Consider the following 115,343-nt stretch of genomic DNA (forward strand, 5'->3'; position numbering starts at 1 on the left):
ACCCCACTAATGAGCTCCATATCCAGCAGTTCCTCCATACGGGCCGCTGAACTGCCGTATATGCCCTTATGAGGAGTAAACACGTGCGCTGGCACCATAATGCCTCCACGTCCGTAAATTTGCTGCTGCAACTCACGTGGCGGTGCATAGATTCGTTGTGAGCTGAGATTAACATTTTTCATATGCCGGGCCAGCCATTGGGTAAAATCCTCCATCGCCGCCAGATCTGGAAAGTAGGCCAGTACGTGCGCCTCAGGGCGACCTTCAGCACGTATTTCCAGCTCCGTGCCAAGGAGAATAACCGTATCCTGGTATGCGATACCGCCGCCGCTGATTTCCTTCATTTCACCCGTATGTAAATAGGTACGAATATCCTCCTGTACATTAGGTGCATGGCAGTCAATGATACCGATCAGCCCAATTCCTTTGCGACCGGAGGCTTCCTTAGCTATGTTGGCAAAGGTCAGATCGCGACTGCCACTAATTTTGACCGGATTTCCCTTCTCTGTCCTGCCAATATGAATATGCAAGTCTGCAAAGTAGTCGTTAAGTTCTACTATATTTTCATCCATACGCTTAGAAGCTCCCTGTAAGTTGGCGGAGTTGCCATGCATAGACGGCCAAAATCGTTTTGGCATCACTAATCCGTCCTTCACGAATGAGCGTCTGTGCTTCTTCCAGCGTCACCTCAAACAGCTCCAGAAATTCATCCTCATCCGGTTCCATCTCACCTAACTCCAGCTCTTCGGCCACATACAGATGAATGATTTCATCCGCAAACCCAGGAGAGGTATAAAAGGAATGCAGCAGCTTCAACGACTTGGCAGTATAACCTGTCTCTTCTCTCAGCTCACGTCCCGCTGCTTCCATCGGGTCTTCACCCCGCTCCAGCTTACCTGCAGGAATTTCCACCTCACAGCGCCCCATCGCCTGTCTGTACTGGTCCACGACCAGCATTTTCCCTTCATGTAGAGCCAAAACAGCCACCGCACCTGGATGCTTTACGATCTCACGCTTTCCAGTGGAGCCGTCGGGAAGCTCTACCGTGTCCACCTGTAATGTAATAACCTTTCCCTCAAAGATAGGCTGTGTGGACACGGTCTTTTCGTCTAGCGCAGGATTCGAATAAGGCTTGCGAGGTGCATCGTTTGTTGAATTGTTCAATTGTCCATTCGTTTGCTCGTTCATCAGTAAGTTTCCTCCTTCATATCTATCTTTCTTTATTAATTATCACCAAAGTTAGTCTAACTTGTCCACTTTGTACATAAGCTGGTGGTAGAATAACAAACTTCCTGTCATGAGGAGATGCAGAAATGAAAAGCTACCGTACTGAAAGCACCCTCCATATCGTTGGTAAAGCTTGGCAGATTCAAGCACTCTTGCGCCAATGGCAAAAGGAACACGGACCTACAGCCACTATCGCTTCGCTAGTTGTTCCAAAAAAGGTTCAGGTCTAAAGACGAAGGAACACTGTTCCTGTCTTTAACCTGAACCTTTTTTCAATATATTGCAAGTGTATGATACAAGTTTATTTTGTGGTTTCTTGAATCAGAGCTACGACAACTTCAGCAACCTTCACCAGGTCATCGGCCTTGATCTTTTCCTCTGTTGTATGGATGTTCTGATAGCCCACAGCCAAATTCACCGTCGGAATTCCAAGCCCGTTGAACACATTTGCATCTGAGCCACCACCGGAATGAAAGGTTGGCGTTTCCAGTCCCAGTCCTTGAATTGCACGTTGTGCAACCTGTACAACTTCATCATGCTCCGTAAAGCTGAATGCCGGATAGATGACTTCACTGCGGAACTCTCCCTGTGCACCAAATTCGCGTGCGGTGGTTTCCAGCGATTCACGCATATGCTGAATTTGATGATTAACCTTTTCCTGCACAATACTACGTGCCTCTGCACGGATCAACACAAAATCGCATACCACATTCGTCGCGCCGCCGCCCTCAAAACTGCCGATGTTAGCGGTCGTTTCCTTATCAATCCGTCCTAGTTTCATTTTAGAAATTGCTTTAGAAGCGACCTGAATGGCACTAATGCCATCTTCGGGATTTACCCCCGCATGAGCGGACTTCCCAGTAATCTTCATTTCAATACGTGCCTGCGTGGGGGCAGCTATACAAATAGAGCCGACCTCACCATTCGAATCCAAAGCATATCCGAAATCAGAATCTAGCACGTCTGGCTTCATCGCACGTGCCCCCATCAAACCAGATTCCTCGCCAGCCGTAATCACGAACTGGATTTGACCATGGGGAATATTCTGTTCACGCACGACACGAATCGCCTCGAACAAAGCAGCAATTCCCGCCTTGTCGTCAGACCCCAGAATCGTTGAACCGTCACTACGAATCCAGCCATCCTCACCCAACTGCGGCTTAATGCCTTTACCCGGAGTAACGGTATCCATGTGGCAGGTAAAAAATAATTTGGGTGCTTGCTCTACACCTTCCGCTTTCCAGGTGACGATCAGATTGCCTGAACCATGTCCAGTTCTTTCACGAGAATCGTCTTCCATTACTTCCAGCCCGAGAGCATTAAACTTTTCTTTTAGGACGCGTGATATTTCCTGCTCATTTCTCGTTTCGCTATCCACCTGTACGAGTTCCATAAATTCCTGTACGATTCGGTCTTTTACTACTTTTACTGTCATTAAACTTTCCTCTCTTTCCCGATTACGCTACAATACGGATAGATGTTCTTATCTATGACTTAAACCTATCCTAAAGGAGTTACACATGTCGAACAAAAAATGGGTTCGTTTTTTCGTCTACATTATGCTCGCAGCTATGATTGGTTCTACACTGTTCATGGTAATTGAGCCGTTTATTATGCCACTATAATAACTATACCGCTCAAGGTATCCGGCTGCTCTAAGGCATTATGAAGCCTTGAGTGGACGAGCTGTTACGTAAAGCAAACAGGCGGGCTCCCGTGTAAATACACAATAGCCCGCCTTACCTTTATTGGAAAGAATGCGTTTGCCATTGCGCAGCAAATGAAAATTGCTGTTCAAAGTACGGTACAATTTCCTTCGCAATCTGCTCCACCGACGTAGGCTTCTGTATGCAGTCCTCCAATGATGTCACACCGTATTCCTGAATTCCGCACGGGACAATGCCCTCAAAGCCCTCATGCTGTATCCCTGATTTGATGTTAAAGGCAAAGCCATGGCTGGTTACGAAGCCCCGGCGGTGCTTACACTTGTTGAATTTGACACCAATGGCCGCAATTTTAAGATTCCCGATCCATACCCCCGTATATTCAGGCTTACGACTTCCCTCAACCCCATAAGATGCCAACAACCGAATGATCACTTCCTCCAGACTTCGAAGGTATCCATGCAGATTCAGCGCCTCCCGGTTGCCGAGCATAAGTAGAGGATATCCGACAAGCTGCCCCGGCCCATGATATGTAATGTCTCCCCCACGGTCAATCTGAAAGACGCTGATTCCCTGCTCCTTCAGTTGCTCTGGTGTGAGGAGCAAATGCTCAGGATGCCGCTGAGAGCCAATCGTGTAGGTCGGTGGATGCTGGAGAAGCATAAGCGTTTCTCTTGCCTCTCCCGCATCCAGCTTTCCCACAATCTCCTTCTGGACATCCCATGCATGGGCATATTCCATCCTATTCGTATAGGTTACATCAAGCGGTCGTCTGTTCACGGCCTGTCACTTCCTCTCCGTACATTTCCTCAACTGTTCGGATGATTAGTACAGCTTCGTATCCAAAGTGTAGCCTTCAAGATTTTCTTTAACCCGTTGCAAGAATCGTCCACAGATCACTCCATCCAAAATACGATGATCCAGCGACAAGCACAAATTAGCCATTGAGCGAACTGCAATCATATCATCGATAACCACGGGTCTTTTGACAATGGATTCAAAGGTAAGAATTGCAGCCTGCGGATAGTTAATCACCGGATAAGATAAAATGGAACCAAAGGAGCCTGTGTTGTTTACAGTGAACGTTCCGCCTTGCATGTCGTCCAATTTGAGCGTGCCTTCCCGGGTTTTACGTGCCAAATCGTCAATTTCACGAGCTAAGCCAGCAATATTTTTCTGATCGGCTTTTTTAATAACAGGAGTAAGAACGGAGTCCTCTGTACCCACGGCCAACGAAATATTGATGTCTCTTTTGATGATAATTTTATCCACTGCCCATACCGAATTCATGATCGGATATTCCTTGATTGCATTCACAACTGCTTTCATGAGAAAAGCCAGATACGTAATATTGATGCCTTCTTTTTGTTTGAACTCGTTTTTGATCTTGTTGCGGAGCATCACCAGGTTGGTCACATCCACCTCAATCGTCGTCCATGCATGTGGAATTTCGGAAACACTTTGTCGCATATTGCGAGCAATTGCACTGCGAATGGGTGTAACATCAATAAAATACTCGGATCTGTTATTGTTGCCACCCTCAACTTCGATCACAGGAGCTTTTGGAGCCTCCGTCAAATGAATCCCACTGTTACGAACCGGAATAGCAGGGTCCATATTTTGAATCGGTGTACTGTACTGAGGGGCAGACTGCTGTCTTCCTGCAAAAGGAGAGCCTTGTCCTGTTGCCGTTACAGTCGGCTGTCCAGATGCTCCAGTGGGAGCGGAACTGCCCTGCTGCACATAATTCAGCACGTCTTTGCGGGTAATTCGTCCCCCCATGCCCGTGCCTGGTACTTGGCTTAAGTCCACATTATGCTCAGCAGCCAGGGTTTGCACCGCTGGGGAAAACCGTCCTCTCATGGACTGATCCGATCCAGCACTCTGCCGAGATTGTGTTTGTACGGTGCTTTGAGATGCTGGTGCAACAGGTGTCGCCCCTGATGCCACTGCAGGTGCAGCCGACTTCGTCTGAATACGGCAAATTAACTCACCTACCGCTACTGTCTGACCTTCCTCTGCCAACAGATCACCCATAATGCCGTCCAATGTGGATGGAATTTCTGCATTCACTTTATCTGTAATAACCTCGCAAATCGGCTCGAATTGCTCTACCGTTTCCCCAGGTTGTTTGAGCCATTTGGCAATTGTCGCCGATACGAGCGATTCTGCCAATTGTGGCATGGTCACGTCGTTCCATTGTGTTTGGTCTGACATTTTTTCAACTCCTTAACATCATAGAAGGGCGCGTTTTACCGCTACCCCACTACACTTTTGGAATGCTTTCGTCCAATCTTCCCTATATTAATACATTGCAAGACGGCGCATGGCTTCCTTCACTTTATCCTTGTTTAACATATAAAACTTCTCCATCGGTGGGCTAATCGGCATGGCTGGCACATCAGGAGCACATAGGCGCTCAATCGGTGCATCCAGCTCGAACAGACATTCCTCATTAATAATAGCCGATACCTCGGCACCGATGCCGCCCGTTTTGTTGTCCTCATGCACGATTAATACCTTACCCGTATGTCGTGCAGCCTCAACAATGGCTTCGCGGTCCAGCGGTTGGAGTGTGCGCAAATCCACAACCTGTGCAGTAATGCCCTCTTCCTTCTCCAATTCCTCAGCAGCCTGCATGACAAAATGCAAAGGCTGGCTATAACCGATGACCGTAATATCGTCACCCTCACGTAATAGATTAGCCTTGCCAATCGGAACGATATAATCATCCTCAGGCACTTCACCCTTGATCAGCTTGTAGGATTTTTTATTTTCAAAAAATAGCACTGGATCAGGGTCACGAATGGCTGCTTTCAGCAATCCTTTTGCGTCATAAGGTGTAAATGGAGCAACAATTTTCAAACCCGGCGTACCAAAAAAGATAGATTCTGGACACTGAGAGTGATACAAACCGCCAAAGATCCCTCCACCGATTGGTGCGCGAATTACAACAGGACAGTTCCAATCGTTGTTAGAGCGGTAGCGGATTTTAGCTGCTTCACTAATAATCTGATTCGTCGCCGGAAGCATGAAGTCCGAATATTGCATTTCAGCAATCGGCTTCATTCCGTACATGGCTGCACCAATCGCTACCCCGGCAATAGCCGACTCAGCCAATGGCGTATCCATGACACGTTGCTCACCGAATTGGTCCATCAGTCCCTTTGTCGTTGTAAAGACACCGCCCTTCACCCCAACATCCTCACCTAATACAAAAACTGTTTCATCCTGCTCCATCTCTTCTTTCATCGCAAGACGAATCGCATCAATATATTCCATAATCGCCATCGTTACAGGCCCTCCCCATCGCTATCTGCATACACATGCAGCAGCGTATCTTCGGGCTTTGGAAAAGGCGCATTATCTGCATATTCAATCGCTTCCTTGATTTCGAGCAGCAGCTCAGCCGACAGATCCGCATCCTTGGCCTCATCCCAAATGCCGCATTCAATCAAGTAGCTTTTCATACGGGCTACGCCATCCTTGGCCCAATTCTCATCCACTTCCTCCTTGGTTCGGTAAGCCAGATCATTATCCGAGGTGGAGTGAGGAGACAGGCGGTACATCATGGCTTCGATCAACGTAGGACCTTCACCACGGACAGCACGTTCCCGTGCTTCTTTCACCGCCGCATATACGGCCAACGCATCATTACCATCGACTCGAATCCCTGGGAATCCATATCCCAATGCTCGGTCGCTTACCTTGCCTGCCAACTGTTTATGAATCGGAACCGATATCGCATATTGATTGTTCTCGCACATAATGATGACTGGCAGCTTCTGTACACCAGCAAAGTTACAGCCCTCGTGAAAATCTCCCTGATTGCTGGAGCCTTCCCCAAACGTAACAAATGATACCAAATCCTTTTTCTGCATTTTGGCAGCCAAAGCTACACCCACTGCATGCGGAACCTGTGTCGTTACTGGGCTGGAGCCTGTCACAATACGTAGCCGTTTACTACCAAAATGACCTGGCATCTGGCGACCACCGCTATTGGGATCATCTGCCTTAGCAAATGCCGACAGCATCAGTTCGCGCGGCGTCATTCCTACCGCAAGCACGAATCCATAATCCCGATAATAGGGAAGAAAATAGTCCTTTTCCCGGTCAAGGGCGAAAGCTGCACCTACTTGTGCCGCCTCCTGTCCAATGCCAGAAACGTGGAAATTAATTTTCCCTGCCCGTTGCAGGAGCATGTTGCGCTCGTCAAATCTTCTTGCGAGCAACATATATCTGTACATATCAATAACTTGTCCGTGAGTAAGTCCCAGCTGTTCATGTCTGAAGCCAGCGTCTACAGCGCCTTTAGAACTCATTGAGGCACCTCCTTAAGTGTCAAACATCCTACTTCCAGTTCCTAGTACCATCTTGTCTTAAAACCTGGTACTAAACTCTGGCTAACCCCATTATAATCCTTTTCTGCCCAAAAAGAAAAGCACCGATTTATTTGAAAGGTCTATATGCCAATCGCCTGTCCATCAACGGCCAACATCGCTTCTCCCAAAATCTCCGACAACGTCGGATGCGGGTGAATAAGCTGTCCGACTTCCCACGGCGTAGCATCCAGCAGTTGTGCAAGAGCGGCCTCGCTGATCAGATCCGTCACATGCGTACCGATCATATGTACACCGAGAATATCATGGGTCTTCTCGTCGGCCACTACTTTGACAAAGCCGTCCCGACTGCCGTATACTAGCGATTTTCCGATAGCTTGAAAAGGGAACTTCCCTGTCTTCACCTGATGTCCACGCTCACGGGCTTCTTGTTCCGTTAAGCCGACGCTCGCGGCTTCAGGCCGTGTATAAATACACCGCGGAATCAGATGGTTAGGTACACTGTGAAACTCTTCGTCCGCCAGATGATGAACCGCCTGCAAACCTTCATGGCTTGCCGCATGCGCCAGTTGTAAGCCGCCGATACAATCTCCAATGGCGTAAATATGTGGTTCATTCGTCTGCAAATGCTCATTAACCGAGATAAAGCCATGCTCTACGCGGATATCCGTATTTTCCAGCCCGATATTTTCCACATTGGCCTGACGCCCTACAGAAATGAGCAATTTGGAAGCGCTGAGGGTTTCGGTTTCTTCCCCTTTTTGCACGTCAATCTGTACACCTTCCTCATCTTTGCCGTATGTTTTAGCCAGCACTTGTGAACCCGTCAGCACCTTGACACCACGCTTGGTTAACAAGCGCTGCATTTCACGCGAAACGTCTTCGTCTTCCGTGGGGATGAGCCGATTCGCGGCTTCAACCACCGTAACCTCTACGCCAAAATCATTTAGCATGGAAGCCCACTCCACGCCAATCACACCACCGCCCACGATAATCAGGGATGCGGGTAGCTCCTCCATCGATAACGCTTCGTCACTACTCAGAATAAATTCGCCATCTGGCTCTAGCCCGGACAGCACACGCGGGCGTGATCCCGTTGCAATAATGAGATGTGCAGGAACAATCGTCTCCATCTCGCCATCTTCTAATTCCACAGCAACTGCCCCGCTTTTTGGAGAAAATATAGACGGCCCAATCACGCGTCCCTTACCGCTCAGCACCGTAATTTTATTTTTACGCATCAAAAATTGAACGCCCTGATGCAGCTGCTCCACAACGGCTTCCTTACGCTCCTGAACCTTGGGAAATACAAGCTGTGCTCCCGATGTCTCAATACCGTATTGTGCACTTTCCTTAATTGTCGCATATACTTCCGCACTGCGTAGCAAGGCCTTACTCGGAATGCAACCACGGTGCAGACAGGTTCCGCCAAGCTTGTCCTTTTCGATGATAACCACTTCTTTGCCAAGCTGGGCGGCACGAATAGCTGCTACATACCCCCCGGTTCCTCCACCCAAAATAGCGACATCACAATGTATAGTCATGTTTCTCCTCCATTAACAATTGATTATATATAGCTTATTGTACTCTCTTTATTTCACTGTACAAAATATAGCGTTTAGGCATAGGCTACAAAAAAGTTAACCATTTAATCCAGATCTCTTTCCATATCATTCATACAGCGCATCTCGTAATTTGGTAGACATCCTTGAACTTTGTGCTGATTTGGCTCGCAGCGCCTTGCGAAATGATTCATTTTGCTTGCGCAGAAAGTTCAGCTCTGTCTCCAGCTCAGTGATGAGTTCTATAGCTTGCGGGCTGATCAGTCCTTGCTCCAGTAATGCTCCTTTTTTGGCACTATAATCCGTATTTTTTTCGTCCATGCCTTTCACTCTTCCCTTCATTCCACTACGCTTCACCATATCATGCCCGCGGCGGCAGAGCAATGACGACCACATTTACGTTTTAGGAATGGACATACAAAAACATGTCGAAAATCAATATATTTTCTCTAGTCTGTATACGGCTGGTTATGGTAATCTATAATGGCGTTTTCTTTCGGAGAAGAAGATTAACAGTGTTATGTACATGTTAGAGAGAGGGGAATTCGCTTTGCCTACAGGACGAATTACGATTATTACAGGCCCCATGTTCAGTGAAAAATCCGGCGAATTGATTCGCCGCTGTCAAAAACTAATCCAATACGGGCATCGTAAAGTGGTCGCTTACAAACCCGCTGAAGATAATCGTTATGCCGAGGACGAAATAGTAAGCCGGATCGGATATCGGCTGCCCGCTATCTCTATCCCCAGAAAACTCACAGATGAGCTCGTTCAGCGTATTTTGCAAGAAACACAAGATGCCGACGTGGTTGCCTTTGACGAAGTCCAGTTTTTCAGTCGTCATATTATGTCGCTCGTACAAGAGCTAGCTTATTGCGGCAAGCATGTCATTGCCGATGGGCTGAATCTGGATTACCGAGGCAAGGAATTCGGCTATGTCGGTGGTCTGCTCGCCATGGCGGATGACATCGAGAAGCTGACTTCCTTTTGCGCTGTATGTGGCAGCTCGGAAGCAGTATTTACGCAACGTATGGTAAATGGTAAACCTTCCACTGTGGGACCTATTGTGATGATCGGCGACTCTGAGGCTTATGAGCCTCGTTGTCGAAATTGCTTTATACCTCCTCATAAAGTGAACTGCGATTAGTAGACAGATAGATCGACAAACTGCAATATGCCTACGTGAGTACCAGTGACTTTTTTCTTGCATTTTTTTGGAACGATTCGAATCATTCCCCCGTATATCCGGTTAAGCTGTACAAGTTTTTAGTCTTCGTTTGTATATCATGACCATGAGATTATATGGGGGGAAGGAATAATGAGTTTCTTTAACAAAATCTTAGCAAGCGCAGGAATCGGTTCAGCTAAAGTCGATACGCTGGTGGATCAAGCCGTATATGTGCCTGGGGAAGAACTTAGTGGCGTCATGCGCATCAAAGGCGGCAAAATTGATCAGGAAATCGGCAAAATTGACATCGAGCTCAAGACTGAATATATCGTGGAGCACGATGATAAAAAAACTACCACCACCTGCTGCATTGCACGAATTAAGGTATCTGACGGCTTTCATCTAGAGCAAGGACAAGAGCTTGAAATTCCTTTTTCCTTCAGATTGCCGTTGGAAACTCCTGTTACTCACGCCAAACAGCCCGTCTGGCTGGAAACAGCATTAGATATTGGCATGGCTTTGGACCCGACCGATCGTGATTCACTCAAAATTGAGCCACATCCCTATATGAATACAGTGTTTGAGGCGGTTCACCTGTTGGGTTTCCGATTCCGCTCCTCCTCATGCGAACGTCACCCCAAGCTTGGACGCAGTGTTCCATTCGTGCAGGAGTTTGAATTTACGCCCGGCTCGGAATATGCACGGGATATCGAGGAACTAGAGTTGGTTATGCAGTTGGAACCCGAGGGTGTGCATGTGCTTGTAGAAGTAGACCGCAGGGGCAGAGGGTTGTCTGGTTGGCTGGAGAGTGCCTTTGATATGGATGAGCGTCATGCCTGGTTGAGCTTAAGCCGGGAAGAGCTATCCTATGGACCAGATCACATAGCAGATGCGCTTGAGGAATTAATTGACAGGCAACTTAGATAACAATGTAGAACATAGGCAAAAAACTCCTAACCAATTACTACATGGGTTGGGAGTTTTTATTAGTTTAAGAATTCTCTTAATGATGGTCCTCAACAGTCTGTATAGACTAAAGTGGCAACATATCTTGTCTTTCCGCCTTATGCTTACACTCTTTGCAGACCCCATACAGCGATCCATTGTCATCCGCATAGAAGGTTAATTTCTCTTCTTTTTTACAAAAGGAACATTTTTGCTTGCCAGTGCCCTGGATTGAGTCAGACAGTCCAAATCCAGTTTGGGCCTGAATACCTGCTGCTTTTGTATTCACGCGTGAACCGGAAGACCCTTTAGACTTAGATTCATTTCCAGTTCGGGATTGTCGAGCAGACTTACGAGGACGAAATTCAACGACATTACTGCCCCGCTGTTCATTCACTTGTTTGTTGCTGCTGCGATTACGCCTTGCTTTAACAATCCAACCCAATGCCACCAACAACACGCCGAAGAACACCCAAGTCAGACTATTCCACATGCTCTCATCCCCGCCTTTGCTTTAGAATCAATTGGGTTAATACCACTAGCCCGTTCAATGCGATGACTTAGCCTATAGTTTTATTCATTAAAATATACCCGTGTGTACAGCCTCTGTGCTGTTCATCCAATGCCTACCCACATAAAAACCGTACCCTCTAATGCAACATTGACTCGCCTCTTAGCAAGAAATTGAGCATGTTAGGTAAATCATCTTCTCCTGAGGAGTACATTGACCGTTTTACAAATTGTACATCATCCTTTTAAAAAACGATAATATCTACTCTAGGGAAATCGTTCTCCTTATCAAAATGCTTATCTACTGCTCAATGGTGAGAACAAGAACAAAAATGCCTCAGATGGCTACATTACTCCCCTTGATAATAAAAATCAATGAATCTTTTCGTCAACGGATTAAACTTATCAAAGCGTTTGCGATGCGGTAAAAAACCTGACTTATGTACTTGTTCTGCTAGTGTTTCTACATGTTCAAATCGCTTGAAAAAAGGCAACGCGAAAGTGTAGATATCTTCAATAATCTCTTGGATCACGCGCTCTCTTTCTGCTTCTGTGGACACAAGGTAATCCCTGTTTCCCGTATATTTCTTAGTCAGAGCAATCAACTCACTCTGAAAACAAGCCCCCGTACTATACTTCTTTTTTATTTTTTTGGATTCCACGATAATATAAACTTTTAATGCACCATATTTAGTCGCACCAAAATAAATTTCAAATATAAATTCCTTGGTGTCTTTTTTCAAAACTTTTCTGCTTTTCAGATACTTAAAATCATTCAAAAATGGTGTGGCTATGATTTTATCTATCGCTAACTGACGTAGGTCACTTGCTTTAAGTTCAGTCTTATTGTCCATGATGTCACTCCAACCCAAAGAATTTCCCACCATTATATCATATCGTTCCAATTACAGGCTCTTCTTATCTCCACTCTTTAATTGCAATGTATTAATAAAAAACAGAAAAAAGCCGCTCACAATAGAGCAGCTATTCCTCTGAGACATAAAAAGCAGTATATGAATTATACTTTGAATTTACCAATTTGTCCTTGCAGATCTTCTGCCATTTTGGACAGGTTTCTTGCAGAGGAAGCAATTTCCTCCATCGATGCCAGTTGTTCTTGAGTCGCAGCAGACACGTGCTGTGTCCCGGCTGCAGCCTCTTCAGCAATTGCTGAAATTTGTCTGACAAAACCAACAATCTCATCAGTACTTGCAGACATTTGTTCTGATCCGGCAGAAACCTCTTCAATTTCACTGGCCACTTTATTTACGGTTTCCTGAATGAGTTCAAAGGATGCGCCTGCATTTTGTACAACTTCACGACCTGTCATGACATCCTTCCCGTTGGACGCTACCGCCTCAATAGCATGGGTAGTATCCTTTTGAATCAATCCCACAAGCTCCGTAATTTGTTGAGCAGAATGAGCCGATTGTTCAGCCAACTTGCGAACTTCGCCTGCAACTACAGCAAATCCGCGACCATGTTCTCCTGCACGTGCCGCTTCAATCGCAGCATTCAAGGCAAGAAGGTTGGTCTGACTAGAAATATTGGTGATAACATCAATGATCTTGCCAATTTCGTCTGAGCGCTCTCCCAATCCAGCCATGAGATCTGCCAATCCATTCATAGAATCATTCACGGCATTCATCTGCGTAACTGCCTGCTGAATCATCTGGTTACCTTCAGCCGATTTATGGGCCGCATCTTGCGCAGATGCGAATACATTTTGCGCGCGGATGGCGATTTGTTCAACACCGATAGACATTTCCTCAATAGCTTGCGACGATTTCGTCACCATATCTACCTGGTCTCCTGTTCCAGTAGCTACTTCTTGCACCGTTTCGGTTATTTGTGCAGAAGCTTGGCTATTTTGCTCTGCGCTGGCCGTCAATTCTTCTGAGGAAGTGGTTACCAGCTCAGTCGTCTTACTCACAGATTGAATCAGTTCACGAAGGTTCTCAACCATGACATTAAAGGAATGTGCCAACGTACTGATCTCATCCTTGCCCTTCACAATGATAGCTTCACTTGTAAGATCACCCGATGCGATACTTTCAGCAGCACGACTGATTCGCAAGATGGGTTTAGTAATAATTTGGGCGATGATGATTGCCATAATCAGTGCCAATACAATGGCTGCAATGCTCAATATGACGACCATTTGTCTACCTGAAATATAGTTGTCAACAGCTTCTTTTGTAGTCTGTTTTGATCCATCTGCATTCAGCTTAATAAGCTGAAGGATCATATCGTTTGCATTAGACCATAGCGCATAGGATTCTTTGTGCAGAATGCTGGATTGAACATAATCGTTCGCCTTCCCTGCTGCAATCACCCCAGGCAACTTATTCAGATACTCTGTATATTTTTTGGAGAAGTCCTCATACATTTCACGTTCTTTAGGGGTGGCAATTAATTTTTCATATGTTTTCAGTTCGCTATCCATCTTTTTCAAAACATTATCGTACTCCGCCTGAACCTTCTCTACTTCTGCCGGATCGCGTTCTACAATAATATTCAAGGAAAGCCGTTCTACATCAGATATATCGCCATTTAGCATTCCAAGGATAGTCACACTGGGCATCCAGTGGCTATCGATTGCCATCGAAGTGTCACCTAATTTTTTCATTCTGGAGATAGATGTTGTACTAATGACAATCAATAATATTATTACCGCAAGAAAACCCAATATCAATTTTGTTCGAATGTTAAATTTCATATATTCGCTCCTCAGTTCTCTTTATATTAGATACTATATCGACAAGAAACGACACATAGTTTATATCAAAATTAAAGAGAATTTCAGAACTGTCTACAAAAGGAAAATTTTTCTTTGTGATGGTTAGCGGAACTAATTCAGGTTTATATTATATACCTCTTGTAGAGTATTATGTTTTATAATTCCCAACAATTGTACCGTCATATATAGCAAGAGAGATGCTGCAAATCTTTATTCACTTATTGCATCAAACTTCTAAGTTTAAAAAAAAGATACCCAAAACGGGTATCTCTTTATGTTTTACTTCCTAGCAATCACCATAAATCGTTCTGAATTTGTCCTTATTCCTATTTCGGTTTGGTTTTCCAAAATAAATTGTTGGAGTATTTGAAAATCAATTTCTTTTTCTCCGAAGTTAGGAACTATTGGAGTGTATTTCAAGAGAAATATTAAGTCTGCAGGAGTCTGATAATATTCGGTTGCATTGAATTCAAATGACTGTATGTCGTTAAAGCCCGCATCACTTAATTCCGTAATATATTTAGCTTTTAACGAGTCTTTCTTAGCACCCCATGCCTGTCCTCTTCCAAACGCTTCTTTAATATTTAATTTGTCGTTTTCGCTTACTTGCTGTGTCAGGAACATACCACCCTTTACTAACACCTTTTCTATTTCTTTTGCATAAAAACATGAGTGTCGAGAAGAGATTACATTAAAGAAGTTCTCAGGAAAATTTAGATTTTCAGCACCCATCTGGAGAAAACGAACATTTGCTATGTCTGATTCAGCAGAATTCTTGGTTGCTGTTTCAATCATTCCGGTGGAATAGTCAACCCCAACTAGAAGTAATGCAGAATCTGCTATTGATAAAATGGCTTCCCCGCCGCCAGTACCGATGTCAAGCAATATGTCCGACTTCTTGCATGTCTTCGCTACTTCATTGTAGAAGTCCCATTTTACGCCTTTGGAGATACATTTCACGTTACTGAAATCCCATCCGTTGATTTTTCCAATCTTATCATAAAACTCTTTATACTCTATTGAATTCATTTACTTTTCACCTTCCAAATAAGGATAAAAGCTACGGGCTAGCAGACCGATATTCAAAATTTTAGTTTGTTTAGTCAAAAGGATAGACTCCCCCCTTGACGGCTGGTACGCGTTTTTTCCAACCCGGAAACTAAATACTTCGAACAGTACGGAAAGACATCCGATTCACCTCATTTGAAAGATTGTTTTAATTATAAAAAATACCGCTCCTTTACTGGTGTCTGGAAGAACCAATAAAAAGGCGGTATTAGTTGTCCACTATTCAGAAGTATATCGGTATCGGGACGGCTGTTGTGGAGATTCGTAGCCGTCCGTACAATTATCATTGATAAACGTCAAAACCCAAGAATTCCTTGCTTCATCAATCATTCTGGCCCTTTCAGGACACCTTGTTCTCAATTCTCAGCTTATCTGCCACCATCGCTATGAACTCTGAATTGGTTGGTTTGGACTTACTGATATTAATGGTGTAACCGAACAGGTGTGAAATGCTGTCGATATTTCCGCGGGTCCATGCTACCTCGATAGCATGACGAATGGCGCGTTCTACGCGAGATGCCGTCGTTTTGAACTTTTCGGCAATTGCCGGATATAATGTTTTGGTGATGGCTCCTAAAATTTCGATATTATTGTACACCATCGTAATGGCTTCACGTAAATATTGATAGCCCTTGATGTGAGCTGGTACACCAATTTCATGTATGATGGCCGTGATACTGGCATCCAGGTTTTTCGTCTTACCCATAGGTACAACGTTGGACCGCATGGATGAAATGGTCACTGGACTGCTGCTAACTAACTGCGGTCCCACCAATTGGCGAACACGGTTAGCCAGCACTTCCATGTCAAACGGCTTCAAAATATAATAAGATGCCCCGAGCTGTACGGCCCTCTGTGTAATATTTTCTTGACCGAATGCAGTCAGCATAATGATTTTCGGCTGTGGAGTCAGGTTCATTTCTCTCAAACGCTCCAATACACCCAGACCATCCAGATGAGGCATAATAATATCCAAAATAAGTACATCAGGTATGTTGCGGGATTCTGCGATGCGTTGGAGCACTTCTTCGCCGTTATAGGCGATTCCTGTAACTTCCATATCCTCCTGATCGGAAATATATTCAGCAAGCAAATTCGTAAATTCCCGGTTGTCATCAGCCAACAATACCTCAATTTTTTGCAATGTACTTCCTCCTCATTGAGTGATATTCCATTGTGATATCTGTTTACAGTATATAAATATTTCTTGTCGGAGTATATGATTTCGACATCGAATTATGAATTCCTTCTGTCGAAAATTATTTTTATTTATTTTTTTTATAGTTTCTATTATAATTGATTCTTTATCTTGCAATTATGAGCTATTCCCCTGCTTTTCGACAAAAAAATCTTAAGGCCACTAGCTCGCCTTAAGATTAGAAGATGATTTTAAGCTTACGTTATTCTGCATGATTCCTGCATCGCGCAGCATCCATTCGATAAAACAACCGTAACCTGATTTAGGATCATTCACAAATACATGTGTTACAGCCCCGATAAGCTTACCATTTTGGATGATCGGACTACCGCTCATTCCTTGCACGATTCCCCCGGTCTTATCCAACAGCTTTGGATCTACAATACGAATCACAAGTCCTTTGGTTGCCGGTTTGTCCTGCTGAGAAATGTGTACAATTTCCGCCTGAAACCGCTGAATTTGTTGACCTTCCAGTACAGTCAAAATTTCTGCAGGTCCTTCCTTTACTTCATTCGCAAGAGCCACCGGAATAGGAGTCGAATACAATCCATATTGCGGCTCATCTGACATTTTCCCAAAGATTCCGAAATTCGTATTTCGTTCAATATTTCCTAATACCCGATGATCTTTGAGAAAATGAGCGCGTTTTTCTCCTGGTTCCCCACTTTGGCTTTTCGCAATTGATGTCACATTGGACTGCACAATCTCTCCGCTTCCCACGACAATAGGGGTTTGGGTATTCATATCGGTAATTACGTGGCCCAAGGCCCCGTATACACCTTGGTCTGGTGCGTAAAACGTTAATGTACCTACACCTGCAGCCGAGTCCCTAATATACAACCCAAGCCGCCATGCTTTATCATCCTGATCATATGCTGGTGTTAACTTGGTGGAAATGGTCTGCTCACCTCGACAAAGCGTAATGTCGAGCGCCTTTTTATTCTTACCTGCTTCGTCTACTACTTCAGCAACCCTTGCCAGGCTATTGAGTGGTTTGCCGTTCATGTGTGTAATCCGATCCCCTAGGCGAATCCCCGCTGTTTCACCAGGTGATACCTTACGATCATTACTTTCCTGAATGATATGGTGACCGACGACAAGCACTCCTGAAGATTTTACTTTAACCCCAATCGTCTGCCCTCCCGGGTATACTTTTAAATCGGGAATTACACTTTCTTGGGTTGTCCTCACGCTTTTAGAACCGAACAAATCCAAAGAAGCTTGTGGAGGCAGCGCTGCTTGCACATGCTGAGCGTTACCGATAGAACACATAAGAAAAACAAGCAAAAGACCGAGCAATTTGATCCTGGAGTAAAAATTCAATGGCTGTCACGCTCCCTTTGCTTCTTTCGCTTGACGAGTAAAGGTGGTCGCCAATTGCGTACCTATAAGGTAACCTTGCCCCCAGGCTTTTATAACTGTTAAACATTACGCCGGCCGCTCTTTTCAGGCTTTCTTTCCTTCCGCCAAATTCAGCATTTCCTGTGCGTGATGCAATGTTTTTTCGGTAATTTCCACACCGCCCAGCATCCGTGCCAATTCTTTGACACGCCCGTCCTCCGTAAGTCCCTCAATTTGAGTCATGGTCCGTCCGTCATGAACATTTTTCTCAATAAGGTACTGATGATCTGCCATACATGCCACCTGTGGCAAATGAGTAATGGAGAACACCTGACAAACGGAAGATAAGCGATATAGCTTCTCGGCAATGGATTGAGCTGCACGTCCACTCACCCCAGTATCCACCTCGTCAAAAATGAGTACTGGAATTTGATCATGACGCGCAAAAATACTTTTCATCGCCAACATGATACGTGATAGCTCACCGCCTGAAGCGATCTTACCAAGTGGACGTAATGGCTCACCTGGATTAGGGGAAATAAGAAATTCAGCATTATCAATGCCCTGCTTGGTAGGTCTCACCTTTAGACCTTTGTACTCATATCCGCGTGGATCTTCAATTGGATCAATGCGCACCTTGAGTGACGTTCTTTCCATCTGTAGGTCTTTTAACTCCTGCTCCACTTGCTCTGCAAGCTCTTCAGCGCAAATTTCACGTGCTTCTGTAAGCTCTTCCGAAATCTCAAGCAAATCGGACAGCAACTCGTCCCGTTTTGCAATGAGTTGCTCCAGCCGCTCATCTTTATTTTCCAGCAGATCGGTTTCCTGCTCAATACGGCTATAGTATTCCAAAATCTGCTCTATACTATCACCATATTTTCGCTGTAATCCGGTAATTTGATTCAAACGTTGTTCCACTTCATGCAGCTTGCCTGGATTAAATTCAATATCCTCACGATAAGAACGTAATTGGAATGCTGCGTCCTCCAACTGGTAAAAAGCAGACTGAATCTGCTCTGCAATGGGCTGAAGGCTTTTGCTGTCATAGTTTTGGACATCGTTCAATCTGGACAACACGTTATTGATCGTATCCAGTCCACCTCTGCCGCTTAAGAGTTCGTATGCTCCTGATATCCCATCCATCATTTTCTCACTATGGGATAGCTTGACCCGTTCTTCTGCCAATAATTCATCTTCTCCCAATTTCAACTCCGCCGCAGCGATCTCTTCTAGTTGAAATCGGTACATATCCAAAAGCTGATAAGCCTTTTGACTGGAGCTTTGCAGTTCTCTTACTTCTTTTTCCGCTTTGACAAAAGCATTGTAACGCTCCCGATAAAGCGTTTTGACCGGACCGATCACCGAATCACCGAACGTATCCAGCAGCGCCAGATGGCGATCTGCACGTAGCAGGCTTTGATGCTCATGCTGCCCGTGTATATTGACGAGTTGTTCACCTACCTCACGCAGCATCGTTAAATTAACCATCTGGCCGTTAATTCGAGAAGAGCTTTTTCCCTGAACCGTAAGTTCACGACGAATTAGCAAATGCTCCTCCGCATTAGCCTTAATCCCTTGTTCCTCAAGTGTATTCCAAACGGGATGTTTTACTGGCAGTTCAAACAAGGCTTCCATCTCTGCTTTATCACAACCGTAACGTACTAAATCAGCAGAGCCCCTACCGCCTGCAATTAGCCCAAGCGCATCGATAATAATGGATTTACCAGCACCTGTTTCCCCGCTCAACACATGAAACCCTTTATAAAAATGAACATCGACGGCCTCTACGACCGCCAAATTCCGTATAGACAAAGTGACCAGCATCGTTCTTTCACCTCTATGATGTACAAATTAAAACGCCTAATATGCGTAGCCATTATAATTAGGAAATGTAGCCCATAAGACGATTCACGATAGCTTCGCTGTTTTCTTCCGATCGGCAAATAATCAAAATGGTGTCATCTCCGCTAATCGTACCCATAATTTCGGACCATTCAATATTGTCCAATAAAGCAGCAATCGAGTTGGCTGTTCCCGGCAGACACTTCATCACAATCAGATTGGTTGTGTAGTCAATATGCAAAAAGTTATCAACCAACGTACGTTTCAGTTTCTGGGCTGGATTGTAGCGCTGATCTGAAGGCATCGAATATTTATATCTGCCATCGTCCATTGGGACCTTGATGAGCAGTAGCTCCTTGATATCACGCGATACGGTCGCCTGCGTGACCTGAAAACCAGCCTTACGCAATGCTTCAACCAGATCATCCTGAGTCTCAATCTCATGTTGTGAAATAATTTCCCTAATTTTAATATGTCGTTGACCCTTCATATAATCCTCCTATGGATTAACCTTCATATTCCTCTTCTTCGAGGTCTTCCACTAATGTAATAAGGCGAATATTTCGCTCGTCCGTATCAACGTACAATACACCCGCGCAACCCGGATAGAGCAATAAATACGGCATGAGCCTGTCCCTTAAATCAGGACCACTCCACTCCATTGGTTTCTTGCGGCGTGACGTTTTGACCATATATGTCGAACCGTTTCGTACAGCCACGTAGTCTATAAACAAACGGCTATACACGGTATGTCCATTCACTTTAAAAGCAAGCGGTATTTTCATCTTCCCGCCCACTACTTCATATCCTTCTTCTTCGAGTAGGTCTGTGGCAAGTCCTTCGTCCAAGTCCTCGTTAATCGGTATCGTCTTTAGCACAAGCGGCTCTGGCTCCTTCAACCAGGCACGTAGGCTATACAAAGCCCATATTCCTAATATCACCCCGATCACAGCGATGATAACCGTATCATATCTTGTGTCCATGGACCGATCACCTCATGGACATATTCTAGGACAAGATGTAAAATCCCTTTTCCTTTGTACATCTCATTATAGGCGAACGTGAGTTCTATAATCAATCCCTCACACCAAAAAGAGGTTCCCTTAAGTTCACAGAACTCATGGAGAACCCCTGAATGTTACTTACGCGATGGACCATTATTAAAAGTCTGACCTGCTTCCTGAACGGTACGTTCAATCAGTGGTCTGAAATCCATCTTCTCCAACTGCGATTCTGCAGCAGGAAACCCATCCAAACGCCAATGCGCTAAAAATTCAATATTGCCTTCTCCACCTGTAATAGGCGAATAAGCCAAACCTTGCAGCGTAAGTCCAAGCTCATGTGCAAACATCAGAATGGTCTGCAACACTTCTTTATGCGTAGCAGGATCACGGACCACACCGGATTTTCCGACCTTTTCGCGTCCAGCTTCGAATTGCGGCTTGATTAGAGCTACAATATCAGCAGGTTGATGCAACAAGGCAAGCAACGGGGGCAAAATAATACGTAATGAAATAAAGGAAACGTCAATACTAGCAAAATTCGGCACGGAACCATTCAAATCCGCGGGTGTCATATATCTGAAATTCGTTTTCTCCATTACGCATACTCGTTCATCATTACGAAGCGACCAATCCAGCTGGTTATAACCCACATCAATGGCGTATACGTATTCAGCTCCATGCTGAAGCGCACAATCCGTAAAACCTCCAGTGGACGAGCCAATATCCAGCATTGTCCTGCCCTTCATATCCAGCTCAAATTGACGGATGGCCTTCTCCAGCTTCAATCCTCCACGGCTTACATACGGATGCACCGAACCCTTAACTTTAAGCTCGCTGGCGCGTGGTACCTTCATCCCCGCCTTCTCGATCCGTTCGCTGTCCGCCAGCACTAGCCCAGCCATAATCGCAGCTTTAGCTTTTTCACGGCTTTCAAAAAAGCCTTGTTCTACAAGTAATACATCAATGCGTTCCTTCGGAACAGACATGTTAATCTCCCTTTAGGCAGCCAGGCTGCTCTTGTCATACTTTTTATAAACGTCATGGTCTTCACTTCAAGTTACCCTATACAGATTGTCCCATGCCATATGCTGGCTCAGCAGCCCATTTACGCAACTTTAAGCATACATCTTCAATGGTGAGACCTACTTCAGCACGCTGCTCTTTGATGGAGCCATGCTCCACGAACAGATCGGGAATCCCCATTAGGCGCACCTGTGCCTCTTGTATTTCGGCTTTAGCGTAAAATTCCAGTACAGCGCTACCCAAGCTTCCTGCTTCAGAAGCTTCTTCCAATACGATCAGCTTCGTATGCTGACGAGCCAGCTCACGCAACATATCCTCGTCCAAAGGTTTCAGGAAACGAGCATTCACGACGCCCACTTGCAAACCTTCCCGTTTCATCGCCTCCGCAGCCTCTGTCGCCACCTGGAGCATCGGTCCTGATGCAATTACAGCAAAGCCCTCACCCTTACGCAGGAGCTCCCAACTGCCGATGGGAATAGCCTGTAATTCTTTATCCAACGGCACGCCAACCACATTAACACGTGGGTAACGATAAGCAATTGGACCATCTTCATAGTCGAGCGCTGTTTTCATCATATGACGTAGCTCGTTCTCATCCTTTGGCATCATAAGCACAAGATTGGGGATATGACGTAAGAATGCCACATCAAATACGCCATGATGAGTTTCCCCGTCAGCCCCCACAAAACCTGCACGGTCAATCGCGAACATCACATTCGCATTATGACGACAGATATCATGCACAATTTGGTCATAAGCACGCTGCATAAAAGTGGAATACACCGCAAACACCGGCTTCATCCCTTCCATTGCCAACGCAGCACACATGGTAGCTGCATGCTGTTCAGCAATACCGACGTCAATCATACGGCTAGGAAACTCTTTACTAAACGGTACCAGTCCTGATCCACCAGGCATAGCAGGTGTGACCGCAACGATGCGCTCATCCTGCTCAGCCAACTCAATCAGCGTTCGGCCGAAAATTTCCGTATACATCGGATTACCCACAGCTTTGAGTACCTGGCCCGATTCAATTTTGTAGGGACTGATTCCATGCCATTTGTGTGAATCTGCTTCCGCAGGTTTATAGCCCTTGCCCTTGGTGGTTACGACATGCACCAATACAGGGCCAGTGACATTATCAGCCTGCTGGAAGGTTTCGATTAGCTTCGGCAAATCATGTCCGTCCACTGGACCGAGATACGTAAGTCCCAGCTCTTCAAACAGTACACCAGGCACCATCATATATTTAAGACTGTCCTTGACACGGCCAGCCGATTTGGCAAGTTTACCGCCGATCGCGGGTATTTTTTTCAGCAAAACTTCCAGCTCATCTTTTGCCCGCAAATAATGGCGGTCCGAGCGGATTTTACTCAAATAATTATGCATGGCCCCTACATTAGGTGCTATGGACATTTCGTTGTCATTCAGAATGACCATTAAATTTTTGCGCTCATGTCCGATATGATTCAACGCTTCGAAGGCCATCCCCCCAGTCAGCGCGCCGTCTCCGATCATTGCAATGACTTTATTGTCCTCGCCCTTCAAATCTCGAGCCAAAGCCATTCCCATTGCGGCCGACAGAGAAGTGCTGCTATGACCGGCTTCCCAAACATCATGCTCGCTCTCACTTCTTTTTACAAAACCACAAAGTCCATCACGCTGACGAAGTGTATCAAAACGGTCCATTCGCCCTGTCAATATTTTGTGTACGTAGGCTTGGTGCCCAACGTCATAAATCATCTTGTCCTTCGGACTGTTATAGCAATAATGCAGGGCGATCGTGAGCTCAACCACTCCCAGATTCGATGCCAGATGCCCCCCAGTCACGGACAGCTTCTCAATCAAAAAGCTCCTGATTTCCTCGGCTAGAGAAGCCAACTCCTCAACCGACAGTGATTTCAGATCGCCTGGTTGCTTTATGTGTGGAAGCAGCACGCATATCTCCCCGCTTTCCTTCAAGTTTGTGAGTAAAGTTAACAAGTATTATATCACACTTTTTGACTGTGCTTAAACGCAGACAAGTCAAAACAGCTCTAACGCAACTAATGATCACGCTTCATCAGGTAATCGGCTATCTCCAGCAAACGAGAAGAATCGGGGATACCACTCTCTATTATCACTCTTTTAGCAGATGCGGTGAGTTCCTCTACCTGCTGCAAAGATGCGTCCATACCAATGAAATACGGATAGGTGACCTTCTCTTGTTCAACATCACTTTGCGTTTTCTTACCCATTTTACTCTCATCGCCTATGAGGTCCAGTATATCGTCCTGTATCTGAAAAGCCAGCCCCAAATCTCGTCCAAAGCGTCGAAGCGCCTCTAATTGACCCTTGTCCGCCCCACCAATCCGTCCACCTGCCAAGAGCGAGAAAATAATCAAATCAGCCGTTTTATGAAGATGGATATATTCCAGTTCCTCGATCCCCGTCATTCCTTGCTCGCCTGACATATCGGCGACCTGTCCGCCTACCATGCCCCGCGCGCCACTCATTTCGGACAAATCCTCAACTATGGACAATAGCGAATCAGACGAAACACCGTGACGCCGTCCTGCTTGCACAATACTGTAAAAGGCATGGGTCAACAAAGCATCACCCGCAAGGACGGCAACCGCCTCGCCGTATACCTTATGATTCGTCAGCTTACCTCGCCGATAGTCATCATCATCCATGGCTGGCAAGTCGTCATGAATGAGGGAGTACGTATGTACCATTTCTACCGCACATGCCACTGGCAGCGCAGCTTCCCTGCTTCCACCGAATGCTTCAGCAGCAGCGATCACAAGCAGAGGCCGCAGCCGTTTTCCGCCTGCGGTGAGTGAATAATTCATGGATTCTCGAAGAACATCGGGAATGTCCCAATCGGCCGGGAATTGCTCGGTCAGTGCGGACGAAACCGCATCCGTCGTCCCGGTCAAATATTCCTTGAACGACGGTCTATTCAAGTCCTTCACCGCCGTTTTCATCCAGTCCCCCACCAAAAGGCTTCTTGCGCAAATCTCCATCCTCTTCCACGATCATTTCAATTTTACGTTCAACCTGCTCCAGCTTCTGACTGCAAAGTTGAGACAACTTCATCCCCCGCTGGAACAAATCAATGGCTTGCTCCAGAGGAACGTCTCCATGCTCCAGTTGTCCGACAATTTCTTCAAGAGCAGCCATAGCCGCTTCAAAATTCAATTCCGTTTCATTCGCCACCGTGCTTCGCGTCCTCCTTCATTCCCCATACTTGGCAGTCCAACTGCCCATCACTCACTTTAATCTTGATGGAATCTCCCGGCTGTACGTCTTTGAGCGACTTAATCAGCCGTTTTTCCTGCTCATCGTATACCAAGCTATAGCCTCGGGCCATGACTTTGAGTGGGCTCAGCGCATCCAGTTGACGAATTCCCGTGTGCAACTGCTGCCGTCCCGTTTTCGTAATAGCACGCATCGCAGACTCCAGCTGACGTTGCGCCATATCCGTCTGCTTGCGTGCTGAACGAATTTGTTCACGCGGATTAAACCGTTCTAGTACCTGACGCATACGTGCGTTCTTTTCTGCGTTCAAACGAGAACGGTTACGCGCTGCGCGGATTAGACGCTGATGCAGCATGTCCATTCGCTCTGCATGCTGTAGCATATAGCGGCGTGGGTGCAGCAGGACTGGTGAACGCTGAAGCCTCGCCAAGCGTACACGGCTGGTTTCCAGCCGCTGCCGGAGGGCGTTGCGCAACCGTTGCTCCCGCTGGAGCAGCTGATCCCGTAGCTCTGCCTGATTAGGCACGGCCAACTCGGCTGCTGCGGTTGGCGTTGCCGCACGTAAGTCAGCCACAAAATCGGCAATGGTAAAATCCGTTTCGTGTCCAACTGCCGAAATAACCGGAATGACCGATGCGTAAATGGCGCGCGCAACCGCTTCCTCATTAAACGCCCACAGTTCTTCCAACGAGCCACCTCCCCGTCCGACAATCATCACCTGAACCTCTTGCATACGATTCATAGTTTCAATTGCCTTGACGATCGAGGGGGCGGCACCTTTTCCTTGTACAAGCACAGGATACAACACAATTCCAGCCTGCGGGTATCGCCGCTGAAGTGTCGTAATAATATCACGCACAGCCGCTCCAGTCGGTGACGTAATCACGCCAATGGTTACTGGATGGGCAGGGAGGTTACGCTTACGAGCAGTATCAAACAGTCCCTCTGCATCCAGCTTTTGCTTGAGCTGCTCGTAAGCTAAATAAAGGCTTCCTATACCATCAGGCTGCATTTGAGTCGCATAAAACTGATATTGTCCATCTCGTTCGTACACGGATACGTTTCCCCGGGCAATAACACGCGTACCTTCTTTCGGTACGAAAGGGAGCCGCTGATTATGGGTTGCAAACATAATCGAACGTATGCGGCTCCCCTCATCCTTGAGCGTAAAGTACATGTGACCACTTGAATGATGCGTAAAATTAGAAATTTCCCCGCGTATCCATACATCAGACAGCACCTGATCCGACTCCAATTTCATCCGGATATAACGATTCAGGTCCTTTATAGAGTAAATACGTTGTTCAGCCACGGCAGCTGTCCTTATGCCAAACCGTGCGACCGCTTGGCCGCTACGAGCGTATTTTGCATCAGCATCGTAATTGTCATCGGCCCTACTCCGCCGGGAACAGGCGTAATCGGACCAGACACTTGCTTCACGCTCTCAAAATCAACGTCCCCCGCCAGCTTTCCGTTCTCCAGACGGTTCATCCCTACATCTATCACTACCGCTCCGGGCTTCACGAACGAAGCATCAATAAAGTTGGCTTTGCCGATCGCAACGACTAAGATATCTGCTTGTCGACTTAGGTCCGCAATATTCGCTGTACGGGAGTGGCACATCGTAACCGTAGCATTTTCACGCTGCAACAATAAAGACACTGGCTTGCCCACGATATTACTGCGACCAATAACTACCGCATGTTTACCGGCTATCTCCACTCCAGCACGCTTAATTAACTCAATGACTCCAGCAGGAGTACAAGGCAATAGACTATCGTCACCGATGACCAAATTCCCTACGTTCACCGGATGGAATCCATCCACATCCTTCTCCACTGCAATCGCGTCAATGACAGCTTTTTCATGAATATGCTTTGGCAACGGCAGTTGCACCAAAATTCCATGGATGGTACTTTGATGGTTCAGCTTGTTTACCAGTTCCAGTAATGCTTCCTGCGAAGTATCTGCTGCCAACCGATGAACCTCGGAGTAATAGCCGAGATCATGGCATGCCTTTTCCTTGTTTTTAACATACACTTGCGAAGCGGGATCTTCGCCTACCAATACAACAGCCAGTCCGGGTTGAAAGCTGTGCTCTTTCAGACGAATGACCTCTTGCTGAATGCTTGCGCGAATATCCTGAGAGATTTGTTTACCATCAATGATCGGTGCTGACATGTTTTACCACTCTCCAACCTGATTCAGTAGTCTCTACTTAAAAACGTGCTTTCAATTGCTCCAGTTCTTGTATCACTCGTCCCAGTACACCATTAACAAATTTACCGGATTCCTCGGTACCAAAGTGCTTCGACAACTCAATCGCTTCATTAACAGCTACCTTGGCTGGAACATCCTCACGGAAAATCATCTCATATGCCGCAAGCCTTAAAATTTGACGATCTACACGTGAAAGCCTGCTGATCTGCCAGCCTTTAAGATAATCCACCAGCAGCCCATCAATGGCTTCCTTGTGCTCCCACGTACCCCGCACATGCTCCAAGACATACGCTCTTAACACTGCTGCATTTTTAACGACAACTTCCGCTTCGTTTTCCTCAGCGGCTTCCTGAAGCAACATGTCCACGGCTGCTGCCGCATCCACTTCATTCATTTCCATATGGTACATACTCTGTACCGCTAATTCCCTCGCCAGACGTCTTTTCATGCCCTGCCTCCTACGCTTGCCTATATCTATTTTTCATTCTAACCAATTTCCACAAAAAAACCTGTGAACGCATCCTCCAAAACGTTGGGCGCAAAGAAGCTACAGCTCTATTTTTGGAGAACACGTATCACAGGGTTCATTTAAAAGGACGCCAACGTTGCGACAACCAATCGCCCCATTCCTTCCAAGGGAGGAATGAACCGAGCGCTGAATCGCTACGTCTTCCTAGCGTATATCCGATGAACACCATCAATGCAAAGAACAACATATTCCAAAAGCCTGCCCACAAATAAATAAAACCGAAAAAAATACCAGCCGTGATCCCCATGATCCGGCCCTTGTAACTTCCCCATATTTCTTTCCAGGGCATCAGGGAAAATCACCTCTATTCCACACGACTCTTAAAGCTGGGTGACTGAGAAACATTAGCGATGTACACCGATACATTGGACACAGGAATTCCTGTAATTTCTTCCACATGATCGTGTACCCCCTTTTGTACCTCGGAGGTTAACACCGGAATGGAGCTTTCCCCGTCTACAACCGCCCGAATCGTAATATCAAGTCCCGAATCCAACACACGAACGCGTGCTTTCAAATCCTGCATCCCGCGAAATCGGGAAGCTGCTTTGAGGCACAGATTTTCAATGGTATCCACTGAAATCTGAATGTCACCGTATTCCGTTCGTTGATCAATAGAATGCTGTACGGTTTGGTTCCGTCGAATAGAGATATAAAAAAAACGAAGACTCAATAACAACAGAACCCCTGCAATAATCAGGCTGGTAAACCACACTACTCGCTCATCCTCAATACTTAAAACATACGGAATGGCCCCGCTCAGGAGGAGGATGGCGAGAATGGAAATAATTCCGATACTTAAGCTGTACAAGAACAGCAGAAGTCTGTCCATAACTTTAGCCACGAAACGCACAGCCTCCTTAAATTAGAGTAAACCCTCGACCCATAAGGGTCGGGGGTTTGTACAAAGTATCGCTCTATTTAACCCGTCCGGCGCCCAGCACTTCCGGCTCTTCTACTTTATCGGCATTTTTGAATTGAACATCATGAATTTGCACGTTCACTTCAACAACGTTAAGACCTGTCATGTTCTCAATCGAACGCTTAACATTATGCTGAATAGCAGCAGCCACCTCAGGCAGACGGTTACCGTACTCAATAATGACGGAGACGTCTACAGCAGCTTCACGCTGTCCGACTTCCACTTTTACACCTTTAGATAAATTTTTGCGGCCTAGCAGTTCGGCAAACCCACCAGCAAATCCGCCACTCATTCCCGCAACGCCCGGTACCTCAACGGTAGCCAGTCCGGCAATGACTTCAATAACTTCTGGGGCAATTTGAATCTCCCCAATTTCTGTACGTTCGAATTCGGTTGGCACTGTGCTCATACCTTCAACACCTTTCGGTCAAAATAAGTTTCATTCCAGCTTTGGATTTCAAAGCAGACATGCTCACTTATTATCCATACTATATCATTTGGCGTTCATTATGACAAACGGAGGAAATATACCGATTAAACTTCGTTTTCCTCCAAAAATTTAATATCAAAATCGCCTTTAATAAAGGTCGGATGCTCTAGCAAGCGCTGATGAAAAGAAATCGTTGTGGGTATGCCCTCAATAGCAAACTCAGTCAAAGCCCGCTTCATTTTGGCAATTGCATCCTGCCGTGTAGGTGCCCACACAATCAGCTTGGCGATCATAGAGTCATAATAAGGAGGAATGCTATAACCTGGATATACTGCACTGTCTACCCGTACCCCAGGACCGCCTGGAGGCAGATAAAATCCGATTTTACCCGGTGCAGGCATAAAATTACGATCCGGATCCTCAGCGTTAATACGGCACTCTATCGCCCAACCATTGATGGTGACTTCTTCCTGCGTAAAGGAAAGCGGATGCCCTTCAGCGACAGAAATCATTTCCTTAATCAGGTCTACACCGGTAATCATTTCTGTTACGGGATGTTCTACCTGAATACGTGTATTCATTTCCATGAAATAGAAATTGTTGTCCGGGCCGAGCAAAAATTCGAGAGTACCTGCACCAGAGTATTGAACGGCCAAAGCTGCACGAACAGCTGCCTGACCCATTTCTTCACGGACATCCTGTGAAAGTACAGGACATGGTGCTTCCTCCAACAACTTCTGACGACGACGCTGCACAGAGCAGTCCCGTTCGCCCAAATGGGCAACATTACCATGCTTGTCCGCTATGATTTGTATTTCCACATGTTTCATACCGGTCAAATATTTTTCTAGGTACACACCCGCATTGCCAAATGCCTTTTGCGCCTCCTGCTGAGCAGTAGTGATTTGCTGAATGAGGTTATCCTCATCTTCGGCGATACGAATACCTTTACCTCCGCCACCTGCTGTGGCCTTGATAATTACCGGATATCCGATATCACGTGCGATGCCGATCGCATCCTGCAAATCCTCAACCAGCCCGTCTGAACCCGGAATAACCGGAACTCCGGCATCCTTCATGGTCTGCTTGGCAACGGCTTTATCTCCCATTTTGTTAATGGCTTCAGGAGAAGGACCAATAAACGTAATATTACACGATTCGCAAATTTCAGCGAAGTCTGCGTTTTCCGCCAAAAATCCGTAACCTGGATGAATGGCATCACATTCAGTCAATGTAGCAACGCTCATCAGATTCGTAAAATTAAGGTAGCTGTCCTTAGATAGCGTCGGTCCGATACAGTAAGCCTCATCTGCGAGACGCACATGTAACGAATCCTTGTCAGCTTCCGAATATACAGCAACTGTCGAAATATTCATTTCGCGGCAAGCGCGAATGATACGAACCGCAATTTCTCCACGATTCGCAATCAATACTTTTTGAAATGTCATGACTTTATCCTCCCTGGGAGCAGTCTTGCCGAACCCTCAAAAGAGGGTGCAAACAAGCTTTTTACTCCGGTTTCACAAGGAACAATGGCTGGCCATATTCGACCAACTGTCCGTTTTCGGCCAAAATTTCCACAATTTCGCCCTTCACTTCAGCTTCCAGCTCGTTCATCAGCTTCATCGCTTCAATGATACATACCGTTGTTTTTTCGCCCACTTTGCTGCCGATACTCACATACGGAGCCGTATCCGGTGATGAAGAACTATAGAAAGTGCCTACCATCGGAGATACGATTTTATGTAGATTGCTTGCATATTCCCTCGGTTCTCCAGCAGTTGTAGATCCAACATCGGACTGTACTTGTGGATTTGGAATAACAGCTTGTGGTGCCACTGCATAAGCAGGTGTTGCCACAGGAGCCTGTACTGTAACGATTTCGCTTTTGCCCGGTTTACGGATCAACAGGCGAGTTCCTTCATTTTCAATTTCAAGCTCATGCACAGACGTTTCATCCACCAGCTTGATCAATTCCTTAATCTCGCTTAATTTAAACATCTCTATTAATCACTCCTTCAGCATTTTGCCGGTTGCTGATAACATTGTTGAAACAGCTTTATGTATTATATCACAATCATTAAAAATAGAAAGAGCCCGGAATAATGCAGAAATCCGGGCTTTTTCGCGTTTTTTGTCTTATTGTGTAACATATTGGACACTGATCTTATCCTGCGTTACGTTCAGTTCCTTCATGACTTTGTCGACAATTGTTACCGCTTGCTTAGCATCCAATTTTTCACTCAGAACCACTACTTTGTATTTATCAGCGTCTTCCTCACGGACGACCGCATTGGCGAACTGTTGCTGAAGCTCTTCTTCAATTCCAGTAATTTTAGCCTGCTTATCTTCAAGTACATGTAATTCCTTTTGAGCCTCCGCAGCTTTCTTTGGTGTGCTGTCGTTCATTGCGGTAGTCAGTTCATCATTTTTCTTCTGATTTTCCACGTCCCGTTCCAGCAAATAGTTGTCAATCACAGCTGCTGCTGTAGGTTGGGCAGCTTGATCAGTTGCCACTTGATCCAGTACCTGCTGGTCGGTTTTGGCTGTAGAGGCTGCTTTGTCGTCACTTTGTGCTGTCGCGTCCGTCTTAGTCGCTGTTGTGTTTTGATTGGATGTCGCCGGTTCAGTAGTAGGGGTAGCTGCCGTACCTTTGTCGCCTTTTGAGTTTTCTGTTGCTGGGTCAGTTGTAGAAGCCGTATCCGACTTTGTGGAATTTGCTGATGCTCCATCAGTTACTTCTCCATTCGTCACTACTTCGTTTACCTTCAGTTCGTTCAATTGTTCCTCTGCCTTCGTCGTTGCTTCCTGTGCGGCATCCTGCTTAACCTTGCTCACTTGTTCACTATCGGCTACTGGTGGATTTGCAGGGCTTGAGTCCTCCGTAAACAAATAATACGCAGACAGCACGACCATTAAACTCAGCATGGACACCAGCCAAACGGTTTGTCTTTTATTATTCATGTTCCGTCCTCCATATTCATTAATGGTTTAAAATATAAACTTCTTTGTTCCTGAATTCCAAATTATCCCTGCTTGCGCGGTACGACTGAAATTTTGTAGGAAGGTACATTTAGCCCCTTCTGTACAGCATCGACAATTAGCTGCTTCACTGTAGGGTTTTCTGCCCCCATAGCCACAACAAGCACTCCCCTCACCTGCGGTTTTACTTTTTTTGTCACAATCGGGGTGTGCTGCCCACCAGATGATTCATAGGTGACAATTTCGCCATCACGTGTATATTGAGTAGTGTGCCGTTGTCCACCATTGGCGTCCGTCTCATTGTTCTCTTCCTGCATGTCCTTTACATTGCGTTGAACGATAACTTCTTCGGTGGAGTCTACCGTAACCATGACATCAACGGTTCCTACGCCAACAATCTGCTCCAGCATCTGTTTCATATTGTCCTCAAAAACCTTCTCAATCCCGGCAAAAGAACTTTCTTCACCTGTTGTTGTCTCTAACGTAGGCTCATTTTTCATCACGCCAGGCGGCTCACGCCCTACGTTTTCTGGATCAACCTTTTTTACATTAACGAATGAATTAAAGAGCATAATCGCTACACCGATAAGGCCAAGAATAAGCAACCAACGAAATGAATTGAACCTTTTCGCCCCATCCGCCCCTCCACCCAGCCATTGCTCCAGCTTTTTCAGCCATTTGCTCATTTCTGCTCACCTCCTGTTACCATTCATGTGTTCCATCCTGCGAAGAAAGCACCTGAACATTTTTGCTATCTATCCCCCATTTTTCACGTAAAAGTCCTGTAATTAAGCCAAATGCTTTCGTATCTGTTGGCTTTCCGTCCTCAACAGTTTTGTCAGGATTACGATCATCTTCTCGCGTTCCTTCATTAAAATCTGAAGTTTTTGCATGTGTTGGCTCTACACGAATATTCACTGTCTTTTCGGCTACAGGCTCCACCATAATCGGCTTGACATCTGCACCAGGCGAGACGTCTGTGTTTTTCTTTTCTTTTTCTGGCTGCTGTTCTGCCAATTGGACCACTACCGACTGGACACCCGTTCCTGCCTCCAGCCCTGATTCCTCCTGTTGAATCTTTGCAAGGGTAACCTGGACCGACTGAATTGCTAACCCAGTATACTGTTCCAACTGTCCTTTCATTTCCTTAGCTACCTCTTTGCCAGCCCATTGCATGGAGCTTTGTTCTTGCTGTAGCTTTAACTGGCTGCCTTTTGCTAGAATCTCCTCCAATGTCGGTTCCCTCTTGCCTGTCTCAGCCTGACGTTGAAGATCCAATGCTCGCCCTAGAACCTCGGAAGGACTGGTGCTCAGTAAGCGCACGACCGGAGACAGCAACGTCAGCAGAATAAGCAGGCTGAGAACGAGTTTGACATACCTCTCCATAGATCGGCTCGGTAAGATCATATCGACAAAAGAAGCCAGCAACACGATTAGCACCAGTTCCTTGAGCCAGCCTGCCAGCCAGGTCACGTCACTCTCCTCCCCCCTTGTTGGTTTACGTGCATTGGTTCACCTCATCATGACTGTCATATTGCCTGCTGCGAGCATGACTGTAATTGCAAGGAAGGACATCAATCCCACTGCTGCCAGCGCCGCGAAAACATAAATCATGCTCTTGCCGATCGCATCCAGACATGCCACGATAGGCGTATCACCCAAAGGCTGCATGATCGCTGCTGTCACTTTATAAATGAGCGCCAGCGTCAGAATCTTGAGGGCGGGAAAGGCGCACAGGAACAAAATAATAATGACTCCTACCAGACCAATGGCATTTTTAACGAGTAGCGAAGCCGAAATAACTGTATCTGTCGCATCTGCCAACGCCTTGCCGACCACCGGAACAAAACTACCTGTAATATATTTGGCTGTACGGATTGTTAATCCGTCAGTAACGGACGATGTCAAGCCTTGTACCGAAATGACTCCTAGAAAAATCGTCAGCAGCACTCCCAGCACTGCTACTCCAGCGTTCCGCAACAGATCGGCTAGCTGGGTCAGCTTGTATTTGCCCGTCAGCGAGTTGACCAAATACAGCACAGCCGAGAAGAACAGCAGCGGGAAAACCAGCGTATGAATGACTGTTCCGACTGTGTTGATCATAAATACAATCAGCGGGTGGGTCACCGAAACTGTTACGACGTTCCCCATCGAGGCTAGCATGGTAAACAGCAAAGGCAACATTGCCATCATGAAGTGAATCATGCTATCAATCGCTTCTTTGGCATAACCAATCGCTACACTAAAGCTATTAATCGCCAAAATGATAATGACCATGTATACGATAGCGTAGGCCACTTTGCTGACCTGTTTGCTTTCAAAAGCGCTTTGCAGCGTTTCCAGCACCATACTCATAATGCTGAGCATGACGATGGTGACGAGCAACTTGGCATTTACTCGGATTTCATGGATGAAAAAATCAGCTATAGCGCTCAATACACCCTTTATGCTGAACCCTTCACCGCCTGGAAGCAGCATGTCCATGAAGGAAGGCGTTTTCTGATCAGGGAAAAATCCGCCGTATTGCTGCATGAGCCCGTCCCAATAATGTTCTACTTCGTCTTTGGGCATTTGCTCCGCCTGCTGTCTGATCCATTCGTTTGTCGGTGTATTATCTGCAAAGAGGAACGCAGCCGAGGCACACCAGAAACATAGCAGCAACATTGCAATTACTTTGAGATTCGGCATGCCCCCCAGCCTTTTCATGGCATCACCCCCTCAGGCGGGCATCAGCTTCAGAATGGTATCAATAATAATGCTGATAATCGGGATTGCGAGCACCATAATGAGTACCTTTCCGGTAAGCTCAATTTTGGAAGCAATCCCGTCTTGTCCTGCATCCCGAACGATTTGCGCTCCAAATTCAGCAATATAAGCGATACCGATTATTTTCAAGACGGTTTTAAAATAGATCATATCCATGCCTGAAGACCGGGCCAGTCTCTCCAGTACAGCAACCACAGATCCGATCTTCCCAATCAGCAGCAAAAAAATGACGATTCCCGCAGCTGTTGCAATCAAAAAGGCAAACATCGGCTTCTGTTCCTTAATGACTAAAATAAGGACTGTGGCAATGAGGGCGAAGCCCACCACCTGAATAATTTCCATGTGTCCACCTACTGAAAAAGAAAGATAGATTTGATCTCTTGCAGAAGGTTATCCAGCATTCGCACCACCATGAACAGGACCACGACGAAGCCGATGACCGTTACCCAGTGCGCCATGTCTTCTTTGCCCATTTGCTTTAATACGGTATGAATCATAGCGATAATAATGCCAATTCCGGCAATTTGGAAAATTGCGTTCACTTCTAAATTCATTCGAGCACCCCGCTAATAGATCAAAATGACGATCAATGCTCCGATCAGCAGTCCCAGGCTCCTGCTCATACGCTCGTACCTCACCTGATCTGCCTGCGCCTGCGCTTCTTCATGGGATAACTGCTGGATGGTCAACGCAATGTGCTTGATCTGGTCTTCACGGTCGCTGGTTCCAAGACTGTAAGCAAGCTGCCGCATCGCTTCCTTCTCGGCTTGCTTCATAGAGGAACGGCTCCACGAGTCTTCAATGGCTTTATGCAAGCTTTCTCTGGCAGTCAGGCCAAAAGAGGGGTGCATCCAGCGTGAGGCTTGCTGAAACAGAGTGCGTAAGGGCTCTCGCAAGGGCTCTCCTGTCTTGGCGAAAGCATCTGGTAGCGGAGACACCCCGTAGGAAACCTCGGTGGTCAATCTTTGCAGCGCAAGAATCAACTCCCTGATTTGCCGCGGCCTCATTGCAAACTGCCTTGCCCGTTGCCAACCTGCCAGCGTAGCGGCCAGTATAACCAAGGCTGCCCCCAGTAGCTTAAGCATAGGAGATGCCCCCATTCTGCCCTTCTCCAGATAGTGTAATCCTGCGTTGCTTGGCATCTGCCAGTCGGAATGAGACGCCCCGGCTCGTCCGCTCCAGCATGACGTAGAGTTGAAACAGCTCTTGTCCTGTAGTTAATCCAGCAAAAGCAGACCGGGTCGCCATTTCAGCCACATCGCGACCATGTGCGGAAGCAATGACTGCAATGCCTGCATGAAGCGCTTCGCGCACCGCCTCCGCATCTTCCGGTCGTCCGATTTCATCAACAATGAGGACATCCGGTGACATCGAGCGGATCATCATCATCATGCCTTCTGCTTTCGGACATCCGTCCAATACATCGGTGCGAGGCCCGACATCAAAACCGGGGATACCTTTGTGACTACCAGCGATCTCAGAGCGTTCGTCTATAATGCCTACCTTGAGTCCATTCCGTCGCCCCCCATGGCTTTCCATCCCTCCGTAACTGAGTTGCCGAGCCAAGTCCCTAAGCAGTGTCGTTTTGCCATGCTGAGGAGGGGACAAAATGAGGGTATGCCGGATTTTCCCGGACATTCGATCTGCTACATAAGGCAATATCCGATCAGCTATGCCGGGAATTGCACGCGCAATTCTTACATTAAAGCTGCTTATATCCCTCAAATGCTCCACTCGTCCTCGGTTGAGTACGGTTCTCCCTGCCAAGCCAATACGATGACCGCCAGGGATCGTAATAAACCCTTTACGAAGCTCCTCTTCCATCGTATAGAGGGAATGATTGCTGATAAAATCCAGCAGTCGGTGGGCATCCTCACGGTCAGGCTTATAGGCTTCCACATGGTTCAAAGTCAGCTGACCAGCAGACGTTACAAAATGATGTTCACCATTTGCATTAATTTCCAACGGCCTTCCTTCCCTGACCCGGATTTCTTCCAGTTGCTCAAATACCGTTTCTGGAAGCCTTCCGAGTATACCGTGCAACGGTTCGGGAAATAACTCCAGCCATTCCATACCGATGCAGCCCCCTCACAGTTGTCCTTTTTCTTTAAGACAAGTCTATGGTTGACTCTCGCTTTTTATGCCGAAAATATATTGAAAACCTAGGCAAACTTTTGCTAACTCCTATCAACGCTCAACAGACCTTTCCCCCGCTTGTTTAAGCACCATTCTCTAATTTTCACAAATAAAAAAGGGCCTCTCAAAGCCTTGTCGGCTAAGGGAAACCCTTGGGTAGAAAAGATAGATTCAGAAAAAAAGAGGCTGCCCCCCAGTTTAACTCTCACTGATGGAACAACCTCTTAACCTACTGCTGTATTCTATGATTTATCAAACTATAAATAGAGGGCATATAATGTATCAACCTTTACTGTCATAAGCATCGTTCACATTAGCCATATTCAGTGTCTAGATCACGTTGCAGTTATTAACGACGGTCTTGCGGTCCACCCACAAACGCTTGCTCCTCGGTGTCCAGGTTATAAGCTGTATGCAACGCCTGAATAACCTCATGAAGCTTACCCGCTTCAATTACACACGATACTTTGATTTCAGATGTGCTTACCATTTTAATGCTAACGCCTTGCTCTGCCAGTACGGCAAACATTTGCGCAGCAACACCCGGATGGCTAACCATTCCTGCACCTACAATGGAAACCTTCACCAAGTTTTCCTCAGACGTTACTTCACGGTACGGAAGCTCTCCACGAATACCTTCCAGCGTCTTCAGTGCCGCTTCACGATCCGTCAGAGCTACTGTAAAGGAGAAATCCGCTTTACCAGCTTCAACCCCGCTCTGTACAATAATGTCTACATCAATTTTGGCTGCCGCCAGTGTTCCAAATACTTTCGCCAGTACGCCGGGAATATCGGCGACGCCCAAAATACTGATTCTTGCTACATTTTTATCATATGCAATCCCACTGACTACAACGCCTTGTTCCATTACTGCATCCTCCTTTACGACCGTTCCTTCATTATGGTTAAAACTGGACCGCACGATCAGCGGTACCCGGTTATGTTTGGCATATTCTACCGCACGAGGATGCAATACAGCTGCACCCAGATTAGCTAATTCCAGCATTTCATCATAAGAAATTTCTTTTAGCTTACGAGCAACCTTCACGATCCGTGGATCTGTTGAATAAATGCCGTCCACATCCGTGTAAATTTCACAGGCATCCGCTTGAATCGCCGCCGCCAGCGCAACCGCCGTCGTATCAGAGCCACCACGTCCCAGCGTTGTAATGTCTCCCTCTGCAGACATCCCTTGGAAGCCAGCTACAACAACGATCTTGTTGCTGCTCAGTGCTTCCAGCACTCGCTGAGGTTGAATGTCCGTAATTCGTGCTCGACCAAAGTCAGATTCAGTACGGAAACCAGCCTGCCATCCCGTAAACGATACCGCTTCATGACCCAACTGCTGAATAGCCATCGACAACAAGGCGATTGAAATTTGCTCACCTGTCGTCATCAACATATCCAACTCACGTGCAGGCAACTGCTCATTCAACAATTTGGCCTGGTCAATCAGTTCGTCTGTCGTGTCTCCCATTGCGGAAACGACCACTACACATTGATGCCCTTCACTCTGTTTCTCAACAACGCGTTTTGCCACGCGTTTCATGCGCTCCGTGTCACCGACGGAACTGCCTCCGAATTTCATGACATACAAAGACAACGATATTCACTCCCTCAGACTCAGTATGTAACCTTGAGATGGCACCCAACGACTTGAACGTGACATCCTGCGGAATAACTTTAGTACAGTATAATATGAAAGTGCTGTGCGGAGCCATTGTTTTTTAATATTAGTGCTTATAAAAATATCCCCTGCCCTTACAAGGACAGAGGAAATCTAAAAGCAGCAAATTTTATGCGCGAGACATGTATTTACCGTCACGTGTATCAATTAACAATACGTCATCTTGGTTAATGAACAAAGGAACTTGAACATTCAAACCCGTTTCCAATTTGGCATTTTTGGTAGCACCTGTAGCTGTATTACCTTTAATACCTGGTTCTGTTTCGATTACTTTGAGTTCCACGCTGGTTGGCAGGTTAATACCCAAGATTTCGCCGTTATAGCTGACGATATTTACATTCATGTTTTCTTTCAGGAAGTTAAGTTCCCATTTCAATTGATCGCTGGACAATGTGAATTGATCATATGTTTCATTATCCATGAATGTATGATCGTCTGCACTAGCATACAGATAAGATACACCGCGATTTTCGATTTGCGCCCGACCGATCGTTTCACCCGCACGGAATGTACGTTCAACAGTGTTACCGTTACGCAAGTTTTTCAACTTGGAGCGTACGAATGCTGCACCTTTACCCGGTTTTACGTGTTGGAAATCCAGCACCGTAAAAATATCTCCGTCTACCTCGACGGTCAAACCTGTTTTAAAATCATTAACGTTAATCACTAAAATACCCCTCCTACAGGACTGTTATCGTTATTAAACGACTGTAAATTCTTTGCTCGAATGTGTTAATAATTTGATGCCGCTATCTGTAATAACGATATCATCCTCGATCCGTACACCGCCCAATCCAGGCACATAGATACCTGGCTCGACCGTTACCACCATACCCGGCTCCAGAATATCATCACTCGCCTTCGACAGGCGTGTAGATTCATGTACTTCAAGACCCAGACCATGACCTGTACTGTGCCCGAAATTGTCTCCATAGCCATGGCTTGCAATAATATCCCGGGTCAGTGCATCCGCTTCACGGCCTGTCATGCCCGGCTTAATATGTTCAAGTGCGTGAAGTTGCGCCTTGAGTACAATATCGTAGATCTCACGCAACTGGGGCGCTAAATCCCCTTGTGTGGCCACTGTACGTGTCAAATCGGAGCAATAGCCATCCAGCAACGCACCAAAATCAAACGTAATCAGCTCGCCTGCTTGTACTAACTTAGCACTGGCTACGCCATGAGGCAATGCCGAACGAACCCCAGAAGCCACAATTGTGTCAAATGAAGAGGATGTAGCTCCCTGCTTGCGCATGAAGAATTCCATTTCCAGATCCAGCTCACGCTCGCTGACACCTGGCTTGATGTAAGGTAAAATGTGTGCAAAAGTAGCATCTGCCAAATCCGCTGCCCGCTGCATCACTTCCAGCTCTTCCGCATCCTTGTACACCCGTAATTTCTCTACAATGCCCGACACCGGAACCAGTGAAATAGGTGACAAATCTTCGCTATAAGCTTTATGCGTCGCAACAGTTACAGCGTCTTGCTCAAAGCCTGTTTCGCTGATCTGATGGGAAGACAGCAATTCTTTCACCGTTTCCATGACCTGTGCAGCGTGCTGCACTACCGTGAAGCCTTCGGCTTGTTCGGTCGCTTGCGTCATATAGCGAAAGTCAGTCAGCAAATAGCTATGGGATTCCGTAATCAGCACATAACCTGCCGAACCTGTGAAGCCTGTCAAATATCGACGATTGACAGGGCTAGTAATCAGCATAGCCCGCAGATTATGCTCGCCCAGCGCCTGCCGCAGCTTTAACACCCGGTCATTCTTCATCTTTCATTCCGCTCCCCTCTGTCAAATAACCAAATGCTATTTTAACACAGGGAATAGGCGCTTGAGAAGTTTTTGTTACGTTCAGCCCTCAGCTTTCTCAGGCTCGCGCTTTCTTTCATCCGTATACTCGACAGCAACGGTATATCCGATAAATAGTCCCCACAGTAAAAACACACAAATTTCCGTATACAGGGAATTCCATGTTAACCGATCAGGAGCATTCATCATCCCTAGCTTAGGACCTGTTAATACAAATAAAACAACCCACCAAATCAGGCCATACACAATGCCGGGTAAAGGACCCTTAAATCTGCGCAGCAACAGAGTGTACACCAGTGAAGCTACGACGGATAATCCAATAAAAAACAGTAGCCCTACCAGATGTCCCGCCATGGTGTTCATAAATGAATGCTTGAAAAAAGGCTCTGCGAGAAAGCCAGGCGCTACTACAGTAAAGTGCAACTTATAAAACAGCCAGCGCAGCAATCCCCAGAGCAAACCCGAAAAAAAACCCAACTCAAGCGCAAAAGGAATGAGAGGCGTATGTATTTTGCCTGACTGCTGCCTGCCTCTACCACTGTCGTTATGATTACGTTGATCCTGAGATCCACGAGGTTGCTCCTGTTCATGTCCTATCTTGGGTATAGAGAAGGTTTCGCTCATGTTGTTTAATCCCCTTTCAATATGAAAACTTTTTCCCATCGTAAAGACTATCGCAATCGGATATGCATGTACTTCCATCGGATTCTGCATTCCATTTTGCTGGTAGTATGCTCCAAGGGGGGAGAGTTTAACAATGAACAGGAATGCTGAATAATGGCAGCTTTCGACTTGAGGGTACGGACCCGTTTTTTACATTGACAAAATTTCAATCCTCTATCATAATATAATGGTGAAAATGATAATCATTATCATTTTATAAAAACATATATACGGGAGAACGCTTCTATGAAAAAGGGATTCATCGGGATTTTATTGTTAATGGTTTTTACGCTCACTCTGGCAGGTTGCGGAGCAGCCGACAATGCATCGGACAAAGATCAGGTAGCCACATCGGGTAGTAAACCGACTGACACAGCGACCGGTCCTGTGACGGTAAAGCATAATCGTGGTGAGATCACGCTCGACAAGCCCGCACAGCGTGTCGTAGTGCTGGAATGGACATTTACAGAGGATTTGGTTGCGTTGGGCGTTCAGCCGGTGGGTAATGCTGACAATGCCAACTACAAGGTGTACGTGACACCGGAGGCGGCACTGGATAGTAGCGTGGTCGATGTCGGCACGCGTAACGAACCGAATCTGGAAGCGATTGCTGCATTGAAGCCGGATCTGATCATTTCCAATGTTGATGGGAATGAAGCTATCTATGAGCAACTTAAGGCCATCGCTCCTACGATCGAATATAATCTGAACAATGGTAATGGCTACGATCATGATAAAATGGTAGAAATTTTTAATAGCATCGCGGTTGCTCTGGGAAAAGAAGACAAAGCTAGGCAGGTGCTTGCCGAACTGGATCAGCATTATGCTGAAGCCAAAGAAAAGCTCGCCGCTGCTGGCAAATCGGATTATCATTATGTACTGACACAAGCTTTCACTTCGCAAAATGCGGCCAGCCTCCGTATGTTTTCGGATAACTCAGTCGTCGTGGCAACATTGGCGAAGATCGGTATGATTAATGATTGGAAACCAAGCAAAGTTGAACCGTATGGCTTTACAACCGTCGGTATTGAAGCTCTGTCTGCTGTTCAGAACAGCAACTTTATCTATATTGTGCAGCCGGACGATGATGTTTTCGGGGCACCTATGAAAAATAATTCGGTCTGGAACGGTCTGAATTTCGTTAAAGAAAAACGCACCTATCCACTGAACGGTACGACATGGACATTTGGCGGCCCCCTCTCATCAAAAGGACTGGTTGACCAGGTTGTTGGGGCAATTACGCAATAGGTTGTTTCCGAAGTTTTATAATGAGTAGCATTTATGTGAGCAGTCTGACGCTCCATAAATGCTTTTTTTATAAGCCTGTGGTTACACCAGTTTCATCTAACTAGATATTCCCTTCCAAATTCGATACAATATACAAAAAAGCATGTATTAAGAGAGGTGAGACGGTTGTCACAAGCATCCAAGCCTGTGAGCTACGGTGGTCAGGCAGTCATTGAAGGTGTCATGTTCGGCGGCAAGCGTGTCAATGTCACGGCAGTTCGCCGCAAAACTGGCGAAATCACATATTTGGAAGTACCACGCAAGGAGCAATCCTGGGTATCCAAATTCCGCAGAATTCCTTTATTGCGGGGGATTGTAAGCATCATCGACTCCAGCGCCAAAGGTACCAAGCATTTGAACTATTCAGCTGATGCGTATGCTGATGATGAAGTAGATCCGGAAGAACGCGCTGAGCAAAAGAAAAAAGAAGAATCTCGCTGGAGTTTGAGTATGATGATCGGTGTAGCAGCAGTCGGGATTATCTCCTTTTTGTTCGGCAAAATTGTGTTAACCCTCGTTCCGGTTATTGTAGAGAATTTCCTGTTCGGCAGCTTATTTCACAGCCAAATTTTGCATAACCTCGCCGAAGGAGCCATTAAGCTGATTCTGCTGCTGGCTTATTTATGGGGTATTTCCCAAACTCCGTTAATTAAACGATTGTTTCAATATCACGGTGCAGAGCATAAAGTAATTACGGCATTCGAAGCTGGGGAAGAACTAACTCCGGCCAATGTGCAAAAATACAGCCGTCTGCATTACCGCTGCGGTAGCAGCTTTATTATGCTGACCGTGATCATCGGGGTACTTGTCTATTCCCTATTCACCTACGATAATCTGTGGGAGCGTATGGGGCAACGGCTTCTACTGCTTCCGATCGTACTGGGGCTTTCTTTTGAATTTCTCAAGCTGACCAATGCTCTTCGTGAAATTCCGGTACTTCGTTATTTAGGTTACCCCGGTCTGTGGCTGCAACTACTTACCACCAAAGAACCGACTGATGATCAAGTGGAGGTATCCATTGCCTCATTTAAGCGTATGCTTGAATTGGATGCTGAGTTGGAAAATGTACCTGTAAAGGAGACCTTCAACAGTCCTGCCCTTGATCCTGTGAAAGGATGAGTGAATAATGAACAGACATGCTGTTATTTTCTGGCTTACCCTTGCTTTGGGTGCATATGGGATTGTGGATATGCTGTGGAGAGGAAGTTGGGGCTTTCTCATGAGTTTACTCATTCCCGTCCTTGTTTTTGCAGTTATATTTCTGCTATACAAATACCTGCCAGGACAAAGCAATCGTACTCCCAAAATCAAACCCTCTGTGCGCACCATGGCCAAAACAGCCAACGCACGTAAGCAGCAGACTACGGGCAAGCGCAAAGCGTATCCTTTTCATGTGATTGAAGGTTCCAAGGGCAAAAATGAAGAAGAACAACCTAAATATCATTAACGATAATAATCATCCTTTAAAATGCAACACAAAGGAGCCGTCACCCGCGTATTCAAATATGACCGGGAAGAGGCTCCTTTTTTCACACCCTTTTAAATTACTTTAACTGCCAATTAGTGTTCATTTCATAGCGTACATGGTATCCTTCATCAATTGGTATTTGCTATACTGCTGCTGGTAAGAAGTGATGCTCCATTTGTGGAAAAAAGCATCCCCTGCCTGCACACCGGAAGCATACAGCAAATCACTTTGCACTGTAGAAATGTTAAATTGTGCAGTGCGGATCCCCAATGTTGGAATTTTAATCGTCCGATACCGATTCTCCTGCTCAATATATCGTTCATCGTGTGCTGATAGCATGGTATCAAAAATAGCCTGTAGCATGGTCAATGGACCCCGTATATAAGAAACTTTGGTCTCCGTACCCGTCTTGCCCACCATTTGAAACCCTACCGTTGGAATCGTTTTGGCCTCACGTTCATTTACAGGCTCATCAAAAAGCCACAAAGGCAAATTGCTTAGTAAAGCCCCATCAACTACAAATATAAATTGCTGAGAAAAGGTCTTTCCCTTGGCAAGTGCAGAATCAAGCCTTAACATAACGGGATCAAAAAAATAAGGGATACTTGTGCTCATCCGAATGGCCTTGGCTACCTCCAGTGAAGAGGGATTGATACCAAAACGTTTGATATCCTCAGGTAGCACCAGAATGCGTCCATTCGTGATATCTGATGCAATAATGCGCAGTTTGCCAGGAGGTAAATCCGCAAACGTACGCACTCCCTTAGCTCGTAACAGCTCACGTACCCAGTGCTCCAGTGCCTCCCCTGAGTAGAGACCTTTTTTAAGAAAGATACGAGCTGCTGGTCCAATCCACTTAATATTGAACACTGGAGAACGTCGTAACAACTTGACCAAGGGGGTTTTCTCAATTACGGCTTTCATTTCATCCGCAGAGTATCCCGCAGCCAATAAAGCAGCTACAATAGCACCTGATGATGTACCTGCTAAACGATTGAATACAATTCCATGCTCCTCCGCAGCCTTAACTGCACCCGCCAGCGAAATTCCCTTAACCCCTCCACCCTGGAACACAGCATTGATCAGCATAGATCAAAAAACCTCCGTTCTCTTGGGAGTAAGCAGTTCTACTGCTTATCTATGAGAACGGAGGCCCAAATAGAACCTATATGATCCAATTTATATCACATTTGATAATAATTTTGAAGAAGCTGAATGAGTCCATATGGATTTTTACGCAAATGCTGTGCACTAAAGTAAATATCCCCTTTGACCTGTTTATAATCTTTGTTCAGTTCAAGCTGCTTAATTAGCTCTTGAGCCGTTTGCCAGCCCTTTTCAGGGGTGCCGATTTTATACGGAGAATGACCGATATATAGCTTAACATCTGAATTTTTGACCTCATTGGACCACCATGCGACAAGCTTGTCATATCCAGCCGCAGGGAAACCGATACTCCAGTAAATTTGTGGAGCTACATAGTCAATCCATTCTTTGTTAATCCAGGTTCTCACATCCGCAAACGTCGTATCATACGCTGTAACGCCTGCCTTCGTGTCTGAACCCGTTAAGTCCTGAGATTTGTTGCGCCACACTCCAAATGGGCTAATTCCGAATTGAACTTTAGACTTGCTGGCATGAATGCTTTTGCCCAAATCGCGAACAAAACTGTTCACATTATCTCTCCGCCAGTCGCCCTTATTAGAGATTTTGTTGGCATTATATGCTTTGAAGGTCGCATCATCATCAAAAGTCCCGCTGTAAGGATAAAAATAATCGTCCAAATGGACGCCGTCAATATCATATCCGTCCACGACCTCCATAATCGCCGCAATGACATGCTGACGTGCAGCCGGAATTCCTGGATTGATGTACAATTGGCTACCATTCTTAACAATCCAGTCCGGGTGCTGATTAGCCACATGGTTTGCAGCCAAACCGCTGGTTGTTCCTGTAGAATTCGCACGGAACGGATTAAACCAGGCATGGAATTCCATCCCTCGCTTATGCGATTCGCTAATCATAAATTTCAAGGGATCATAGCCTGGATTTTTACCTTGGGTGTTGGTCAAATACTTGCTCCAGGGTACGAGACTCGACGGGTAGAGCGCATCACCGCTGGCACGAACCTGAACAAATACCGCATTGATGCCCATCCCCTGCAAATCATCGAGCATTTTAGTAAACTCCTGCTTTTGCTTCTCGGAGCTGCTTCGGGCAGCGGAAGAAGGCCAATCTCCATTGATGGTAGAAATCCATGCCCCACGCATGGAAGTTGAAGCCTTTACCTGAACAACATTTGCCTGTGAAGAACTTGAACCGTCCTCACTAGTAGACGTTGACGGTGAAGTGACAACCGTCTGCTCATTATCGCTGGCTCCCTGATCCGTACTTACACTCTCCTGATTGCCAGATGCAGACGTATCTGATGTGGAAGCACTGTTTCCCGCCGAGCTACTCCCACCCGTAGAGACACCTTCCTTACCACTGCTTAACGTAATGACTCGCTCTGAAGCTTGCCAATCCACTTTTAATCCCAACTCTTCTCCAACAAAACGCAGAGGCACCATGACTCTCCCGCTTGTCATACGGGCAGATGCATCCAGTCGAACTGACTTGCCATTCACCGTAGCGCTTTGTGCACCGTTCTCCATAGATATATTTTTGTTCTGAGCCGTAATCGTTACCATACCGGACGATTCCGACCAGTTGACTTGAGCGCCCATTCCCTCACTAATCACGCGCAAAGGAACCATCGTAACATTGGCTCCCTGTACAATATACGGTGACGCGTCGCTTTGCAGGGACTGTCCGTCCAATATAATTTCAATATCACCAGTTGGAGCTGCTTGAACTCCAGGAACGATGGCAGTCTGCACTGCTAAGAGTAGGCCTGCAGCCAATGCCACTATTTTCTTTCGATTCATATTATTACAATCCTCCGCTAACCCTGTTAATTTTAACCCCTATCTTGTCCTGCTATATAATGGATAGACGCTAATCACCGGATATTTGTTGCGGTCGGGACAAATAAAAAAGCATCGTCCATAAGGACAGATGCTTTTAGGAATCTCCACTCAATTCCTTGTGTATGTCATGAAGCTGGCGCAAGCGATCTTCATCCCGACGAAAATATTCAACCAATGTTTCGATACGGGTGATGGAATCCCAGCTCAAATGATGCTCAATACCTTCCACATCTTTATATATCAGGTCCTTCTCAACCCCAATCATATCCAGAAATTGCTCTAATAACTGATGGCGATCAACCAACCGTTTGCCGACCTTTTTCCCTTTTGGTGTCAAAATCAGTCCCCGATACTTCTCATATACAAGATAATCGTCCTTATCCAACTTCTGAATCATTTTGGTGACGGACGAAGGATGCACCTCTAAACCCTCTGCGATGTCCGAGACACGAGCATATCCCTTCTCATCAATCAGTTGGTAAATGCGTTCCAAATAATCTTCCATGCTTGGCGTTGGCACTTGTTTCCCTCTTTTCTGTTATTGAACGGGCGCTTACCGCCTTCATTTCCTGCGTTAAACCTACTATGTAATGATACATGTTATCATTGCCCATTGGCAAGTCTCATCCCTTCACTCACATCTATTGCCACGATTTGTTCAATTTAAGCCGGGTACACTAATATCGTCGTCCCTGTATCATTTACTTCTGCGGCAATATGTTAAAGTTGGACACCAGAGCACTGTGGATTTATTTTGAAAGGAGCGTTAGCCATGTCTACGCTTGAGCGTACTCCTGTCCAAACCAGAGGAACCAAGCCATTTTTGCCTGACCTGGTGTTTTTTGAGCCAGACGCACTAAATTATCCCAAGGGCCAGCGTATTATGGATTGGGTTAAAGCCAAGGATATTCCGTACCGGATGACTACCTCTCACAACCGAATTACCAATTTACCAGGTGAAACTGAAGTTGAAAAGTACCGAATGGCAAAAAAAACTTTGGTAGTTGGTATCCGTAAAACGTTAACTTTTGATCAATCCAAGCCTTCTGCTGAATATGCCATCCCCATTTCGACTGGTTGCATGGGGCATTGTCACTACTGTTATTTACAAACAACCTTGGGAGCAAAGCCGTATATTCGTGTATATGTCAACACTGACGATATCTTATCAGCAGCTAAAGCTTATATCGAGGAGCGTGCGCCTGAAATTACCCGTTTTGAAGCAGCTTGTACCTCCGATCCGGTTGGTTTGGAGCATATCACCGGAACGCTTGGAGACTTGATTCGTTTCATGGCAGATGAGGAATTTGGCCGTCTGCGTTTTGTTACTAAATATCATCATGTTGATCCATTGCTGGATATTAAACATAATGGTCATACTCGCATCCGCTTTAGCATTAATTCCGATTATGTTATTAAACAGTTTGAACCTGCAACTTCCCGCTTCGAGGAACGTATTGAAGCCGCGGGCAAAATCGCACGAGCCGGTTATCCGCTTGGGTTCATCATTGCACCCATCATCTGGTATGACGGCTGGGAAGAAGGTTACGGCGAGTTACTGCGCAAATTGGGAGAAACCTTGCCCCAGCATGCTACAAAAGATTTGACGTTCGAATTAATACAGCATCGCTTCACCAAAACATCCAAAGCTGTCATCGAGAAACGTTATCCGAAAACCAAGCTGGAGATGGACATAGAGAAACGCAAGAAAAAATGGGGACGCTGGGGACAAAACAAATACGTTTATCCCGATGAACAGCAAAATGCACTGCGAGAGTTTATCACAGAGCGTATTTTTGAACATTTTCCTTTAAGTCGTATTGAGTATTTCACATAACTAGCATCCAACCCGGGGTAATCCGTTGTAAAAATAGCGTTACATCGGTCATATGATCCGTTACCAGTAAAATGCCAGTGATAACAAGTAGTATGCCACCTGTTTTGATGAGGATGGAGGTATAGCGAGAGGATAGCCGAACAGAGCCTACCAGCAAAGCTAATACAAAAAATGGAATCGCAAACCCGAGCGCATAGCCTGTAATCAGTTTGAACCAAATGTGATGCTCTACTGCAGCCAAAGCGATAATAGCTGTTAGCATGGGACCGATACAGGGCGACCAGCCTGCCGCAAAACCAATTCCGATTACAAAGGAGCCGGCGTACCCGGCAGGCTTCCATGTCCAGCGAAGCTTATGCTCCCTCATTAGAATCAAAGGACTTACCACACCGAGAGATACCAGTCCCATTAGTAAAATAAGTAACCCTGCTACCACTCTTAGCGTATCCCCATAATTGGCAAACCATTCTCCAAGCAACCCGACACCTGCACCCAGTGAATAGAAAACGACCGAAAAGCCCAGTACAAAAGCAAGTGTATGCCCCATCGTACGATAACGAACCTCGGCCTTATGCCGTCCTTCAGCCAGTTCACGCGCAGACATCCCTGTCATATACGATAAATAAGATGGATACAGCGGTAAACAACACGGTGAAAAAAAAGAAACCAGTCCGGCTACGATCGCCAATCCGGCGTTAATATCTGTCATCCTCATTTCCTCCCCTGTCTTAAGTGAACACGAGCAAACAAGCCCTGCCAACTAAACATACGTGTAGCGGGAGCAAAATATGATGCACGCCAAAAAGCGCATGCCCAAGAAGAATGATTCTCGGGCATACGCTCATTACGTTCTTTTATTAACTAGCGTACTACTTTACAACTGCACCATTCGGCATACCTTCCGGTACGGTGGCGAGCGTAAGCTGATCTCCATGTGAAGCTGCCAAAATCATACCTTGCGACAGCTCTCCCCGAAGTTTTACTGGCTTAAGATTGGTCACACAGATCACCTTGCGCCCAATGATATCTTCAGGTGTATAAAACTTCGCAATCCCTGATACTACCTGCCGTTGCTCATAACCAAGATCAAGTTGGAGCTTCAACAGTTTATCGGCCTTCTTTACAGGCTCGCAGGCGACGACCTGAGCAACGCGCAGTTCCACCTTGGCAAAATCCTCAATGCCAATCTCTTCCTTTGCCTCCGGCGCTTCCTGGCTCGCCTCAGATGCATTCTGTGGTTGAACTTGTGTCGTAGCTTCCTCTGGTTTCTTACCTCCTGTCATTGCTTCCACGATAAAAGCAACCTCTTGCTCTGAATCCAGACGTGGGAAGATCGGATTACCTTTGACCAACTGTGTTCCTTCCGGAATACGACCAAACTGCTTGCCGCTATCCCATGTAGTCAGCTCACCTTGGCTAATACCGAGCTGTTCCCAAATTTTATGAGGAGCACGGGTTAAGAATGGCTGAAGTAAGATGGAAGCGATGCGCAAGCTTTCTACCAAATGCAACATAACCGATGCCAATTCACGACGTTTTGCCTCATCCTTAGCCAAATTCCATGGTTGCGTCTCGTCAATATATTTGTTGCTACGGCTAATAAATTGGCTAATCGCCGTTAATGCCACGGAAAACTCCATGTTTTCCATGGCTTCTTCTACTTTGCTATAAGTCGATGTTGCCATGTCTTCCAGAGCTCCGTCGAATTCTGTTACATTTGCTTCATAAGCCGGAACCTTGCCGTCAAAATATTTATCTACCATCGCCACGGTACGATTCAACAAGTTGCCCAGATCATTTGCCAAATCCGAATTAACTCGATCTACAAAACTTTCTGGTGTAAATGTTCCATCTGCCCCAAAAGGCACCTCGCGCAGCAAGTAGTAGCGAAGTTGGTCCAGACCATAACGGTCAATCAACGTTACCGGGTCTACCACATTGCCTTTAGATTTCGACATTTTACCATCTTTCATAAGTAACCAACCATGTGCAAATACTTTTTTAGGTAACGGAAGATCCAATGCCATCAGCATGATTGGCCAATATATCGTGTGGAACCGTACAATCTCTTTACCCACGATATGCACATTTGCTGGCCAAAATTTATCGTACAGCTCAGTATTAGAAGAACCATATCCCAAGGCTGTGATGTAGTTGGAAAGTGCGTCAATCCAAACGTATACGACATGCTTCGGGTCCCCCTTGACCTTAACACCCCAGTCAAAAGTTGTACGGGAAACAGCCAGATCCTCTAGCCCCGGCTTGATGAAGTTGTTAATCATTTCTTTTTTCCGGGATTCCGGTTGGATAAACTGCGGGTTCTCTTCATAAAATTGCAGCAACCGATCAGCATACTTGCTCATGCGGAAAAAGTAGCTCTCTTCCTTGACCAATTCTACAGGGTGTCCACTATCCGGGCTCTTACCTCCAGTCACATTGCCTTTAGCGTCCTTCACCACGTCAACCAGCTGAGTTTCTGTGTAGTACGTCTCGTCAGGGATGCTGTACCAGCCTTCGTATTCTCCCTTGTAAATATCGCCTTGTTTTAATAAACGATCAAAAATTTCCTGTACGACAGCCTTATGACGTTCCTCCGTAGTACGGATAAAATCGTCATTGGAAATGTCGAGCTTCCGCCACAGGTCTTGGATGCCTGCCACAATGTCATCTACGAAACGTTGTGGCGTTTTGCCAGCTGCACTTGCCTTTTGCTCAATCTTCTGACCATGCTCATCCGTTCCTGTCAAATAACGCACTTCATAACCGCGTAGCCGCTTGTAACGGGCCATTGCATCTCCCGCAACTGTCGTGTAAGCATGACCTATATGTAGCTTGTCGCTCGGATAATAGATCGGTGTCGTAATGTAAAATGTGTTCTCATTGGACATGTATGTTGCCTCCTGTTTTGTTCACGGCAGCTCGATAAGACCTGCTGACATGATGGTACTCCAATTTATGAATTTGGAACAAATTGGGCACAAAAAAGACCCCCGCCCCTATGGGACGAGAGTCACCTCACGCGTTACCACCCAATTTTCCTGTATCCTCGCAGACTACAGGCTTCACCGGTCACATCTGACCGCCCATTAACGCTGGAACACGCCTCCCCCTTACGTTTGCCTCCCGTGCACAAATAACTGTGGCAAATACGCTCGAAAAAGGTTCCTCCAGGACCATATTCAGGCTTCGCTCCAGACCGGTTTGCAGCTAACCCCGGCTCTCTGTACTGGACATTTCACCCTACTCATCCCTTCGCAGGAAAACAATATTAACCAAAATATAACCAAATCCGCATAGCGCTGTCAAGTCAGACTCTTCTCGGAATGAGTAGCCAAACGATCTTCGCTAGACCTGTCTGTCTCCTTTTTTGCAGGAGGAACCAAATCTACGCCTCCTGGATGAAAGGGATGGCATTTGGCTATACGCTTAGTAGCAAGCCATGAACCTTTGAGCGCACCATGCACTTCTACCGCCTCTAACGCGTACGCTGAACACGTTGGATAGAATCGGCAGGTAGCCGGCTTTAACGGTGAAATATAGGAACGATAAAACTTAATCGGAGCCTGTACCACTCTGCGTGTGGTGATTTTCATTTCAGTAGCCCCCGTGGCTGTGAGTGTGACTGCTCGTCTGTCTGAATCCCCCATCCGAATTACTATCAGTATGTCCATTCTTCTGTTGACATTCTTTACAATAACCAAAAATTTCAAACTTGTGCTCGACGATTTGGAATTGATCCGTTGTATCCGTCATTTGCATTGGGCAAAAAGAAATCGGTAATGTTTTCTGACAGCTCAAGCAAATCATATGGTGATGGTGATGATGCTCATTACAGCTCACCTTGAACTTCATTCCATCCTCAAAAGATACCTGTTCCAGCACACCCAATTCCTGCATTACACGCAAATTACGATAAACTGTATCAAAGCTAAGTCCACTGTACTTCTTACCCATATATTCATAAACGTCTTTGGGGGACAGATACCCTTCATTCTCGGAAAATAACGTGGCCAACGTCTTGCGCTGATCTGTAATACGCAGCCCCTGAGCGGACATTGTTGCAATAATCTCATCCTTTGTCAGCATGCGTTTCACCCTCCCCTGTCTGTAGTTTCAGGTTTTCTGATGCAGGCTTAGGCTTGCATCTATTTATTATACCACGATTAAAGTCAATATTATAAGAGATATTCGCATCTATACATAAGAAAAAGACGCTCTCCAGCGCTACGATCAAATTCGCAGCAGGAGAACGCCTATATTCTGCAAGTGACATCGACTTTTAAACGGTGAATGACGAGACCCAAGGTCTAAGCCGGTAAACAGTACCGGTTAATTCATATTAATTTTTAATAGCTGGTAAAGGCATAACTACTACGGAAACCGGCAAGTTACTTCCTGCAGCAGCAGTGAAATACATCTCTACACTTTCCTCGATATGCCCTGTGCGATACAGCACACTCATCTCATTTGGAGCCCATACCGAGCCGTTTGTCGGGATACCCACAACCTGATTGTTTACCATCGCATAGCCGGAATATTCGCCTCCACGCGGGTTGAACGTAATCAGTGAATACGGCGCTACATGATCCAATTTAACTTTATATACAACACCAAAATTACCGGCATTAGAAGCAGAAGAGCCGTCCAGACCGTCCGTACCAATCAGGTTCGGGTCTACCTTATTATCGCCAAGAACGATACGTTGAGCTGTTTTACCAACCTCTTCGGTATAATTCAGCGCGATATCAGCATTAGCGTACGTTCCACGGTTATGAATACCGTCCTTAGGCAGTTTTGCCAAAGTAGGCAACACGGTCAACGGATCTGCATTTGCATCTAACACAATTACCGTGTATTGAATAGGTTGATCCGTATATAAATCGGATAACAGAGAAATGACTTGTTTTTGCTTGATTTTTTGTGCGTTCAGATCCTGTAAAACAATGCGACTTTCGCCAGGATTTAGAACTGTGCTAGAACGCTTGCTTCCATCCTGCATGGATTGAAAATATCGTTGAATCGAGACTTTACCCGCAGCTGTTGCAAATTCAGATGGTCCGGCAAAACCGGAATTTTCGACATTCATGTTGGCAGGAGTAATATTGTTGTTGGTTGCAATCACGTACATTTTCACATCTCGACCCGTTTCATTCACATGATGGACGAGTATGCGCGTGCTTCCTGATCCGGTTTCCTGATACACAATACCGTCCTGAAATACACGTTCCGGGCTGTTAGCACGGATCAAAAGACGCGGTGAAGATGTACTTGTCAAAGGAATGGTAGCCATGGTAGGTACCTGACTGCCGTCTACTGTATATTTATCACCATATGGTGTGAAGATTTTATTGAAATCATCTTCGTTGTACAGCAGTTCATTCGTAATTTTAATCGTTTCACTTTTGGTACCTGTTGCGCCGTGCTTATCAGTCACGGTTAACGTAATTGTTACATCACCTGGTTGGAAGAAGGCAAGTTTCTTGTTCTCCCAATCACGCTTAGTAATAGCATTCTCATCATCCGTACTCAGGTCCGTAAGGGTGATCTTTTCACCCATCTTGTATTCTTTTTTATCTGTAGTAAACAGAGCGACTGGCGGTTGGTTCGGCGGTCTTACTGTAATTGTAACTGAGTAAGGATCACTCCAGTTTCCAGCAGAGTCAAGAACAGAATAGGTAACTACATATGTACCCGGCTCCTGAAATACGTCCTGCTTACCTTCCCAACGTTGGTTCACAATCGGTAGACCTGTAGGAGAAGATTCCTTCGTCAAATACGTAACTTGGGTTTCGCCCGCATAGATATCTTTTTGCTGAACCGTGAAGGAAGCTTTAGGCTTTTGATTCAAATCCATGATAACTTGTTTAGTCGTATTATTCACAGTATAAGGAATATTTAAGGCCTGTGTAATCGAGGTCAACGGCACCATAAATACGTTCTTTTGCTGAAAAGCCGGTCCCTTCATTTGTCTGGCTTCACCGTTAACCGTATAAACCTTGCTGTCTGTTTTGAAGCGCATGACATTTGTTCCTTGTGTGATTACGGTTTCTTTGGTGGCAGTGTCATAACTAAACTGCAATCCGACACGGCTGACAAGTGAACGGATAGCTACATAGGAAACTCCGTCCTTAACAGTCATCGGCTGAGTTGCCGTATATACCTGTCCGTTTTGTTCCATTTTCGCGCTGTTTAAATACAAAATCAGTTGATTAGCACCCATGTTTGTTGGAGCTCCACCAGGATTGGTGATCGTTCCGTCTCCACCGTATACATCATTGGATACGTTCGATCCGTTGGTTGTATCCGTAGGTAGGCCAGTCAATGGATCATTGGTTACGCCTGTGTTATCTGGTGTTACCGTGTTGTTTTGTGTGCCTGTTCCCTCTTGAGCTCCGATACTATTCTGAACGCTGGAATCAGCAACATTGGTCTGAGCCTGCTGTGCGCTAACCGAATCGGTGGATTGAACGGTTGTTGATGCTGCTTCTGCTCCTACAGGGGCTACTGCGGCCACCTGAGCTACCGCCAAAGCGGTGAGCATGGTCCATTTCTTGAAATTCATTGTCTGTCTCCTTCTATCACCAAATTATTATCATTCCCGTAAAAAGTCATACTATTAGACGCGTCAGTTGTTAAAAAGTTTCTGGAAATTTTGCTTATCATGAAAAAAAGGGAACTTTCTCCTGTGACTGCAAAAAATTCAACAACAAAAAACCGCCACCCATCTGACCTGATGTGGCGGCGGCTTCATTACTAAGAAATAGCTTTTGCACCATTTACATTAAGATGGACGACAGACAGCATTCTTTCCTGCAGTCTCCAGACGACCCTCTTCAATGAGTCGGTAAGCCCGTTGAACTTCTTCGTCTGTAGGAGATGGAACTCCCTCCAACGGATACTCCTTACCGAGCATTTCCCACTTGTAAACACCCATTTGATGGTAAGGTAAAATTTCGAATTTCTCGACTCCGTTCAACGTTCCGATAAACCGTCCCAAATTCAATAAATCTTGCTCGTCATCATGAATACCCGGTACAAATACGTGTCTAATCCACATTTTACGCCCTTGCTCAGACAACCAGCGAGCTGTGCTTAGCATACGGTCGTTGGACTTGCCTGTAAGCTTAATATGCTTGTCGTTGTCAATATGCTTAATATCAAGTAACACCAAGTCTGTTACGTCCAGCAGATCATGGATACGGCCCGCATCATTAAAGCCATTACTGTCCAGTGTCGTGTGCAAATTCCAGCGACGTTTCACTTCTTTGAACAGCTCTGCTACAAAATGAGCTTGCAATGTCGGTTCTCCACCGGATACGGTCAATCCGCCTCCCGAAGAACGGTAATAGGCTAAATACGGTTCAATTTCAGCCAATACTTCCTCTAGGGTCATTGGATTGCCTTCATTCAAGGCCCAAGTGTCCGGATTATGGCAATACTGACATTTCAACAAGCATCCTTGCATAAAGAGCACGAAGCGGATGCCGGGACCATCGACGGTCCCGAAGGTTTCCAATGAGTGTATGTGTCCTTTCAACATGTTGCATCATCCTTCCCGCATCCGCTATGCGTGCGTCATTGTAATACTTATTTACATTGTACCGTGGAAAGTACGGTTAATAACATCCAATTGTTGTTCACGAGTCAGCTTAATAAAGTTAACGGCATAACCGGAAACACGGATCGTCAGCTGTGGATAGTTTTCTGGGTGTTCCATTGCATCCAACAGTTGTTCGCGAGCAAACACATTGACATTCAGATGATGTGCGTGGCTTCCAAAATAGCCATCCATCATCGAAACAAGGTTTGTTTTGCGTGTTTCTTCTTCTTTACCCAGTGCTTTAGGCACGATAGAGAAGGTGTTCGAGATACCATCCAGACTGTGTTCATAAGGCAATTTGGCTACGGAACTCAGAGATGCCAAAGCACCTTTTTTATCACGGCCGTGCATTGGGTTTGCCCCTGGTGCAAACGGTTCGCCTGCTTTACGTCCATCCGGTGTTGTACCTGTTTTCTTACCATACACCACGTTAGAAGTAATAGTCAGTACAGATTGAGTAGGAAGCGCATTACGATAAGCTTTATGCTTGCGAATCATGCTCATGAAGCTCTCTACCAGTTCCACAGCGATGTTATCTACACGGTCATCGTTGTTACCGTAGCAAGGGTATTCGCCTTCAATTTCAAAGTCAACAGCAATCCCTTTTTCGTTACGGATTGGTTTAACTTTTGCAAATTTAATGGCACTCAAGGAGTCGGTAGCAACTGACAGACCCGCAATACCACAAGCCATGGTGCGGAGAATATCACGATCATGCAACGCCATTTCAATGCGTTCGTAGCTATATTTATCATGCATGTAGTGAATAACATTCAAAGTGTTCATATACAGTTTGGCCAACCATTCCATCATAGGTTTGAAGCGACTCAACACTTCTTCATAATCCAGAACTTCACCTGTAATGGCTGGGAATTCAGGCCCTACTTGGACGCCAGATTTTTCATCTTTACCACCGTTAATTGCATACAGCAGAGCTTTAGCCAAGTTAGCACGAGCACCAAAGAATTGCATTTGTTTACCGATTTTCATTGCCGATACACAACAAGCAATACCATAGTCGTCTCCATAAATCGGACGCATCAGATCGTCATTCTCGTACTGAATGGAGCTAGTTTCAATAGAAACTTTCGCACAATATTTTTTGAAGCCTTCAGGCAATTTTTCCGACCACAGTACAGTCAGGTTCGGTTCCGGTGCAGGTCCCAGATTGTAGAGGGTGTGCAGGAAACGGAAGCTGTTTTTAGTTACCCGAGTTTCTCCAGTTACGGACATACCACCAATGGACTCAGTAACCCAAGTTGGATCTCCACTGAACAGTTCATTATAGTCAGGTGTGCGCAAGAACTTAACAATACGCAATTTCATAACAAAATGATCGACCAGTTCTTGAGCTTGTTCTTCTGTCATTGTACCCTCTTCCATATCACGTTGAGAGTAAATATCAAGGAAGGAAGATACACGTCCTAAGGACATTGCTGCACCATTTTGTTCTTTGATTGCTGCAAGATATCCAAAATATACCCATTGGAAAGCTTCTTTCGCATTGTTAGCAGGTTTTGAAATATCAAAACCGTGCTCAGCAGCCATTTGTTTCAGTTCATTCAAAGCACGAATTTGCTCGGAAATTTCCTCACGCAGACGAATTACGTCTTCTTCCATGGAATCAACTTCAAGGCTTTTCAGTTGCAGCTTTTTATCTTGGATCAAGAAGTCTGCACCGTATAAAGCTACACGACGATAGTCACCGATAATACGACCACGGCCGTATGCATCTGGCAGACCAGTAATGATACCAGCTTTACGAGCTGCTCTCATTTCATCTGTATAAGCGTCAAATACACCTTGGTTGTGAGTTTTACGAATATGAGTGAAGATATCAATGATACTTTCTGGCACTTCAAAACCATAGGCTTTGCAAGCGTCGATCATCATTCGAATTCCGCCAAACGGCTGTAAAGAACGTTTGAATGGAGCATCTGTTTGTACACCGACAATTTGCTCTTTATCCCGGTCTAGATAACCCGGTTTATGTGAAATAATAGTGGATGGCGTATTCACGTCTACATCAAGCACGCCGCCGTTTGCCAACTCTTTTTTGGTAAGATCGGATACAATATCCCACAATGCAGTTGTGTTGGCCGTAGGACCAACCAAAAATTCTTCATTGCCAACATAAGGTAAGATATTGGTTTCAATAAAATCGTTGACGTTGACTTCTTTAGTCCATTTGCCTTTTTTAAAACCTCTCCAGCCAGATTGTTGCTCTTGTAATTCTCTCTCAATCACCGACATGTAAATCCCTCCAAATTGTTTGGTCTTCCGGACTTGTGATTTTTTTCACGATAAAGCTATTTCTTGAGCCCGGCCTGTTCACCGATGCCTTACGCTCAGTGTCGGGACCTTTCTTACACCCTTATTGTAGAATAATGATAGAGTGTAGTATGTGACAAAAATCACAATATGAGTGATTTTTGTCACTTTATTTTCCCTAGCTTCGCGCCTATATCCTTAGCCTTGCCGTTCACCTCCCTTCCCAAACCAACAGGCCCTCTATATAGAGAGCCTGCATCGGTATTGAACGAGAAAATGCTTTTTCACAAGCCTCTTCTTACCTATTATCTTATTGGTCAAAACGTCCGTAGAAGGCATTGCGATAGACATCAGCCAACTCAGTAACCAGTGGCAACTTAGGATTCGCAGTTGTACATTGATCTTCAAATGCGCGGTCAGCCAGATAATCTACACGTGATTCGAAATCTTTCGCATCGAAACCGATTTGTTGGAACGATTCCTCGATACCGAGTGTTTTGTTCATTTTACGGATCGCTTCGATCAAGCTGTTAACCCCTTCTTCGGTGGTGCGTGCAGGCAGTCCCAATATGCGCGCGATTTCTGCATAACGCTCATCCGCAACAAAGTGCGAATATTTAGGGAACGAAGCAAATTTTGTCGGTTTTTTCGCATTATAACGAATAACGTGCGGCATCAAAATGGCATTCGTGCGGCCATGCGCTGTATGGTATTGTCCACCCCATTTATGTGCAAGACTGTGGTTAATGCCCAAGAATGCATTAGCAAACGCCATACCAGCAAGTGTGGAAGCATTATGCATTTTTTCACGAGCCAGCTTATCACCGGTCAGAGCCGATTGTTCTAGGTATTGGAATACCAATTGAATGGCTTTAATTGCCAGACCATCTGTGTAGTCATTAGCCATTACGGACACGTAAGCCTCGATAGCATGTGTCAGAACGTCCATACCTGTGTCCGCTACAGCTGTTTTAGGCAGCGAATATACAAACACTGGGTCAATAATTGCCACATCAGGAGTCAACTCATAGTCAGCCAGTGGGTACTTCGTGTCGCCCAGGTTTTTGTCCGTAATTACTGCGAACGATGTAACTTCGGAACCTGTACCCGATGTTGTAGGGATAGCTACAAATTGTGCTTTTTGGCCCAGACGTGGGTACTTGTAAATCCGTTTACGGATATCCATGAATTTTTGTTTTAAGTTATTGAAATCAGTATCTGGATATTCATAGAACATCCACATGCCTTTAGCGGCATCCATTGGCGAACCGCCGCCCAGTGCGATGATGCAATCCGGTTGGAAACGTCTCATCATTTCAGTACCACGTTCTACCGTAACTGTCGATGGATCTGGCTCTACTTCAGAGAACACTTCGATAGCTACTGGTGTTTGGCGCTGATGCAGATAATGAATAACACGATCTACATATCCCAGTTGTACCATCATAGGGTCTGTGATAATAGCTACACGTGTGATATCAGGCATTTTAGCAAGATACTGTGTCGAATTTTTTTCAAAATAGATTTTGGAAGGTACTTTGAACCATTGCATATTCACCGTCCGTTTCGCCACCCTTTTCACATTAATCAGATTGACTGCCGATACGTTCGACGAAGTCGAGTTACGACCGTACGAACCGCAACCAAGTGTCAACGAAGGAAGATTGGTGTTGTAAATGTCGCCAATCGCACCATGTGTGGAAGGTGCATTTACAATGATACGTCCTGTTTGCAAACGGTTTGCAAACCGAGCGATAACATCCTCATCGTTCGAATGAATAGCGGACGAGTGACCCATGCCCCCGAATTCCACGACTTCAGCAGCGCGTTGAATACCTTGTTCCGCATTTTTTACTTTATAGCAAGCCAATACAGGACTCAATTTTTCCGCAGACAATGGGAATTTTGTTCCTACCCCTTCAATCTCAGCGACCAAAATTTTAGTTCCTGCTGGTACTGTAATACCACTCATTTCAGCAATTTTCACAGCAGACTGCCCGACAATAGCTGGGTTCACTGCACATTTCTCGACATTCATAGCTCCTTGAGTGAGCTTAGCTGCTTCTTCTTTATTTACAAAATAGCAACCGTTAGCGATCATCAATTTTTTCACTTGTTCGAAGATTGGCTCTTCGATAATAACCGCTTGCTCCGAAGCACAAATCATACCGTTATCAAAAGATTTCGAGAGGATAAGATCGTTCACGGCCTGTTTGATATCTGCTGTTTTTTCAATAAAGCAAGGCACGTTACCAGGACCTACACCAAGTGCTGGTTTACCGCAGCTATAAGCTGCCTTAACCATGCCTGATCCACCAGTTGCCAAAATTAGCGCCACATCAGGGTGGTTCATCAATACATTGGTCTTATCCATCGAAGGTGCTTCAATCCATTGAATACAATCGGCCGGAGCACCATGTTTAACAGCTGCTTCGAGCAAGACGCGGGCTGCTTCCGCACTACACGATTGAGCAGATGGATGGAAACCGAAAATGATTGGGTTACGTGTTTTAATGGCAATCAGCGCTTTGAACATCGTAGTCGAAGTCGGGTTTGTCACTGGAGTGATCCCCATGATAATACCGACTGGCTCTGCTATCTTTTGAAAACTGTCAAAATCATTGTCTTCAATGACACCGACGGTTTTTTCATTTTTGATACTATGATAGATATATTCTGTTGCAAACATGTTTTTGGTGATTTTGTCCTCGTACACACCGCGTCCTGTTTCTTCAACAGCCAACTTCGCCAGGTACATGTGTTTATCCATCCCTGCGAGTGCCATAGCTTGTACGATTTCGTCAATCTGTTCCTGATTCATACTCATGAAAGCTTGCTGTGCCCGGTTCCCCCGGTCAATCAGCGTTTGAATATACTGCTCTGCGCTTTGCTCTTTTTGAATAACCTCGTTTTTAACAGCCATTTCCCTCATCCTCCTGTTATCTCGTGTACTATCTCTTGTTCACGCACTGATCGTAACACAGCTTTTCAAGATATATTGTGATTTTTTTCACAATCTATTTAAAATTTTATTTTATGAAGTGAATTAAATCACAAAGTTTGGAATTCTGCCACTTTTACCCCCTCTTCTTGCCCCAAAAACTCATTGCACAAGTATATAATGAATTTGAATTGATCAAGTTGCAGATAAAAAACATAGGATACAAAGGGGAAATGGACGATGAGAAACCCTACAAATGTAATGGAAGCCCGCGGCAACACCTGTTGCTTCTCGGAGGCCAGCTTCAACCGATTGCAAGTAATGATGAAAGATCGAGTTATGCCAGAAAGCTCGCATCTGTTCTGGGAAGGAGATACAGCGGATAAGCTGTTTTATATTAAGCGCGGACGCGTGAAAGTAACCAAAACAACGGATGAGGGCAAGGAACTTATTCTATATATGTATCAAAGCGGCGATCTTGTTGGTCAAGCCGATCCATTTTTCGGTACTAAGCATTCCTTTTCTGCTGAGGTTCTGGAAGACAGTGATATTGGCGTAATCGATCATACAGATTTGGAACTGCTTATTTGCCAGCATTGTGATTTTGCGATTGACTTTATGAAATGGATGGGTTCACATCACCGCATTACTCAGACTAAGTTCCGCGATTTGATGATGTACGGCAAGCCAGGCGCTTTATGTTCAACGCTCATTCGTCTATGCAATACCTATGGTGAGCCTCACGGCGAACATATCCTGATTCATAAAAAAATTACTCATACTGACTTATCAAATATGATCGGTGCGACCCGGGAAAGCGTAAACCGGATGCTTAGTGATCTACGCAAGAAAAATGCAGTTGAATATGATAATGGTATGATTGTTGTCAAAGATTTGGAAATGCTGCAAGGTGTATGTCATTGTGAACTATGCCCTCGTGAGATTTGCCGGATATAATAAATCGTTTTTTTATGTAAAAGGGAGTGTTATAAGCCACTATAGCTTATAACACTCCCTAATTTATTTCCACTCCCCTACTTATACAGGAGCAGTAGCGAAGCATTTTAACGACAGTCCTTCTTCTGGCAACACTCTTTAAAACTGTAAGCATAGATAACTTAAATTCCCCATCTCATAGCTTCTATGGATGACCTTGGCTTCGTTTGCAGGATTGCCACTCCCCATTGCAATAAACAACGGTACAAAGTGTTCTGCTCTGGGTACGGCCTGGCGAGCATACGGTGCTTCGCTTTCATAGTGATCCAAAGCCTCTATATCTCTACTTTGTACTTTTTCAATAATCCAATCATCAAAATCTATAGCCCAAGGTTCTGTTTTCGTTTCCCCCCATTTGACGATACGCAGATTATGAACAGTCACGCCACTACCAATGACCAGAGTATCCTGTTCTCCCAGTCCTCGCAGCACTTCACCAATAGCATATTGTGCTTTGGGCGAGAGATATGGATTTACAGAGATCTGAACTACCGGAATGTCTGCCTCAGGATACATACGATGCAACAATGTCCAAGATCCATGATCCAATCCCCTCACCCGATCAGTTTCTACGTCAATGCCCTTTTGTTCATATAATTTTTTCAGCTTATTGGCCAGTTCCACAGAACCATGTGCTGGATACTTCACCGCGTACAGTTCCGGTGGAAAACCGCCAAAATCATAAATGGTATCGTACACGTCATCCATCGAACTGATCGTCAACGTTTGTGTTTCCCAATGAGCAGTAAAGATAACTATCGCTTTAGGACGAATACTTTTCCCCAGTTGCTCTAAAAATGAAGTATAGTCCGTCTGTTCAATAGCAAGCATCGGTGAGCCATGGGCCAAAAATAAAGATGGCATCATATAAAGATCCCCTTATCATCAACAATTTATTTTATTCATCAAGTAACTTTATGTAAGTAATGATACATAAGTAACAGAGTCATGTCAACACAGATTTTAACATACACTTAAAGGTCAAAGATTCTATAAATAAAGATTGATATAGGTATAATGTCATAGTAATATGTAACTAATAAATTTTAAAATTTCACTTTATTTCGATACAAAGGACTGGTTTCTATGGAGATACATACTTCTAATTGCCCAAAATGCGGTTCCGTTTTTCGTCAAAACCTTAGAAACCTCTGTAGTACTTGTATTCAGGAAGAAAATATATTCTTGGATCGCTGTTCTAACTATCTATGGAAGCATCCTTCTACTCATACTCGCCAGCTCAGTGACGTAACTGGTACACCTATAGAATTGCTCACAGATTGGGTAAGAGCAGGCAAATTTCCCTCCACATACAGTCAGCTTGATTATCCTTGTGAGTCCTGCCGTTCCCCTATTTATGCAGGGAGACTTTGTCATTCCTGTCTGGGTACATTCCGTTCGGCCGCGCTGGATATTCAAACCCGTGTGCCTCGCCGTGCAACAGCAGCATTATTCTCAGTTGCAGGGCGCGTCAAAGGCTATTAAGTCGTGCTGCCTAAGCACATCATTTCTGCAAAATGGATAAGTAGTCCTAAACGCAATATAAAAAACAGCCTTTTTTCTAGGAAAAGGCTGTTTTGCTATGAAAAACACTTATTTAGTTTGGTGCTCATCTAATCCATTCCTCAGCCCAAAATTGAATCTGTTCCATAACCGGCTGAAGTGCACGGCCTTTGGTTGTTAGCTCGTATTCAATGCGGACAGGAGTTTCTGGATATACATGACGTGTAAGAATTCCTTCATTTTCCAAATCTTTCATCCGCTCTGATAACATTTTGTCACTCATTGTGGGAATCAGATTGGAAATATCCTTAAACCGCTTAGGACCGCTCATCATGGATTGAATAATTAATCCATTCCAACGCTTGCCCAAACATGAAAAGGCGGTTTCAAAACGCGGACACATTTTTGTACATTGCGGTTGACTCTCCAAATTTTTCACCTTCTTTTGCATTTCGGTTTGATAAAGCTTTCCTTTTGTTAGTATATATCATTTTAGCATACTTTATCCCGAAAGAAAACACTTTCTTCTTAAATTAAATACCTGCGCCGATAAAGTTGCCTGACCAAAACTGATTATACAACAAACCAACACAGCAGGTATATGTCTAAATCGTTAAATCAAAAAAGGCGGAATCCCCTAGAGGTTCCGCCTTTCAATCTATTCATTATATAGCTCATCAAAATGTGATGATTGTCATTATACCAACACTCCACCGAGAGGTCTTACCGGTTCACTTCTACCATATATTGGTTTGTTAATACTTGTTGGAGAAGTCCAACGAATACTATTGGCAATAACCTTCAAAATATCAGGCTGGTAATAAGTCGGATAGGTCTCATGGCCTGGGCGAAAATAAAATATTTTACCACTACCTCGACGGAAAGTACATCCGGTTCTAAATACTTCGCCACCTTCAAAGTTACTAACAAATACCAATTCATCTGGCGCTGGAATATCAAAGAACTCGCCATACATCTCTTCCTGCTTCAACAAAATTTTGGCGTCTATGCCTTCTGCAATGGGATGTGACGGATTCACCGACCAAATAATCTCCTGTTCACCTGCCACCCTCCATTTCAGATCGCAGCTAGTGCCCATCAGGGCTTTGAATGGCTTGGAAAAATGGCCTGAGTGCAGCACGATTAAGCCCATTCCTTCCTGCACTCGCTTGACAACACGCGCCGTAACTTCATCGCTCACCTGATCGTGGGCTTTATGCCCCCACCACAGCAGCACATCTGTGGAATTCAAGACTTCTTCTCCCAAACCATGCTCGGCATCATCACGCAGTGTAGCTGTTCGAATGACAAATCCCTCTCCTGCCAGGCCGTCAGCCAACGCTTTGTGTATCCCGTCAGGATATATCTGTTTGGCTTCATCATTCAACTTTTCGTTCAAAAATTCATTCCAAATGGTGACGTTAATCATCAACATTTCCCCCTATTAGGTTAGACCCACCACATCTCGCTCAGCGGTTCTTCAATCAGTACCTGGCGAAGATTGTGGACAGCCTTAGTAAAGCCCTCTTCCACGGACATCAGACCATCTTCATGCTCAATACTCACTACATGATCGTATCCCACCAGGCGCAAAGCACTGATAATATCTGCCCAGGTTTTTACATCATGTCCATAACCCACAGTACGGAACTGCCAAGCGCGATCTAGCATTTTCGTATATTCCTGCATATCGGTAAGTCCATATTTATTTACATTAATCGGATCAATCGTCGTATCCTTGGCATGAAAGTGGTGAATAGCTCCCTCTCGGCCCAAAATTTGAACTGCCTGCACAGGGTCAATTCCCTGCCACCACATATGGCTCGGATCGAGATTAGCACCAATAACCTCTCCCGCAGCTTCACGTAAACGAAGCAAGGTCGCTGGTGTATGAACGGAGAAGCCTCCGTGTAGCTCCAATCCAATTTTAACATGATGATCTGCTGCAAATTTCCCCGTCTCGGTCCAGTAAGGAATAATTTTATTCTCCCATTGCCACTTCAACACTTCTTGAAAATCATTAGGCCACGGAGCCACAGGCCAGTTTGGATATTTCGCATCCTCATGATCTCCCGGACAGCCGGAGAAAGTGTTCACAACTGGAACTTCCAGCTTTTCTGCCAATCGAACGGTTTTAAGAAACGTATCATGATCAGCCTGGGCCAAATGCTTTTGCGGATGAAGAGGATTGCCGTGACAGCTAAGTGCGCTAATCGTTAGTCCGCGGGACTCTACTGCCTTTTTGAAATTTTTGAGCGCTGCATCATTCTCCAGCAATTCATCCGGCTTACAATGCTTATCCCCCGGGTTGCCGCCTGTACCGATTTCTACAGCATCCAATCCTTGAGAAGCCACATAATCCAACGCTTCCTCCAGCGAACGTCCACCGAACAACACCATAAATACTCCAAGTTTCAAAAGAAATCCCCCCCTGTATCATATGTGAAAAAAGCTGCTTTCATTATAACGATGGTCTATTCGGGATAATTACGGCTTAGTCAAAATAGACAGCTTTCCCCGTACGTGCCGATTCATAGATAGCTTCCAAAATTTCAGTAACAACCAGTGCCTGTTCCGGCTTCACAAGAGGTTCTTTGTCGTCCAGAATAGATTCGATCCACAGGCGGGCTTCGCGGTCTGCTTCATTTTCCGTCTCTCCAGAGTAAAAGGCAACACCACCTGCATCCAGATCTATTTTCGTATCAAACAAACGGCTGTTCTTTTCTCCGTTAATGCGCAATCCATCCTGCATATCGGCTCCGCCTTCGGTACCGCATAACAGTGTCTTCGCTTCGCCAAACTCTACAACGTTCAATGCCCAGCTGGATTCCAGTACAATCGTAGCTCCATTTTGCATCGTAATAAAACCAAAAGCTGAGTCCTCTACCTTAAATTCCTCAGGGTTCCAAGGTCCAAAGGCATTTGCCGCATCTTTACGATCCCCTAACTTATGGAAAGTTGAACCTAGTACGCTTTTAGGCTTGTAATTATCCATCAGCCAGAGTGTCAGGTCTAGTGCATGCGTGCCAATATCAATAAGAGGACCACCGCCCTGCTTCTCTTCATCCAAGAATACTCCCCAAGTCGGAACCGCGCGACGGCGTAGAGCAATGGCTTTGCCCAGATAAATTTCTCCAAGCTCTCCTTGCTCGACTAATTGCTTCAGGTACAAACTGTCATCACGATAACGGTTTTGATACGCTATGGACAGCTTCTTACCTGTGCGGTTGGCCGCATCAAGCATCTCCCGTGCTTGCTCAGCAGTTTTAGCCATCGGCTTTTCACACAGCACATGCTTACCTGCCTCAAGCGCCGCTACGGTAATTTCCGAGTGCGAGTCGTTAGGTGTACATACATGTACGACTTCAATGTCTTTATTTTCTAACAGCTTACGGTAATCGCTATAAACTTGCGAGCCATCAACACCAAACTTTTCTGCTGCCTCTTCAGCGCGCTCCTGAATGATGTCACAAAATGCAACGATCTCCGCACGCTTCTGCTTGGCAAGACTCGGCAAGTGTTTGCCGTTGGCAATGCCTCCACAACCAATAATCCCGATTTTGAGTGTTTTAGACATGAATATTTCCTCCCTGAGCTGCGTATTGTTGGAGCCATTTAATGCTGGTTTCAATGCTTTCGATTGGAGGGTTTGAGCAGAAATCCTGTTCCACGACGACCCAATCCACACCTGCCTGAATAGCGGCGTCTGTAATGGCCTGAAGCTGCACTTCGCCTTTGCCAAGCTCTACAGTCACTGCTTTTTGCTGCTCGTCACGTGCCATATCCTTTAAGTGAATGATAGGCAGGCGTCCATTATAACGTCCGATGTATTCCACTGGATCATAGCCCCCGTAGTATACCCAACAAGTATCCATTTCGACCTGTAACAAATCATCGGAAACTGCATCATATAAAGCATCGAATACTGGGCGATCATTGATCTTTTCTGTTAATTCAAAATCATGATTATGATAAGCCAGTATCAAACCCTGTTCCTTCACTTTTTCACCAATACGATTTAAATTAGCAAAAAGTTCATCCCACTCCCGCTGTTCTTCGGTTAAATAAGGAACGATTAGGTACTTATTGCCCAATTCTTTGTGGTATGAAATCTCCTCATCCAAATGATCCAGCAAGCGAGAATATTGTACATGAGTTCCGACAACTTCCAGATTCAGTTCATCCAAGAGCGCTCTGACATCCTTGGCATTGCGTCCGAAAAAGGTATGAAATTCTACTCCTTTATAGCCAAGCTCAGCTACCTTGCGCAATGTACCTTCAAAATCCTGTTCAAGCTCTTCCCTTACGGTGTACAATTGCAATCCTACTTTAGCCATTACCCTTCACCTCTTTAAGTTAGGAACCATTATATCTGTTCCATAATACACATCCTCGTCCGGCTTGAACGTACTTACCAGCGTAATGTATTGCCTTCCAATGATGAGTGCTGAAAAGCATGCATGGCTTCTAACACATGGTAGGCCAGCTCAGCATTGGCACGATGGTCCGTGAATTTCAATGCGCCAAAGGCTTTTCACTGTACACATGCTTGCCTGCCTCTAGTATCGCTATATCTGACCATACGTGGCTGCCAGGCACGGTCAGATTAAATACAAGCTCAATTTCAGGCTGGCGCAGTAATTCATCCGATTTGTATACGTTTTCAATGTTGAATTTATCGGCCCTCTCCTTTGCCCTCTCATCCAGTAAATCAGCGATGGCCACCACTTCAATGAGTGGGCTCTTTTGGAGATTTTCAAGATATACCGAGCTAATAGTACCGCATCCGATAATCCCGGCCTTCATTCGTTCCACGTCGTCACACTCCTTGGCCTCCAACATGTACTTCCTCATCTAACATGTAAGCTTTACAGTTCACATAGTATTCTATTTCTGTTTCGTTTAAAATGAATAATATGATTAAAACATGAACAATCTGGTCAATATTTGAAACAGCCATAGCCCAAAGGAGTCATCATCATGTCTATCGTCGAGCCTTGTCAGGTTCTTACCGCAGGCTATTCCTTCCATCGAAAGCCCTTTTATTCGAACCAGCCTGATGGGATCAAAAATTATTTATTCCGTTTGCAAACAGATGGACGCTGCCAGGCCCGCATTAACGGGGAAATGACACGGATTGAGGCGGGTGACCTACTGCTTTTCAATCCTACCGAGCCTTATGAACTGGATATTCATAGTGAGTTGAACCCCATGGGAGAGCTGGTCGTGGAAAGTGGAGATTATCACATTTTTTTCGGTGGTTCCTGGGTAGATGAGTGGTGGAACCATCATAAACGACCCAACAGAATTAAGGTTCAGCTCACAGAAGCCCTGCTTGGCCTATTTCGTCAGCTTGTGATGGAGCAACGACGTATTTCTAATCCTTACCCGGAAATATCAAGTTATTACATACGCATTTTATGTTTGGAGTTTGACCGTATGCTATCCGATCATCCTATCGCTACTCATCATAACTATCTTGCGTATCAGATTAAAAATTATATTGAAGAAAATGCATCCTCTAACTTCAAGCTAGATGACGTGTCTTCACACGTCGGTATCAGCGTATCCCGAGCAGTGCATCTGTTTAAGGAAACATTTGATACGAGCATTATGCAGTACACGCTGGACATCAGGCTTAACATGGCGAGAGAACGAATCATTTTCAGTCCAATGTCACTGGAACAAGCCGCCGAATCGTCAGGATTTGCAAATTACACGTATTTTCACCGTGTATTTCGTTCCCGCTTCGGTATGTCGCCCAAAGAATTCAGGGTGATTCACCGCGAGCAATTGTAGGACAAAGAGAGCGTTCACCTGAACACTCTCTTTGTTCATAACCAATAATAGTGGATACTGCTTACATACCATGACCCAGCTTTTTTACGGAGCAATTGTCAGCATCACTACTGACATTGGTGGCAGTGTAACATCCAAATGCTGACCTTGCAGCTGATAGGTTGTGAAAGCTTCCTTTTTCACACGCTCTGGCTGATCAAACGTATTATGTGCCTGCATATCGTCGCTGGCAAGGACAACACCGCTGATCTTTTTAATCTCTTTGAGTCCTCTTAGCTCCAAATTCAAGTTTGCCGACTCGCCCGGATGGACGTTGCAAAAGCTGATATGAATATTGTCATCCTGCGCTATGGAGGCAGACACGCTTACTTGTGGGATGGAATCCCCGTCATATTCATAATCGCCTACCTTTACATGAACAGCCAGTGCTTGCGCATCCTGATGTACCTTAAACATTTCAAATATATGGTATGTCGGCGTCAACAGCATAGCAGGACCTTCGGTCAGAACCATTGCTTGTAAAACATTTACCATTTGGGCAATATTCGTCATCTGTACTCGGTCATGGTGATTATGGAAAATGTGTAGGTGCAGCCCAGCTACCAGCGCATCACGCATCGTATTTTGCTGATACAGGAAGCCCGGATTGGTTCCCGGCTCAGTCAGGAACCAGGTTCCCCATTCATCGACGATCAGTCCGACCCTTTTGTCAGGATCATATTGGTCCATAATGGCTGAATGACGAGTAATCAATTCATCCATATGCAATGATTTTTTCATCGTCTCGAACCATTCCGCTTCATCAAAACCGACTGCTTGCCGTTTCCCTTCCCAGTTTCCCGGGATCGTATAGTTATGCAGGCTCAAACCGTCCATAAGATGCCCAGCTTCACGCATCAACACTTCGGTCCAACGATAATCATCCACATTCGCCCCACCTGCAATCCGATAAATGCGGTTCTCGCCATAGTTACGGACATATGTCTGATAGCGGCGATACAGGTCGGCATAATATTCTGGGCGCATGTTACCGCCACAACCCCAGTTTTCGTTACCCACTCCAAAATATTTGAGCTTCCAGGGTTTCACACGACCGTTTTCCTGACGCCATGCAGCCATAGGGGACTCTCCATCAAAGGTCATGTACTCTACCCATTCCGACATTTCCTGAACTGTACCACTGCCGACATTTCCACAAATATAAGGCTCTGCATCTAACAGCTCGCACAATTGAAAAAACTCATGTGTGCCAAAATGATTATTTTCAACCACACCGCCCCAATGCGTATTTACCATTCTCTTACGATTTCCTTTGGGTCCGATACCATCTTTCCAATGATATTCATCGGCAAAACAGCCTCCCGGCCAGCGCAGCACAGGAATATTCAGCTTTTTCAGCGCTTCCACCACATCATTACGAATTCCGTTTGTGTTCGGAATCGGTGAGTCCTCTCCAACCCATATGCCTTCATAAATGCAACGTCCAAGATGCTCAGCAAATTGTCCATAAATGTTTTTATTAATAATGCCTTGTTTCCAATCGGTATTAACAACAATAGAACCCTTCACAACAAACCCTCCCAAAATATTAAGATTGTTGGAACATCCGCATAAATGTTTACGCTTTCATTTTGGTGTAAATATCACTCATTCCACCGCGCTTCTTTCGGTTTTAATTTTTACGCATCATCACATCTAGCGAACATTAATATAGTTATTAATAATTAAATAAAAATATTTCACGTGTTTAATATATTTTATTGTCTACTTTTTGTCAATCTTTAAGAAAAGATCCAATCAAACCAAAAAGCCTGCCATTAAGGCAGACCAAGGTATGATTACTTTAACACGTAATCCAGGTTCAGCCGAGCCTGAGCATTGTATCTTTTAGGCTGTTCCTATCCACCGTGAACCATGGTAACTGGGACAATTTTGAGCTGCCGCCAAAGCACGTACACGAACAATACTTCCGCTGATACCACACGTATGTCCGGACATTAACTCTTCACATTGTGAGCAGGCCAACAGTCTGGCTTCGTACACTTCATCATTTACACATTCCATTTTGGGTCTCATGTTGGTTAGAATTCTGGTAATTTGCTCTTCCGATATCGAGATATCTCTTTCACAACCTTTGCAGGTGCTTGGCACTGGTATATCTTCCATCGTCAGCTTACCTCCCCATCAACAATGTCTTAAGTAAATATAGTGACTCCATGATGCCATAAATGATAACAGTATATCCTTTATTCTGGCTAGCCCTATTTCCGTTCCGACGGAAGGCTGGCAGCCGCCTCGGATACGACCATCGCCAAGTCCTCATTTCCGAACATGGATAGTACCCCTAATACTGTATCCAGCGGAATATCACCCGCTTCTTCACGCGATACAGTCAATTTGCGTACTCGTAGCAGACGCTCGTTGCTATCCTGATGCGGATACGCTACACGATATAATTCCTCTGGCTCCAACCCGTGATTGATACACCATTGCGCAAATACAAGAATCATCATATCTTCTTCTTGCTTATAATTTTCGATGATGGCTTCTTCTAGCTGTTTACCACGATTATCTTCTTCCATTCATTCATTTCTCCTTCAACCTAATTCTTGATGTCTGTCTGGACTGTTAAGATCATGTTCGGACGTTCCATATTAATCACTCAAACGGTTGATCAGTTCGTCAGCCAGCATATGGCTTTCCAATACTTTTCCAGCTCGTACAGCACACTCCTCCGGACGATGAATATGCTCCAGAAAATGATTCACGACTCCGGTGAATCCCCGTCTTTCCAAAATCGTATCCCAGCTTCCAAAAGCTTGTGTTAATGGTGAATGATTTTTTTGCATAAAAACAGCCTGTTCCATATTTGTTACTTCAACAGACCGTCCTGCCCCGTGAAGCTCCAGTTTCTCTATGTCAGCTCCTGCCTGTCTACTCATACTGTAGCTTCCGGTGGCATTTCCCAAACGTACAGTCCCGAACGCAACATCCATATATCCTTCACTCGTCGTATTCAGACTACTATGCAGCAGTTCATAATCATCGCCACCCAGCCACAATAGCAAGTCAAGCATATGAATTAAATCATCATAAACCGTCTGTGCCGCCGGTCTTCGATCATATCCAGTACGATGTTTAATAGCCGCACATTGACTGAATCCACCCGCTTCCTCTAACCAAGCCTTAGCAGCAACATAATGCGGGGCAAAACGCCGATTAAATCCCACCGCCAGCAGCACGGCCTGCGCTTCCGCAAAAGCGGTCATCTCCAGATTCTGACGAACATCATAGGACAACGGTTTATCCACATACACGGCAATCCCTTTTTCAATACACGCCATAACCAGATCAAAATGAGCTTCGGTCGCGGCATGTATAAATACAGCTTCCGGTTCCCATGCTAGCATCTCCTTCACATCTGTCGTTCCTCTAGGCAACCTATATTGCTCCATGACGGAACTTACCGGCTCCTGTGAACGGTTCATGACACCTACAATGTCTACACCTTGGTGTGCAGCCAGTAACGGCAAATATACTTTACGAGCAATACCACCCAGTCCCGCAATGGCTACCCTTGTCTTCGTTTGCTTGTCCATATCATTCCCACCTCTAATCACTCATTCATCTGTTGTCTAGTTTACATGGAAGTCTGCTGACAAGTAAAGAAAAGAGACTGCTCCGGGTCCAGTTGGACAATAACGGAACAGCCTCTATGGCATGAACATTCAGCTTCAGCTAAGTTTACCTCAATGTAAGTTAGCTTAGGCGTGCTGCACTTGCTTTCTTGTTTTTTCACTTTTGATTTTCTTAACACGCATCCCAATGGCTACAACCAGAACCACAACCAGAACCTCAAAGCCGTATTTAACGACCCCGTTCATAAACCAGTGTGAAATCAACGGTTCCGCCACCACCATTTTGGCGGCAGTATAAGCAAGTACAGCAGCCCCAATCGTAATAACTACTGGGTAACGTTCTGTCAGCTTCAAGATAATCGTACTTCCCCACACCATGATTGGAACAGAGATTGCAAGACCCAATATAACGAGTAGCATATTTCCATGAGCTGCGCCCGCTACAGCAAGTACATTGTCGAGCCCCATCATCGTATCCGCGATAATAATGGTGCGGATCGCTGCCCACATTTGATTCGTGGCTGAAATTTCATGCTTCTTCTCTTCGACTAGTAGCTTATAGGCGATATAGATAAGTGCGAGTCCCCCAATCAAACGCAATCCATAAATTTGCAATAAATACGTGACCAGCACCGTAGCAATCACACGAATGATGACCGCTCCGACCGTCCCCCAAATAATGACCTTCTTTTGATTGGCCTTATCAACATTGCGAGCCGCCAAACCGATTACGATTGCATTGTCACCAGCTAGCACCAGATCAATGATAATGATGGATACTAATGCGGTTAAAAACTCAATTGACAACAAATCCATACGTTTCTCCCACCTTTTTTTTATTTATTTGTTATACTGTACATAGTTCAGCGCTTTATACTAAAAAAGCGCCATTTCACGGAATCCGGAAACGGCGCTGACCCAAATTTGGCATCAAAAAAAGACCATTTACCCGGATTCCTAAAATCCTGGCAAAGGTCTCGCTTACAACATTACGTTGCCAATAAAGCCGGGGATTAAAAATCCCGTAATGACGACTTTACTCGTTGAGCTACTCCCCTTTGGGAACTATTCTATTAGTGGCAGTATAGCACACATTATTAGGAATGTGAACCCTATTTTTTTCTGTATAAGCGATAAGCCGAACAGGGATATTGAAAGAGGTATGTAAATGAAAAAATGGCTACTCGCCGCTGCTTATGTTTCGTTGCTTTGCATCGCGTTTATCTACAGATATGATTGGCTCGCCTGGGCGGACAAGCAAACCTCCTTTCCAGTTCTGCTACTGCTCGCATTTTTATTCGCGTTAATACCGTTTGTGCCTTACAAGCTGATTATCGCTTCTATTGCTTATGCCGCAGGCCCTTGGCAAGGTGCTCTGATTTGCTGGCTAGGCACTACCATGGCTGCACTGGTCGTTTTCGTTGCAGTACGTACCCTGTTCCGTGACAAAGGACGAGCCTATTTGAAGCGGGTTCCCGCATTGGAGCGCTTCAATCGGGTCATGGAAAGGGAGCCTTTTGCTGCTGTTCTGCTGGTTCGCCTGATTCCGGTCATCCCCCAGGCAGCGGTAAATGTATACGCTGGAGTAGCGGGGTTTCCGTTCTGGAGCTTTATCCTAGGTACAGCTATTGGCAAGCTTCCCGCAATTGCGGTGTATGCTTATGCTGGCGGCACCTTTGCAGAACACCCAATCACCGGTTTGCTCATTTTGGTGCTATATACTGCACTTGTGGGCGGCGGCTTTATACTCTACCGAAAAAGGCTTCAACGCACCAATAGAATATAAATGCGATAGTTTGCCACCGTCTCTGTAGGATGTTTCATTACGATTTTTGAGGGCAGAGCCAGTTACACTGCCGTTTGGTTTCTGACGTTTCGTTGGATTTTGCAAAAATCTCGTATATAATTTAATTGTAAGCTATTTAAATAACAACTAATTAAACATTCTCAGATTGGAGTGATAAATATGAGCACCAACAATCCACACATGGTAGAAAAAGCAACTTTTGCAGGTGGCTGCTTCTGGTGTATGGTTTCCCCTTTTGAGGAATTACCCGGTATTTTGAAGGTTAGATCTGGATACACAGGGGGACATACCGAAAATCCTACCTATGAAGAGGTGTGTTCTGAAACAACGGGGCATGTGGAAGCCGTACAGATTACATTTGATCCACAAGTTTTCCCGTATGAAAAACTGTTGGAACTATTCTGGCAGCAGATTGATCCGACGGATGAAGGTGGACAGTTTCACGATAGAGGTTCATCCTACCAAACGGTTATTTTCTATCATAATGAAGAGCAACGAATCAAGGCAGAAGCTTCTAAAGAAGCTTTGGCTCAAAGTGGCCGCTTCGACAAGCCGATTGCTACACCTATTCTGCCTGCGGCCACTTTTTATGAAGCAGAAGAATATCATCAGGACTATCATAAGAAAAACCCCGCTCATTACAAACGCTACCGCAAAGGTTCGGGACGTGAAGATTTTATCGAGCAAAATTGGTCCGGCAAGATTGATAAATCCGACCTTAAAGATCGGCTGACGCCTATTCAATACGAAGTAACACAAAAAAACGCGACCGAGCGCCCTTTTCAAAATGAGTTTTGGGATCATGAGGGTGAAGGCATTTACGTGGATATCGTATCAGGAGAGCCCTTGTTCAGTTCATTGGACAAATATGATGCAGGTTGCGGTTGGCCCAGCTTTACCCGTCCGTTGCGCAGCTACAATGTCAAAGAAAAAACCGATCTCAGCCATTTTATGATCCGTACCGAGGTGCGAAGTCGTGAAGCTGACTCCCATTTAGGGCATGTATTCGATGATGGTCCAGGTCCAGATGGTTTGCGTTATTGCATCAATTCTGCCGCGCTCCGCTTTGTGCCTCAAGAAGATTTGGAGCGTGAAGGATACGGAGCATATAAGTCATTATTTGAAAAGTAAGTGGCCATAGTATCATTGAGGCTGACCCGCGATCTATCTTTAATTGATGATCACGGGCCAGCCTTTTTTGGGATATGGCCGCACATCATTACGAAGCTAGCAATTTAACTCATTACCCATCCAAGCCAAATGGCTAGGGGTACTAGCAATAGCTGAGCTAATAAAGTACCTGCCAAACGCGAGATGATCATCCAGCCGTACATGCTGTTCATCCGAGTTAAGGGTAGCTCCCCTCGTAGCGTTTTCTCCGACAGAACCGCCAATCTAGGATCAATTAACAAGGTCAGTAATACCGTTGCGACGCCATTGATTAGACCTGACGACATTGACATTGCTGTACCTTGTGCAGGCCACAGGAATGAAGCGTATAAAGCAGATACTACTCCTGTTGTATAAATCGCAGTAACGGTTATATTCAGAATAATTAGACGTTTGGGTATCGCTCCGCTAATCAATGAAGTAAGACATAGACCAGGTGGGACGTTTTATGTAGTAGCCTGCATGTTTCCAGCGACTTCGCAGCATTAAATGACGCACCAAAGCCGGAATAGATCCGGTATGCTCCAAATGCACAATCCATCTGGCTGACATGCGTACCACTGTTGGATACAGTAATATAGCAAGTATGGTTCCAACGGTTGCTGCCAGCAGTACCCCATGCATATATAGTTCCAGTCTAATATCCGTTCCGCCCACTTGTGCTGCAGCTTTAGCCTGATCGACCATCCCTCCGAGTAAAGGCCCCTGCGCCATGTTAGAGGTGCGTGAAACCAACAGCAGCATTCCCGCAACGGTTAACGCTAATCCAATCCGACGCGCTCGCAAACCACCAAGCCGCAGAGCATAGGACAAGCTATCTGTAGTATGAATGATGATAGTCAGCAAAAAAACAAAACCCCAGGTAAGCAAATGCTTCACTCCTTTTTCTGGTATTCTGCACACCATTATACGCTTTTTCTCAAGATACATTTTACAATATATTCATTTCTTTGATTTCCGTTTGTTTAATCCTACAACGGGTAATACATAGTACATCATCTGCTATAAGGAGTGTGCAACTATGCCTTGGAACAAACATGATTACCCTCCATCCATGAAAAACCTGGAACCTCGTGTGCGAGAAAAAGCCGTTGATATTGCTAACGCTCTACTCCGTGACGGCTATGAAGAAGGTCGCTCGATTGCGATTGCCACTTCCCAAGCCGAGGAATGGAACGATAATCATCCAGCCGAGCAAGATGAGAAACAGTAGAAAAAATATAAAACGGACGCATTCAGTCTACTTTAAAACCTTCCTGATAGAAGCTGAATACAGCGAAAGGGTGTTACGTAAGAAGATTTCTCTCCTAACGTAACACCCTTTCCTTATTGACGAAGGCTGTGGACGACCGGCACTGTTTTGGCAACTACCTTTTTAGCGGGAATAGCCGCTGGCAGTACCTTTTTCACAGGTCGGTGCAGTTGGAACGTGGTCGTCCATGTAATTATTTTTCCGGCAAGCCACACAGCCAGTATTGTAAACATTGTTTCCTTCATAGGCAGATACAATAGTGATAATCCCAGTACGATGATGTCACTGACAATAAACACGTTGCCGATTTTCCACCCGCGCCACTCACTGATCAGCAGAGATAAGATATCATCGCCCCCGGTTGCTCCACCGAATCGCAGTACGATTCCGGCTCCCAAACCTGTAAGCACCCCACAAAGTAGAGCAGCTATCAGCAGATTTCCATGTAGATCTATAACCAGAGTCGAATACTTCTCAAATCCTGCATAAAACAGTGAAAAAGCGACGGCTCCGATTAACGCAAGCAGCATAAATCTTTTGCCCTTCAGTACCCATGCCAGCAATATGACGGGAATATCAAGCAGCAACATACTCCATGCTGGAGATATGCCAAACGCGTAATGTCCCAGCAGGGCCAAGCCTGCAAATCCGCCTTCTGACAAATGATTTTGGGCATTAATGTGATAGTACGTAAAAGCTAAAATGCATGTTCCGAGCAACATGACAGCAATCTGTCTCAATGCTCCATTGTTCACGATAGATTCGTAAGTTTTCCTCATACAGGCTCCCTCGGTTTCTCGTAAGTTTGATGTGGATGAACCCACTCTTACGGAAACTACCAGGTAAGATGTGCCTGGAGGACTTGGTCCTTCGCATGTACAATCCCCTCTTCCGCAGAGTTGGCTTTCGCAACTTGACGTTACTCCGCGGAAAAGCTAAGTATAAGACAGATCAAATCGTTTCCAAATCGTCCTTTGGGGAAGTATCCTTCGGGGACACATGGTATCCTGATCCTTTCTTTTGTGGAATAAAACTCCGACATTTCTGTGGTACATATAATTCTATAATTTATTATACCACACCTTGTCACCTGCTAAACAGCTTGCTTTTTTGCTGCACCATATTTTATTTTATGTGTGAGCATGCTTTATTGTATGTGTGAATTAACGCATTATACCGAAGGTTTGGCGAATGTACATTTAATATAACCCAAATCGTATTTTATTTTTGTTTAGATTATTATCCACTTAATTTGGCGGTTCTACGCTGATTGGCCATAAACACTCCTCCAAGTATAAGGACCAGCCCGGTTAGAACGTTCCAGCCGATATGTTCATTCAAGAGCAAAAAGCCCCATACAATGGCACTTACTGGTACAAAATACGTCACCGAAGAAGCAAATTCCGCACTCCCCCGCAAAATCATGTAGTTGAACAAAATATATGCTACTCCTGATCCCAAAACTCCCAGTCCTATAAGAGAACCCAATACACCTGAATCAGAAACAATCGACAAATCAGGTCTCTCCACCATTGCCATCATAATGCCACCCCCTACCGCCGCACCAAGCAGTGTCGCAAAGGTAGCCTGATACATGGAAAGATTGGAAAGAAAACGTTTGGAGAGCTGTGTTCCAAATCCGTAGCAAAGAGTCGCAAGCAGCATACACCCAAAACCCACAGGATCAACAGAAATAATAGATGCAGGATTAATACCCAATAAAATAATAATTCCTACAAAAGCGAGACCCATTCCTAACCACTGCATTCGATGAAAAATAGCTCCGAAAAAAACAAGCCCCACCAACATGGTCCATATGGGCGTGGTAGCATTCAATACAGAAGCCATGCTGCTAGCTATTCTGGTCTCGCTAAAACCGATCAATGTCCATGGCAAGACCATGTTGACCGAAGCTACCAGAGTAACCGATTTCCACGGAATGCTTTTGATTTTAAACGGCCTGCGCATAAGTATCATTAACAAGACAATAAAAATAAGCCCAAAGCTGGACCTGAGAAATACAATAGTCCACGGCCCTACCTGATGTAGCAACAACACCTTGATAAACATAAACGAACCGCCCCAAATGAGGCTCAACAGTAATAAAGCTGCATATAACGAACGTGACAATATGTATACCTTCTTTCTCCACTTTCTTAAGTTAAATAGTAAAGGCTGACCGCAGTCAGAACGATCTCCCCTTTTATGTAAGTTTTTATCCATTAGCTTAACATAAACTCTGTTTGACTGTCATTGGCGATAAACGTAAGATTCTTTACATAATGGCACATGGGTATCGCTCCCCATCACTTTTCCAATAATTGATGATTGCTTTAGCCATGGAAAAATTCCTATGATGAGGTATAAATAGAACATACGTTCTATATACTGATTATATATTGTATTCTTACTCGGAGTAAAGGAGATTTTTATGCCAAGCCAAAAGATACTGAACCACAAGAGCAAAGCTCCTTTACCTTCTGAAGAAGACACAGGGCTGGTCAAGATGTGTGTACTTTTAACTCTTGTTCTGGATGTGCTGGAACGAGACATTCGTATTATAAATACCTCTCCTCTAAAAATGCCCGATTTGTATGTTCGTAGCCTGACTGGAGTACAACAGCGCGTAGCTGTTCAATTAGCAGAGACAAAAGCGCGAATGAAAACACTAGGAATTAAAATTTACAGCGAAATCCGAAATCATGAAGGCGTAGAGGTTTTGTATGTATGCCGTGGCTATCAAAGGCGATTTTTCATGCTTTCATCCTTTGCTCGCAGCGAGGTCCGGCGGAAACTGGGACACTATCTAGGAATTGATCCGACGCAAGATTAAGCCTCCTTGTAATCTGGTGATTCAAGAATGGATAAGTCACCAGATCATGGATAAACTCAGTCCATTTGGCACACATTATGCCTATCTCATCCAAAAGGAGGTGCTCTCTTGGCTGGACATGACGCAGCTTCCGTTGAATTAAGCAGAAATGTTTGAGCAGTTATCCATCAATCTGAATCTGATTCGCAAACAAATTGTCACCCCGTCACTGGTTGTACGCTACTTTATGTGGGATCTAAAACCCGAACTAAAATCGTTATTGTCTATGTTCAAGACTTGGATAATCCTGAGCTGGTGAAAGCAGTGAAAACGAGAATTAAAGCGATCTCCTCCGATTTGGTGCTCCCTCCCGTTTTTATTCAAAAATTTAAGGAGGACAATCCTTATTCTCTTCCCTCAATAGCTCAGACGGAACGACCGGATCGTGTGACCGCCAATCTAATGGAGGGACGGATTGCGATTTTGGCTGATGGTAGCCCAACTACTCTAATAGCTCCCGTGCTATTTTGCCATTAGAGCTGGCGCATACCATCAAATAATAACTGGGAATTGGTTTCACAGCCAACAATTTTGCTTATTTTTTCCTAATTGTGTTCCCTTTTTCTGCTGCTGATTCTATCCTATCTCTTCAAAAAAAAGGAGGGACCTGAAACATAAAAAAAAGAGCAGAGCGCTTGGAATGCTGACTCTACTCATGTTTATAACAGGCTGCTGGGATCAGGACAATTTGAAGGATGCCCGATTGGCAAATGCATCGGTTTATGATCTCACTCCTGAAGGCGTGTTGTCGCAAAAGCTAGAGGCTGTAGATGATCCTCAAAGCAATCAGGAAAATGGATGTGATGCCTTTGGCGTAAGCAGACAGTTGATCGCTCATCATCCAGCAGTATAGAAAGGTGTAGATTGGAATGAAGAATACCCCAATGTTCGTTTTCATCCGCAGGTCACTGTAGACATTGTTGGGAACGGCATTTTAAACTAAACCGTTCCTGTCGTTTAGTTTTTGGGTTGATCAGATATTATTTCTGGATAAGTAACTTCGTCAGATTGGTTTTTTGGAGTCTCACTCTGGCTTTCCGATTCAGAAGGAGTCTCCTGTTCATTTTCAACAGAAGGTTGCGAAGTATCTGTTGATGGCACATCGTTGTTCTCATCAGGCATATCTACCTCTGTGTCTGCGTCAGGAACAGCAGGATCCGTTTCCTCTGGTGGAATTTTCTCTTGATCTATTGCAGGGACCTCAACCTCTGGGACTGCTTTTTCCTTGATATCTGGTTTGGATGGGACCACTGGTCTAGCAGAACGCGGAAGCTGTTCTCTTCCAACCTCGGTAGGCACATATTTTTGATTAAACCAGTCAGTCACGAGTTGACCCGATTGACGGGAATAACGCCCTGGTAGCTTACCTGTAAGGCTAGAAACCGTAACTCTTACAACACCTTCCGGCTGTATAAAGTGCTTATTCTTAAAAAGCTCAGGCTGCTCCTTGATCGCCTCATTCATGATCAGTGCCCACACTGACTGTGCTCTGGAATGACCTTCTTGAGATAATGTATTAACCTGTTGGCGGTAACCAGCCCAGACGCCTAGTGTAACGTCAGGTGTGTAGCCCATAAACCACACATCACCAAAGTTTTGTGTCGTACCGGTTTTACCGGCGATATCAATGTCACCATAGCTTTTAAAAGCATTTTGCAGACGTTTGCCAGTTCCCCTCGGATCTGATATAACCGTTTTGAGCATATCCGTCATCAAAAATGCGGTTTGCTGCGAATATACACGTCTCGTCTGCGGTTTAAATTCATATACGATCTTCCCGTTGGCATCCGTAATTTTGCTGATCAGATGAGGTGCATTATATACACCCATATTGGGAATCGTTCCATATGCTGCGGTCAGTTCCTCGACGGATACCCCTTTACTTAGTCCACCCAAAACCCCTGTCTGAGCATGTTCATCCTGCGGCTGAATCGTCGTAATTCCAAGAGAACGCACAAAATTCCAAGCGTTAGAAATTTTAACTTCATATAGAAACAGCCTCAGCGCAGGGATGTTGATTGACCGATTGAGTGCTTCACGGGCTGTCATAAGCCCCTCGTACCGTCTGTTATAATTTTTAGGAATATGATAACCTTTACGTCCGTCTTTCAATATGATTTGTGAATCATCAATAAGACCGGCTGGCTGAGTGTAGCCCTTTTCCAAAGCAGGTAAATAAGCAGCAATAGGCTTCATGGCAGAACCGGGCTGACGTGTCATTTGAGTTGCATAGTTCATTTGCTCGGTATTAAAATCTCTGCCCTCGATCATACCAAGTATAGCCCCTGTTTTATGATCAATCATGATTGCTGCAATCTGCTCTAATCCCTTCTTCTTACTGTACGGAGAAAAGTTTTGTGGATTGGCTGCAATCTGCCGCATATTATTATAAATTTTCTTATTTATCGTTGTATAAATTCGATATCCGGACCTTTGCAACTCTTCTCGCGTATTTTGAAGAAGCTCGGCATGCTCAGGCTTGGAAATTTCGGCTGGCGTGATATCCGGATTTTGCTGGAGCGCTAACAATTGAGCGGCTTCCCGCTCTGTCTCCAGCATCAAATAAGGGAATGTGTTATAACTTTTTTCGCGATGTGGCGCAAGAGTGGCTTTCACATCAAATTGAAGCGCCTCATTATATTCGGATAGCGTAAGTTTACCTGTTGCCAGCATTCTTCCCAACACGACACGCTGACGCTCCATCGCTTTATTGAAGCCTTCTTCATCAAAGTTCCCTTTACCATCAAAAGCGGAATAAACAGATGGCAGTTGCGGGAGACCTGCCAAATAAGCGGCCTGAGCAATATGAAGCTTATGTAGATCACTTACATTGAAAATTCCTAACGAAGCAGACTTGATTCCATATAAATTGTAACCAGCGGAACCATTACCAAAAGGCATTTTGTTTAAGTAAGCCGTTAATATTTTATCCTTGCCCATAAACCGTTCCATACGCAATGCTAGCAGCATTTCCTTCACCTTGCGGCTGTCCGTCTTATCCAGACTGAGAAAAACCCTTCGGGCTACCTGCTGCGTCAGTGTGCTGCCGCCTGTTTGGCGGTTTTCATTCAAAAGCTTCTGCTTAACGGCACGAGCTGTTCCCTTTAAATCCACACCACGGTGCTCATAAAATTGGCTGTCTTCCGTTGAAATGAGGGCGTCCACAATCGACTGAGGGACATCCTTCAGATCAACGAGCTGTCGATCCTCCTCCATGCGCATTCTTCCAACCGGAGTTACCTGATCATTAAAAAACACAAAGCTGGTCAGAGCGTTCTCATTTACCTTTTCATATATCAACTGACGTGATCGTACAGGTTCATCATGAACCAGTGCCGCTACATAGCCGGATATAAGACCTCCAGCAAATAGCAATCCAAGTACACCCGCAAACGAGAACCACTTGATATTAATTAGCAAAACTCTGCCAAAAATACGCCACCTACTGCGTTTTTGAGATGATGGTCGACGTTTTGGGTTCATAAAAATGGTTTTCTCCCCTCAATATTCATTCATTTCCACTTGTTTTTGCTCAAGATATTATGATACGCCATGTTAGGTTTTACGTAAACTCTAACATTCCAAAAAATACATTTGTATTAGGAACACTTGTTCCGTATATAATACTACTATAAGAGTATACATTCAAGAATATTTTGGTAGGATGATCAACACCTATCAGGAGAGGAGGTCGAATTTTTGAAGGAACGCAGAAATAGAACCATATTCTTATCGGACTGCCAAAGTTTTTATACCAGCATCGAAAAAGCAGATGATCCCAAATACCAACATAAGCCACTCGTTGTGGCCGGTGACCCTGCACTTCGTTCAGGCATTATTTTAGCTGCATGTCCGCTGGCCAAAAAATACGGTATATCTACAGCAGAACGTCTGGGAGAAGCGGTGAAAAAATGTCCTGACCTTATCATTGTACGCCCGCGTATGCAGCATTATATCGATGTCTCATTAAAAATAACAGAAATCTATAATGAATATACGGATTTGGTTGAAGTTTTCAGCATTGATGAACAGTTTCTGGATATGAGCGGAAGTCTCTCTCTGTTCGGAGATCCGGTGAGTATTGCAAGTGAAATTCAGCAAAAGGTACTGGCACAAACAGGAGTATGGATTCGAATTGGCATCAGCTCCAACAAAATGCTGGCTAAAACGGCGCTAAGACACACAAAATATCTTGTACATAATTATAAAATCCTGTAGGAACAAGATATTTAACGACTAAAGTAATGTACATTATTCAATTTCTTTGTTTATTGCTTTCGAAAAAAGTTTTAGATTAAAAATTTAGTTGTAGATGTCCAAGTATTTCTTATTGCTTAGACTAAGATAAGGCTTCTTTTAGAGCACTACATGCTACCCGCGTATGTTCTTTAATTAATAATTTAAATGGAATATAATGATGAGGACGTGACCCAAGCAAAGGTGCGGAAGCACCCTTTTTATTGAACTAACGGATAGCTTGGTTCCAATAATCAGGAATTTACACTGTACTAATAGTGAAAGATCGAATTTACTGGATGTATTAGTTTTAATACCTGTTTATTTATAATGCCCCCCGATTTTTAGGGATCTCTCTAGTGCCTGACCAGCTTGGGTCAAAGAGGACGCTCTTATGATAGCTTCGCTACCATAGCGTTCTTTAATTTTATCTGTTGCTTCTTCCAAGGAGCGGATACGCTCATGATCCTCAAAGAAGGAAAGTTGATAAGTTTGGTCGTCAACCAACCCACTTAAAGTGACACCTAAGCGTCGTATCGGCATACCGTTCCAAAAATTATAAAATATTTTTTTTGCTGCGTTGTACACTTTATTCGTATTGTTAGTCGGATCTGTTAGCTTTATTTGCCTGGAAAATCCGGTGGGAGCCTCATATGGACTGCATGTACAACTAACGGTCACGACAGAGCCCATGTACCCCTTACGACGACTGTCTCGACAAACTTCTTCCGAGAGTTCAAGCAGGATGGTCTCTACTTCATTTGGTTCCAAATAATCTTGGGGTAGGGTCATCATATGGCTTACCGACTTTTGTGGAGAACTGAGGGTATACGGAGCTACAGGACTCTCATCTAGACCATTGGCTGTTTTCCACATGACCTCCGCCTGTATATCCGACTGTTTTCCAAAACGAACGCGGAATTTAGACTTAAGGTCTGGTAGAGACGTTCTAGCGATATCACCAATGGTCGTCATACCAAGCCGCTCAAAATGGGACGACATCCGCGAACCTACCCCAAACATTTTATTAACTGGCTGTGGCCAGAGTAGCTGCTCTAATTCTGTCTTGGGCAACGTGAATATACCGCTTTTAATTTTTTTAGCCCAAATATCAGTTGCGCTTTTGGCAAGAACCTTATTGGAACTGATTCCTATTCGTACCCAAACTCCGGTTTGTAAAAGAACCTTCTTTTGAATTTCTCTTGCAACGGTTAAAGAATCTCCAAAAATTTTAAAACTACCCGAAATGTCCAGAAACTGCTCATCGATACTAAACACCTCTACTAGATCGGTGTATTCCTTGTATATATCCGTAATTGCTAAAGAGACATCAATATAATGTTTCATACGGGGACGGACGATCACAAGCTCAGGACATTTGTTGAGGGCTTCACCGAGCCGGTCTGCTGTAGACACCCCGAAACTTTTGGCCATAGGGCATGCTGCTAAAATAATTCCAGACCTGCGTGCAGGATCGCCTGCTACCGCAAGCGGTTTATTTTTGTACTCTGGGTAAGAAGCTTTTTCTACACTCGCATAAAAACTCTGACAATCCGCCAAAAGAATTGTCCGCTCAGTTGTTTTAGTCATGCTGTACCCTCCAAAACCGATTACGTATATACGAACATGCGTTCTTGATTATTATAATGCCAAACACGAGTTCTGTATTCAGGTAATTTATAGGACTTGTATAATTTGCAAGTGAAAAGATTGAGGAGTTTAAATGATTTTCTCCATAGGTAATGAAGTCAAAGAAACTTGCTCCTTGTTGTTAAAAAGCTAAAGAGGGACTATCCCCCAATGGAAATAGTCGTGTCTTTACCGGCGGCTTGCTCAGTCAGGATACACTGCTGCAGATTTTCCGCCACGATCTGGGCAATGGCTTTATCGGAAGCGTTACGTACGGTGGACAACTGTGGAACCACTTTCTTGCAGGACTTCCCTTCCTCCATTAGCCGTAACACGCCTCGAATTTGTCCTTCAATTCGGCGAAGGCGTGTTTTCATCAATTCCGATAATTGTATTCCATTTTAGTCTGCTCCTCTCTAACATACCGATATAGGTATAATATAGAGTAAAGAATTAAACTCATACACTTCTTAAATAAACAGATTCACCTTACCGTTCGACGCGTCTCCCAGGTAAGCAGCCACACCTGCATATTCCAAACCATCGATCAATTCCTCCTGTTTCAAGCCAAGGAGATCCATAGTCATAGTGCACGCTACGAGTTTCACTCCCTGCTCCTGCGCAAGCTCGATGAGCTGCGGCAAGGACAGTGCATTGTTCTTCTTCATGACATGCTTGATCATTTGTGGGCCAAGCCCAGCGTAATTCATCTTTGACAGTCCGAGCCTCTTTGCGCCTCGTGGCATCATCCAGCCGAAAGCTTTTTCAAGCAAGCCTTTATTCGTCTTCACAATCTCGTCTTTACGAAGTGTGTTTAATCCCCAAAAGGTAAAGAAGATCGTCACTTCATGATCATCTGCTGCCGCACCATTTGCAATAATAAACGCTGCAATTACTTTATCCAAATCGCCGCTGAAAAGGACGATCGTTGATTTTTCTGCCATCGTATTTAAACTCCTTTTCGTTTTGTACCAATACCCCTATAGGTATTATATGTGAAATGTTGATGTAACTCTTTCTGCTATATCTTAAAGAATGGAGGACCAAACCTTTATAGCTGTAAGGGCAATCAGCACAACCAAGCCGTATCTAAGCACCTTAACATTGATTTTAGAACTTACTTTGGAGCCAAGCGGCGCACCAATCACGCTTCCGATGACAGTAAATACGGTCGGCAAGAGGGGGATTGCACCGCCGCTAATTTTACCGAGGACTCCGCCAATCGCAGATATAAATACGATAGCCAGTGAAGAAGCGATGGTTGTACGCGTCGGAATCCTAAGAACTGTCAGCATAATCGGGATAAGGATAAACGCTCCTCCAGCACCTACGATCCCAGATACGATCCCTACCACAAAAGCAGATCCTACGGCAATCCACTTGTTAAAGCGCAGTTCTTGCACCTGTTCTTCTGTGCCTCTGCGGGGAATCAGCATGAGAATGACAGCCAAAACCGCAAGAATGCCATAAAGCAGGTTAATAATGCCCTCGTTAATCATGCTGGAGACAAAACCGCCGATGAGACTGCCCGCAAGAATACTGCTGCCCATATAGGACACTAACCCCTTATGCACGATCGATGACCCATTTTTACTTTTCTTTCGAAACGCCAAAACACCAGTCAACGAGGCGAAAAAAACCTGAAACATGCTGATGGAAGACACCTCATGCGGCGAAAAGTGGGCAACACCAAGCATAGACGGTACGTACATCAACAGCGGATAGTTGATAATGGCTCCGCCGATCCCTAACAGCCCTGAAAAAAAAGAGCCTACCAATCCAAGTATAATCATGACGATGAAAAGTAAATATTCCAAAGGTATCTCCCTTTCCGTTCAAGTACTGGCTTCAATAAAAACAGTATACGAAGCACATCATACAGGTTATAATAATACCAAGTAAACTTATAAGAAATGGGGAATAACGTATGCTGACCATATTAAAATCATTACTTGAAGACAGATGCCCCGTTTGCAGCAACAGGCTGCAAGTCATGAGCAATTCCGCTTGCTGTACAAAATCCTGTCCACAGGGTCATTATAAGGAAGAAAACTATTGCACACTTGGTGTTACGATTATTTATGACCGGCTTGAAATAAGCGAACACGCTTAGCGTGTTCGCTTATTTGTTTACACCTTCTTTACATAAAATTTATAAATTCCGTTTTCTTCCTCATGGCTAAGCAGCTCGTGATTCGTTTGCTTCACCCAAGCTTGGAAGTCGTTAACGGAGCCTTTGTCCGTAGACAATATTTCCATCACTTGGCCGGAAGCCAATGTACCCAGCGCTTTTTTCGCCTTCACAATCGGCATCGGACATGCCATTCCTTTAGTATCCACTACAAGATCTGTTTTCATATTCATTCATCTCTCCTTTATTTATCATGAACGGCACAGCGGTTAGGACCGATTTCCATTTCACGTTGTTTCTCTTCACTAGGGGTTGCTTTACCCATATTCGTTTGGCGTATTTCCTGGTAAGCATTAGGCTGCGGGGGCAGGTTTTCACTTACAGTGCGTCGGAATTCATCCTCTTCCCTAATATTCAGACCCGGATTATTGCGGTACAGGTCAGACAGCTTAGCCATCACCTTGCCGCCCTCTCCCAGCTCAGTCACTTTGCCAAAATGGGCTGGCAATACGATTAATTCCCGTGAAAGCTCTTTATAGCGGCTGTAGAGTGTTTCACGGAGATCACTTACCCAATCCTCTGCCTTTCCGGCCAAATCGGGACGACCAATCGATTCGATAAACAGGATGTCTCCGGTGAGCAGGTACTGATCATCAATGATAAACGAAGTGCTGCCGATCGTATGACCAGGCGAGTATATCGGCTGGATTCGGATTGTTGTACCGCCAACCGTGATGTCTCGTCCCTCTTCCAGCTTCTCGTAACTGAATGTTACTTCTTCTGCATCCTTAGGCGGCAACCAGTAGGTGGCACCTGTTTGCTTCGCAAGCTTCCTGCCACCGGAAATATGATCGGCATGCAGATGCGTATCAAGAGTGTGCTTAATCTGTGCGCCTTGCTCCTTGGCAAACTGTTCAAACACGTCGGTCATTCGAAGCGTATCGATGACGGCAGCCTCACTGTCCGAAATGACCATGTAGGAGAGACAGCCCTTGCCGATCCGGACGAACTGGTACAGAGATCCACCGCTCTTTAGGTCACCAATCTTCACCGGCTCCAGGTACTCGCTCCACGATTTCATACCGCCTTCCAGGTAATACACATTGGTTCTGCCCGCTTCGACGATTTGCTCGCCCACAAACTTGGAGGATCCTTCTTTTGCGCAGACAACAAGCAATTTTTTGCCATCAGGAATCTTTTCGAGCGCAGCATCTACACCATCTAAGAGGTCGAAATAAGGAATGTTGATGATATCAACACTGTCGCCTTCAACCTTCCAATCGTTAAAGTCGGTTTCATTACGAACATCAAGGATAAAGATTTCTTCTTTAGCCAAGACGATACGAGTAAGTTCCTTGGCCGTCATCGCTTTTAATTCCAATTTCGTTTCCCCCTTCATTTAGAAAGTCAATGTAGCGTTGGCATCCTTCGCAAAATCCAGAAAAGTGACAGCTCCGCCTACGTCAATGCCTTCAATAAAATCCTCTTTTGTCAGGTTCATAACATCCATTGTCATCTGGCAAGCAATAATCTTGACACCCATTTCCTGAGCCATTTCTACAAGCTGTGGGATCGATGGAACATTTGCATTTTTGAATCCTTCAGCAAAATGTTCAGCCCCTGCAGGTAGCGGCAGTTGATGATGAGCTTGCTTATGAATCAGATTCAAGCCTTCAAAAGTAAAGAAAATGGCAACCTCTGCTTCAGTCGCTGCCGAAGCAGTTGCGATATTAAACACTTTATATGCATCGAACATTCCACCATTGCTTGCAATAATAGCTACTTTAGTACTCATTGTTATACCTCCGTTTATTGTTGTTTTTTTATTTTTCTGTTGGACCCGTCCAACCAGTCATGCCCGGTTCTACATTTTTGACTTGCTTGAATCCTTTTTCAGTAAGCAATTGACAGGCAAGGTCACTGCGGCTGCCTGTACGGCATACGACATAAATATCTTCTTCTTGGTTAAGTTCCTGGATCCGACCCTCGAGTTCACCCAGCGGAATTGAAATGGCACTGGCAATTCGATTAAACGCATATTCGGCAGGTTCACGTACATCAAGTACGGTAATTTCCTCGTTATCTGCAAGTTTTTTCTTCAATTCATCATTGGAAATTACATGTGGATGCTTCTTCTCTTCCTTTGTTTCAGTAGCACTTGCCTTACGCACGTAATGCTTGAGTACATCGCCTTCCTCTATTGTACCGAGATAATGATGCCCGGTATTTTTGGCCCATCCTTGAATGTCTGCCAGAGACCCTTTATCTGTAGCTTGTACTTCAATAACTTGACCAGCATCAAGTTGATCCATCGCTTTTTTTGTTCTTACGATTGGCATTGGACATGCAAGCCCTTTGCAATCGAGTGTCTGATCTACTTTAATTTCGGCCACTGCAGAGACCCCCTCAAATTTTGTTATGAACTTGGTACAGAGTTTATATTTAAGTCTTCCCTTCTGACCTGTGGTTTACAATGCCAATTTCAATGGGGTCATTCATTTATTACCCATACCCCTATAGGTATATTACAAAGAGACATCATTTTTGTCAACTCCATTACTAAATAATGAGTTGTTGCTCCAACTGACCTACATCCCTTTTAAACTTCGTTTGTTAAGAAGCAATTTTTCATAAAAAAAGCCAACCTCTAAGTAAACTGTACCCTATAGAGTAGACACTTTAAAAAAGTCTCTCCGTAGGGTACTTTTTATATATTGAGAAAAATGGGAAGTGGAACTGGAATGAGTAAAAAGACATTTACAGAGAAAGAAATCGAACAGCTTTCTAACAATCTTTATGTTAAGTCAGTTACATCAAAAGGTATTACATATACGGATGAATTCAAGAAACTTTTTATTTCAGAAAATAAAAAGGGCAAGCTACCGAGGGCTATATTTGAGGAATGCGGATTTGATGTACATGTAATCGGACTCCAACGAGTACGATCCTCGGGAAAAAGATGGCGTGCGAGCTTCCGGGAAAACGGTGTCTTGGGTCTGCACGATACAAGGAGCCAATCATCTGGAAGACCCCTTAGAAGGGAACTGACACTGGAAGAAAAGAACGCCAGGCTCGAAGCGCAAAACGCCTTATTAAGAGCGGAGAACGAACTGTTAAAAAAGATCCGTATGGCGGAATGGGGGCTGAAAGACAAGTAAATTTGCCACCTTGCCAGAAATATATTTTGATCCATACCGTTATCCGGAAATACGATCTTCATCGAATGGTGAACCATTTATGCAGAATGGCCGGGGTCTCCAAGAGTGGCTATTACAAGTACTGGTCTTCCGAATCAGCGGAAAAGCGGAAGCAACGAGAACAGGATGATGAACAGGTAAAAGAAACGATCCTGAAGGCCTTCCGTTTCAAAAGACGCAAGAAAGGGGCCCGTTCTATCAAGATGATATTAGAGGGCCAGTTTAAGGTTGTCTACAATTTAAAACGGATCCGGAGAATTATGAAGAAATACGGCATTGTATGTCCTTTCCGGAAGGCAAATCCCTATAAAAGGATGATGAAGGCGACTCAGGAACATCGGGTTGTTCCTAACCTTTTGAATAGGGAATTTAAGCAGGACATCCCCGGCAAGGTGTTACTGACAGATATCACTTATTTATATTATGGTACAGGCAAGAAAGCTTATTTATCAACGATCAAGGACAGTTCAACCAATGAAATACTGGCTTATCATGTCTCAGAGAGAATCACTATGGACCTTGCGACGGACACTCTTCTAAAGCTGAAGAAGAATCGAAGATTTAAAAAAGCAAAGGGTGCCTTTATTCATTCGGATCAGGGAACACATTACACACATCCTGATTTTCAAAAGATGGTTAAGAAAATGGGGTTAAACCAGTCGATGTCTAGACGAGGAAACTGTTGGGATAACGCCCCCCAAGAATCCTTCTTTGGTCATTTTAAGGATGAGGCCTCCATCAAACCCTGTGCGACTATGGAAGAGCTAAGACGTGAAATTGATGACTATATGACTTATTACAACCATTACAGATACCAATGGAATTTAAAAAAGATGACCCCTGTTCAATACAGAGATCATCTTCTTCAAGCAGCCTAAGCCCTTTTTAAAATGTCCTTTACAGAGGGTACAGTTTAAAGCTGGTTGGCTTCTTCTATTCAAGCACTCTAAAGAGTTGCTTCATTTTTTACTTTTAACATAATAATCTACTTTAGGTCATTCCTCTCTGCGTCAATAATTCCGCCACCAACGAAGTTTACGCAAATGACCAGAGGATTGAATGCAAATAACGTTACAAGAATCTCTTTCAAGTAAACCTTTTATAATAAAAAATCTTATTGGGGGAGCTATCACTTTAATTATGTCAGCTATTTGAGTACAGAACTTGCACTTTTTATACATTACCTGATTCCATTTGGAATATTAAATCGCTAGCCACCTAGAATACTATATACCGAAGCTTTCTTGAAAAAGGAATAAAAAATATCATAAATCAGAATTTCAAACTCACGATTAAGCAATTCAGTTATTTAACAAAGAATTAATACTCACCAAGACTTGCTGAAGAATACTATCAAAATAGGAGCTCATCGTTTCATCCATTCCTATACCGCATTCCAGAACATTTACCTCAATGCCCAGCAAATAGGCTGTCAGATTGGGATATATTAACGGAATCATGTGTAGGATGTGAAGGTTATGGGCTGAAATCCCCCGTTCTTCCGGAATCAGATGATGAAGTTTGCAAATGGTCGTTGTCCCAACAGGATTTCCGGAAATAACTGCATCAACGATGAGAAGAATGTCGGCATCCTCAATGTATTGAAGACAAAAGTCAAGGTCCGTCTCTCCAGCTATGTACGTGACACGGTCATCAATATTCATAACTCTCAATGCCTCGACCACGTAAACCCCAATCCCGTCGTTCCCCATCAGTTGGCTTCCAATACCCAGCACGGTTAATCGACTCATCCCATCACCTGGAACGTTTGGATTGCATGTCCTTCACGATGAACATGCGTCGCACAGGACATACAAGGATCAAAGGATCGTAATATTCGGCCAAGCTCTATGGGGTCATCCGGATTAGCGACCCTGGTACCTATCAATGCCTGCTCCGCAGTTCCCTTGTTTGTGGCCGTACTTGCAGAGAAATCCCAGGCAGATGGTGTTATGATCTGATAAAAAGATATTTTTTTGTTATCGAGTTTAACCCAGTGCCCCAGTGCACCTCTAGTTGTGTCTACTAACCCTTCTCCTTGAGATTCGTCAGGTACTTGCCACTGTTGTTGTACATGAGTATCGGGGATAACCTGATCCAATAATATCTCTGTAACTTCGATGACTTTCTTAACTTCCAGACAGCGAGCAAGGATCCGGTCCATCGTCGAGATTCCATGGCGGTATTCCCCGCTAATCCACAGCCTGGCCAGAGGACCGACTTCATAGGGCAGCTCTTTATATCTGGGGGCTTTTACCCATGTATATCCTTGTTCCTTGTTCATATCAGGCTCCGGCATATTCTCAAACGGTCGATTCGGAGCCGTTCCTTCATACCAGGAATAATCAATATGCTCATTAATATAACTTCTGTCAAATTGCTCAAAATGGCCTTCGCGATACACGCCAGAATCCACATATAAGGTTCCCAGATCTAAATAGTTATTGAACAATCCATAAGTCATCAGGTTTCGTGGACCCGCTCCAATGTGAAAATAATCATCATAATATCTGGCCAGTACGTATGCGTCAGGGAGCATTTTGGCCAGTACAAAGTCCTTAATTTGTACAAGAATGGACTTCGCACTTACCAGTCTGTCCGTGGTTGCTGGAGTGGAATATCCTCCGACAAAAATGCCGTGGTTATGCGGGGCTTTACCTCCAAACAGTGCCAGCAATTGATGTCCCAGCCTGCTGATCGGCAAAGATTCGAAATAGTGAGAGGCAAGAAGTTCATTTAGCTGTGATGGCAGCCGAAAATCACTATGTGCATCTGTATAAATGGAGGTCACTTTAGGTATATTTACAAAATCGGGAAGCCCATATTGATAAAAATGCCTCAAGTGATTCTGTATAAATTCACAGGCATGAATAATATCTCTTAAATAACGTCCCTGCTCCGTAGGAACAATATGTAAAGCATCCTCCAAGGCAACGGAGGCTGCAACAGAGTGAGCTGTGGAGCATATACCACAGATGCGCTGCGTTAAATAAATCGCATCAAAAGGACTGCGGTCCACCATCATCTGTTCGAACCCGCGAAACATAACACCTTTTGTTTTGGCATCAACGACATGGCTGCCCTCCAGGGTCACATCCATTTCCATAAATCCACTAATTCGTGTTAACGGATTAATTTTTATTCTTTTAGTCATGGCATTACTCCTTGACTGCATAGGTGGTATCGAAGCTAATAAAAGGACTCATCTGATCAGGAAACCCGAACTGCGAGCATCCGATGCAGGTGCTCGCGCCAATAGGCCAATTGACATGATTATTCCATTTGCGCGTCGGACAGTCCACACGGGTGACCGGGCCGCGACATCCGAGCTTGAACAGACAGTAAGGCTCGCCCAGTGTTTTGGAAAAAATACCTTTATTAAAATAATCTAGTCTTGGACATCGGTCGTGAATTAATGTGCTATAAAACAAGAGCGGCCGATCTTTGTTGTCCAATGCAGGTTCGCCGTACATTAGAATATGGGAAAGCGTCCCCAGAAACCAATCCGGATGACACGGGCAACCAGGCAGTTTAATTACTTTACGCTGAAGAACACTTTGCAAACCTACACTTTGGGATAAGTTAGGCTTTGCGGCTGAAGGTCCGCCATCGACGGCACATGCACCTACTGCAATGACGTGGGCTGCTTTGTTCCCGAGCATCCTCGCAGCCTGGAGCCCTGTAATGGGTTTCCCCTCATAACTGCCTATAATCTGATAGTTCCCCTGATCACGAAGAGCCACAGCTCCTTCAACTGCCAGAATGAATTCTTCGTCCGATTTCAATAAATCAAACAGCTGATCAAGCGCCTTTTCTCCTTCAGGGATCATTAAGCTATTGCTGTATACAAGGTCCACCATGGAAGTGATCATATATTCGAAGCTGGGGTTCTGGCCATTAAGCAAGGATATAATGTTTCCGGAACAGCCATTCAGCTCAAGCCATACGAGCTTGGTCTTGGTAACTTCCCCGTTCTGAATCTTCTGCTTGGCTTCTTCGAATAAGCGGCTGGATATGGCTTCATTCGTCAAGGTTTCCGGTGGCAGCACGATTCTGTCACTCAATTCGTCAGCCTCCCTACAGGCGTTAATGTGTTCAGAATCCATTGCTCTGCAGCATGACAAGACGCAAATTCCCGTGTCCAATCCTGTCCCGCAGTAAGTCCAAAGTGGGTTCCTGCCGACCAGGCTGCATTACCTGTGACGTCATACACGATCCCTTTTACAGCAACATAGGCGGGTCTGCCGCTTTTCCCGTTGTATTCAGCCAGCTGCTCACGAGTGAAGTTTGGCTGATTGGCAGGAATGGAATTGCCGGATGGATTAGTTGGTAGTTGGTTGGTCGCAGCAGGATTAGAGGAGATGGTGGGGTTAGAATAGGAGAGATTTGCTGCATTTACTGGTAATGCGGTGTTATTCTGGTCTCTGTCGAGCTGCACCAGGAACTGGAGTTGAGAGATTTGATTCCAAAGTTGGTTTAGCGTCAATCCTTTCATCTGCGCATCCTGATGAGTATAGAGCAATCGTATTAAATATTGAATTTCCGAGAATGTACTATTTATTTGTTCCTGTACCAGCTGTCGATTCGTCACAAGTATGCCTCCCATACGATAGATATGGGCATTTTATTCAATTATTCAAAGAAGGTGAACTTAGGACGGGTTGCCGAAGGCTGAACAGCTCTGGCGTTCATTAGAAGCACAATATCTTCTAACCTTTGATTTAGAAGCTCCGCTTGCTGCTCAGCCTCTTGAAAAGCTGCAGTAAGTTCCGCATTGTGATCAGACATAAACCCCCTGCAGTGACCTGCATTGACACGAACCTGCTCCATCTGCTGCTGCATGGATTGAACCAGTACCAGAACGGATGCATCGTTAATAGAGTTTTGACACATATAGTACTAACCTCCCCTGTTTGATTAACATATACGTGGAAGCGGATTTCCAGACATTCTATCCAGCTCCCGTGTTCCACCGATCATCGTTTGGAGCAGCACTCTCCCAGTCCCTTCCTTGACTCGCCCAATCTCACTCGCTGTTTCATAACCCGGGATGGATTTTAGACATTGAACAAGGGCGGCGGCTTCTTCTTCTGCGACGAATATTAAAACTTTGCCTTCATTCGCCATATACAAAGGATCCATTCCCATCATTTCAATCGCTCCCTGTACATCTAGGCGTAGAGGGATCTCTTTTTCCTCGACCACCATATCCAATTCCGTGTGCTCGGCAATTTCTTTCAATGAGGTAGCTATTCCTCCGCGTGAGGGGTCTCTCATAAATCGAATGGTTTTAAATGTGTCCAGAAGCTGATCGACCACTCCATTCAGCGCACAACAATCACTGAGCAGGCCTGGCGAGAATTCCAGACCCGCCCGTTTAGCCAGAATAGCCACTGCATGTTCAGCGATCCCGCCGTTGATGACGATGACATCTCCAGGCCTAATATTCCGCATGGCGATCCGATTTGGCTTTTCCATATAACCTATGCCCGTCGTGTTGATGATCATTCCACCACATGAGCCCTTTTCTACGACTTTAGTATCTCCCGCAATAATGCGGACTCCTGCTTCAGCAGCGGTTACAGCCAATGAATGAACAATGCGCTGCAGGAAAGAAATTTCCAGCCCTTCTTCCAGAATAAATCCTACTGTGAGAAAAGCCGGTTTCACTCCGCTTACTGCAAGATCATTCACTGTTCCTGCTACTGCCAGTTTCCCTATATCCCCTCCGGGAAATTCTAACGGCTGTATAACAAAACTGTCTGTGCTGACCGCTGCGTAAGGAGTTTGTACTGAAATGATAGCAGCATCACTTTGTTCCAATAGCACTGGATCTTTAAAGTATCGTAAAAAAACCTGCTGAATCAGATCATGTGTCATCCTCCCGCCATCACCATGGGAAATAACAATTTTTTGCATGACAATATCCCTCTTCTTTCAACTTCTAGTTCGTTCCTTGTTTCTCTCATAGTGGTAGTAGGTGGAACACGTCCCTTCTGCCGATACCATGCACGGTCCCAGCGGTTGAGAGGGTGTACATGCCTTGCCAAACAGTTTGCATTCAAAAGGAGACATCTTACCTTTCACGATCTCGCTGCATTGACAACCTTTAATCTCCTTGGTTTTTTGCTTATCCGTTATTAGATGTATAGAGGCATCGAATGGGCTGTATTCTCGACGGATCTGCAGACCGCTATCTGGAAGATCACCGAATCCTCTCCACGAAGGGGAGCTGCTAATAAAACAGGAATCCATCATCTTCTGTGCAACCGCATTACCCTCCTCTGCCACAAAACGCGGGTACAGATTATGAAGTTTACGATCAGGTCGATTCAATTCCATAGTGAGAACACCCACGGCCATTAACATATCGATGGGCTCAAAACCGCCAATAACAGCAGGAACATTTAGACTCTCCAGATGAAGCCAACCTCTGCGTCCAATGATGACCGAAACATGGCCAGGCAGAAGAAATCCGTCCAACTGGTGTTCTGAATCATCAAGCAGCGCGTCGAGTGCCGGAGGAGTCAGCTTATGAGCTGAATAAACAAAAAAGTTGCTAAGATTGTTTTCTTTTGCCCTTAGGATGCTGAGTGCGACGCTTGGCGCGGTCGTTTCAAATCCTACTGCCAGGAGGATCACGGTCTTGTTCGGGTTCTGTATAGCTAGATCAATGGCTTCCGACGCGGAATTGAGAATGTGAATGTTTGTTCCATTCGCTTTTTCTTTCTCCAAATTGGAATAAGATCCAGGAACTTTCATCATGTCCCCATATGTGGCCAGGATTACTTCGTGGATGTTTGCATAAGCAATCATCTGATCAATATCACTTTGGGCCGTTACACATACCGGGCAGCCGGGCCCACTGATCAAGTCAATATATGGCGATAACCGCTGTCTTAGACCTGTTTTACTGAAAGCGACGGAATGTGTACCACACACCTCCATGAAACGCAGTTTCCTTCCCAAGCGCTCTCTCGCCTGAAGAAAATGCGGTTCCATCTGTATAAACATCTGTTCAAATTGGACAGGATCCCTGAAGCTCATCAGATTCATGTTTCTCTTAGCATCTCCTTCCATAACAGCAGCCCATCCAGCGCTCTTTCCTCATCAATAATCTGTATAGCCTCGCCGGCGTGAACAAGGACATACATGCCCGGCTCGACCTGTTCCAGCAAACGTGTGCCTACAACAAACCTTGCGCCAAGATACTCAACCTTGGCTTCAAACTCCTCTGGATACACGATCAACACTTTACTTGGGACCGACAGACACATGTTCGTGAGCCCACCTCCATAATCCACTTACAGCCTGCCCTAAGGCGATACCCCCATCTCCAGTCGGCACCTTGTGATGGGTATATACGACGTATCCTTCATGGGTTAAATGTTGTTTGGTAATATGGGTTAAATATCGATTGTTCCAGACACCGCCGCTCAATACCACGGTCGTGATTCCGGTTTGATTCTTCGCTCTATGAACCCCCTCCACAATCATAGAAGCCAGGGTGTGATGGACCTTTCGAACGATGTCCATGAGAGGAGTTTGTCTCACATAATCTTGCATGACTCCTTGAATCATTTCGTCGATTACCCAGCTATCATGCTCGATGGTGTAACGGTAGCGATTAGATATGTCTCCAACTTGAGATGTAAAATCATCTTTCTCCATGATCTCACTGAATTGAATGGCGGCTTCCCCTTCATATGTGCCTTCATGACAGATATTCAAGATTGCAGATATTCCGTCTAATAATCTACCCGCACTGCTTATGCGTGGAGCTGGCAGATTTCCATGCAGCTGAGATAGTAGCAAGGAAAATTGACTTTGATGTCTAGGGAAACAAAACTCACACCATTTCATAAATTGATCTTCTGATTCTGCAGCTTCAAACAGTAAGGACATCCCCGTCATCCATGGGCGTCGTATGGCGGCTTCACCCCCAGGTAGAAGAAACGGTTTGAGGTGCTGAACGCGTCGATACGACAGATAGTCTCCGGTCAGAATCTCAAATCCCCAAAGTGTATCATCGTCCCCGTACCCGGTACCGTCTAACGTACAACCAATTACTGCAGTTTGGATATGATTCTCTGCCATACAAGAAGTCATGTGGGCATGATGATGATAGACCTCCATCAAGGGGATTTGCGATGTCTTTTCCATCATCCGTGTACTCAGATAGTCGGGATGTGGATCATATACGATCAATTCGGGGGCCGCATCTACAAGCTTTTGCAGATGTTCTTGAGCATCTTGTTGATATTTGATATTCTCTAACGTGTTTAAATCGCCAATATGTTGACTGAGATAGGCCTTTCCTTGATGGATATAACAAAATGTATTTTTCATATCCGGACCAATGGCCAAAAGGGTCGGCCAATTTTTTACTGAATCCCCTTGATGAGTACTGGGCAGCGGAATGGTCAAACATTCGGGTACGTATCCTCTAGAGCGGCGGATCAGCTGAAAATCTCCAGCCAATTCTTGTCCAACGGAATCGTCACAGCCCATGACGATAGCCCGGTTATGCAGGAGTAATAGATCGGCAATCGAACCCAGTTGATGTAAGGCGTCATCATCGTTATATATGGTGGGCATTCCGCTCGGATTCCCGCTGGTTACGACCAAGAAATCGATATTTTCCGGAAATAAGAGATGGTGAAGCGGAGTGTAAGGGAGCATCACTCCAATGCGGTTTAGACCCGGTGCTATGGAGCTTAATGGCAGCAGCTGGGATCGCCCAGGTTTAGGCCTTAACAGCACTATGGGTGCTGCTTGGCTGTTTATAGCTTCTGCTTCTACTTTGGAAACAAAGAAGTTGGATTGGATACACGCTAAGTCCTTTGCCATAATGGCTAGAGGCTTATTGGGCCTCCCTTTTCGGACTCTGAGAGAGGAGATCGCCTCCTGAGAGGCGGCATTACAGATAAGATGAAACCCTCCTGCTCCTTTGACTGCAAGAATCTGAGCCTCTTGTAATGCCTGATGGCAGTTCGTCAACCAGTCACCGGACGGCGTTTCCCCCAACTTATTTAACAAAGTTACTTGGGGTCCACAAGCCGGGCAGGTCGTCGTTTGAGCGTGAAATCTTCGGTTTTGTACATTTTCGTATTCTTTTTTGCAGGAAATACACATAGGAAAAGAGGCCATCGAGGTACTTATTCGGTCATAAGGCATCTGTTGCACGAGAGAAAATCTTGGACCGCATTGAGCGCAGGTGGTGAAGGGATAATTGTAGTATCTTGAAGTCGATGCACGGAGTTCAGTTAGGCATTCTGGGCAGGTTGATATATCCGGAGGTATCATGCTGACAGCTTGACCTTCTTCATGGCTCATGGATATAACAAATGCTGTGTCTCCTTTAAGCGGTGTTCTCTCACGGGATATACGATCGACCCTGATAGGGGAGGCGGCCTCCCATATTAATTGTTCCGAGAAAGCAGAAATTTGATCCGGATCCCCCTCCACTTCGACAATCACTAGGGAAGATCGGTTCTGGACAAATCCGGTTAGTCCATATTTTACCGCCAAACGGTAAATAAAAGGCCGAAATCCGACGCCCTGGATCACTCCCTGAACAAACAGCCTTACTCTATGGACCGGCGGACTCTCTTCTTCAGCCATTCTTCCCATTCTTGTACTCCTTCCCCCGTTTTCGCAGAAGTATGGAATATGGGAGCCTTTGATCTTATCTTCCTCAATCCCAGTTCAAATTGTTCTATCCCAAAGTTCAGATGAGGCATCAGATCGATTTTATTCAATAGAATGGCGTGACTCCTCTGAAAAGCCTCCGGGTATTTCTCTACCTTATCCGCCCCTTCTGTTGTGCTGGTTACAGTGACTCTGCAATGCTCTCCCAAATCAAAACTTGCAGGGCACACCAGATTTCCAACATTTTCGATAATCAATAAATCAATTAGGGACAGAGGAAGGGATTGTACTACTTCATTTATCATCCTTGCATCTAGATGACAGGCTCCTTGTGTGTTAATTTGAATAGCTTGAACACCTAGAGCAGCTATGCGTTCTGCATCCAACGTAGTGCATACATCTCCTTCGATCACTGCTACCTGTAACTGAGGTTTAAGTCGCGGAATGACAGCTTCCAATAAGCTGGTTTTACCTGCGCCTGGAGAGCTTAGCATATTAATTGTGAATACATTGTACTCTTCCAATATAGTGCGGTTACGCTTAGCCCATTCATCATTTCCGCGCATAATATCCTGATGGACAGAAATTCGGATTGACATCATTTATTCTCCTTCTATATAAGCAAGATAAAATTCATGTCCTGGACTTATTTCCCATTTTATTATACTATCCTTCAGTATTGTGCCTTTTTTAAGGCATTCAAAAGCAAAGAAAAGTGCTTCAGGAAGTATGCTTAACTGATCTCCTATAGTTAGCTCAATGGACGTTACCTTGTTTATATCGTGCTCCTTTGCAGTGTTCTGGACGGTCTGAATGATTTCATACATGAGACTTACTTCGTGCATGTGGATAATATCTCCATTGTTTTAGTTCTATCTTATGCGATTCGTAAATTGAACATGACAATAGAAACTATGTCTCACTGCAGCCAGCAGGCCAATGCACTTGTTATTATAATGACTAAAAAAACCTCTAGCTGATACAAGGAAACCAGCTAATACTCGTCAAGTGGTACCTTGTTTATTTCTCTGTAGCTTATAGCTTGCATACACGTATCACCCTGAAACAAGTATTATGTACATTAATAGGTACTCTGATTATCTGGAAGTAATAGATGCAAGTACTCTCAACTACAACACAAATCGTAATTGATCTTTTAGTGAGCTCTTCCCCAGTGTTAGCTATCAACAGTATAACAACCCAGTATGTTGGTAAGTCATAGTCCCAGAATTACTTCACTTACTTCACAATAAAAGGGTGACTAGGAGTGTGTGCGGAACAGCCATTTCCCTAATGTGGAACCGACATGGGCAGATGCGCATATACTTTCTAAAAACTAACATCGGGAGGGAATAAACTTGTATCAAGTACCTTCTTACTGGGGAAATTCATACTATATGCGGGCCAATTTTGTACCTATCTGGAACACAGGATTTCCGAAAGCAGTACAAATGATAAAGGAAGCGGTACAAGGGGAGCGTAACGATGAGTTGTTCTACGATGAATTGATCAATTTGGCTCCCTCACAAGAGCAGGTGGCTATTATTGAAAGTATCCGTAACGATGAGCGCGGTCACAATAAAATGTTCAGAGAGATGTATCGGGTTTTGACAGGACAGGAAATTGCAGGCATCAGTAGTGAGAAATATGAGAGGCTGCAATCCTATACAGAAGGTCTACAGCGCGCCTTGATGGGAGAGTTGGGTGCGGTGGAACGGTACCGCAACATCTGGTTTGGTTTGCCTGCTGGCATCTATAAGGACACAGTGTACGGTATCATTTTGGATGAGCTTAAGCACGCTGCCAAATACAATTATCTGATTACGTTGAACCTCAAGTAACTTTTTGACCAAAAGTCCTATTCCACATCAATGGGTTGCTGGATTTTATCCTTATATTCATCCAGATAGAGCTGGCCGTTGCTGCCTTTAATGGCATAGAATACGTCCTCTAACTTTTTGTCGCGGGCCTTCAGTTGAGACAGCAGCCATGATTCGGGAATATGATTGGAGTTTAAATTGCCATGCAAAAGCTGACCGTCAATTATAAGCTCAATTGGGAACTGTGTGGCATTGCCTGCATTCAACTGCAGATCTTTTAATGTCACGGCTTGCAGTTCCTTTTTCTTTTGGGCAGATAGTTTTCCGTTAATCTCAAGTAGGGCGTACTCCACTTCTTCTATATTAAATATATCTTTCTCGCGAAGTTGCTGGTTTAAAGAATCCACTGTCATATTATTTTTTTTAAGTTATCTTCGAGAATGAGCCCTCCTTCTATGAGAACGGTGGGAGTTCCTTCTGTCCACATCTTAAAGTTTCTGAATTTCAAAAAAAGCTTGGCCAAAACATAAGAAGTAATTGTAAAAACGGACAGGGCTATTAATAGGTGGATAACTTCTATTTTTTCGTTAAATGCAAAGTTAGCAGCCATAGCTCCTAATATAACTGCCGTTACGAATTCATGAAAGTTCATATTGGAAAGGGTTTGCTTCCCTAATATTCTCCCAATTATCATTAGGATAAAGAATGCTGAAAAACTTCTTATCAAAATAACGATATGATCATTCATGCAAAAGCCTCCTTGTTTAAAAATTGCAGATAATTAGTATATAGACTACCCGCTACACTAGAGTAATATACCAGTGAAATTAATAAATAAATGCTGCTTTGGAACTTCTAACTGCTAATCCTAAAGCTTTTGCGTCATTCAGACCTACGCTGAATATGTCGGCAGCTACTCCATGTGATCCCTTCACATAGAGGTGAGGAAAATAGCTGTTTAACTCCCATTTGGCTTAGGGGATAACTTAGTTATTTCTGAGAAAAAATCGTGGATGTATTTGTCCCTCCTGTAAAATGGTTTAATAGCACGAAATGGTGAAAATTCTATACCTCATTGTGCTCACCAATCTAATGTGCCGGAGAACTTGAAGCAGCTTTAATTTTGGCTACGAAATAAATACTAAAGTAAACATAGGAAAATAACTGTGCCTGAATTGGTCTTACGTTTCGGCAGTTATACAAAGCTTTAGGCAATAGCCACAAAAAAGGAAATTGTATTTAATAAGGCGAATATCGAACATCTAATAAACGATATTAATAATACGCTTCCATATGTTGTTATTTATATCAATAATCGCCTACTTCTGATTAAGATAGTCGTAACCGATGAGCTGGATGAAGAAAAAAGATAAACAAGATACAGAAACTCGATATATCGACGTTAAAAATTGACCTTAGTGAGTTTGATTGATTTTTTGATTATGAAGCCTTAGAACATGAAGTTTTCCATAACACTGCCAAGAAACGTTGGGTACATAACACTAAATTGAATATCATCCATGAAAAAGTTGCTTCATATCCAAAAAGGCTGATAGTAAAAACAGGAGTCTGAAGAATATGACAAATATTTACTTGATATCTTCTAGGGCATGAACAGGCAACCCTTATGCTAATGTAATCGTTGATTTTTCACAACCATATAATCCGAGTGCCGGAAAATCATATTCAAGGAATCTTTATTAAGGTTTTACGGGGGAGTTACTAATCATACCAGATCATTACAAATGAATGAATAAAGATGAAATAACTACAAACACTTTAATCAATAATGATGGGAGGAACAAAAATGACAATTTCTATTGATCTTAAAATGAATGGGTTGGTTAATAGTAAACTGCTAAGTGCAAACGGTAAGCTAATGATTGAATCTGACGGTAATTTCCACGGTAATCTAATCTTCGAAGAGATCCCCGCATCGTTTCACCCAAAAGTATTAGGTAGTTCAGGGTTTTCAATCAATTGTGGCTCAAACGCAGATGCGGTTTCCAGGACAAGAAATCTATCAACAATTTCGAACGGAAATTATCAAGCGACAAGAAGTTATGTCATCGAAGATTCCAACAAAAAAGTTGTTGGTTCATTAGTATCTAGTGTACAAATGAGGAAACAAAGTGAAAATGTGTCCGAATCAATAGTGACCATATATGGTCACTATTCCGGACCAGTTAACATTTTATCTTGTAGCAATTACGACATAAAAATGATACAGAAATCACCAGGACGTATAGGTGGCGAATATCAGCAAACATTTGTTGCAGAGGACCAAAAGACCTATATTATTTATGGATCGACAGAGTATGTTTATTCAACTCAAGAATCCATTACATCACCAGTTATTTGGAAACATGAATATAAGCAAATGGATTTCGAAAAATCCAATGATAATAGAAGTCTTCTTAAGGGGTCTATAGATGGTAAAGCAACTGTGGTACCAATACCAGAAAGTAAGATAACAGTGTAAAAATTTTATTGCTTGTAGAACTCTCATTTAATCGACAAGAATGAAGAGCCGATGTAGGGCCGACATACGTGTAAAAAGGAGAACATAACTTATTCCTCAAAAAACCATGTCTTGACAATGGGGGGCATTACACTTAATCAGATGGGGTAGTATCAGATTTGCAGATACTACCCGGAGTGGAAAGAAGCAATCCACCTAGCCCTCTCAAGTGGGTGGATTGCCTCACATGATAGATAATTGAGTTATCGCATTCGCCCAGTTGGTATGATGTTTTAAAGATTTCTTAGCGTATGTTTTCGGCGTTTTTTTGACGGTACCCCTTCTACTTTTCCAGCAAGTATACATGATGTGTCCAACAAAAAATCCAATAATAAATATTGTCACAATCACAACGTCATGTTAGGGGACCCAAAAAAGAATTGCGCTCATTACACGATGGGAACGCTGATGATTCCGTCTTTGGTCAAAATAAATACCTTTGATGGCCTTAATTTTGTTTTTACTGTTACAGATTTGTGCCCGTTAAATCTAATACACTTATTATTATATATAAAGGCAAAATATGAAATTATTGAATTTAGCGTCGGGCGGGTATCGGTGCCTGCACCTCCGTTTCCATTTAAAACAGCGGTTTTCCCTGCAATTGTTCCTTTTAAAAGGACGTCATGTATATGGCTTACCAGGGTAAGTTTTACACTTTTTGATTTGCCTAGATTGGCTATAAACGCCTTATCATTCGGTGTTGTGACCGGAAATGCTTCACTGCTAGGGAATTTTTTGAACGACCCTACCTTTGGCGGAACATACATAACCACGACCACGTCTTTTTTTGTATTTATCCCCTTGTTGAAGGTAACTAGGGCGCTATTGGTAATTCCATACCTGGTCGGTTTCGCGACTGGTCCAACATCATTTAACATAACCATCCGTAATTTTGGGGTGTTAATGATATAGTTCAGTCCATTTTCCTGCACGGCCTTTTTGCTTTTCTTGGACCGATGATGTTCTGATAATTAACCAATGATCCATTGACACCATTTCTTTCGTGATTCCCGGGTACCATAAAAAAATGCAATATTCGTTTTCTTGACGAATTTTTCCACTACATTTTTAAAGAATACCAGTTGTTCTGCAGATCCTGAAAATACGCCATCTCCGCCATATAAGATAATCAGGGGTTTTGGCGTTTGCTTGCTCGCTTTGTCCAAGCAAGACAAAAAAATCTGGTATCTTCTTATCGCATCCTGCTTGGCTTTCGTGAATGGCTGCACGATGGCGTTTCCCCAGTTAAACCACGTGTCACCAAAAAAAACAAATTGAAAGTTCGGGTTCTTCTGATTTGCAAGCCTCTTATTTAAAACCTTTAGCGAAATGTCTGTTAGTGTCTCGATCTATGCTTCTGCCAATGTAATCCCTCACATTTGTCATCGATTTTGATCAACTGCTCTGCGATTGTTTTTGAAGCACAACAAATTGCACAAATGGCGGTCAATGATAGGTCAGTATTCGTTTTATGGAGGTATGATCCAATCTAGTAATTTTTACAGTCGTTCCCTCCTTGGGGTTAGATTCAGTGATTGGGTAGAGAGTGATATTTGTTTCCTTCCCAGTTGATGCAGATCCACGATTTGAGGCTACGGATTGAAAGTAAGGACTCATTTTTCTGACGATCCAGTGAGCGTACCACACCCTGTCTGATTTATTTTGCAGTTTCGTATTCCATTGGCAATGAGGAATGCCGGACTTTTGCCAAAAGAGAAACTTGCCATTCTTGATGTCCCATAAATGGTTGACTTTTTGAAAACGAATGCCGATACAATCCCCCGGATAGATGGTGTTTGGTTTGCGTACCGTGCCAGGCGCCGGTTGAGAACACGGGTTGCCCGGACTAGGCACAGGACGATCAAGATTTCTGAATGGCGTTACTTGTACTGCTTCCAATCGGGATATAGGAATAAATAAATTTTCAAGAAAGATCGAGTTTTTGTTTTTACTGTTACGAATGTTCCAGTGCCGGAGTAGAATCCCATCCATTGATTTCAAATTCGCCGTATCTAACGTTCTGGAAATATGGATCAGTGTGTTACCCAATTTCTTTACTGCCCCCACCAACCTGCCATTATGGACGCAGTGACACCCGCCTGAGTACGTTTGGCATTGTGACGCTACACAGCCGTCCGCTGTCGGTCGATACAACACTCCGATACAAGATCCCTGGCGTATGATTGCCAAATTCTCTCCCCCTTCACACATAAGCTTATTTTCTATGATATGAATGTGGGAAAGGGATTGCATAGGCAGTTTTACCGTCAGAAAGAATGGAGTTCGGCGTCCATTGCCTGTTCTTCGCGATTGATTGGTTGTTAGTAGAGAGCTGAAACTTTTGGGCGACCTTCGGCTCATCTTTCTCATCATAAACGTCAGTATCGGAACATATATGATAGGGTCAGCATAACCAATATGGTTAAATTTATCTTTTCGTATAAAAATAACTAAATTCCAATAAAAAAATCGGAACTTGATGGTAAAGGCGTTCTGCGTAAGTGTGCACTAATTATCATAGGCCATAGTAATAATCCTCAATGTTACATTCTTGAATGATTACGAGCTCTACTGATTGATTCTGTTAGATTCCAAAAAAATGTTATAATAGATTGAACAAGGTAAATCGGTGAGGAATGACACGGCGAAGCTACCCGAAAGGGGGTGCTGCCATGTCGTCTCTTGAATTGTGTCTGAAGCTTTTGGATGTTGTACTGAAGTTGGTCAGTATTATGACTGGCCTAAATATGTTTGTCAACGTCTATAAGCAAGCGCGAGACAAAAAAACCGCTCTATTAAAAAGGCGGCTCTTATAAAATCGTAATCGTATATCCACTAATTGTTTTTTATTCAGAAGCCATTGCATCAGATTTAGTCCGATGAACTGTTCCAAATGGATGCTCTGGCGGCGCATAGATAACATACACTTTAAGCGGCTTGTTACCCGTGTTAGTTAAGTTATGCCACTTACCAGCAGGCACTACTATTGCATAGTCTTCATACGCATTGACAAAAAAATCGAGTCTGTCTTTGCTGTCCCCCATTTGAACCAGTCCTTGACCTTCTTCAATTCGTATAAACTGATCCGTAGTAGGATGAACTTCTAATCCAATATCTTCACCAACATTTATGCTCATTACAGTAACCTGAAATTTTTCTCCAGTCCATAAGGCTGTACGAAAAGTATGATTCAGCTTAGTAACCTTTTCAATATCAACCACTAATGGTCTCTTCCCGTAATCCTGCAACATAGCTTGTTGCCCGATATTCCCCGCACCTGCTTGAGATACACTGTTAAGTGAGAGATAGTTGTCTTGATCGTTTCTTGCTGTACATGTTGAATGATAAGGTTGTTTATTAACAATAGTGTAGTCAGGATACAAATATAGAGGTGAGAAGTATGGAGGGTAACCACCGTGTTTCGCTGTAGGAAAGTAATACACTTTGCACCATTCCTTTATAAATTTTATGTAGTCAGTATATGTCAACTTACAGGGAATGTGCCCATTTCAACATAAAAGCTAAATCTTGACCGTAAAGGATAACTATCTAATCTACTCGATTGGCTGTTACCTGACTTTATAAGATTAGAAAGGGGGATGGCATTTGTACCATTAGTACCGTCCTTTAATTTATAGATTGCTCTGTGTATAGTTGAGCACCAGGTTTATGTCAAGGGTTAATTTTCATAAAGTAAAAAGTAATTACTAAAAGAGGGTAGCCCTTTGAAATCTCCTCACTAGGGCTACCCTTCTTAAGGCTAATAAAATCTGATGTGGCGGTTCCACACATTTTTCCTGATTCCAGGCTTATCCATCTCTCTAAGGACAATAAAGTTGTGTCCTAGCGAGTAAATACAATTATTTGCACCTGTACGATATACAATAAAGTTGTGTACCAAAATCAAATATTTGTGATTATATTTTTTATTAATATTATAAAAGTATGTACTTTAAATCCTTATAAATATGTCCTCTTGTCCTTGACTTTTCTAATATTTCTTTACCATAATACCGCTTTCTATTTGAACCAAAACAGCGTCCCCTGATTTATACAAATGATTTTGCTGTATTTACACCTTTGGGTATCCAATGTTTTTGAAAGAAAATAAGGACAATTTCCCATAGGAAATTGTCCCTCTACTGTATAGATTTAATTACTTGGATGGATAAAAACCTTTCAACACATCACGCATCTCTTGCTTGATATTGATATCCGGACGTTTTTCTTTGGCCAAGGCTTCCGCCTCTTCCACTGTGGTAGCTAAACCCAACTCAAGTAACACTCCAGTTGCTACGGTTCCTGTACGATTCCGTCCGCCGGCGCAATGGAAATACACGGTCTTCCCGCTGTTCACCGCTTCTTTTACCGCCTGAATAGCAGCTTGCACAGAAGCCTCCTGCCCAGTCTCATGTTCCACAATCGGATAATGATGACGCGTTACCTTTGCCGGAAATCCTTCTGCCTCAGTACCGTTATCTCGCAGATCAAAAACATCTGTGATCTCTTGCTCCCGAAGAACTTGAAGCAATGCACTCTCTCCACCAATATATACTTTGTTCTCAACAAGTGCGTGATAATTCATCTGAATCATTCTCCCTCTATCGAATTCATAGCAGGAACTGCTATTCTCCGGTTTCTGCAAATTGTTTAATGCGTTCTCCTACCTGCTCACGAACCCGCTGAAAGACGCCCCATTTCTCTTCTTCCGATCCTTCAGCTTTGGCCGGATCATCAAATCCCCAATGCTCACGGCGAACTTGTGGAGGAGTGATAGGGCATTTATCAGCCGCATCCCCGCACAATGTCACAACCAGATCGGCGCTGTTCAGCAAGACAGGATCAATAATATCCGAGGTTTGACCAGAGATATCGATACCTACTTCACTCATCGCTTGCACTGCTTTAGGATTAAGGCCGTGCGCCTCAATGCCTGCACTGTATACGTTCCAATTGTCTCCTAGATATTTTTTAGCCCATCCTTCTGCCATTTGACTCCGGCAAGAATTACCAGTACACAAAAAGTAAATTGTCTTTTTCTCCATGGGAAACGTCTCCTTTAATATTCAATTATGAAATGACTAACCACAGATACAAGCCTAATAGCGTAATAAAAAGAGTAGGGATCGTTAAAACAATGCCTGTTTTAAAATAAGTTCCCCAAGATATTTTCACACCTTTAGAGCTAAGCACATGTAGCCATAGCAATGTCGCCAATGAACCAATCGGGGTTATTTTCGGACCCAAATCCGATCCAATTACATTAGCGTAAATCAGCGCTTCTTTGACTATACCAGTCGTATGGGTGGCATTAATGGCAAGCGCATCAATCATGACCGTAGGCATGTTATTCATCAACGACGAGATAACCGCCGCGATAAAACCCATGCCCATGGTGCCTACAAACATACCTTGATCGGCAGCCGCTTGAATCACATGAGCCAGCAGATCCGTCAAACCGGCATTACGCAGACCATACACCACTACATACATGCCGATAGAGAAAAATACGATAGCCCATGGAGCACCCTTGATGACTTTTTTCAACGGTACCGCAGGACTTTTTCTCGCCAGCAGCAGGAAAAAGATGGCTATGATACCGGCTACGACTGAGACAGGAATACTAAAAAATTCGCATGCAAAGTAGCCAACCAACAGCACCGCGAGAACAATCCAGGACATACGGAACATTTTTGGATCTTTAATCGCTTCTGTAGGTGCCATTAATTGTGCGTCATCAAACGTTTTTGGAATCCTTTTACGGAAAAAGAGATACAGTACTACAATACTAGCCAATAAGGAAAATAAATTAGGTACAACCATACGACCCGCATATTCCATAAACGTGATGCCAAAAAAATCGGCTGATACAATGTTCACCAGGTTGCTGACCACAAGTGGAAGCGACGTCGTATCCGCAATAAAACCACTAGCTATGATGAACGGAAAAACCATTTTCTCATCCAATTTAAGTGCTCGAACCATCGCTAGAACAATGGGTGTAAGAATTAAGGCCGCACCGTCATTCGCAAAAAAAGCAGCGACAACAGCTCCAAGAATGGTCACATACACGAACATGCGGGTTCCGCCTCCCCTTGCAGCTCGTGCCATGTGAAGCGCCGCCCATTCGAAAAATCCGATTTTATCAAGCACCAACGAAATCAAGATGATGGCCACAAAAGCTAGGGTTGCATTCCAGACAATCTGAGTCACTTCCCAAACATCATGCAAATCGACGACACCTACCAGTAGAGCAAGTACAGCTCCTCCGCAGGCGGACCAGCCAATAGACAAATTTTTAGGCTGCCAGATCACCAACACTAAAGTGGCTAGAAATATAATGCATGCCAACCAAACCAATGTTCAAAACCTCCATTATCCGTGATTTCCATAGTCCTCGTCTTCTTGTTTTGCTGATTCCTCCTCTTTGTATTCTATAATTTTATAATCATATGCTTATATTGAAGACAACATTTATCCTCCACAAGGAGATAAACTGAACAACCTTTAGAGAGAGCAGCCTGAGGAATCCGGTCCACAAGTTGCTATAGGTCCCTCTTTATTCAGCCATTTTAAAATCCGCTTTGAATCCGGCATACACTCAAGAACAGCTTGAATGTGTGGTTTGTCGTCTACGTTTAAGGAATAGTATACCCACTGACTTCGTCTTTCTTCTTTTACCATCCCTTGCGACTTTAATTTTCTCAAATGCTGGCTAATGGCAGGTTGCGACATATCAAAGATATCTACAAATTCGCAGACGCACCATTCTCTTTCTCTCAATAGAGAAAGCATCGCCAGCCGGGTTTTATCCCCCAATAGCTTTAAATGATCGGCTATATAACCAAGTTGCTCCAATGCGTAGCCTCCCTCCATTCATATAACTGTATGCTTATATGCTAATTCAAATTCATTTTGAAATCAACCAGGAACATTACTTGCAATTTGCAAGTTAATAATATATAACTAAGGCATGAGGTGAAACATACATGGAAAATACACGAGAGTTATTTCAAAACATGACCCGTCGTTTAGGCTTACTGAACAAAAACTGTTGTACGGTTGGTGGGCACGAAATTTCTCCGGTTCAAAGCCATATTCTTTATGAAATTGGTCGCCAGCATAAACCTTCCATGCAGCAAATTGCTGAAACCCTTGGAACCGATATCACCACATTTAGTAGACAGGTTCAGAGCTTAACCAAGATGAATCTGGTCGAGAAAACGCCGGACCCTAGTGATCGTAGAGTCTATACCTTATCCCTCACCGTGGAAGGTAAATATGTAGCGACCACCATTGACACACAAATGAATGACTACTTAAACGAAGTTTTTTCATATTTGACCGACTTTGAACGAGAAACGGTGATTCGGTCCGTAAAACTCTTTAATGATGCTATGGCTCAATCCAGCAAATGCTGTTTTCCGGTGAAAGGATAATACTCACTTCTTATACTTGCAAATTACAATTATCGAATTCATATCGTTGGAGGTATTAAAAATGAATGAAAACATCTATGTTGCAGAATACCTGATGAAAGCTCATGAACTGGAAAAGCAGCACCGATCTCAATCCGTTTGGAAATGGTCAAATGCAAATTCTAAAAAAAGCCGGTTGTCTTTTGACTTTTTTCTTCCTAAGCCAGTGCAAACCTCCATCTGCTGCGCGCCTTGCTGCTAACTAAAACATAATAGCTGTTAAAATCCTGTTCCACCTATCCAATTTAAAGGAGTGTTTTGCGATGAATAAACCTACAAATGATGAAATTCGCCAAAATGTACGGAAGCATTACCAACAAATTGCCGTTAAGGAAGTCAATCCCCCCGCAGTAGGTAGCTGCTGTGGGGCCCCGTCTGATGTGGATGCCCTCTCATCACAAATGGGTTATTCCACAGATGAGTTAACAGCTGTTCCCCAAGGTGCAAATCTCGGGCTTGGCTGTGGCAACCCACAAGCTATTGCTGAATTAAAGATCGGTGAAATCGTCTTGGATTTGGGCAGCGGCGGTGGATTTGACTGCTTTTTGGCCTCACGACAAGTAGGAGAGAACGGTAAAGTCATCGGAGTCGATATGACCCCAGATATGGTCAGTCGGGCCCGCAGTAACGCAGCTAAGGGGAATTTCACAAACACTGATTTTCGTCTAGGAGAAATCGAACATCTCCCAGTAGCAGATGGCACAGTAGATGTGATTATCTCCAACTGTGTGATCAACCTTTCACCGGATAAACAGCAGGTCTTCAACGAAGCCTTTCGTGTTCTAAAATCAGGCGGCAGACTAGCAATTTCCGATATTGTTACCACCGCAGAGCTTCCTTCTGAAATAAAAAACGATCTGAACGAGTTGTATTCCGGTTGTATTTCCGGCGCCTCTTCATTGGAAGAAGTGAAATCCATGCTTCTGCAAAGTGGATTTACGAGTATTAACATCGAGCCTAAAGATGAGTCCAAGTCATTCATCAAAGATTGGGTACCTGGTGCAAACGTGGATAATTACATTGTTTCAGCGATCATAAAGGCCAAGAAAGCCTAATGTGCTTATGGGTGGGGGATCAGTATGCCAATATTGAACGTTCGAACAGCAACCTCAGAAGATCTGGATCGTATTCTAGACATTTACAATCAGGGGATTGAAGATCGGATAGCTACACTAGAGACGGAAGCCAAAGACTTCGACTATATGGTTGACTGGTTAAGGGAACATCAAGGTCGCTACACTGTTTTAGTCGCAGAATCAGGCGGAATTGTGGTTGGCTGGGCTTCTTTAAATCGTTATTCTCATCGTTGTGCTTATGATGGTGTAGCAGACCTATCGATTTACGTAGACCGAACCTTCCGCAGTAAAGGCGTTGGTAGTACCCTTCATTCGGAATTAGAGAAAGAGGCTAAGAAAAACAATTTTTATAAGATCGTCCTATTCACCTTTCCTTTTAATGAAAAAGGTCAGAGGCTTTATCGGAAGATTGGTTACCGTGAAGTCGGTGTTTTTGAAAAACAAGGGGTTATGGACGGCCAATATATAGACGTTATGATTATGGAAAAATTGATATAGTTCATGAAAGAGCAAGTCCCATCAAAAGGGCTTGCTCTCGTTATCTAACCAACATAAAGTATGTTCAATGTAAAAATTGTATTTTCTTTGGACACTCATTAATTTGAAGACAACAACATCATATCAATTAAATCAATCGCCAAAGATTTAGATCCACTAATACCTTTAACATATTTTAAAGGACCTTCTGAGGACCAGTTCATTGACGCAAGTTTTTTTACATGCTTGTGCATCAGATTATAATCTAATCTACCACGTTCATTTATACTCTTGGTCAAAATCTTGCCACCGGCAATAGAAAGGGCATCAAGACAAACAATATGAGTAATACGATAGTCCCCGTAATCTATCCATTCTTTCGAGAAAATATCTTTGATGTAACGATAATAATTCAAAGCGATTTGATATTTTTCTTCGTTGTTCATTGCTACCAGTTTTTGTTCTTTAAAAAGATACTGGAGTGTTCGATACAGATTTTGAAGAGTAATATGGCGACCACGTGTACGTTTACCAACAATGCTGCCGATGTTGTGAAAGGGGCTCTCAGGACGAGTGATTAGCTCTGTTGCAATCCAGCTATATTCATCAGAATTTCGACGTAAATATTTACTTAAAGAAGTCCCAATACCTTTAGCTTTAGTATTAATAGTATCAAATAATTGTATTTCCT

At 44.5% G+C, this 115,343-nt stretch carries 124 protein-coding genes and 3 pseudogenes (2 of these 127 running past the window's edge); 27 read left to right on the forward strand and 100 right to left on the reverse strand.

Annotated elements, in window-relative coordinates; translation table 11 throughout:
* Both ACYCS5_RS00880 and ACYCS5_RS00885 read right to left on the reverse strand, forming a co-directional pair.
* A protein-coding gene (locus ACYCS5_RS00880; protein ID WP_029517287.1) for an endonuclease Q family protein crosses the window boundary here: on the reverse strand, positions 1-572 show its 5' end (the start). Its footprint begins 625 nt before the window's first position; the window shows 572 of its 1,197 coding nt (coding positions 1-572); its start codon is at positions 570-572; its stop codon lies beyond the left edge, outside the window.
* Positions 573-576: 4 nt separating this feature from the next.
* A complete protein-coding gene (locus ACYCS5_RS00885; protein ID WP_029517286.1) occupies positions 577-1,188 on the reverse strand; it encodes an NUDIX domain-containing protein in 612 nt (203 codons plus the stop codon).
* 125 nt (positions 1,189-1,313) lie between these two features.
* On the opposite strand from ACYCS5_RS00885, the gene mciZ reads away from it, so the two are divergent.
* Complete coding sequence (gene mciZ, locus ACYCS5_RS00890) at positions 1,314-1,457, forward strand: Z-ring formation inhibitor MciZ (RefSeq protein WP_080658620.1); 144 nt, start codon at positions 1,314-1,316, stop codon at positions 1,455-1,457.
* Positions 1,458-1,528: 71 nt separating this feature from the next.
* Here mciZ and ACYCS5_RS00895 read toward each other — a convergent pair whose 3' ends face one another.
* Positions 1,529-2,662: a tripeptidase T gene (locus tag ACYCS5_RS00895; RefSeq protein ID WP_459760662.1), complete on the reverse strand. Its 1,134-nt coding sequence runs from the start codon at positions 2,660-2,662 to the stop codon at positions 1,529-1,531.
* An 85-nt stretch (positions 2,663-2,747) separates the two neighbouring features.
* Between ACYCS5_RS00895 and prli42 the strand changes: the two genes are divergently transcribed.
* Positions 2,748-2,852, forward strand: a complete 105-nt coding sequence (prli42, locus tag ACYCS5_RS00900; protein WP_023989226.1) for a stressosome-associated protein Prli42 — start codon at positions 2,748-2,750, stop codon at positions 2,850-2,852.
* A gap of 120 nt (positions 2,853-2,972) precedes the next feature.
* Here the strand turns inward: prli42 and lipB are convergent, their stop codons facing one another.
* From lipB to ACYCS5_RS00930, 6 genes are all read right to left on the reverse strand, one after another.
* Complete coding sequence (gene lipB, locus ACYCS5_RS00905; RefSeq protein ID WP_029517284.1) at positions 2,973-3,671, reverse strand: lipoyl(octanoyl) transferase LipB; 699 nt, start codon at positions 3,669-3,671, stop codon at positions 2,973-2,975.
* A gap of 45 nt (positions 3,672-3,716) precedes the next feature.
* Complete coding sequence (locus tag ACYCS5_RS00910; protein ID WP_459760663.1) at positions 3,717-5,108, reverse strand: dihydrolipoamide acetyltransferase family protein; 1,392 nt, start codon at positions 5,106-5,108, stop codon at positions 3,717-3,719.
* Between the two features lie 87 nt (positions 5,109-5,195).
* Complete coding sequence (locus ACYCS5_RS00915) at positions 5,196-6,182, reverse strand: alpha-ketoacid dehydrogenase subunit beta (RefSeq protein ID WP_029517282.1); 987 nt, start codon at positions 6,180-6,182, stop codon at positions 5,196-5,198.
* A gap of 2 nt (positions 6,183-6,184) precedes the next feature.
* On the reverse strand, positions 6,185-7,213 hold the full coding sequence (locus ACYCS5_RS00920; protein ID WP_459760664.1) for a thiamine pyrophosphate-dependent dehydrogenase E1 component subunit alpha: 1,029 nt from the start codon (positions 7,211-7,213) through the stop codon (positions 6,185-6,187).
* A 140-nt stretch (positions 7,214-7,353) separates the two neighbouring features.
* Complete coding sequence (gene lpdA / locus ACYCS5_RS00925; protein WP_340955801.1) at positions 7,354-8,775, reverse strand: dihydrolipoyl dehydrogenase; 1,422 nt, start codon at positions 8,773-8,775, stop codon at positions 7,354-7,356.
* A gap of 126 nt (positions 8,776-8,901) precedes the next feature.
* Positions 8,902-9,135, reverse strand: coding sequence for a hypothetical protein (locus ACYCS5_RS00930; RefSeq protein WP_165147045.1), 234 nt, complete (start codon positions 9,133-9,135; stop codon positions 8,902-8,904).
* A gap of 208 nt (positions 9,136-9,343) precedes the next feature.
* On the opposite strand from ACYCS5_RS00930, the gene ACYCS5_RS00935 reads away from it, so the two are divergent.
* Both ACYCS5_RS00935 and ACYCS5_RS00940 read left to right on the forward strand, forming a co-directional pair.
* Positions 9,344-9,940 (forward strand): thymidine kinase, encoded by a 597-nt coding sequence (locus ACYCS5_RS00935; RefSeq protein WP_029517279.1) that lies wholly within the window; start codon positions 9,344-9,346, stop codon positions 9,938-9,940.
* 171 nt (positions 9,941-10,111) lie between these two features.
* Complete coding sequence (locus ACYCS5_RS00940) at positions 10,112-10,888, forward strand: sporulation protein (RefSeq protein ID WP_029517278.1); 777 nt, start codon at positions 10,112-10,114, stop codon at positions 10,886-10,888.
* 106 nt (positions 10,889-10,994) lie between these two features.
* On the opposite strand, the gene ACYCS5_RS00945 is transcribed toward ACYCS5_RS00940, so the two are convergent.
* From ACYCS5_RS00945 to ACYCS5_RS01105, 33 genes are all read right to left on the reverse strand, one after another.
* The gene (locus tag ACYCS5_RS00945; RefSeq protein WP_069012721.1) at positions 10,995-11,399 is read right to left on the reverse strand and encodes a hypothetical protein; all 405 of its coding nucleotides are present in this window, start codon (positions 11,397-11,399) and stop codon (positions 10,995-10,997) included.
* Positions 11,400-11,766: 367 nt separating this feature from the next.
* The gene (locus tag ACYCS5_RS00950; RefSeq protein WP_029517276.1) at positions 11,767-12,270 is read right to left on the reverse strand and encodes a hypothetical protein; all 504 of its coding nucleotides are present in this window, start codon (positions 12,268-12,270) and stop codon (positions 11,767-11,769) included.
* A gap of 164 nt (positions 12,271-12,434) precedes the next feature.
* Positions 12,435-14,135 (reverse strand): methyl-accepting chemotaxis protein, encoded by a 1,701-nt coding sequence (locus tag ACYCS5_RS00955; RefSeq protein ID WP_165147048.1) that lies wholly within the window; start codon positions 14,133-14,135, stop codon positions 12,435-12,437.
* Positions 14,136-14,435: 300 nt separating this feature from the next.
* Complete coding sequence (locus ACYCS5_RS00960) at positions 14,436-15,185, reverse strand: class I SAM-dependent methyltransferase (RefSeq protein WP_165147051.1); 750 nt, start codon at positions 15,183-15,185, stop codon at positions 14,436-14,438.
* Between the two features lie 379 nt (positions 15,186-15,564).
* Positions 15,565-16,368, reverse strand: coding sequence for a sporulation transcription factor Spo0A (gene spo0A / locus ACYCS5_RS00965; protein ID WP_023989239.1), 804 nt, complete (start codon positions 16,366-16,368; stop codon positions 15,565-15,567).
* Positions 16,369-16,584: 216 nt separating this feature from the next.
* On the reverse strand, positions 16,585-17,745 hold the full coding sequence (gene spoIVB, locus ACYCS5_RS00970; RefSeq protein ID WP_069012724.1) for a SpoIVB peptidase: 1,161 nt from the start codon (positions 17,743-17,745) through the stop codon (positions 16,585-16,587).
* A 123-nt stretch (positions 17,746-17,868) separates the two neighbouring features.
* The gene (gene recN / locus ACYCS5_RS00975) at positions 17,869-19,587 is read right to left on the reverse strand and encodes a DNA repair protein RecN (RefSeq protein WP_029517269.1); all 1,719 of its coding nucleotides are present in this window, start codon (positions 19,585-19,587) and stop codon (positions 17,869-17,871) included.
* Positions 19,588-19,645: 58 nt separating this feature from the next.
* A complete protein-coding gene (gene ahrC / locus ACYCS5_RS00980; RefSeq protein ID WP_013310809.1) occupies positions 19,646-20,095 on the reverse strand; it encodes a transcriptional regulator AhrC/ArgR in 450 nt (149 codons plus the stop codon).
* Positions 20,096-20,111: 16 nt separating this feature from the next.
* The gene (locus ACYCS5_RS00985; RefSeq protein ID WP_165147054.1) at positions 20,112-20,588 is read right to left on the reverse strand and encodes a hypothetical protein; all 477 of its coding nucleotides are present in this window, start codon (positions 20,586-20,588) and stop codon (positions 20,112-20,114) included.
* A 155-nt stretch (positions 20,589-20,743) separates the two neighbouring features.
* Positions 20,744-21,595 carry a TlyA family RNA methyltransferase gene (locus tag ACYCS5_RS00990; protein ID WP_029517267.1) on the reverse strand — a complete coding sequence of 284 codons (852 nt, stop codon included), beginning with the start codon at positions 21,593-21,595 and terminating at the stop codon, positions 20,744-20,746.
* Between the two features lie 76 nt (positions 21,596-21,671).
* Entirely contained in the window at positions 21,672-23,570 is a 1,899-nt protein-coding gene (gene dxs, locus ACYCS5_RS00995) for a 1-deoxy-D-xylulose-5-phosphate synthase (protein ID WP_029517266.1), read from the reverse strand.
* A gap of 107 nt (positions 23,571-23,677) precedes the next feature.
* Positions 23,678-24,601: a polyprenyl synthetase family protein gene (locus ACYCS5_RS01000; protein WP_069012726.1), complete on the reverse strand. Its 924-nt coding sequence runs from the start codon at positions 24,599-24,601 to the stop codon at positions 23,678-23,680.
* A complete protein-coding gene (gene xseB, locus ACYCS5_RS01005; RefSeq protein ID WP_013310814.1) occupies positions 24,573-24,833 on the reverse strand; it encodes an exodeoxyribonuclease VII small subunit in 261 nt (86 codons plus the stop codon). Before xseB ends, ACYCS5_RS01000 begins: the two co-directional genes overlap by 29 nt.
* Positions 24,823-26,136, reverse strand: a complete 1,314-nt coding sequence (gene xseA / locus ACYCS5_RS01010; protein ID WP_238437765.1) for an exodeoxyribonuclease VII large subunit — start codon at positions 26,134-26,136, stop codon at positions 24,823-24,825. The genes xseB and xseA overlap by 11 nt, the downstream gene beginning before the upstream one ends.
* A 62-nt stretch (positions 26,137-26,198) precedes the next feature.
* Positions 26,199-27,056, reverse strand: a complete 858-nt coding sequence (gene folD / locus ACYCS5_RS01015; RefSeq protein ID WP_029517261.1) for a bifunctional methylenetetrahydrofolate dehydrogenase/methenyltetrahydrofolate cyclohydrolase FolD — start codon at positions 27,054-27,056, stop codon at positions 26,199-26,201.
* A gap of 37 nt (positions 27,057-27,093) precedes the next feature.
* Positions 27,094-27,543, reverse strand: a complete 450-nt coding sequence (gene nusB, locus ACYCS5_RS01020; RefSeq protein ID WP_013310817.1) for a transcription antitermination factor NusB — start codon at positions 27,541-27,543, stop codon at positions 27,094-27,096.
* Positions 27,544-27,679: 136 nt separating this feature from the next.
* On the reverse strand, positions 27,680-27,913 hold the full coding sequence (locus tag ACYCS5_RS01025; protein ID WP_023989248.1) for a DUF2273 domain-containing protein: 234 nt from the start codon (positions 27,911-27,913) through the stop codon (positions 27,680-27,682).
* Between the two features lie 15 nt (positions 27,914-27,928).
* Complete coding sequence (gene amaP / locus ACYCS5_RS01030) at positions 27,929-28,468, reverse strand: alkaline shock response membrane anchor protein AmaP (protein ID WP_029517260.1); 540 nt, start codon at positions 28,466-28,468, stop codon at positions 27,929-27,931.
* Between the two features lie 73 nt (positions 28,469-28,541).
* Positions 28,542-28,955: an Asp23/Gls24 family envelope stress response protein gene (locus ACYCS5_RS01035; RefSeq protein ID WP_029517259.1), complete on the reverse strand. Its 414-nt coding sequence runs from the start codon at positions 28,953-28,955 to the stop codon at positions 28,542-28,544.
* Positions 28,956-29,080: 125 nt separating this feature from the next.
* Positions 29,081-30,424, reverse strand: coding sequence for an acetyl-CoA carboxylase biotin carboxylase subunit (accC, locus tag ACYCS5_RS01040; RefSeq protein ID WP_029517258.1), 1,344 nt, complete (start codon positions 30,422-30,424; stop codon positions 29,081-29,083).
* 61 nt (positions 30,425-30,485) lie between these two features.
* Complete coding sequence (accB, locus tag ACYCS5_RS01045; protein ID WP_029517257.1) at positions 30,486-30,977, reverse strand: acetyl-CoA carboxylase biotin carboxyl carrier protein; 492 nt, start codon at positions 30,975-30,977, stop codon at positions 30,486-30,488.
* Positions 30,978-31,115: 138 nt separating this feature from the next.
* Positions 31,116-31,940 carry a SpoIIIAH-like family protein gene (locus tag ACYCS5_RS01050; RefSeq protein WP_165147060.1) on the reverse strand — a complete coding sequence of 275 codons (825 nt, stop codon included), beginning with the start codon at positions 31,938-31,940 and terminating at the stop codon, positions 31,116-31,118.
* A 62-nt stretch (positions 31,941-32,002) separates the two neighbouring features.
* Positions 32,003-32,644, reverse strand: coding sequence for a stage III sporulation protein AG (gene spoIIIAG, locus ACYCS5_RS01055; protein ID WP_029517255.1), 642 nt, complete (start codon positions 32,642-32,644; stop codon positions 32,003-32,005).
* A gap of 16 nt (positions 32,645-32,660) precedes the next feature.
* Entirely contained in the window at positions 32,661-33,431 is a 771-nt protein-coding gene (gene spoIIIAF / locus ACYCS5_RS01060) for a stage III sporulation protein AF (protein WP_165147063.1), read from the reverse strand.
* A 39-nt stretch (positions 33,432-33,470) separates the two neighbouring features.
* Positions 33,471-34,664, reverse strand: coding sequence for a stage III sporulation protein AE (gene spoIIIAE / locus ACYCS5_RS01065; protein WP_069012727.1), 1,194 nt, complete (start codon positions 34,662-34,664; stop codon positions 33,471-33,473).
* 12 nt (positions 34,665-34,676) lie between these two features.
* Positions 34,677-35,066, reverse strand: coding sequence for a stage III sporulation protein AD (gene spoIIIAD, locus ACYCS5_RS01070; RefSeq protein ID WP_013310826.1), 390 nt, complete (start codon positions 35,064-35,066; stop codon positions 34,677-34,679).
* 8 nt (positions 35,067-35,074) lie between these two features.
* Positions 35,075-35,278, reverse strand: coding sequence for a stage III sporulation protein AC (gene spoIIIAC, locus ACYCS5_RS01075; protein WP_010345636.1), 204 nt, complete (start codon positions 35,276-35,278; stop codon positions 35,075-35,077).
* Between the two features lie 12 nt (positions 35,279-35,290).
* On the reverse strand, positions 35,291-35,809 hold the full coding sequence (spoIIIAB, locus tag ACYCS5_RS01080) for a stage III sporulation protein SpoIIIAB (protein ID WP_029517252.1): 519 nt from the start codon (positions 35,807-35,809) through the stop codon (positions 35,291-35,293).
* A complete protein-coding gene (gene spoIIIAA, locus ACYCS5_RS01085; protein ID WP_069012729.1) occupies positions 35,802-36,797 on the reverse strand; it encodes a stage III sporulation protein AA in 996 nt (331 codons plus the stop codon). The genes spoIIIAB and spoIIIAA overlap by 8 nt, the downstream gene beginning before the upstream one ends.
* 412 nt (positions 36,798-37,209) lie before the next feature.
* Positions 37,210-38,463, reverse strand: a complete 1,254-nt coding sequence (locus ACYCS5_RS01090) for an aspartate kinase (RefSeq protein WP_069012730.1) — start codon at positions 38,461-38,463, stop codon at positions 37,210-37,212.
* A gap of 193 nt (positions 38,464-38,656) precedes the next feature.
* Positions 38,657-39,214, reverse strand: a complete 558-nt coding sequence (efp, locus tag ACYCS5_RS01095) for an elongation factor P (RefSeq protein ID WP_029517249.1) — start codon at positions 39,212-39,214, stop codon at positions 38,657-38,659.
* A gap of 33 nt (positions 39,215-39,247) precedes the next feature.
* Entirely contained in the window at positions 39,248-40,321 is a 1,074-nt protein-coding gene (locus ACYCS5_RS01100) for a M24 family metallopeptidase (RefSeq protein ID WP_340885765.1), read from the reverse strand.
* An 81-nt stretch (positions 40,322-40,402) separates the two neighbouring features.
* Positions 40,403-40,984 carry a YqhR family membrane protein gene (locus ACYCS5_RS01105; protein WP_340885767.1) on the reverse strand — a complete coding sequence of 194 codons (582 nt, stop codon included), beginning with the start codon at positions 40,982-40,984 and terminating at the stop codon, positions 40,403-40,405.
* 21 nt (positions 40,985-41,005) lie between these two features.
* Here ACYCS5_RS01105 and ACYCS5_RS01110 point away from each other — a divergent pair, with 21 nt between their 5' ends.
* The 4 genes from ACYCS5_RS01110 (at position 41,006) to ACYCS5_RS01125 (ending at position 43,757) form a co-directional block, all read left to right on the forward strand.
* Positions 41,006-41,134, forward strand: coding sequence for a hypothetical protein (locus tag ACYCS5_RS01110; protein ID WP_340885770.1), 129 nt, complete (start codon positions 41,006-41,008; stop codon positions 41,132-41,134).
* 135 nt (positions 41,135-41,269) lie between these two features.
* Entirely contained in the window at positions 41,270-42,271 is a 1,002-nt protein-coding gene (locus tag ACYCS5_RS01115; protein ID WP_459760665.1) for an ABC transporter substrate-binding protein, read from the forward strand.
* A gap of 165 nt (positions 42,272-42,436) precedes the next feature.
* On the forward strand, positions 42,437-43,429 hold the full coding sequence (locus ACYCS5_RS01120; RefSeq protein ID WP_069012733.1) for a DUF1385 domain-containing protein: 993 nt from the start codon (positions 42,437-42,439) through the stop codon (positions 43,427-43,429).
* Positions 43,430-43,436: 7 nt separating this feature from the next.
* The gene (locus ACYCS5_RS01125; protein ID WP_029517244.1) at positions 43,437-43,757 is read left to right on the forward strand and encodes a hypothetical protein; all 321 of its coding nucleotides are present in this window, start codon (positions 43,437-43,439) and stop codon (positions 43,755-43,757) included.
* Between the two features lie 120 nt (positions 43,758-43,877).
* Here the strand turns inward: ACYCS5_RS01125 and ACYCS5_RS01130 are convergent, their stop codons facing one another.
* From ACYCS5_RS01130 to mntR, 3 genes are all read right to left on the reverse strand, one after another.
* Positions 43,878-44,867 (reverse strand): patatin-like phospholipase family protein, encoded by a 990-nt coding sequence (locus ACYCS5_RS01130; RefSeq protein WP_165147072.1) that lies wholly within the window; start codon positions 44,865-44,867, stop codon positions 43,878-43,880.
* 95 nt (positions 44,868-44,962) lie between these two features.
* Entirely contained in the window at positions 44,963-46,705 is a 1,743-nt protein-coding gene (locus ACYCS5_RS01135; RefSeq protein ID WP_069012734.1) for a family 10 glycosylhydrolase, read from the reverse strand.
* Between the two features lie 136 nt (positions 46,706-46,841).
* Positions 46,842-47,267, reverse strand: coding sequence for a transcriptional regulator MntR (gene mntR / locus ACYCS5_RS01140; RefSeq protein ID WP_029517241.1), 426 nt, complete (start codon positions 47,265-47,267; stop codon positions 46,842-46,844).
* 252 nt (positions 47,268-47,519) lie between these two features.
* Between mntR and splB the strand changes: the two genes are divergently transcribed.
* Positions 47,520-48,584, forward strand: coding sequence for a spore photoproduct lyase (gene splB, locus ACYCS5_RS01145; protein ID WP_023989268.1), 1,065 nt, complete (start codon positions 47,520-47,522; stop codon positions 48,582-48,584).
* On the opposite strand, the gene ACYCS5_RS01150 is transcribed toward splB, so the two are convergent.
* The 8 genes from ACYCS5_RS01150 to adhE form a co-directional block, all read right to left on the reverse strand.
* Positions 48,577-49,293 carry a cytochrome c biogenesis CcdA family protein gene (locus tag ACYCS5_RS01150; RefSeq protein ID WP_029517240.1) on the reverse strand — a complete coding sequence of 239 codons (717 nt, stop codon included), beginning with the start codon at positions 49,291-49,293 and terminating at the stop codon, positions 48,577-48,579. The two genes, splB and ACYCS5_RS01150, sit on opposite strands and share 8 nt — an antisense overlap.
* 160 nt (positions 49,294-49,453) lie before the next feature.
* Positions 49,454-51,472: a methionine--tRNA ligase gene (gene metG / locus ACYCS5_RS01155; RefSeq protein ID WP_069012736.1), complete on the reverse strand. Its 2,019-nt coding sequence runs from the start codon at positions 51,470-51,472 to the stop codon at positions 49,454-49,456.
* A gap of 414 nt (positions 51,473-51,886) precedes the next feature.
* The gene (yidD, locus tag ACYCS5_RS01160; RefSeq protein WP_029517238.1) at positions 51,887-52,177 is read right to left on the reverse strand and encodes a membrane protein insertion efficiency factor YidD; all 291 of its coding nucleotides are present in this window, start codon (positions 52,175-52,177) and stop codon (positions 51,887-51,889) included.
* Between the two features lies 1 nt (position 52,178).
* On the reverse strand, positions 52,179-52,670 hold the full coding sequence (locus tag ACYCS5_RS01165; RefSeq protein ID WP_039270917.1) for a Fur family transcriptional regulator: 492 nt from the start codon (positions 52,668-52,670) through the stop codon (positions 52,179-52,181).
* 253 nt (positions 52,671-52,923) lie between these two features.
* A complete protein-coding gene (locus ACYCS5_RS01170) occupies positions 52,924-55,146 on the reverse strand; it encodes a copper amine oxidase N-terminal domain-containing protein (RefSeq protein ID WP_459760666.1) in 2,223 nt (740 codons plus the stop codon).
* Positions 55,147-55,365: 219 nt separating this feature from the next.
* Positions 55,366-56,124 (reverse strand): pyruvate formate-lyase-activating protein, encoded by a 759-nt coding sequence (gene pflA, locus ACYCS5_RS01175; protein WP_029517235.1) that lies wholly within the window; start codon positions 56,122-56,124, stop codon positions 55,366-55,368.
* A 51-nt stretch (positions 56,125-56,175) separates the two neighbouring features.
* Complete coding sequence (gene pflB, locus ACYCS5_RS01180) at positions 56,176-58,437, reverse strand: formate C-acetyltransferase (protein WP_029517234.1); 2,262 nt, start codon at positions 58,435-58,437, stop codon at positions 56,176-56,178.
* A 328-nt stretch (positions 58,438-58,765) separates the two neighbouring features.
* The gene (gene adhE, locus ACYCS5_RS01185; RefSeq protein ID WP_029517233.1) at positions 58,766-61,378 is read right to left on the reverse strand and encodes a bifunctional acetaldehyde-CoA/alcohol dehydrogenase; all 2,613 of its coding nucleotides are present in this window, start codon (positions 61,376-61,378) and stop codon (positions 58,766-58,768) included.
* Between the two features lie 258 nt (positions 61,379-61,636).
* On the opposite strand from adhE, the gene ACYCS5_RS01190 reads away from it, so the two are divergent.
* Entirely contained in the window at positions 61,637-62,353 is a 717-nt protein-coding gene (locus ACYCS5_RS01190; RefSeq protein ID WP_013310849.1) for a Crp/Fnr family transcriptional regulator, read from the forward strand.
* A 138-nt stretch (positions 62,354-62,491) separates the two neighbouring features.
* Here ACYCS5_RS01190 and ACYCS5_RS01195 read toward each other — a convergent pair whose 3' ends face one another.
* Positions 62,492-63,259 carry a DODA-type extradiol aromatic ring-opening family dioxygenase gene (locus ACYCS5_RS01195; protein WP_039270914.1) on the reverse strand — a complete coding sequence of 256 codons (768 nt, stop codon included), beginning with the start codon at positions 63,257-63,259 and terminating at the stop codon, positions 62,492-62,494.
* A gap of 318 nt (positions 63,260-63,577) precedes the next feature.
* Between ACYCS5_RS01195 and ACYCS5_RS01200 the strand changes: the two genes are divergently transcribed.
* Positions 63,578-63,877 carry a hypothetical protein gene (locus ACYCS5_RS01200; protein ID WP_223821919.1) on the forward strand — a complete coding sequence of 100 codons (300 nt, stop codon included), beginning with the start codon at positions 63,578-63,580 and terminating at the stop codon, positions 63,875-63,877.
* Positions 63,878-64,001: 124 nt separating this feature from the next.
* Here ACYCS5_RS01200 and ACYCS5_RS01205 read toward each other — a convergent pair whose 3' ends face one another.
* From ACYCS5_RS01205 to ACYCS5_RS01230, 6 genes and pseudogenes are all read right to left on the reverse strand, one after another.
* A complete protein-coding gene (locus ACYCS5_RS01205; protein WP_034095058.1) occupies positions 64,002-64,346 on the reverse strand; it encodes a winged helix-turn-helix transcriptional regulator in 345 nt (114 codons plus the stop codon).
* 246 nt (positions 64,347-64,592) lie between these two features.
* A complete protein-coding gene (locus ACYCS5_RS01210; protein WP_459760667.1) occupies positions 64,593-65,324 on the reverse strand; it encodes a ThuA domain-containing protein in 732 nt (243 codons plus the stop codon).
* 20 nt (positions 65,325-65,344) lie between these two features.
* Positions 65,345-66,313, reverse strand: a complete 969-nt coding sequence (locus tag ACYCS5_RS01215; protein ID WP_029517230.1) for a sugar phosphate isomerase/epimerase family protein — start codon at positions 66,311-66,313, stop codon at positions 65,345-65,347.
* Between the two features lie 76 nt (positions 66,314-66,389).
* The gene (locus tag ACYCS5_RS01220; protein WP_029517229.1) at positions 66,390-67,472 is read right to left on the reverse strand and encodes a Gfo/Idh/MocA family protein; all 1,083 of its coding nucleotides are present in this window, start codon (positions 67,470-67,472) and stop codon (positions 66,390-66,392) included.
* Positions 67,465-68,232, reverse strand: coding sequence for a sugar phosphate isomerase/epimerase family protein (locus tag ACYCS5_RS01225; protein ID WP_029517228.1), 768 nt, complete (start codon positions 68,230-68,232; stop codon positions 67,465-67,467). Before ACYCS5_RS01225 ends, ACYCS5_RS01220 begins: the two co-directional genes overlap by 8 nt.
* 184 nt (positions 68,233-68,416) lie before the next feature.
* Positions 68,417-68,710: pseudogene (locus ACYCS5_RS01230) on the reverse strand (Gfo/Idh/MocA family protein); the annotation flags it as partial.
* Positions 68,711-68,875: 165 nt separating this feature from the next.
* Between ACYCS5_RS01230 and ACYCS5_RS01235 the strand changes: the two are divergent.
* On the forward strand, positions 68,876-69,694 hold the full coding sequence (locus ACYCS5_RS01235; protein ID WP_459760668.1) for an AraC family transcriptional regulator: 819 nt from the start codon (positions 68,876-68,878) through the stop codon (positions 69,692-69,694).
* Between the two features lie 84 nt (positions 69,695-69,778).
* Here ACYCS5_RS01235 and ACYCS5_RS01240 read toward each other — a convergent pair whose 3' ends face one another.
* The 5 genes from ACYCS5_RS01240 to ACYCS5_RS01260 all read right to left on the reverse strand — a co-directional run bounded on the left by ACYCS5_RS01240 (position 69,779) and on the right by ACYCS5_RS01260 (position 74,148).
* Positions 69,779-71,263, reverse strand: a complete 1,485-nt coding sequence (locus ACYCS5_RS01240) for an alpha-N-arabinofuranosidase (protein ID WP_459760669.1) — start codon at positions 71,261-71,263, stop codon at positions 69,779-69,781.
* Positions 71,264-71,581: 318 nt separating this feature from the next.
* Complete coding sequence (locus ACYCS5_RS01245) at positions 71,582-71,860, reverse strand: hypothetical protein (protein ID WP_029517224.1); 279 nt, start codon at positions 71,858-71,860, stop codon at positions 71,582-71,584.
* A 95-nt stretch (positions 71,861-71,955) separates the two neighbouring features.
* Positions 71,956-72,276, reverse strand: coding sequence for a hypothetical protein (locus ACYCS5_RS01250; RefSeq protein WP_013310862.1), 321 nt, complete (start codon positions 72,274-72,276; stop codon positions 71,956-71,958).
* A gap of 72 nt (positions 72,277-72,348) precedes the next feature.
* Complete coding sequence (locus ACYCS5_RS01255; protein ID WP_459760670.1) at positions 72,349-73,293, reverse strand: Gfo/Idh/MocA family protein; 945 nt, start codon at positions 73,291-73,293, stop codon at positions 72,349-72,351.
* A gap of 165 nt (positions 73,294-73,458) precedes the next feature.
* Positions 73,459-74,148 (reverse strand): TerC family protein, encoded by a 690-nt coding sequence (locus ACYCS5_RS01260; protein WP_459760671.1) that lies wholly within the window; start codon positions 74,146-74,148, stop codon positions 73,459-73,461.
* A gap of 352 nt (positions 74,149-74,500) precedes the next feature.
* Here ACYCS5_RS01260 and ACYCS5_RS01265 point away from each other — a divergent pair, with 352 nt between their 5' ends.
* On the forward strand, positions 74,501-75,118 hold the full coding sequence (locus ACYCS5_RS01265; protein WP_459760672.1) for a TVP38/TMEM64 family protein: 618 nt from the start codon (positions 74,501-74,503) through the stop codon (positions 75,116-75,118).
* A gap of 180 nt (positions 75,119-75,298) precedes the next feature.
* Complete coding sequence (msrA, locus tag ACYCS5_RS01270; RefSeq protein ID WP_459760673.1) at positions 75,299-76,270, forward strand: peptide-methionine (S)-S-oxide reductase MsrA; 972 nt, start codon at positions 75,299-75,301, stop codon at positions 76,268-76,270.
* Between the two features lie 104 nt (positions 76,271-76,374).
* Here the strand turns inward: msrA and ACYCS5_RS01275 are convergent, their stop codons facing one another.
* Together ACYCS5_RS01275 and ACYCS5_RS01280 are read right to left on the reverse strand one after the other, a co-directional pair.
* Positions 76,375-76,725, reverse strand: a complete 351-nt coding sequence (locus ACYCS5_RS01275; RefSeq protein WP_459760674.1) for a lipid II flippase family protein — start codon at positions 76,723-76,725, stop codon at positions 76,375-76,377.
* On the reverse strand, positions 76,718-77,179 hold the full coding sequence (locus ACYCS5_RS01280) for a lipid II flippase family protein (RefSeq protein ID WP_459760675.1): 462 nt from the start codon (positions 77,177-77,179) through the stop codon (positions 76,718-76,720). The genes ACYCS5_RS01275 and ACYCS5_RS01280 overlap by 8 nt, the downstream gene beginning before the upstream one ends.
* Before the next feature lie 151 nt (positions 77,180-77,330).
* On the opposite strand from ACYCS5_RS01280, the gene ACYCS5_RS01285 reads away from it, so the two are divergent.
* The gene (locus tag ACYCS5_RS01285; RefSeq protein ID WP_029517218.1) at positions 77,331-77,522 is read left to right on the forward strand and encodes a DUF2188 domain-containing protein; all 192 of its coding nucleotides are present in this window, start codon (positions 77,331-77,333) and stop codon (positions 77,520-77,522) included.
* A gap of 113 nt (positions 77,523-77,635) precedes the next feature.
* Here ACYCS5_RS01285 and ACYCS5_RS01290 read toward each other — a convergent pair whose 3' ends face one another.
* Both ACYCS5_RS01290 and ACYCS5_RS01295 read right to left on the reverse strand, forming a co-directional pair.
* On the reverse strand, positions 77,636-78,340 hold the full coding sequence (locus ACYCS5_RS01290) for a YitT family protein (protein WP_029517217.1): 705 nt from the start codon (positions 78,338-78,340) through the stop codon (positions 77,636-77,638).
* Between the two features lie 460 nt (positions 78,341-78,800).
* Positions 78,801-79,691, reverse strand: coding sequence for a DMT family transporter (locus tag ACYCS5_RS01295; RefSeq protein WP_029517216.1), 891 nt, complete (start codon positions 79,689-79,691; stop codon positions 78,801-78,803).
* Positions 79,692-79,992: 301 nt separating this feature from the next.
* Here ACYCS5_RS01295 and ACYCS5_RS01300 point away from each other — a divergent pair, with 301 nt between their 5' ends.
* The 4 genes from ACYCS5_RS01300 (at position 79,993) to ACYCS5_RS01315 (ending at position 81,286) form a co-directional block, all read left to right on the forward strand.
* Positions 79,993-80,394 (forward strand): hypothetical protein, encoded by a 402-nt coding sequence (locus ACYCS5_RS01300; protein WP_049816977.1) that lies wholly within the window; start codon positions 79,993-79,995, stop codon positions 80,392-80,394.
* 148 nt (positions 80,395-80,542) lie between these two features.
* Positions 80,543-80,692: a hypothetical protein gene (locus ACYCS5_RS01305; RefSeq protein WP_459761363.1), complete on the forward strand. Its 150-nt coding sequence runs from the start codon at positions 80,543-80,545 to the stop codon at positions 80,690-80,692.
* Entirely contained in the window at positions 80,623-80,910 is a 288-nt protein-coding gene (locus ACYCS5_RS01310; RefSeq protein WP_230585027.1) for a spore germination protein, read from the forward strand. Before ACYCS5_RS01305 ends, ACYCS5_RS01310 begins: the two co-directional genes overlap by 70 nt.
* Before the next feature lie 178 nt (positions 80,911-81,088).
* Complete coding sequence (locus tag ACYCS5_RS01315; RefSeq protein WP_459760676.1) at positions 81,089-81,286, forward strand: hypothetical protein; 198 nt, start codon at positions 81,089-81,091, stop codon at positions 81,284-81,286.
* A 104-nt stretch (positions 81,287-81,390) separates the two neighbouring features.
* Here ACYCS5_RS01315 and ACYCS5_RS01320 read toward each other — a convergent pair whose 3' ends face one another.
* Positions 81,391-83,916, reverse strand: a complete 2,526-nt coding sequence (locus tag ACYCS5_RS01320; protein WP_459760677.1) for a transglycosylase domain-containing protein — start codon at positions 83,914-83,916, stop codon at positions 81,391-81,393.
* Between the two features lie 216 nt (positions 83,917-84,132).
* On the opposite strand from ACYCS5_RS01320, the pseudogene ACYCS5_RS01325 reads away from it, so the two are divergent.
* Positions 84,133-84,606: pseudogene (locus ACYCS5_RS01325) on the forward strand (Y-family DNA polymerase); the annotation flags it as partial.
* A gap of 384 nt (positions 84,607-84,990) precedes the next feature.
* Here the strand turns inward: ACYCS5_RS01325 and ACYCS5_RS01330 are convergent.
* The 8 genes and pseudogenes from ACYCS5_RS01330 to ACYCS5_RS01365 all read right to left on the reverse strand — a co-directional run bounded on the left by ACYCS5_RS01330 (position 84,991) and on the right by ACYCS5_RS01365 (position 90,768).
* Positions 84,991-86,259: a DNA polymerase IV gene (locus ACYCS5_RS01330; protein ID WP_459760678.1), complete on the reverse strand. Its 1,269-nt coding sequence runs from the start codon at positions 86,257-86,259 to the stop codon at positions 84,991-84,993.
* 200 nt (positions 86,260-86,459) lie between these two features.
* Positions 86,460-86,698, reverse strand: a pseudogene (locus ACYCS5_RS01335) (metal-sensing transcriptional repressor).
* A gap of 70 nt (positions 86,699-86,768) precedes the next feature.
* Positions 86,769-87,242, reverse strand: a complete 474-nt coding sequence (locus ACYCS5_RS01340; protein ID WP_459760679.1) for a DsrE/DsrF/DrsH-like family protein — start codon at positions 87,240-87,242, stop codon at positions 86,769-86,771.
* A gap of 84 nt (positions 87,243-87,326) precedes the next feature.
* Positions 87,327-88,091 (reverse strand): sulfite exporter TauE/SafE family protein, encoded by a 765-nt coding sequence (locus ACYCS5_RS01345; RefSeq protein ID WP_459760680.1) that lies wholly within the window; start codon positions 88,089-88,091, stop codon positions 87,327-87,329.
* 337 nt (positions 88,092-88,428) lie between these two features.
* A complete protein-coding gene (locus ACYCS5_RS01350) occupies positions 88,429-88,656 on the reverse strand; it encodes a sulfurtransferase TusA family protein (RefSeq protein WP_165147189.1) in 228 nt (75 codons plus the stop codon).
* A 17-nt stretch (positions 88,657-88,673) separates the two neighbouring features.
* A complete protein-coding gene (locus ACYCS5_RS01355) occupies positions 88,674-89,828 on the reverse strand; it encodes an MBL fold metallo-hydrolase (protein WP_165147102.1) in 1,155 nt (384 codons plus the stop codon).
* Positions 89,829-90,224: a DsrE/DsrF/DrsH-like family protein gene (locus tag ACYCS5_RS01360; RefSeq protein ID WP_165147105.1), complete on the reverse strand. Its 396-nt coding sequence runs from the start codon at positions 90,222-90,224 to the stop codon at positions 89,829-89,831.
* A 28-nt stretch (positions 90,225-90,252) separates the two neighbouring features.
* Positions 90,253-90,768, reverse strand: coding sequence for a sulfurtransferase TusA family protein (locus ACYCS5_RS01365; RefSeq protein ID WP_238437767.1), 516 nt, complete (start codon positions 90,766-90,768; stop codon positions 90,253-90,255).
* A gap of 402 nt (positions 90,769-91,170) precedes the next feature.
* Between ACYCS5_RS01365 and ACYCS5_RS01370 the strand changes: the two genes are divergently transcribed.
* A protein-coding gene (locus ACYCS5_RS01370; protein ID WP_459761290.1) for an IS3 family transposase occupies positions 91,171-92,504 on the forward strand; the annotation gives its coding sequence in 2 pieces (ribosomal slippage) (positions 91,171-91,561 and positions 91,561-92,504; 1,335 coding nt in all).
* Positions 92,505-92,927: 423 nt separating this feature from the next.
* Here the strand turns inward: ACYCS5_RS01370 and ACYCS5_RS01375 are convergent.
* Genes ACYCS5_RS01375 through ACYCS5_RS01425 form a run of 11 tightly spaced genes read right to left on the reverse strand, consistent with a single transcriptional unit; the run spans position 92,928 to position 102,122 of the window.
* Entirely contained in the window at positions 92,928-93,377 is a 450-nt protein-coding gene (locus ACYCS5_RS01375; protein ID WP_165147108.1) for a hydrogenase maturation protease, read from the reverse strand.
* On the reverse strand, positions 93,374-94,780 hold the full coding sequence (locus ACYCS5_RS01380; protein WP_165147111.1) for a nickel-dependent hydrogenase large subunit: 1,407 nt from the start codon (positions 94,778-94,780) through the stop codon (positions 93,374-93,376). Before ACYCS5_RS01380 ends, ACYCS5_RS01375 begins: the two co-directional genes overlap by 4 nt.
* Before the next feature lie 4 nt (positions 94,781-94,784).
* Positions 94,785-95,690, reverse strand: coding sequence for a hydrogenase small subunit (locus tag ACYCS5_RS01385; RefSeq protein WP_238437749.1), 906 nt, complete (start codon positions 95,688-95,690; stop codon positions 94,785-94,787).
* Entirely contained in the window at positions 95,687-96,217 is a 531-nt protein-coding gene (locus tag ACYCS5_RS01390) for a cytochrome b5 domain-containing protein (protein ID WP_238794823.1), read from the reverse strand. The genes ACYCS5_RS01385 and ACYCS5_RS01390 overlap by 4 nt, the downstream gene beginning before the upstream one ends.
* A 41-nt stretch (positions 96,218-96,258) precedes the next feature.
* Positions 96,259-96,519, reverse strand: a complete 261-nt coding sequence (locus tag ACYCS5_RS01395) for a hypothetical protein (RefSeq protein WP_459760681.1) — start codon at positions 96,517-96,519, stop codon at positions 96,259-96,261.
* A gap of 24 nt (positions 96,520-96,543) precedes the next feature.
* The gene (gene hypE / locus ACYCS5_RS01400; protein WP_165147120.1) at positions 96,544-97,545 is read right to left on the reverse strand and encodes a hydrogenase expression/formation protein HypE; all 1,002 of its coding nucleotides are present in this window, start codon (positions 97,543-97,545) and stop codon (positions 96,544-96,546) included.
* Between the two features lie 18 nt (positions 97,546-97,563).
* Positions 97,564-98,673 carry a hydrogenase formation protein HypD gene (hypD, locus tag ACYCS5_RS01405; protein WP_340844462.1) on the reverse strand — a complete coding sequence of 370 codons (1,110 nt, stop codon included), beginning with the start codon at positions 98,671-98,673 and terminating at the stop codon, positions 97,564-97,566.
* A gap of 5 nt (positions 98,674-98,678) precedes the next feature.
* Positions 98,679-98,903 carry a HypC/HybG/HupF family hydrogenase formation chaperone gene (locus ACYCS5_RS01410; RefSeq protein ID WP_165147126.1) on the reverse strand — a complete coding sequence of 75 codons (225 nt, stop codon included), beginning with the start codon at positions 98,901-98,903 and terminating at the stop codon, positions 98,679-98,681.
* The gene (gene hypF / locus ACYCS5_RS01415; RefSeq protein WP_459760682.1) at positions 98,881-101,259 is read right to left on the reverse strand and encodes a carbamoyltransferase HypF; all 2,379 of its coding nucleotides are present in this window, start codon (positions 101,257-101,259) and stop codon (positions 98,881-98,883) included. Before hypF ends, ACYCS5_RS01410 begins: the two co-directional genes overlap by 23 nt.
* Entirely contained in the window at positions 101,214-101,876 is a 663-nt protein-coding gene (hypB, locus tag ACYCS5_RS01420; RefSeq protein WP_165147132.1) for a hydrogenase nickel incorporation protein HypB, read from the reverse strand. Before hypB ends, hypF begins: the two co-directional genes overlap by 46 nt.
* Positions 101,877-101,879: 3 nt before the next feature.
* On the reverse strand, positions 101,880-102,122 hold the full coding sequence (locus tag ACYCS5_RS01425; protein ID WP_459760683.1) for a hydrogenase maturation nickel metallochaperone HypA/HybF: 243 nt from the start codon (positions 102,120-102,122) through the stop codon (positions 101,880-101,882).
* 552 nt (positions 102,123-102,674) lie between these two features.
* Here ACYCS5_RS01425 and ACYCS5_RS01430 point away from each other — a divergent pair.
* The gene (locus tag ACYCS5_RS01430; protein WP_165181834.1) at positions 102,675-103,118 is read left to right on the forward strand and encodes a ferritin-like domain-containing protein; all 444 of its coding nucleotides are present in this window, start codon (positions 102,675-102,677) and stop codon (positions 103,116-103,118) included.
* Positions 103,119-103,135: 17 nt separating this feature from the next.
* Here ACYCS5_RS01430 and ACYCS5_RS01435 read toward each other — a convergent pair whose 3' ends face one another.
* Positions 103,136-103,510: a DUF421 domain-containing protein gene (locus tag ACYCS5_RS01435; RefSeq protein WP_459760684.1), complete on the reverse strand. Its 375-nt coding sequence runs from the start codon at positions 103,508-103,510 to the stop codon at positions 103,136-103,138.
* Positions 103,507-103,845 carry a DUF421 domain-containing protein gene (locus ACYCS5_RS01440; RefSeq protein WP_459760685.1) on the reverse strand — a complete coding sequence of 113 codons (339 nt, stop codon included), beginning with the start codon at positions 103,843-103,845 and terminating at the stop codon, positions 103,507-103,509. Before ACYCS5_RS01440 ends, ACYCS5_RS01435 begins: the two co-directional genes overlap by 4 nt.
* Positions 103,846-104,886: 1,041 nt before the next feature.
* On the opposite strand from ACYCS5_RS01440, the gene ACYCS5_RS01445 reads away from it, so the two are divergent.
* The gene (locus ACYCS5_RS01445; protein ID WP_459760686.1) at positions 104,887-105,579 is read left to right on the forward strand and encodes a hypothetical protein; all 693 of its coding nucleotides are present in this window, start codon (positions 104,887-104,889) and stop codon (positions 105,577-105,579) included.
* A gap of 428 nt (positions 105,580-106,007) precedes the next feature.
* On the opposite strand, the gene ACYCS5_RS01450 is transcribed toward ACYCS5_RS01445, so the two are convergent.
* The 8 genes from ACYCS5_RS01450 to ACYCS5_RS01485 form a co-directional block, all read right to left on the reverse strand.
* On the reverse strand, positions 106,008-106,499 hold the full coding sequence (locus ACYCS5_RS01450; RefSeq protein WP_459760687.1) for a hypothetical protein: 492 nt from the start codon (positions 106,497-106,499) through the stop codon (positions 106,008-106,010).
* A gap of 93 nt (positions 106,500-106,592) precedes the next feature.
* Complete coding sequence (locus ACYCS5_RS01455) at positions 106,593-106,850, reverse strand: hypothetical protein (RefSeq protein WP_165150214.1); 258 nt, start codon at positions 106,848-106,850, stop codon at positions 106,593-106,595.
* A 217-nt stretch (positions 106,851-107,067) separates the two neighbouring features.
* Positions 107,068-107,811, reverse strand: coding sequence for a hypothetical protein (locus ACYCS5_RS01460; protein ID WP_165150216.1), 744 nt, complete (start codon positions 107,809-107,811; stop codon positions 107,068-107,070).
* 656 nt (positions 107,812-108,467) lie between these two features.
* Entirely contained in the window at positions 108,468-109,064 is a 597-nt protein-coding gene (locus tag ACYCS5_RS01465; protein ID WP_459760688.1) for a cupin domain-containing protein, read from the reverse strand.
* A gap of 713 nt (positions 109,065-109,777) precedes the next feature.
* On the reverse strand, positions 109,778-110,215 hold the full coding sequence (locus ACYCS5_RS01470) for a protein-tyrosine phosphatase family protein (protein WP_165150218.1): 438 nt from the start codon (positions 110,213-110,215) through the stop codon (positions 109,778-109,780).
* A 31-nt stretch (positions 110,216-110,246) separates the two neighbouring features.
* Positions 110,247-110,666 carry an arsenate reductase (thioredoxin) gene (gene arsC / locus ACYCS5_RS01475; protein WP_165150220.1) on the reverse strand — a complete coding sequence of 140 codons (420 nt, stop codon included), beginning with the start codon at positions 110,664-110,666 and terminating at the stop codon, positions 110,247-110,249.
* Between the two features lie 25 nt (positions 110,667-110,691).
* Complete coding sequence (locus tag ACYCS5_RS01480) at positions 110,692-111,981, reverse strand: arsenic transporter (protein WP_459760689.1); 1,290 nt, start codon at positions 111,979-111,981, stop codon at positions 110,692-110,694.
* 147 nt (positions 111,982-112,128) lie between these two features.
* The gene (locus ACYCS5_RS01485; RefSeq protein ID WP_459760690.1) at positions 112,129-112,479 is read right to left on the reverse strand and encodes an ArsR/SmtB family transcription factor; all 351 of its coding nucleotides are present in this window, start codon (positions 112,477-112,479) and stop codon (positions 112,129-112,131) included.
* A 131-nt stretch (positions 112,480-112,610) separates the two neighbouring features.
* Here ACYCS5_RS01485 and ACYCS5_RS01490 point away from each other — a divergent pair, with 131 nt between their 5' ends.
* The 4 genes from ACYCS5_RS01490 to ACYCS5_RS01505 all read left to right on the forward strand — a co-directional run bounded on the left by ACYCS5_RS01490 (position 112,611) and on the right by ACYCS5_RS01505 (position 114,673).
* Positions 112,611-113,060: a MarR family winged helix-turn-helix transcriptional regulator gene (locus ACYCS5_RS01490; protein WP_459760691.1), complete on the forward strand. Its 450-nt coding sequence runs from the start codon at positions 112,611-112,613 to the stop codon at positions 113,058-113,060.
* A 61-nt stretch (positions 113,061-113,121) separates the two neighbouring features.
* The gene (locus tag ACYCS5_RS01495; RefSeq protein ID WP_040103017.1) at positions 113,122-113,301 is read left to right on the forward strand and encodes a hypothetical protein; all 180 of its coding nucleotides are present in this window, start codon (positions 113,122-113,124) and stop codon (positions 113,299-113,301) included.
* A 61-nt stretch (positions 113,302-113,362) separates the two neighbouring features.
* Positions 113,363-114,154 (forward strand): arsenite methyltransferase, encoded by a 792-nt coding sequence (locus ACYCS5_RS01500; protein ID WP_165179181.1) that lies wholly within the window; start codon positions 113,363-113,365, stop codon positions 114,152-114,154.
* A 24-nt stretch (positions 114,155-114,178) separates the two neighbouring features.
* The gene (locus tag ACYCS5_RS01505) at positions 114,179-114,673 is read left to right on the forward strand and encodes an arsinothricin resistance N-acetyltransferase ArsN1 family A (protein ID WP_040103015.1); all 495 of its coding nucleotides are present in this window, start codon (positions 114,179-114,181) and stop codon (positions 114,671-114,673) included.
* A 98-nt stretch (positions 114,674-114,771) separates the two neighbouring features.
* Here the strand turns inward: ACYCS5_RS01505 and ACYCS5_RS01510 are convergent, their stop codons facing one another.
* Positions 114,772-115,343, reverse strand: partial view of a DGQHR domain-containing protein gene (locus ACYCS5_RS01510; protein WP_459760692.1) — the 3' portion only. It continues 427 nt past the right edge of the window; the window shows 572 of its 999 coding nt (coding positions 428-999); its start codon lies off the right edge, out of view — the gene reads right to left on this strand; its stop codon occupies positions 114,772-114,774.

The organism is Paenibacillus sp. SEL3 (genome assembly GCF_054602585.1).

Excerpts from the sequence above, each read along its gene's own strand:
- folD (WP_029517261.1), bottom strand. The coding sequence starts at position 27,056 with ATGTCAGCACCGATCATTGATGGTAAACAAATCTCTCAGGATATTCGC.
- ACYCS5_RS01000 (WP_069012726.1), bottom strand. The coding sequence starts at position 24,601 with ATGAAAACGGCGGTGAAGGACTTGAATAGACCGTCGTTCAAGGAATAT.
- ACYCS5_RS00950 (WP_029517276.1), bottom strand. The coding sequence starts at position 12,270 with ATGGACAATAAGACTGAACTTAAAGCAAGTGACCTACGTCAGTTAGCG.
- ACYCS5_RS01365 (WP_238437767.1), bottom strand. The coding sequence starts at position 90,768 with ATGCCAATCGTAAGAACAAAAAAAGCGATGGATCAACTTGATGCTGGT.
- pflA (WP_029517235.1), bottom strand. The coding sequence starts at position 56,124 with ATGTTGAAAGGACACATACACTCATTGGAAACCTTCGGGACCGTCGAT.
- ACYCS5_RS01260 (WP_459760671.1), bottom strand. The coding sequence starts at position 74,148 with ATGGATTTGTTGTCAATTGAGTTTTTAACCGCATTAGTATCCATCATT.
- accC (WP_029517258.1), bottom strand. The coding sequence starts at position 30,424 with ATGACATTTCAAAAAGTATTGATTGCGAATCGTGGAGAAATTGCGGTT.
- ACYCS5_RS01105 (WP_340885767.1), bottom strand. The coding sequence starts at position 40,984 with ATGAGCGAAACCTTCTCTATACCCAAGATAGGACATGAACAGGAGCAA.
- arsC (WP_165150220.1), bottom strand. The coding sequence starts at position 110,666 with ATGGAGAAAAAGACAATTTACTTTTTGTGTACTGGTAATTCTTGCCGG.
- ACYCS5_RS01115 (WP_459760665.1), top strand. The coding sequence starts at position 41,270 with ATGAAAAAGGGATTCATCGGGATTTTATTGTTAATGGTTTTTACGCTC.
- ACYCS5_RS01125 (WP_029517244.1), top strand. The coding sequence starts at position 43,437 with ATGAACAGACATGCTGTTATTTTCTGGCTTACCCTTGCTTTGGGTGCA.
- xseA (WP_238437765.1), bottom strand. The coding sequence starts at position 26,136 with ATGAAATTGGAGTCGGATCAGGTGCTGTCTGATGTATGGATACGCGGG.
- ACYCS5_RS01305 (WP_459761363.1), top strand. The coding sequence starts at position 80,543 with ATGTTTGAGCAGTTATCCATCAATCTGAATCTGATTCGCAAACAAATT.
- ACYCS5_RS01375 (WP_165147108.1), bottom strand. The coding sequence starts at position 93,377 with ATGAGTCGATTAACCGTGCTGGGTATTGGAAGCCAACTGATGGGGAAC.
- spoIIIAG (WP_029517255.1), bottom strand. The coding sequence starts at position 32,644 with ATGAGCAAATGGCTGAAAAAGCTGGAGCAATGGCTGGGTGGAGGGGCG.
- ACYCS5_RS01235 (WP_459760668.1), top strand. The coding sequence starts at position 68,876 with ATGTCTATCGTCGAGCCTTGTCAGGTTCTTACCGCAGGCTATTCCTTC.
- ACYCS5_RS01025 (WP_023989248.1), bottom strand. The coding sequence starts at position 27,913 with ATGCCCTGGAAAGAAATATGGGGAAGTTACAAGGGCCGGATCATGGGG.
- ahrC (WP_013310809.1), bottom strand. The coding sequence starts at position 20,095 with ATGAAGGGTCAACGACATATTAAAATTAGGGAAATTATTTCACAACAT.
- ACYCS5_RS01225 (WP_029517228.1), bottom strand. The coding sequence starts at position 68,232 with ATGGCTAAAGTAGGATTGCAATTGTACACCGTAAGGGAAGAGCTTGAA.
- hypE (WP_165147120.1), bottom strand. The coding sequence starts at position 97,545 with ATGCAAAAAATTGTTATTTCCCATGGTGATGGCGGGAGGATGACACAT.
- ACYCS5_RS01220 (WP_029517229.1), bottom strand. The coding sequence starts at position 67,472 with ATGTCTAAAACACTCAAAATCGGGATTATTGGTTGTGGAGGCATTGCC.
- pflB (WP_029517234.1), bottom strand. The coding sequence starts at position 58,437 with ATGTCGGTGATTGAGAGAGAATTACAAGAGCAACAATCTGGCTGGAGA.
- ACYCS5_RS00885 (WP_029517286.1), bottom strand. The coding sequence starts at position 1,188 with ATGAACGAGCAAACGAATGGACAATTGAACAATTCAACAAACGATGCA.
- ACYCS5_RS01440 (WP_459760685.1), bottom strand. The coding sequence starts at position 103,845 with ATGAATGATCATATCGTTATTTTGATAAGAAGTTTTTCAGCATTCTTT.
- recN (WP_029517269.1), bottom strand. The coding sequence starts at position 19,587 with ATGCTGGTCACTTTGTCTATACGGAATTTGGCGGTCGTAGAGGCCGTC.
- ACYCS5_RS01250 (WP_013310862.1), bottom strand. The coding sequence starts at position 72,276 with ATGGAAGAAGATAATCGTGGTAAACAGCTAGAAGAAGCCATCATCGAA.
- ACYCS5_RS01315 (WP_459760676.1), top strand. The coding sequence starts at position 81,089 with ATGTTTATAACAGGCTGCTGGGATCAGGACAATTTGAAGGATGCCCGA.
- ACYCS5_RS00895 (WP_459760662.1), bottom strand. The coding sequence starts at position 2,662 with ATGACAGTAAAAGTAGTAAAAGACCGAATCGTACAGGAATTTATGGAA.
- ACYCS5_RS01190 (WP_013310849.1), top strand. The coding sequence starts at position 61,637 with ATGAGAAACCCTACAAATGTAATGGAAGCCCGCGGCAACACCTGTTGC.
- ACYCS5_RS01300 (WP_049816977.1), top strand. The coding sequence starts at position 79,993 with ATGCCAAGCCAAAAGATACTGAACCACAAGAGCAAAGCTCCTTTACCT.
- ACYCS5_RS01445 (WP_459760686.1), top strand. The coding sequence starts at position 104,887 with ATGATGGGAGGAACAAAAATGACAATTTCTATTGATCTTAAAATGAAT.
- ACYCS5_RS01500 (WP_165179181.1), top strand. The coding sequence starts at position 113,363 with ATGAATAAACCTACAAATGATGAAATTCGCCAAAATGTACGGAAGCAT.
- ACYCS5_RS00985 (WP_165147054.1), bottom strand. The coding sequence starts at position 20,588 with ATGGACACAAGATATGATACGGTTATCATCGCTGTGATCGGGGTGATA.
- ACYCS5_RS01290 (WP_029517217.1), bottom strand. The coding sequence starts at position 78,340 with ATGAGGAAAACTTACGAATCTATCGTGAACAATGGAGCATTGAGACAG.
- ACYCS5_RS01380 (WP_165147111.1), bottom strand. The coding sequence starts at position 94,780 with ATGACTAAAAGAATAAAAATTAATCCGTTAACACGAATTAGTGGATTT.
- ACYCS5_RS01050 (WP_165147060.1), bottom strand. The coding sequence starts at position 31,940 with ATGAATAATAAAAGACAAACCGTTTGGCTGGTGTCCATGCTGAGTTTA.
- ACYCS5_RS01430 (WP_165181834.1), top strand. The coding sequence starts at position 102,675 with ATGCGGGCCAATTTTGTACCTATCTGGAACACAGGATTTCCGAAAGCA.
- ACYCS5_RS01150 (WP_029517240.1), bottom strand. The coding sequence starts at position 49,293 with ATGACAGATATTAACGCCGGATTGGCGATCGTAGCCGGACTGGTTTCT.
- ACYCS5_RS01450 (WP_459760687.1), bottom strand. The coding sequence starts at position 106,499 with ATGTTAAATGATGTTGGACCAGTCGCGAAACCGACCAGGTATGGAATT.
- ACYCS5_RS01170 (WP_459760666.1), bottom strand. The coding sequence starts at position 55,146 with ATGAATTTCAAGAAATGGACCATGCTCACCGCTTTGGCGGTAGCTCAG.
- yidD (WP_029517238.1), bottom strand. The coding sequence starts at position 52,177 with ATGAAAATCACCACACGCAGAGTGGTACAGGCTCCGATTAAGTTTTAT.
- ACYCS5_RS00945 (WP_069012721.1), bottom strand. The coding sequence starts at position 11,399 with ATGTGGAATAGTCTGACTTGGGTGTTCTTCGGCGTGTTGTTGGTGGCA.
- hypF (WP_459760682.1), bottom strand. The coding sequence starts at position 101,259 with ATGGGAAGAATGGCTGAAGAAGAGAGTCCGCCGGTCCATAGAGTAAGG.
- ACYCS5_RS01130 (WP_165147072.1), bottom strand. The coding sequence starts at position 44,867 with ATGCTGATCAATGCTGTGTTCCAGGGTGGAGGGGTTAAGGGAATTTCG.
- hypD (WP_340844462.1), bottom strand. The coding sequence starts at position 98,673 with ATGAGCTTCAGGGATCCTGTCCAATTTGAACAGATGTTTATACAGATG.
- ACYCS5_RS01490 (WP_459760691.1), top strand. The coding sequence starts at position 112,611 with ATGGAAAATACACGAGAGTTATTTCAAAACATGACCCGTCGTTTAGGC.
- spoIIIAE (WP_069012727.1), bottom strand. The coding sequence starts at position 34,664 with ATGAAAAGGCTGGGGGGCATGCCGAATCTCAAAGTAATTGCAATGTTG.
- ACYCS5_RS01320 (WP_459760677.1), bottom strand. The coding sequence starts at position 83,916 with ATGAACCCAAAACGTCGACCATCATCTCAAAAACGCAGTAGGTGGCGT.
- ACYCS5_RS01505 (WP_040103015.1), top strand. The coding sequence starts at position 114,179 with ATGCCAATATTGAACGTTCGAACAGCAACCTCAGAAGATCTGGATCGT.
- ACYCS5_RS01285 (WP_029517218.1), top strand. The coding sequence starts at position 77,331 with ATGCCTTGGAACAAACATGATTACCCTCCATCCATGAAAAACCTGGAA.
- ACYCS5_RS00920 (WP_459760664.1), bottom strand. The coding sequence starts at position 7,213 with ATGAGTTCTAAAGGCGCTGTAGACGCTGGCTTCAGACATGAACAGCTG.
- msrA (WP_459760673.1), top strand. The coding sequence starts at position 75,299 with ATGAGCACCAACAATCCACACATGGTAGAAAAAGCAACTTTTGCAGGT.
- ACYCS5_RS01165 (WP_039270917.1), bottom strand. The coding sequence starts at position 52,670 with ATGCTGACAAAGGATGAGATTATTGCAACAATGTCCGCTCAGGGGCTG.
- ACYCS5_RS01100 (WP_340885765.1), bottom strand. The coding sequence starts at position 40,321 with ATGAAGAATGACCGGGTGTTAAAGCTGCGGCAGGCGCTGGGCGAGCAT.
- prli42 (WP_023989226.1), top strand. The coding sequence starts at position 2,748 with ATGTCGAACAAAAAATGGGTTCGTTTTTTCGTCTACATTATGCTCGCA.
- ACYCS5_RS01470 (WP_165150218.1), bottom strand. The coding sequence starts at position 110,215 with ATGATTCAGATGAATTATCACGCACTTGTTGAGAACAAAGTATATATT.
- hypB (WP_165147132.1), bottom strand. The coding sequence starts at position 101,876 with ATGTCAATCCGAATTTCTGTCCATCAGGATATTATGCGCGGAAATGAT.
- ACYCS5_RS01345 (WP_459760680.1), bottom strand. The coding sequence starts at position 88,091 with ATGATTATACTTGGATTGGTAGGCTCTTTTTTTTCAGGGCTGTTAGGG.
- ACYCS5_RS00990 (WP_029517267.1), bottom strand. The coding sequence starts at position 21,595 with ATGTCTGTTCCGAAGGAACGCATTGATGTATTACTTGTAGAACAAGGC.
- ACYCS5_RS01425 (WP_459760683.1), bottom strand. The coding sequence starts at position 102,122 with ATGCACGAAGTAAGTCTCATGTATGAAATCATTCAGACCGTCCAGAAC.
- accB (WP_029517257.1), bottom strand. The coding sequence starts at position 30,977 with ATGTTTAAATTAAGCGAGATTAAGGAATTGATCAAGCTGGTGGATGAA.
- lpdA (WP_340955801.1), bottom strand. The coding sequence starts at position 8,775 with ATGACTATACATTGTGATGTCGCTATTTTGGGTGGAGGAACCGGGGGG.
- ACYCS5_RS01355 (WP_165147102.1), bottom strand. The coding sequence starts at position 89,828 with ATGAAGGGGGAAACGAAATTGGAATTAAAAGCGATGACGGCCAAGGAA.
- spoIIIAD (WP_013310826.1), bottom strand. The coding sequence starts at position 35,066 with ATGGAAATTATTCAGGTGGTGGGCTTCGCCCTCATTGCCACAGTCCTT.
- nusB (WP_013310817.1), bottom strand. The coding sequence starts at position 27,543 with ATGAAAAGACGTCTGGCGAGGGAATTAGCGGTACAGAGTATGTACCAT.
- spoIIIAB (WP_029517252.1), bottom strand. The coding sequence starts at position 35,809 with ATGCTTAAGCTACTGGGGGCAGCCTTGGTTATACTGGCCGCTACGCTG.
- ACYCS5_RS01495 (WP_040103017.1), top strand. The coding sequence starts at position 113,122 with ATGAATGAAAACATCTATGTTGCAGAATACCTGATGAAAGCTCATGAA.
- ACYCS5_RS01205 (WP_034095058.1), bottom strand. The coding sequence starts at position 64,346 with ATGCAAAAGAAGGTGAAAAATTTGGAGAGTCAACCGCAATGTACAAAA.
- ACYCS5_RS01395 (WP_459760681.1), bottom strand. The coding sequence starts at position 96,519 with ATGTGTCAAAACTCTATTAACGATGCATCCGTTCTGGTACTGGTTCAA.
- ACYCS5_RS01330 (WP_459760678.1), bottom strand. The coding sequence starts at position 86,259 with ATGACTAAAACAACTGAGCGGACAATTCTTTTGGCGGATTGTCAGAGT.
- ACYCS5_RS01195 (WP_039270914.1), bottom strand. The coding sequence starts at position 63,259 with ATGATGCCATCTTTATTTTTGGCCCATGGCTCACCGATGCTTGCTATT.
- ACYCS5_RS01360 (WP_165147105.1), bottom strand. The coding sequence starts at position 90,224 with ATGAGTACTAAAGTAGCTATTATTGCAAGCAATGGTGGAATGTTCGAT.
- ACYCS5_RS01435 (WP_459760684.1), bottom strand. The coding sequence starts at position 103,510 with ATGACAGTGGATTCTTTAAACCAGCAACTTCGCGAGAAAGATATATTT.
- adhE (WP_029517233.1), bottom strand. The coding sequence starts at position 61,378 with ATGGCTGTTAAAAACGAGGTTATTCAAAAAGAGCAAAGCGCAGAGCAG.
- ACYCS5_RS01265 (WP_459760672.1), top strand. The coding sequence starts at position 74,501 with ATGAAAAAATGGCTACTCGCCGCTGCTTATGTTTCGTTGCTTTGCATC.
- ACYCS5_RS01245 (WP_029517224.1), bottom strand. The coding sequence starts at position 71,860 with ATGGAAGATATACCAGTGCCAAGCACCTGCAAAGGTTGTGAAAGAGAT.
- ACYCS5_RS00930 (WP_165147045.1), bottom strand. The coding sequence starts at position 9,135 with ATGAAGGGAAGAGTGAAAGGCATGGACGAAAAAAATACGGATTATAGT.
- ACYCS5_RS01135 (WP_069012734.1), bottom strand. The coding sequence starts at position 46,705 with ATGAATCGAAAGAAAATAGTGGCATTGGCTGCAGGCCTACTCTTAGCA.
- ACYCS5_RS00915 (WP_029517282.1), bottom strand. The coding sequence starts at position 6,182 with ATGGCGATTATGGAATATATTGATGCGATTCGTCTTGCGATGAAAGAA.
- ACYCS5_RS01350 (WP_165147189.1), bottom strand. The coding sequence starts at position 88,656 with ATGAAAACAGATCTTGTAGTGGATACTAAAGGAATGGCATGTCCGATG.
- ACYCS5_RS00910 (WP_459760663.1), bottom strand. The coding sequence starts at position 5,108 with ATGTCAGACCAAACACAATGGAACGACGTGACCATGCCACAATTGGCA.
- ACYCS5_RS01035 (WP_029517259.1), bottom strand. The coding sequence starts at position 28,955 with ATGAGCACAGTGCCAACCGAATTCGAACGTACAGAAATTGGGGAGATT.
- spoIIIAA (WP_069012729.1), bottom strand. The coding sequence starts at position 36,797 with ATGGAATGGCTGGAGTTATTTCCCGAACCGTTGCACGGTATACTCGGA.
- ACYCS5_RS01340 (WP_459760679.1), bottom strand. The coding sequence starts at position 87,242 with ATGGCAGAAAAATCAACGATCGTCCTTTTCAGCGGCGATTTGGATAAA.
- spoIIIAC (WP_010345636.1), bottom strand. The coding sequence starts at position 35,278 with ATGAATTTAGAAGTGAACGCAATTTTCCAAATTGCCGGAATTGGCATT.
- ACYCS5_RS00960 (WP_165147051.1), bottom strand. The coding sequence starts at position 15,185 with ATGAATTCAATAGAGTATAAAGAGTTTTATGATAAGATTGGAAAAATC.
- ACYCS5_RS01255 (WP_459760670.1), bottom strand. The coding sequence starts at position 73,293 with ATGGACAAGCAAACGAAGACAAGGGTAGCCATTGCGGGACTGGGTGGT.
- ACYCS5_RS01110 (WP_340885770.1), top strand. The coding sequence starts at position 41,006 with ATGAAAACTTTTTCCCATCGTAAAGACTATCGCAATCGGATATGCATG.
- ACYCS5_RS01410 (WP_165147126.1), bottom strand. The coding sequence starts at position 98,903 with ATGTGTCTGTCGGTCCCAAGTAAAGTGTTGATCGTGTATCCAGAGGAG.
- metG (WP_069012736.1), bottom strand. The coding sequence starts at position 51,472 with ATGTCCAATGAGAACACATTTTACATTACGACACCGATCTATTATCCG.
- splB (WP_023989268.1), top strand. The coding sequence starts at position 47,520 with ATGTCTACGCTTGAGCGTACTCCTGTCCAAACCAGAGGAACCAAGCCA.
- ACYCS5_RS00955 (WP_165147048.1), bottom strand. The coding sequence starts at position 14,135 with ATGAAATTTAACATTCGAACAAAATTGATATTGGGTTTTCTTGCGGTA.
- ACYCS5_RS01210 (WP_459760667.1), bottom strand. The coding sequence starts at position 65,324 with ATGATTAACGTCACCATTTGGAATGAATTTTTGAACGAAAAGTTGAAT.
- mciZ (WP_080658620.1), top strand. The coding sequence starts at position 1,314 with ATGAAAAGCTACCGTACTGAAAGCACCCTCCATATCGTTGGTAAAGCT.
- ACYCS5_RS00940 (WP_029517278.1), top strand. The coding sequence starts at position 10,112 with ATGAGTTTCTTTAACAAAATCTTAGCAAGCGCAGGAATCGGTTCAGCT.